At 73.4% G+C, this 112669-nt stretch carries 98 protein-coding genes and 5 pseudogenes; 58 read left to right on the top strand and 45 right to left on the bottom strand.

Annotated elements, in window-relative coordinates; genetic code table 11:
* The first annotated feature begins 224 nt into the window (after positions 1-224).
* The 4 genes from ACH47Z_RS30085 (at position 225) to ACH47Z_RS30070 (ending at position 4985) form a co-directional block, all read left to right on the top strand.
* Complete coding sequence (locus ACH47Z_RS30085) at positions 225-659, top strand: DUF6643 family protein (protein ID WP_399079153.1); 435 nt, start codon at positions 225-227, stop codon at positions 657-659.
* Between the two features lie 43 nt (positions 660-702).
* On the top strand, positions 703-1527 hold the full coding sequence (locus ACH47Z_RS30080; RefSeq protein WP_399079151.1) for an MOSC domain-containing protein: 825 nt from the start codon (positions 703-705) through the stop codon (positions 1525-1527).
* A 183-nt stretch (positions 1528-1710) separates the two neighbouring features.
* Positions 1711-2316, top strand: coding sequence for a hypothetical protein (locus ACH47Z_RS30075; protein ID WP_399079149.1), 606 nt, complete (start codon positions 1711-1713; stop codon positions 2314-2316).
* A gap of 230 nt (positions 2317-2546) precedes the next feature.
* Entirely contained in the window at positions 2547-4985 is a 2439-nt protein-coding gene (locus ACH47Z_RS30070; RefSeq protein WP_399079147.1) for a right-handed parallel beta-helix repeat-containing protein, read from the top strand.
* A 3-nt stretch (positions 4986-4988) separates the two neighbouring features.
* Here the strand turns inward: ACH47Z_RS30070 and ACH47Z_RS30065 are convergent, their stop codons facing one another.
* Positions 4989-7385: a hypothetical protein gene (locus tag ACH47Z_RS30065; RefSeq protein WP_399079145.1), complete on the bottom strand. Its 2397-nt coding sequence runs from the start codon at positions 7383-7385 to the stop codon at positions 4989-4991.
* 294 nt (positions 7386-7679) lie between these two features.
* Between ACH47Z_RS30065 and ACH47Z_RS30060 the strand changes: the two genes are divergently transcribed.
* Positions 7680-8522: a DeoR/GlpR family DNA-binding transcription regulator gene (locus ACH47Z_RS30060; protein ID WP_399079143.1), complete on the top strand. Its 843-nt coding sequence runs from the start codon at positions 7680-7682 to the stop codon at positions 8520-8522.
* A gap of 70 nt (positions 8523-8592) precedes the next feature.
* Complete coding sequence (locus ACH47Z_RS30055; RefSeq protein ID WP_399079141.1) at positions 8593-9054, top strand: SRPBCC family protein; 462 nt, start codon at positions 8593-8595, stop codon at positions 9052-9054.
* A 15-nt stretch (positions 9055-9069) separates the two neighbouring features.
* On the opposite strand, the gene ACH47Z_RS30050 is transcribed toward ACH47Z_RS30055, so the two are convergent.
* Positions 9070-10194: a PLP-dependent cysteine synthase family protein gene (locus tag ACH47Z_RS30050; RefSeq protein ID WP_399079139.1), complete on the bottom strand. Its 1125-nt coding sequence runs from the start codon at positions 10192-10194 to the stop codon at positions 9070-9072.
* Between the two features lie 306 nt (positions 10195-10500).
* Between ACH47Z_RS30050 and ACH47Z_RS30045 the strand changes: the two genes are divergently transcribed.
* Both ACH47Z_RS30045 and ACH47Z_RS30040 read left to right on the top strand, forming a co-directional pair.
* Positions 10501-10824, top strand: coding sequence for a hypothetical protein (locus ACH47Z_RS30045; RefSeq protein ID WP_399079136.1), 324 nt, complete (start codon positions 10501-10503; stop codon positions 10822-10824).
* Positions 10825-11102: 278 nt separating this feature from the next.
* A complete protein-coding gene (locus tag ACH47Z_RS30040; protein ID WP_399079134.1) occupies positions 11103-11759 on the top strand; it encodes an ATP-binding protein in 657 nt (218 codons plus the stop codon).
* Positions 11760-12002: 243 nt separating this feature from the next.
* On the opposite strand, the gene ACH47Z_RS30035 is transcribed toward ACH47Z_RS30040, so the two are convergent.
* Genes ACH47Z_RS30035 through ACH47Z_RS30025 form a run of 3 tightly spaced genes read right to left on the bottom strand, consistent with a single transcriptional unit; the run spans position 12003 to position 15594 of the window.
* Positions 12003-14564, bottom strand: coding sequence for an ABC transporter permease (locus tag ACH47Z_RS30035; RefSeq protein ID WP_399079132.1), 2562 nt, complete (start codon positions 14562-14564; stop codon positions 12003-12005).
* Positions 14561-15307: an ABC transporter ATP-binding protein gene (locus ACH47Z_RS30030; protein ID WP_399079130.1), complete on the bottom strand. Its 747-nt coding sequence runs from the start codon at positions 15305-15307 to the stop codon at positions 14561-14563. The genes ACH47Z_RS30035 and ACH47Z_RS30030 overlap by 4 nt, the downstream gene beginning before the upstream one ends.
* Positions 15304-15594, bottom strand: coding sequence for an SHOCT domain-containing protein (locus ACH47Z_RS30025; RefSeq protein ID WP_399079232.1), 291 nt, complete (start codon positions 15592-15594; stop codon positions 15304-15306). Before ACH47Z_RS30025 ends, ACH47Z_RS30030 begins: the two co-directional genes overlap by 4 nt.
* A 192-nt stretch (positions 15595-15786) precedes the next feature.
* Here ACH47Z_RS30025 and ACH47Z_RS30020 point away from each other — a divergent pair, with 192 nt between their 5' ends.
* The 4 genes from ACH47Z_RS30020 to ACH47Z_RS30005 are packed head-to-tail and all read left to right on the top strand — an operon-like array spanning position 15787 to position 18298.
* A complete protein-coding gene (locus tag ACH47Z_RS30020; RefSeq protein ID WP_399079128.1) occupies positions 15787-16386 on the top strand; it encodes a TetR/AcrR family transcriptional regulator in 600 nt (199 codons plus the stop codon).
* A gap of 4 nt (positions 16387-16390) precedes the next feature.
* Complete coding sequence (locus tag ACH47Z_RS30015) at positions 16391-16780, top strand: cupin domain-containing protein (protein ID WP_399079126.1); 390 nt, start codon at positions 16391-16393, stop codon at positions 16778-16780.
* 22 nt (positions 16781-16802) lie between these two features.
* Positions 16803-17390 (top strand): DUF4865 family protein, encoded by a 588-nt coding sequence (locus tag ACH47Z_RS30010; protein ID WP_399079124.1) that lies wholly within the window; start codon positions 16803-16805, stop codon positions 17388-17390.
* A complete protein-coding gene (locus tag ACH47Z_RS30005; protein WP_399079122.1) occupies positions 17387-18298 on the top strand; it encodes a phosphotriesterase in 912 nt (303 codons plus the stop codon). The genes ACH47Z_RS30010 and ACH47Z_RS30005 overlap by 4 nt, the downstream gene beginning before the upstream one ends.
* A 108-nt stretch (positions 18299-18406) precedes the next feature.
* On the opposite strand, the gene ACH47Z_RS30000 is transcribed toward ACH47Z_RS30005, so the two are convergent.
* Genes ACH47Z_RS30000 through ACH47Z_RS29990 form a run of 3 tightly spaced genes read right to left on the bottom strand, consistent with a single transcriptional unit; the run spans position 18407 to position 21063 of the window.
* Positions 18407-19132: an NUDIX hydrolase gene (locus tag ACH47Z_RS30000; RefSeq protein WP_399079119.1), complete on the bottom strand. Its 726-nt coding sequence runs from the start codon at positions 19130-19132 to the stop codon at positions 18407-18409.
* Entirely contained in the window at positions 19129-20367 is a 1239-nt protein-coding gene (locus tag ACH47Z_RS29995) for an ROK family protein (protein ID WP_399079117.1), read from the bottom strand. Before ACH47Z_RS29995 ends, ACH47Z_RS30000 begins: the two co-directional genes overlap by 4 nt.
* 45 nt (positions 20368-20412) lie before the next feature.
* Entirely contained in the window at positions 20413-21063 is a 651-nt protein-coding gene (locus ACH47Z_RS29990) for an alpha-ketoglutarate-dependent dioxygenase AlkB family protein (RefSeq protein ID WP_399079115.1), read from the bottom strand.
* 67 nt (positions 21064-21130) lie between these two features.
* Between ACH47Z_RS29990 and ACH47Z_RS29985 the strand changes: the two genes are divergently transcribed.
* The gene (locus tag ACH47Z_RS29985; protein ID WP_399079230.1) at positions 21131-22264 is read left to right on the top strand and encodes a methyltransferase; all 1134 of its coding nucleotides are present in this window, start codon (positions 21131-21133) and stop codon (positions 22262-22264) included.
* Here ACH47Z_RS29985 and ACH47Z_RS29980 read toward each other — a convergent pair.
* Both ACH47Z_RS29980 and ACH47Z_RS29975 read right to left on the bottom strand, forming a co-directional pair.
* The gene (locus ACH47Z_RS29980) at positions 22251-23120 is read right to left on the bottom strand and encodes a class II fructose-bisphosphate aldolase (protein WP_399079112.1); all 870 of its coding nucleotides are present in this window, start codon (positions 23118-23120) and stop codon (positions 22251-22253) included. The genes ACH47Z_RS29985 and ACH47Z_RS29980 overlap by 14 nt on opposite strands.
* 502 nt (positions 23121-23622) lie before the next feature.
* A complete protein-coding gene (locus ACH47Z_RS29975; RefSeq protein ID WP_399079110.1) occupies positions 23623-24504 on the bottom strand; it encodes an SIS domain-containing protein in 882 nt (293 codons plus the stop codon).
* Positions 24505-24628: 124 nt separating this feature from the next.
* Between ACH47Z_RS29975 and ACH47Z_RS29970 the strand changes: the two genes are divergently transcribed.
* Positions 24629-25408, top strand: coding sequence for a DeoR/GlpR family DNA-binding transcription regulator (locus ACH47Z_RS29970; RefSeq protein WP_399079108.1), 780 nt, complete (start codon positions 24629-24631; stop codon positions 25406-25408).
* 179 nt (positions 25409-25587) lie between these two features.
* On the opposite strand, the gene ACH47Z_RS29965 is transcribed toward ACH47Z_RS29970, so the two are convergent.
* Positions 25588-25983 carry a luciferase family protein gene (locus tag ACH47Z_RS29965; protein ID WP_399079106.1) on the bottom strand — a complete coding sequence of 132 codons (396 nt, stop codon included), beginning with the start codon at positions 25981-25983 and terminating at the stop codon, positions 25588-25590.
* 342 nt (positions 25984-26325) lie between these two features.
* Between ACH47Z_RS29965 and ACH47Z_RS29960 the strand changes: the two genes are divergently transcribed.
* Together ACH47Z_RS29960 and ACH47Z_RS29955 are read left to right on the top strand one after the other, a co-directional pair.
* Positions 26326-27495, top strand: coding sequence for an MFS transporter (locus ACH47Z_RS29960; protein WP_399079104.1), 1170 nt, complete (start codon positions 26326-26328; stop codon positions 27493-27495).
* Positions 27496-27544: 49 nt separating this feature from the next.
* A complete protein-coding gene (locus tag ACH47Z_RS29955; RefSeq protein ID WP_399079102.1) occupies positions 27545-28297 on the top strand; it encodes a maleylpyruvate isomerase family mycothiol-dependent enzyme in 753 nt (250 codons plus the stop codon).
* A 29-nt stretch (positions 28298-28326) separates the two neighbouring features.
* Here the strand turns inward: ACH47Z_RS29955 and ACH47Z_RS29950 are convergent, their stop codons facing one another.
* Positions 28327-28725, bottom strand: a complete 399-nt coding sequence (locus ACH47Z_RS29950; protein WP_399079100.1) for a MarR family winged helix-turn-helix transcriptional regulator — start codon at positions 28723-28725, stop codon at positions 28327-28329.
* An 85-nt stretch (positions 28726-28810) separates the two neighbouring features.
* Here ACH47Z_RS29950 and ACH47Z_RS29945 point away from each other — a divergent pair, with 85 nt between their 5' ends.
* Positions 28811-30301, top strand: a complete 1491-nt coding sequence (locus tag ACH47Z_RS29945) for an MFS transporter (RefSeq protein WP_399079098.1) — start codon at positions 28811-28813, stop codon at positions 30299-30301.
* Positions 30302-30374: 73 nt separating this feature from the next.
* Here the strand turns inward: ACH47Z_RS29945 and ACH47Z_RS29940 are convergent, their stop codons facing one another.
* From ACH47Z_RS29940 to ACH47Z_RS29930, 3 genes are all read right to left on the bottom strand, one after another.
* Positions 30375-31040 carry a response regulator gene (locus ACH47Z_RS29940; protein ID WP_399079096.1) on the bottom strand — a complete coding sequence of 222 codons (666 nt, stop codon included), beginning with the start codon at positions 31038-31040 and terminating at the stop codon, positions 30375-30377.
* A complete protein-coding gene (locus ACH47Z_RS29935) occupies positions 31037-32275 on the bottom strand; it encodes a sensor histidine kinase (protein ID WP_399079094.1) in 1239 nt (412 codons plus the stop codon). The genes ACH47Z_RS29940 and ACH47Z_RS29935 overlap by 4 nt, the downstream gene beginning before the upstream one ends.
* Before the next feature lie 100 nt (positions 32276-32375).
* Positions 32376-33062, bottom strand: coding sequence for a TetR/AcrR family transcriptional regulator (locus ACH47Z_RS29930; RefSeq protein ID WP_399079091.1), 687 nt, complete (start codon positions 33060-33062; stop codon positions 32376-32378).
* Between the two features lie 127 nt (positions 33063-33189).
* Between ACH47Z_RS29930 and ACH47Z_RS29925 the strand changes: the two genes are divergently transcribed.
* Positions 33190-33639: a nitroreductase family deazaflavin-dependent oxidoreductase gene (locus tag ACH47Z_RS29925; RefSeq protein WP_399079089.1), complete on the top strand. Its 450-nt coding sequence runs from the start codon at positions 33190-33192 to the stop codon at positions 33637-33639.
* Here ACH47Z_RS29925 and ACH47Z_RS29920 read toward each other — a convergent pair.
* Entirely contained in the window at positions 33623-34870 is a 1248-nt protein-coding gene (locus tag ACH47Z_RS29920) for a geranylgeranyl reductase family protein (protein ID WP_399079087.1), read from the bottom strand. The genes ACH47Z_RS29925 and ACH47Z_RS29920 overlap by 17 nt on opposite strands.
* Positions 34871-35001: 131 nt before the next feature.
* On the opposite strand from ACH47Z_RS29920, the gene ACH47Z_RS29915 reads away from it, so the two are divergent.
* The 3 genes from ACH47Z_RS29915 (at position 35002) to ACH47Z_RS29905 (ending at position 38094) form a co-directional block, all read left to right on the top strand.
* Positions 35002-36357, top strand: a complete 1356-nt coding sequence (locus ACH47Z_RS29915) for a dipeptidase (RefSeq protein WP_399079085.1) — start codon at positions 35002-35004, stop codon at positions 36355-36357.
* Positions 36358-36419: 62 nt separating this feature from the next.
* Positions 36420-37118, top strand: a complete 699-nt coding sequence (locus ACH47Z_RS29910; RefSeq protein WP_399079084.1) for an MBL fold metallo-hydrolase — start codon at positions 36420-36422, stop codon at positions 37116-37118.
* Between the two features lie 10 nt (positions 37119-37128).
* Positions 37129-38094: a protein kinase family protein gene (locus ACH47Z_RS29905; protein WP_399079082.1), complete on the top strand. Its 966-nt coding sequence runs from the start codon at positions 37129-37131 to the stop codon at positions 38092-38094.
* On the opposite strand, the gene ACH47Z_RS29900 is transcribed toward ACH47Z_RS29905, so the two are convergent.
* Positions 38013-39056, bottom strand: coding sequence for an NUDIX domain-containing protein (locus ACH47Z_RS29900; protein WP_399079080.1), 1044 nt, complete (start codon positions 39054-39056; stop codon positions 38013-38015). The genes ACH47Z_RS29905 and ACH47Z_RS29900 overlap by 82 nt on opposite strands.
* 144 nt (positions 39057-39200) lie before the next feature.
* Positions 39201-39395, bottom strand: coding sequence for a hypothetical protein (locus ACH47Z_RS29895; RefSeq protein ID WP_399079077.1), 195 nt, complete (start codon positions 39393-39395; stop codon positions 39201-39203).
* A 176-nt stretch (positions 39396-39571) separates the two neighbouring features.
* On the opposite strand from ACH47Z_RS29895, the gene ACH47Z_RS29890 reads away from it, so the two are divergent.
* The 3 genes from ACH47Z_RS29890 (at position 39572) to ACH47Z_RS29880 (ending at position 42946) form a co-directional block, all read left to right on the top strand.
* A complete protein-coding gene (locus ACH47Z_RS29890) occupies positions 39572-39925 on the top strand; it encodes an ADP-ribosylation/crystallin J1 (RefSeq protein WP_399079075.1) in 354 nt (117 codons plus the stop codon).
* Positions 39922-40692, top strand: a complete 771-nt coding sequence (locus tag ACH47Z_RS29885; protein WP_399079073.1) for a maleylpyruvate isomerase family mycothiol-dependent enzyme — start codon at positions 39922-39924, stop codon at positions 40690-40692. The genes ACH47Z_RS29890 and ACH47Z_RS29885 overlap by 4 nt, the downstream gene beginning before the upstream one ends.
* Before the next feature lie 214 nt (positions 40693-40906).
* The gene (locus ACH47Z_RS29880) at positions 40907-42946 is read left to right on the top strand and encodes an NPCBM/NEW2 domain-containing protein (RefSeq protein ID WP_399079071.1); all 2040 of its coding nucleotides are present in this window, start codon (positions 40907-40909) and stop codon (positions 42944-42946) included.
* 80 nt (positions 42947-43026) lie between these two features.
* Here ACH47Z_RS29880 and ACH47Z_RS29875 read toward each other — a convergent pair whose 3' ends face one another.
* On the bottom strand, positions 43027-43437 hold the full coding sequence (locus tag ACH47Z_RS29875; protein ID WP_270085254.1) for a hypothetical protein: 411 nt from the start codon (positions 43435-43437) through the stop codon (positions 43027-43029).
* A gap of 115 nt (positions 43438-43552) precedes the next feature.
* Entirely contained in the window at positions 43553-44497 is a 945-nt protein-coding gene (locus ACH47Z_RS29870; protein WP_399079069.1) for an ROK family protein, read from the bottom strand.
* 255 nt (positions 44498-44752) lie between these two features.
* Between ACH47Z_RS29870 and ACH47Z_RS29865 the strand changes: the two genes are divergently transcribed.
* Positions 44753-45802 carry a LacI family DNA-binding transcriptional regulator gene (locus ACH47Z_RS29865; RefSeq protein ID WP_399079066.1) on the top strand — a complete coding sequence of 350 codons (1050 nt, stop codon included), beginning with the start codon at positions 44753-44755 and terminating at the stop codon, positions 45800-45802.
* Positions 45803-45809: 7 nt separating this feature from the next.
* Positions 45810-46538: a hypothetical protein gene (locus ACH47Z_RS29860; RefSeq protein WP_399079064.1), complete on the top strand. Its 729-nt coding sequence runs from the start codon at positions 45810-45812 to the stop codon at positions 46536-46538.
* A gap of 68 nt (positions 46539-46606) precedes the next feature.
* Here the strand turns inward: ACH47Z_RS29860 and ACH47Z_RS29855 are convergent, their stop codons facing one another.
* From ACH47Z_RS29855 to ACH47Z_RS29830, 6 genes are all read right to left on the bottom strand, one after another.
* On the bottom strand, positions 46607-47911 hold the full coding sequence (locus tag ACH47Z_RS29855) for a DUF6986 family protein (RefSeq protein ID WP_399079062.1): 1305 nt from the start codon (positions 47909-47911) through the stop codon (positions 46607-46609).
* Positions 47912-48105: 194 nt separating this feature from the next.
* Positions 48106-49068: an electron transfer flavoprotein subunit alpha/FixB family protein gene (locus ACH47Z_RS29850; protein ID WP_399079060.1), complete on the bottom strand. Its 963-nt coding sequence runs from the start codon at positions 49066-49068 to the stop codon at positions 48106-48108.
* A gap of 52 nt (positions 49069-49120) precedes the next feature.
* Entirely contained in the window at positions 49121-49906 is a 786-nt protein-coding gene (locus tag ACH47Z_RS29845) for an electron transfer flavoprotein subunit beta/FixA family protein (RefSeq protein WP_399079059.1), read from the bottom strand.
* Positions 49907-50123: 217 nt separating this feature from the next.
* A complete protein-coding gene (locus tag ACH47Z_RS29840; protein ID WP_399079057.1) occupies positions 50124-50633 on the bottom strand; it encodes a flavin reductase family protein in 510 nt (169 codons plus the stop codon).
* A 44-nt stretch (positions 50634-50677) separates the two neighbouring features.
* Positions 50678-50758: a putative leader peptide gene (locus ACH47Z_RS29835; RefSeq protein ID WP_399079228.1), complete on the bottom strand. Its 81-nt coding sequence runs from the start codon at positions 50756-50758 to the stop codon at positions 50678-50680.
* An 83-nt stretch (positions 50759-50841) separates the two neighbouring features.
* Entirely contained in the window at positions 50842-51255 is a 414-nt protein-coding gene (locus ACH47Z_RS29830; protein WP_399079226.1) for a thioredoxin family protein, read from the bottom strand.
* 75 nt (positions 51256-51330) lie between these two features.
* Here ACH47Z_RS29830 and ACH47Z_RS29825 point away from each other — a divergent pair, with 75 nt between their 5' ends.
* Both ACH47Z_RS29825 and ACH47Z_RS29820 read left to right on the top strand, forming a co-directional pair.
* On the top strand, positions 51331-51747 hold the full coding sequence (locus ACH47Z_RS29825) for a DUF4395 domain-containing protein (protein ID WP_399079054.1): 417 nt from the start codon (positions 51331-51333) through the stop codon (positions 51745-51747).
* 188 nt (positions 51748-51935) lie between these two features.
* Complete coding sequence (locus ACH47Z_RS29820) at positions 51936-52664, top strand: lysophospholipid acyltransferase family protein (RefSeq protein ID WP_399079052.1); 729 nt, start codon at positions 51936-51938, stop codon at positions 52662-52664.
* Positions 52665-52859: 195 nt separating this feature from the next.
* Here ACH47Z_RS29820 and ACH47Z_RS29815 read toward each other — a convergent pair whose 3' ends face one another.
* The 4 genes from ACH47Z_RS29815 to ACH47Z_RS29800 all read right to left on the bottom strand — a co-directional run bounded on the left by ACH47Z_RS29815 (position 52860) and on the right by ACH47Z_RS29800 (position 56796).
* A complete protein-coding gene (locus ACH47Z_RS29815; protein WP_399079050.1) occupies positions 52860-53453 on the bottom strand; it encodes a transglutaminase domain-containing protein in 594 nt (197 codons plus the stop codon).
* A gap of 78 nt (positions 53454-53531) precedes the next feature.
* Complete coding sequence (locus ACH47Z_RS29810; RefSeq protein ID WP_399079048.1) at positions 53532-54602, bottom strand: threonine aldolase family protein; 1071 nt, start codon at positions 54600-54602, stop codon at positions 53532-53534.
* Complete coding sequence (locus ACH47Z_RS29805) at positions 54599-55402, bottom strand: SDR family NAD(P)-dependent oxidoreductase (protein WP_399079046.1); 804 nt, start codon at positions 55400-55402, stop codon at positions 54599-54601. The genes ACH47Z_RS29810 and ACH47Z_RS29805 overlap by 4 nt, the downstream gene beginning before the upstream one ends.
* Complete coding sequence (locus ACH47Z_RS29800; RefSeq protein ID WP_399079044.1) at positions 55399-56796, bottom strand: DUF6421 family protein; 1398 nt, start codon at positions 56794-56796, stop codon at positions 55399-55401. The genes ACH47Z_RS29805 and ACH47Z_RS29800 overlap by 4 nt, the downstream gene beginning before the upstream one ends.
* Before the next feature lie 393 nt (positions 56797-57189).
* Between ACH47Z_RS29800 and ACH47Z_RS29795 the strand changes: the two genes are divergently transcribed.
* Entirely contained in the window at positions 57190-57873 is a 684-nt protein-coding gene (locus ACH47Z_RS29795; protein WP_399079042.1) for a glycerophosphodiester phosphodiesterase, read from the top strand.
* Between the two features lie 3 nt (positions 57874-57876).
* Here ACH47Z_RS29795 and ACH47Z_RS29790 read toward each other — a convergent pair whose 3' ends face one another.
* Positions 57877-58416, bottom strand: coding sequence for a GNAT family N-acetyltransferase (locus ACH47Z_RS29790; protein ID WP_399079040.1), 540 nt, complete (start codon positions 58414-58416; stop codon positions 57877-57879).
* 70 nt (positions 58417-58486) lie between these two features.
* Here ACH47Z_RS29790 and ACH47Z_RS29785 point away from each other — a divergent pair, with 70 nt between their 5' ends.
* Together ACH47Z_RS29785 and ACH47Z_RS29780 are read left to right on the top strand one after the other, a co-directional pair.
* Complete coding sequence (locus ACH47Z_RS29785; protein WP_399079038.1) at positions 58487-58879, top strand: VOC family protein; 393 nt, start codon at positions 58487-58489, stop codon at positions 58877-58879.
* Positions 58880-59058: 179 nt separating this feature from the next.
* Entirely contained in the window at positions 59059-59823 is a 765-nt protein-coding gene (locus ACH47Z_RS29780; RefSeq protein WP_399079036.1) for a VOC family protein, read from the top strand.
* 95 nt (positions 59824-59918) lie between these two features.
* Here the strand turns inward: ACH47Z_RS29780 and ACH47Z_RS29775 are convergent, their stop codons facing one another.
* Together ACH47Z_RS29775 and ACH47Z_RS29770 are read right to left on the bottom strand one after the other, a co-directional pair.
* Positions 59919-60440, bottom strand: coding sequence for a MarR family winged helix-turn-helix transcriptional regulator (locus ACH47Z_RS29775; protein ID WP_399079034.1), 522 nt, complete (start codon positions 60438-60440; stop codon positions 59919-59921).
* Between the two features lie 512 nt (positions 60441-60952).
* Positions 60953-62647 (bottom strand): FUSC family protein, encoded by a 1695-nt coding sequence (locus tag ACH47Z_RS29770; RefSeq protein WP_399079032.1) that lies wholly within the window; start codon positions 62645-62647, stop codon positions 60953-60955.
* 186 nt (positions 62648-62833) lie between these two features.
* Between ACH47Z_RS29770 and ACH47Z_RS29765 the strand changes: the two genes are divergently transcribed.
* From ACH47Z_RS29765 to ACH47Z_RS29740, 6 genes are all read left to right on the top strand, one after another.
* Positions 62834-63385 carry a DUF5134 domain-containing protein gene (locus ACH47Z_RS29765; RefSeq protein ID WP_399079224.1) on the top strand — a complete coding sequence of 184 codons (552 nt, stop codon included), beginning with the start codon at positions 62834-62836 and terminating at the stop codon, positions 63383-63385.
* Between the two features lie 93 nt (positions 63386-63478).
* Complete coding sequence (locus tag ACH47Z_RS29760; protein ID WP_399079030.1) at positions 63479-64414, top strand: M56 family metallopeptidase; 936 nt, start codon at positions 63479-63481, stop codon at positions 64412-64414.
* Positions 64415-64599: 185 nt separating this feature from the next.
* Positions 64600-65292, top strand: coding sequence for an HAD family hydrolase (locus tag ACH47Z_RS29755; protein ID WP_399079028.1), 693 nt, complete (start codon positions 64600-64602; stop codon positions 65290-65292).
* A 164-nt stretch (positions 65293-65456) separates the two neighbouring features.
* Positions 65457-66125: a TetR/AcrR family transcriptional regulator gene (locus ACH47Z_RS29750; RefSeq protein ID WP_399079026.1), complete on the top strand. Its 669-nt coding sequence runs from the start codon at positions 65457-65459 to the stop codon at positions 66123-66125.
* Between the two features lie 184 nt (positions 66126-66309).
* Complete coding sequence (locus ACH47Z_RS29745; protein ID WP_399079024.1) at positions 66310-67656, top strand: FAD-dependent oxidoreductase; 1347 nt, start codon at positions 66310-66312, stop codon at positions 67654-67656.
* 121 nt (positions 67657-67777) lie between these two features.
* The gene (locus tag ACH47Z_RS29740) at positions 67778-69166 is read left to right on the top strand and encodes a nucleobase:cation symporter-2 family protein (RefSeq protein WP_399079022.1); all 1389 of its coding nucleotides are present in this window, start codon (positions 67778-67780) and stop codon (positions 69164-69166) included.
* Here ACH47Z_RS29740 and ACH47Z_RS29735 read toward each other — a convergent pair.
* A complete protein-coding gene (locus ACH47Z_RS29735) occupies positions 69086-69439 on the bottom strand; it encodes an ArsR/SmtB family transcription factor (RefSeq protein WP_399079020.1) in 354 nt (117 codons plus the stop codon). The two genes, ACH47Z_RS29740 and ACH47Z_RS29735, sit on opposite strands and share 81 nt — an antisense overlap.
* Before the next feature lie 133 nt (positions 69440-69572).
* Between ACH47Z_RS29735 and ACH47Z_RS29730 the strand changes: the two genes are divergently transcribed.
* Positions 69573-70652 carry an NADH:flavin oxidoreductase/NADH oxidase gene (locus ACH47Z_RS29730; RefSeq protein ID WP_399079018.1) on the top strand — a complete coding sequence of 360 codons (1080 nt, stop codon included), beginning with the start codon at positions 69573-69575 and terminating at the stop codon, positions 70650-70652.
* Between the two features lie 2 nt (positions 70653-70654).
* Here the strand turns inward: ACH47Z_RS29730 and ACH47Z_RS29725 are convergent, their stop codons facing one another.
* Genes ACH47Z_RS29725 through ACH47Z_RS29715 form a run of 3 tightly spaced genes read right to left on the bottom strand, consistent with a single transcriptional unit; the run spans position 70655 to position 77278 of the window.
* A complete protein-coding gene (locus ACH47Z_RS29725) occupies positions 70655-74938 on the bottom strand; it encodes an HAD-IC family P-type ATPase (RefSeq protein WP_399079016.1) in 4284 nt (1427 codons plus the stop codon).
* An 11-nt stretch (positions 74939-74949) separates the two neighbouring features.
* Complete coding sequence (locus tag ACH47Z_RS29720) at positions 74950-75888, bottom strand: hypothetical protein (RefSeq protein ID WP_399079014.1); 939 nt, start codon at positions 75886-75888, stop codon at positions 74950-74952.
* 58 nt (positions 75889-75946) lie between these two features.
* Complete coding sequence (locus ACH47Z_RS29715) at positions 75947-77278, bottom strand: SGNH/GDSL hydrolase family protein (RefSeq protein WP_399079012.1); 1332 nt, start codon at positions 77276-77278, stop codon at positions 75947-75949.
* Positions 77279-77527: 249 nt separating this feature from the next.
* On the opposite strand from ACH47Z_RS29715, the pseudogene ACH47Z_RS29710 reads away from it, so the two are divergent.
* Together ACH47Z_RS29710 and ACH47Z_RS29705 are read left to right on the top strand one after the other, a co-directional pair.
* Positions 77528-78204: pseudogene (locus ACH47Z_RS29710) on the top strand (pectate lyase); the annotation flags it as partial.
* 266 nt (positions 78205-78470) lie between these two features.
* Entirely contained in the window at positions 78471-80720 is a 2250-nt protein-coding gene (locus tag ACH47Z_RS29705) for a DEAD/DEAH box helicase (protein WP_399079010.1), read from the top strand.
* 50 nt (positions 80721-80770) lie between these two features.
* Here the strand turns inward: ACH47Z_RS29705 and ACH47Z_RS29700 are convergent, their stop codons facing one another.
* Both ACH47Z_RS29700 and ACH47Z_RS29695 read right to left on the bottom strand, forming a co-directional pair.
* Positions 80771-81181 carry a DUF6221 family protein gene (locus tag ACH47Z_RS29700; RefSeq protein ID WP_399079009.1) on the bottom strand — a complete coding sequence of 137 codons (411 nt, stop codon included), beginning with the start codon at positions 81179-81181 and terminating at the stop codon, positions 80771-80773.
* Positions 81178-81960: a PaaX family transcriptional regulator C-terminal domain-containing protein gene (locus ACH47Z_RS29695; protein WP_399079007.1), complete on the bottom strand. Its 783-nt coding sequence runs from the start codon at positions 81958-81960 to the stop codon at positions 81178-81180. Before ACH47Z_RS29695 ends, ACH47Z_RS29700 begins: the two co-directional genes overlap by 4 nt.
* Before the next feature lie 72 nt (positions 81961-82032).
* Between ACH47Z_RS29695 and ACH47Z_RS29690 the strand changes: the two genes are divergently transcribed.
* Together ACH47Z_RS29690 and ACH47Z_RS29685 are read left to right on the top strand one after the other, a co-directional pair.
* Positions 82033-83712, top strand: a complete 1680-nt coding sequence (locus ACH47Z_RS29690; protein ID WP_399079005.1) for an acyl-CoA dehydrogenase family protein — start codon at positions 82033-82035, stop codon at positions 83710-83712.
* A gap of 169 nt (positions 83713-83881) precedes the next feature.
* Positions 83882-85873, top strand: coding sequence for a HEAT repeat domain-containing protein (locus tag ACH47Z_RS29685; protein ID WP_399079003.1), 1992 nt, complete (start codon positions 83882-83884; stop codon positions 85871-85873).
* Positions 85874-85887: 14 nt separating this feature from the next.
* Here ACH47Z_RS29685 and ACH47Z_RS29680 read toward each other — a convergent pair whose 3' ends face one another.
* A complete protein-coding gene (locus tag ACH47Z_RS29680) occupies positions 85888-86508 on the bottom strand; it encodes a hypothetical protein (protein WP_399079001.1) in 621 nt (206 codons plus the stop codon).
* A 273-nt stretch (positions 86509-86781) separates the two neighbouring features.
* Between ACH47Z_RS29680 and ACH47Z_RS29675 the strand changes: the two genes are divergently transcribed.
* Together ACH47Z_RS29675 and ACH47Z_RS29670 are read left to right on the top strand one after the other, a co-directional pair.
* Positions 86782-87870, top strand: coding sequence for a WD40/YVTN/BNR-like repeat-containing protein (locus ACH47Z_RS29675; protein ID WP_399078999.1), 1089 nt, complete (start codon positions 86782-86784; stop codon positions 87868-87870).
* Between the two features lie 88 nt (positions 87871-87958).
* A pseudogene (locus ACH47Z_RS29670) lies at positions 87959-88230 on the top strand (uracil-DNA glycosylase); the annotation flags it as partial.
* A 476-nt stretch (positions 88231-88706) separates the two neighbouring features.
* Here the strand turns inward: ACH47Z_RS29670 and ACH47Z_RS29665 are convergent.
* Positions 88707-89385: pseudogene (locus ACH47Z_RS29665) on the bottom strand (uracil-DNA glycosylase).
* A 233-nt stretch (positions 89386-89618) separates the two neighbouring features.
* Between ACH47Z_RS29665 and ACH47Z_RS29660 the strand changes: the two are divergent.
* From ACH47Z_RS29660 to ACH47Z_RS29650, 3 genes and pseudogenes are all read left to right on the top strand, one after another.
* A pseudogene (locus ACH47Z_RS29660) lies at positions 89619-89912 on the top strand (uracil-DNA glycosylase); the annotation flags it as partial.
* Positions 89909-90874, top strand: coding sequence for an N-acetylglucosamine kinase (locus ACH47Z_RS29655; protein ID WP_399078997.1), 966 nt, complete (start codon positions 89909-89911; stop codon positions 90872-90874). The pseudogene ACH47Z_RS29660 and the gene ACH47Z_RS29655, both read left to right, overlap by 4 nt.
* Before the next feature lie 152 nt (positions 90875-91026).
* Positions 91027-91953, top strand: a complete 927-nt coding sequence (locus ACH47Z_RS29650; RefSeq protein WP_399078994.1) for a sirohydrochlorin chelatase — start codon at positions 91027-91029, stop codon at positions 91951-91953.
* A 91-nt stretch (positions 91954-92044) separates the two neighbouring features.
* Here ACH47Z_RS29650 and ACH47Z_RS29645 read toward each other — a convergent pair whose 3' ends face one another.
* Both ACH47Z_RS29645 and ACH47Z_RS29640 read right to left on the bottom strand, forming a co-directional pair.
* Positions 92045-93082: a lactonase family protein gene (locus tag ACH47Z_RS29645; protein ID WP_399078992.1), complete on the bottom strand. Its 1038-nt coding sequence runs from the start codon at positions 93080-93082 to the stop codon at positions 92045-92047.
* Positions 93083-93199: 117 nt separating this feature from the next.
* The gene (locus ACH47Z_RS29640) at positions 93200-94684 is read right to left on the bottom strand and encodes an FUSC family protein (protein WP_399078990.1); all 1485 of its coding nucleotides are present in this window, start codon (positions 94682-94684) and stop codon (positions 93200-93202) included.
* 230 nt (positions 94685-94914) lie between these two features.
* On the opposite strand from ACH47Z_RS29640, the gene ACH47Z_RS29635 reads away from it, so the two are divergent.
* From ACH47Z_RS29635 to ACH47Z_RS29625, 3 genes are all read left to right on the top strand, one after another.
* The gene (locus tag ACH47Z_RS29635) at positions 94915-95391 is read left to right on the top strand and encodes an Lrp/AsnC family transcriptional regulator (protein WP_399078988.1); all 477 of its coding nucleotides are present in this window, start codon (positions 94915-94917) and stop codon (positions 95389-95391) included.
* Between the two features lie 20 nt (positions 95392-95411).
* Positions 95412-96110: an HAD family hydrolase gene (locus ACH47Z_RS29630; protein ID WP_399078986.1), complete on the top strand. Its 699-nt coding sequence runs from the start codon at positions 95412-95414 to the stop codon at positions 96108-96110.
* A 153-nt stretch (positions 96111-96263) separates the two neighbouring features.
* On the top strand, positions 96264-97730 hold the full coding sequence (locus ACH47Z_RS29625; RefSeq protein WP_399078984.1) for an MFS transporter: 1467 nt from the start codon (positions 96264-96266) through the stop codon (positions 97728-97730).
* Positions 97731-97779: 49 nt separating this feature from the next.
* Here the strand turns inward: ACH47Z_RS29625 and ACH47Z_RS29620 are convergent, their stop codons facing one another.
* Positions 97780-98535, bottom strand: coding sequence for a LysR family substrate-binding domain-containing protein (locus ACH47Z_RS29620; protein ID WP_399078982.1), 756 nt, complete (start codon positions 98533-98535; stop codon positions 97780-97782).
* A gap of 83 nt (positions 98536-98618) precedes the next feature.
* Between ACH47Z_RS29620 and ACH47Z_RS29615 the strand changes: the two genes are divergently transcribed.
* Complete coding sequence (locus tag ACH47Z_RS29615; protein WP_399078980.1) at positions 98619-99014, top strand: DUF5997 family protein; 396 nt, start codon at positions 98619-98621, stop codon at positions 99012-99014.
* 111 nt (positions 99015-99125) lie between these two features.
* Here the strand turns inward: ACH47Z_RS29615 and ACH47Z_RS29610 are convergent, their stop codons facing one another.
* The gene (locus tag ACH47Z_RS29610; RefSeq protein ID WP_399079238.1) at positions 99126-99386 is read right to left on the bottom strand and encodes a hypothetical protein; all 261 of its coding nucleotides are present in this window, start codon (positions 99384-99386) and stop codon (positions 99126-99128) included.
* Here ACH47Z_RS29610 and ACH47Z_RS29605 point away from each other — a divergent pair.
* From ACH47Z_RS29605 to ACH47Z_RS29575, 7 genes and pseudogenes are all read left to right on the top strand, one after another.
* A pseudogene (locus ACH47Z_RS29605) lies at positions 99294-99497 on the top strand (enolase C-terminal domain-like protein); the annotation flags it as partial. The gene ACH47Z_RS29610 and the pseudogene ACH47Z_RS29605 sit on opposite strands and share 93 nt — an antisense overlap.
* 7 nt (positions 99498-99504) lie before the next feature.
* A complete protein-coding gene (locus tag ACH47Z_RS29600) occupies positions 99505-99636 on the top strand; it encodes a hypothetical protein (protein WP_399079236.1) in 132 nt (43 codons plus the stop codon).
* Positions 99637-99735: 99 nt separating this feature from the next.
* Positions 99736-100590 carry a DUF4132 domain-containing protein gene (locus ACH47Z_RS29595; RefSeq protein ID WP_399079222.1) on the top strand — a complete coding sequence of 285 codons (855 nt, stop codon included), beginning with the start codon at positions 99736-99738 and terminating at the stop codon, positions 100588-100590.
* The gene (locus ACH47Z_RS29590; protein ID WP_399079220.1) at positions 100587-105617 is read left to right on the top strand and encodes a hypothetical protein; all 5031 of its coding nucleotides are present in this window, start codon (positions 100587-100589) and stop codon (positions 105615-105617) included. The genes ACH47Z_RS29595 and ACH47Z_RS29590 overlap by 4 nt, the downstream gene beginning before the upstream one ends.
* Positions 105618-105705: 88 nt before the next feature.
* A complete protein-coding gene (locus ACH47Z_RS29585; RefSeq protein WP_399078978.1) occupies positions 105706-106875 on the top strand; it encodes an AAA family ATPase in 1170 nt (389 codons plus the stop codon).
* Positions 106876-106946: 71 nt separating this feature from the next.
* Positions 106947-110681, top strand: a complete 3735-nt coding sequence (locus ACH47Z_RS29580; RefSeq protein WP_399079218.1) for a DUF5682 family protein — start codon at positions 106947-106949, stop codon at positions 110679-110681.
* The gene (locus ACH47Z_RS29575) at positions 110678-112402 is read left to right on the top strand and encodes a hypothetical protein (protein ID WP_399078976.1); all 1725 of its coding nucleotides are present in this window, start codon (positions 110678-110680) and stop codon (positions 112400-112402) included. The genes ACH47Z_RS29580 and ACH47Z_RS29575 overlap by 4 nt, the downstream gene beginning before the upstream one ends.
* The last annotated feature ends 267 nt before the right edge of the window (positions 112403-112669 follow it).

The following is a 112669-nucleotide window of genomic DNA, read 5'->3' as shown; positions in this document are numbered from 1 at the left end:
ACCTATTCCCGGGTCCGGCGAACTCCCCCTGAGCTGCGCCGGAAGATCACCGGCCGACCGCCGGTAACCCCGCAGAAAGTCGGCCTTTACACGATCCAAACGTAGACCGTCGTCCTTTTTTGCCAAGTTCGCTCGGATTAAGGATCCCAGGTCACTGCCGACACGGAAAAGAACCCTCTTATCGGTCTCCCCAACGAGCACATCGTGGGCTTAACTTATGTGCCATGACCTCCCCCCGCTCCACTTATGGCGGCTACTACTCCGCCTCCTTCGCGGACACCCCGATCTACGACTCCCTCGTCGCCGAGCGGGGCACCCCGCAGATCGCCCCGATCCGGGTTCCCGCGGCCTACGACACGGGCAGCAGCCTGCCCGCTCTGCCGTCGGCCCTGCCCGCCCTCCCGGCGGCCCCCTCCCCGCAGGCCCCCGCCTACGGCTACCCGCAGACGCCGCAGCCCGCGCCGCTGCAGCAGGCGCCCACGGCGTACATCCCGCAGCAGGCGAGCGCCCCGCGGGGTTACCCCGGTCCGCAGGCCCCGCAGCCGCAGCGCCCGATGGCGTCCGGCACGGGGTACGAGGCCATGCGCCCGGCCGCGCCGCGGCCCACGCCGGCTCCCTACCAGGACCCGTACAACAACCAGCAGTACCGCGGCTACTGACCGGCGCCCCCGCGCTGTCGGTGCCGCCTGGCACGATGGCGTCATGGGACACGCCGAAGTGCAGTCGATCCACGTCCATCCGGTCAAGGCGTTCCGGGGATTCGCGCCCCGGGAAGCTGTGGTGGAGCCCTGGGGCCTGGCCGGAGACCGGCGCTGGACACTGATCGACGACGGGGGAAAGGTCGTCACCCAGCGCGAACAGCCGCGCCTCGCGTCGGCCGCCGCCGAGCTGCTGTCCGGCGGCGGAGTCCGGCTGTCCGCGCCAGGCCGGGCGCCGTTGACGGTGTCGGTGCCCGAGCCGGACGGGACCGTGCCGATCAGTGTCTTCGGCACGAAGGTGGAGGCGGTCCCGGCCGCGGCGGCCGCGCATGCCTGGTGCAGCGCCTATCTGAACGCGGACGTCCGCCTGGTCCACATGGACGATCCGGCCGTCCGCCGCCCGGTCGATCCCGTGTACGCCCTGCCCGGCGAGACGGTGAGTTTCGCCGACGGCTACCCCCTGCTGCTCGCCACGGCGGCCTCCCTCGACGCCCTCAACTCCCTGATCCAGGAGGGCACTCACGCCCACGAGGGCCCGCTGCCGATGAACCGGTTCCGGCCCAATCTCGTCGTCGCGGGCACCGAGCCATGGGCCGAGGACCACTGGTCGTGCATCGAGGTCGGCGAGGTGGTCCTCCGCGTCGCGAAGGCGAGCGGACGGTGTGTCGTCACCACCACCGACCAGGACACCGGCATACGCGGCCGCGAGCCGCTGCTCACCCTGGCACGGCACCGCAAGGTCGGCTCGAAGCTGATCTTCGGGCAGAACCTGGTGCCCCTCACGCCCGGCACGATCAGGGTCGGGGACCCCGTCCGGGTGCTGGAGTGACGCTCGAGAACGCCCGTGAGCGGGAACCGGCGCCGAGGCCCGGTCGTTGAGAGTGCATGAGAATTGCGTGAGGGGCCGCGTGCGTGACCGTGCGCGGCGTACGTGATGTCGCTCTCTCTTGCTCCGGGGCACGGACGCACGCCCGCGCCGGGGAGTTATGACGGAGCGGAAGGGGGTGGGGACATGCGGGCCATCAGGGGTCTGTGGCGCTGGCGGCGCAATCCTCTGCGCCGGGCGACCGATCTGGCCGAGGCCTGGGTGGCGCTCGTGGCGCTGGTGCTGATCAGCGTGGCCGCGCCCGTGACGGGCTGTCTGGTCGGCGCCGTCGCCCAGGACTCGCTGCAGCGGACGGTGCGCGAGCAGCAGCACACACACCATCTCGTGACGGCTCTGGTGGTACGTGATCTGGGGGAAACCCCGCCGGAGACGGACCCCGACGTCACCGCGGCGCGCGAGCCCCGCCATCGCGTGCTCGCGGACTGGACCGCGCCGGACGGCACCCGGCAGCACGGAGCCGCCCTGGCGAACCTCAAGTCCCCGCACCCGGGCGACCACTTCGGACTCTGGACGGACGCCGACGGCCGAATAACCACCCGGCCGCTGGACTCCCCCACCGCGACGACCCATGCGGTGCTGGCCGGGTTCGGCGCGGCCCTGCTGATCGCCGGCCTGGTCGAGGGCGTCCGGCGGCTGACCGTGTGGCGCATGGTCCGCCGGCGGTACGCCCGCTGGGACCAGGCCTGGGACCGGGCGGGACCGGACTGGGGCAAGGCGGGCACCGGCAGCTGACGGCCTGACGGCTCTGGTCAACCCACCACGCACGCACACGCTACGGTGGACCGGCCGAGACGCTTTCGGCGACAACCCGCGGATGAGCGAACCGCACGGGCGCGCAGGTTTTCGGGAGCGCGGACGCGCACCGGCCCCAGAGCCGGGCACGGTCGCGGTCCCGGCACCAGTGGCACGGTCCCGCGCGGGAGCGAGCCATCAGTACGACGAGGTGGGGGCACAGCAACGCCATGGCACAGGGCACGGTCCAGGTGACGCACACCGGTACGTCGCGGTGGCGGCGCCGCACGGGCGAGTACGCATCGCTCGCCGCCGCCCTGGAGGCCGCCGCCGACGGCGACGTCCTCACCATCGCCCCGGGCACCTACCGGGAGAACCTCGTCATCCAGCGGGCGGTGACGCTCCGCGGCCCCGAGGGCTCCCCCGGCTCCGTTCGGATCGCGCCGGTGGACGGGGTGCCGCTGACCGTGGCGGCCTCGGCCGTGGTGCAGGACCTGCACGTGGAGGGCCAGGACGCGGCGGCACCGGCGCTGCTGGTCGAGGAGGGCACACCCGAGCTGACGGACCTCAGGATCGTCACCCGGTCCGCCGCCGGCATCGAGGTGCGCGGCGGCGCCCGCCCGACCGTGCGCCGCTGCACCGTGGACAACCCGGCGGGCATCGGCATCGCCGTGCTCGACGGCGGTGGCGGGGTGTTCGAGGAGTGCGAGGTCGTCGCGGCCGGGCAGGCGGGCGTGGACGTTCGGGGCGGCGCCCATCCGCGGCTGGAGCGCTGCCGGGTGCATCACGCCTCCGGCACCGGGCTGACCGCGACCGGGGAGAACTCCGCCCTGGAGGCGGTGGGTTGCGAGATCTACGAGGTCCGCGGCTCCGGTGTGCAGGTGACTCAGCGCGCCACCGCCCATCTGACCGACTGCGATGTACACCGCACCACCGCCGACGGCGTCACGATGGACACGGACGCGGTGCTCACGCTGGCCGACTGTCGCATCCACGACATCCCGGAGAACGCGGTCGACCTGCGCTCGCGCTCGGTGCTCACGCTGACCCGCACGACGGTCCGTCAGTTCGGGCGCAACGGGCTGTCGGTGTGGGATCCGGGCACGCGCGTGGACGCCAACCAGTGCGAGATCTTCGACAGCACCGGTGACTATCCGGCGGTGTGGGTGAGCGACGGCGCCACCGCGGTGCTCGATTCCTGCCGGGTGCACGACGTGCCGGACGCGCTGTTCGTGCTGGACCGCGGTTCGCGCGCGGACGTCGTGGACAGTGACCTGTCCCAGGTGCGCAACACGGCGGTGTCGGTGAGCGACGGGGCGACCGCGCAGCTCGACGACTGCCGGATCCGGGAGGCGGCGACCGGCGCGTGGTTCCGCGACCACGGCAGCGGCGGCACGCTGAACAACTGCACCCTGGACGGCACCCAGACCGGCGTGATCGTCACCAAGGGTGCCGACCCGACGATCGAGCGCTGCACGGTCGATTCCCCTGCCGAGGCCGGTTTCTACGTCTCCGCGGGCGGCCGCGGCAGCTTTCTGAACTGCCGGGTGAGCGGCAGCGGCGGCTACGGCTTCCATGTGATCGACGGCTGCCGGGCGACGCTGCGCAAGTGCCGTACGGAGCGCTGCGCGCGCGGCGGTTACGAGTTCGCGGACGCCGGTCCGGACGCCGGTTCCGGGACGGGCCCGGTGGTGGAGGACTGCACCAGCGACGAGAGCGGTGGGCCGCGGCCGCCGACGGTGCGCGAGAGTGCCGTACAGACGGTGTCGCACTCCCCCGGTCTGCTCGGCTCGATCCCCGGGCAGCGCGCCACCGAGCAGGAGCCGCTGGTCGCCGCGACTGAGTCGGACAAGCCGGTGCGGACGTCGAAGGACGTGCTCGGGGAACTGGACGCGCTGGTGGGCCTGGACAGCGTCAAGCGCGAGGTGCGGGCGCTGACCGACATGATCGAGGTGGGCCGGCGCCGCCAGCGAGCGGGCCTGAAGGCGGCCTCGGTCAAACGGCACCTGGTCTTCACCGGCTCCCCCGGTACCGGCAAGACGACGGTGGCCCGGCTGTACGGCGAGATCCTCGCCTCGCTCGGCGTGCTGGACAAGGGGCACCTGGTCGAGGTGTCCCGGGTCGATCTGGTCGGCGAGCACATCGGCTCCACGGCGATCCGCACCCAGGAGGCGTTCCAACGGGCGCACGGCGGTGTGCTGTTCATCGACGAGGCGTACGCGCTGTCCCCGGAGGACGCCGGGCGGGACTTCGGCAAGGAGGCCATCGACACGCTGGTGAAGCTGATGGAGGACCACCGGGACGCGGTGGTGGTGATCGTCGCCGGGTACACGGCCGAGATGGAGCGCTTCCTGTCCGTCAACCCCGGTGTCGCCTCCCGCTTCTCGCGCACCATCACCTTCGGCGACTACGGCCCCGACGAGCTGCTGCGGATCGTGGAGCAGCAGGCCGACGAGCACGAGTACCGGCTGGCGGCGGGCGCGTCCGAGGCGCTGCTGAAGTACTTCACGGCGATCCCGAAGGGCCCGGCGTTCGGCAACGGGCGTACCGCCCGGCAGACGTTCGAGGCGATGGTGGAGCGGCACGCGAGCCGGGTCGCCCAGCTCGCGGACCCGAACACCGACGATCTGACCCTGCTGTACGCGGAGGACCTGCCTGAGCTGCCCTGAGCTCTATGCGGCGCCCTCGTCCGGCTCCTCGCGTTGCCCTGGTACCTCCGGGCGCAGACGGCTCAGCAGGTGGGCGCGTTCTCGGGTGAAGACGGGGTCCGCCTGGTAGTCGGAGTGGCCGAGGATCGGCGCCGGGAGGGGATGGTCGGGGGTGCGGCCGTAGGCGAGCGGGTCGCGCAAGGGGGCGTGGTCGACCTCGGGGGTGGTGTCGTCGGGGACGCGGAGGGGGCCACCGATGGGGTCGGTGCGGCGGTAGAGGTTGCGCCAGCAGGCGACGTCGCGGTGCAGGGCGGCGAGCGCGGGCGGTCCGAAGTGGGCCGGGAACCAGCGGCCGTAGAGGCGCTCCAGCGGGGAGCCGTAGGTCAGCAGGGCGACCCGTTTGCGTGCCGACGGGGTCAGCTGCCAGGCGGCGGCCGCGGCCAGGACGCTGCCCTGCGAGTGCCCGGAGAGGACCAGGCGGCCACCCGTGCGCTGCGTCCAGGTCGCCATCCGCCAGGTCAGGTCCGGCACCGCGCGCTCGGCGTAGCACGGGGGCGCGAAGGGGTGGGCGGCGCGCGGCCAGAACGTGCCGACGTCCCACAGGATGCCGATGGTGCGCCGCGCCGAGGCGTCCTTGTAGGCGCGCCGGCCCCAGGTCACGAACAGCAGGAAGCCGAACCCGACCAGCCAGGAGCCCAGCGCCTGTGAGGTGTCGGCGGCGGCCTGGAGGATGTCGTGCGTGCGGCGGGTCGCTCCGTCGGGCGTCTTGCCGGTGGCCATGGCTCCGGCGAGGGCCACGGCGCCGAGCACGAAGGTGGTGGCGGTGAGGACGGCGACGACGAGGGGCGCCCGGTCGGTGAGGGTGGCCATGGCCCGGGCATGGGCGATGGCGCGGGTGCGGCCGGGGTCCTCGGGTTCGCCGGGGTGTTCGTGACGGATCCGGCCGCGTTCGGTGCGGGCGAGCCGCGCGGCGCCGAGCCCGAGCCGGACGGCGAGGAGCAGCAGGACCGCGAGGACCGGTGGGATCGTGGACGCCTGCCAGGTCAGCAGCACGGGCGGCCCGGCGGGCAGGCCCCCGGTGCCGTCCAGCCAGCCGGCGACGCGCTGCGCGCCCCCGCCGGACATCACGCCGCCCAGCGCGCACGCGAGCAGCGCGACGGCCGGACCGCCGAGGCCGCGCATCCCGGCGCGCCGGTCGGGGCTACGGCGGTGCAGGTCCCGGGCCACGACGGCGAGGGCGATGACAAGTAACCCCTGGGCCAGCATCAGGGCGCCGAAGGCCGGGTCGCCGGGAAGGCGCCCGGTCGAGTGCCAGCCGGGCCGGGACCAGCCGGCGTAGAGCGCGGTGAGCAGCAGCAGGCCCAGCGCGCCGAGCGGCAGCCGGCGTACGAGATGCCGGTCGAGTCGCTGGTCGAGGCGGTTCTCGCTGCGGCCGCGGCGGCACACCACGCCCACCGTGGCTGCCGTCCAGGCGAGCAGGACCGTGGTGAGCAGCCAGCTCAGGGCGTTCAGGGCCGCGGGGCCGCCCGGCCGGTGGTCGTAACGGGCCGCCGGGGTCATGACGGCGGCGGCCACCGTCAGCAGGGCCGTCGCGGTGTGCGCGGCGCGCAGCCGGGCCACCAGGCGGCGCCCGTACCAGAAGCCGGGCCGGGCCAGCGCGCTGCCGTCGGTCTCCGGCTCGGGGTCACGGTCCATCGGCCGGTGCGACTCGTAGGCGCTCCAGGTGCGGCGCGAGAGGTACCAGAGCAGAAGGGTCAGCGCGGCCGGTACCAGCGCGGCGAGGGCGAGCCGGCGGCCCGGCAGGCTCCACCAGCCGCCGTCGGTGCCGTACGCTCCGGCGGCGGAGAAGGTCAGCCAGGAGTGGCGGCGGGCGCATTCGTGGACGCCCGCGCACTGCCAGGCCACCAGGTCCAGGGCCACCTCGCAGGCGGCGGCGACCAGCAGCACGGTCAGGGTGAGGGCGGTCAGGCGGACGAGGAGGCCGTACAGGCGGGCGGCATGGGGACGGCCGGACGCGGCGGGGCGCATCCAGTGGGCGAGGTTGACCACCATGAACGGCAGCAGCAACAGCCACAGGGCACGGCTGCTGTCACCCGAGGTCAGGTTGCACCAGACGTACGCCTCCTGCACCGGTTCGCCGCGCGGTTCCTTCCGGGGGCCGGCGTCGGCCGCGCGCCGGAAGACGGCGGCCGTGTCGTCGCCGGTGACGCGGACCGTGCGCGGGTCGCCGAGCATCTTCTCGGGCGTGGTGCCGCCGACCCCGTGCACCAGCAGTTCCAGCTCGGCCTCCGACCCGACGCCCCCACCGCTCCGGTCGGAGTCCGGTGCCGTGCCCCTGCCCGTGCGATGGCCTGCCCGGTCGGTCCGCTTCTCGTCGTGTGCGTCCTGCCGCCCGATGGGGCGGTCCTGCGCGCGGTCCACTGTCGTCGCACCCCCGTGACGCGCCCGAAGGCCTGTGTCGATGCGGGCTTCAGGATCTCCGCTCCACCGGCGCCGCGCACCGCTCGTCACGGAATCTCCCCGATCCGTGTGACATCGGGGAGAAACGGCCGTGGTCCAAGTGGCATGTGCGCTTCGTGACAGGCGGGTGGCGCAACCGGTACCGACCCGTGAAAAGATGGGACGCCCGCACACCTCCGGTCGTACGGAATCTCCTGGTCGGGGTCGGTGCGGCGGGCGTGTCGGACCGTTGGCGGCGAAAGGACCGGAGCGTACGTGAGTGAGAATCAGAACCTCCTCGCGGAGCAGCGCCGCGCCCTGATCCTGGACGAGGTCCGGCGCCGGGGCGGAGTGCGGGTCAACGAGCTGACCCGCAAACTCGGCGTGTCGGACATGACCGTGCGCCGCGACCTGGACTCCCTCGCCCGCCAGGGCATGCTGGAGAAGGTGCACGGCGGCGCGGTGCCGGTGGTCGAGGCCAGCACTCATGAGCCGGGGTTCGAGGCCAAGTCGGGTCTGGAGCTGACCGCCAAGGAGGACATCGCGCGGGCCGCGGCCCGGCTGGTCACGCCGGGTACGGCGATCGCCCTGTCCGGCGGTACGACGACGTACGCGCTCGCGCAGCACCTGCTGGAGGTGCCCGATCTGACCGTCGTGACGAACTCGGTGCGGGTCGCGGACGTCTTCCACGCGGCGCAGCGCACCTCGGGCCAGCGGCAGGGCGCGGCCACGGTGGTGCTGACCGGCGGGGTCCGCACCCCCTCGGACTCGCTGGTGGGACCGGTCGCCGACCGGGCGATCGCCGCCCTCCACTTCGATCTGCTCTTCCTGGGCGTGCACGGCATATCGGTGGAGGCGGGGCTGTCCACGCCGAACCTCGCGGAGGCCGAGACCAACCGTCGGCTGGTGCACTCCGCGCGCCGGGTCGTGGTGGTCGCCGACCACACCAAGTGGGGCACGGTGGGCCTCAGTTCGTTCGCCGCGCTGGAGCAGGTGGACACGCTCGTCACCGACGCGGGGCTGCCGGCCGAGGCGCGTACGGAGATCTCGGAACACCTGTCGCGGCTGATCGTGGCGGGCGAGCCCGAATCCGAGCCCGAAGCGGACGAGGACATCTGACGGTCCGTCAACTACGCTTACCCCCTCGACGCCCCGCTTCCGGACGGGACTTCACGAGGGGGTTCGCGTCATGCCGCAGCGTCTGCGCCCGGTCGGGCCGGAGTTCGTCGAGAGCGCGCCGGTACGGCTGGTGTTCACGCGGGACGTGGCCGCCGCCCCGGAGGCGGTCTTCCACGCCCTCGCCGAGGACGTGCCCGGCTGGCCCGGCTGGTTCCGGGCGGTGGCCTCCGCCCGGCCGACCGAGGACGGGCGTGAGGTACGGCTGCGCGGCGGCATCCGCTTCCAGGAGACGGTGCTGGTGGCGAAGGCACCCGAGGTGTACGCGTACCGGGTCGACATGACGAACACACCGGGCGCCCGCGCCTGGGTCGAGGAGTGGCGGCTGGCCCCGGCCGGTACCGGGACGCGGGTGCGGATGACCTTCGCGCTCGACGGTACGGCCGCCTTCCGCGCGGTGTGCCGGATCGTCCGCCCGGGCGTCGGCCGGTCCGTCCGCCAGGCGGTCGCGGCTCTGGACCGGCGCCTGGGCTGACCCGCCGCCGCGGGCTCAGTCCGGCCAGACGCCCGTCGACAGCAGGGTCTCGATCGCCACGGTGTACGGCGTGATGTCCAGGCCCTGCTCCGCGAGCCAGGCGTCGGAGTAGTACTTGTCGAGGTAGCGGTCGCCGGGGTCGCACAGCAGGGTGACGACGCTGCCGGTACGGCCCTCGGCCACCATCTCGGAGACGATCTTCAGTGCGCTCCACAGTCCGGTGCCCGTGGAGCCGCCCGCCTTGCGGCCGATGGCCCGCTCCAGGGCGCGTACGGCGGCGACGCTGGCCGCGTCCGGGACCTTCATCATCCGGTCGATCGCACCGGGCACGAAGCTCGGCTCCATGCGCGGCCGGCCGATGCCCTCGATCCGGGAGCCGCAGTCGCAGGTGACGTCCGGATCGCCGGTGGTCCAGCCCTCGAAGAAGCAGGAGTTCTCCGGGTCGGCGACACAGATCCGGGTGTCGTACTGCATGTAGTGGACGTAGCGGGCGAGGGTCGCGGAGGTGCCGCCGGTGCCCGCCGTGGCGACGATCCACGCCGGCTCCGGGAACCGCTCCAACTGCAGCTGGCGGAAGATGGATTCGGCGATGTTGTTGTTGCCGCGCCAGTCGGTGGCCCGCTCGGCGTAGGTGAACTGGTCCATGTAGTGGCCGCCGGTCTCCACCGCGAGGCGGGCCGACTCCTCGTACATCTTCCGGGAGTCGTCCACGAAGTGACATCGGCCGCCGTGGAACTCGATCAGGCGGCACTTCTCGGCGCTCGTCGTGCGCGGCATGACCGCGATGAAGGGCACACCGATCAGCTTGGCGAAGTAGGCCTCGGAGACGGCGGTCGAGCCGCTGGACGCCTCGATCACCGGGCGGCCGGGGCGGATCCAGCCATTGCAGAGGCCGTAGAGGAAGAGGGAGCGGGCGAGGCGGTGCTTGAGGCTGCCGGTCGGGTGGGTCGACTCGTCCTTCAGGTAGAGGTCGATGCCCCACTGCTCGGGCAGCGGGAAGCGCAGCAGGTGCGTGTCCGCCGAGCGGTTGGCGTCGGCCTGGACCTTGCGCACGGCTTCTTTCAGCCAGTCGCGGTAGGCGGCGTCACTGCGGTCGACGTCGAGGGTCGCGCCGGTCCGGGTCTGCGGGGTGGTGCTCACGGCGTGCTCCTTACGCTGGGCGTCGGCGGCGCCTGACGCGGCTGACACGTCGAGCATAGGCATCTTTCACACCGCTTCCCACCTGCATAAACGCATCTTTGGGCGACTCAAAGCCACCCTGGGGCTCACGCGTGCGAGACGACCGGGGGCGCATTGGCGGGAGTGCTCCGGGCGGTCGTCGCACGCGCACCGCGTGTACTGGTGCTCTCGGCCGCATCGGGGCAGACTGCACGCGACGGGACCGACCGTCCCGATCGGGGGCGCACACTGGATCGCGGAAGCACACGCGCAAGGGGGCGGCGAAGGATGGCGGAGCCGGAGTTCACGGCCACGGGCGTGCGGATCGGCAAGCGGCTGCGGTCACTCACGCGGGCCGGGCAGGTCCGGATCAACGACGGCAGGCTGGAGTTGCTCAACAGCTACGGCAGCGAGATCGACAGCGCCCCGGTGCAGGCGGTGCGGGCGTCCAAGCCGTGGTTCGCACCGGACGACCGCGCGCTGGCCGACCTCAACGGCCAGCGGTACCTGCTGACGCTGGGCGAGCACGACCCCGCTCCGGGCGAGCCGGGGCCGCCCGCGGCGCGGCGGTTCATCGAGGCGGTGCGCAGGGCCGCCGGGCGCGGCGGCTGAGCGAACACACGGGCGGCGGCTGACGAGCGCGCCGGTCACCCGGGGCCGCGCACCGGCCCGTCACTACTCCGAGCAGTGTTCCGTCGCGGCGAGTTGCGGGCGCGCATCCGCCCTGTCACGCTGTTCTCACGTCACTCTGGGTTTACCGGCGATAACGCTGCGAACCAGCCCGCCGGCCATGACAGCAGGCGGACGTTTGGACGCAAGCACCCTGCTGGATCCGTTGTTCTCCGTGTTCTACCGGTCCCTTCGGACCTCTACATCGGGGAGTCGCAGCCGTGATCAGTCATCCGAGCAGGCACTGCACGGTGGAGCTCCAGGCCCTGCCGTCGCGGATCGGCCAGGTCCGCAGAATCGTATCTGCACAGTTGCGCTACTGGCATATGGACCCGTTGATAGACCGGGCCGCGCTCGGTGTGACGGAGCTGCTGAGCAACGTCCACCGGCATGCCAGGCCCGACAAGTCGTGCCGGGTCGAGCTGGAGCTGCTGCCGGACCGGCTCACGGTCTCGGTGCGCGACAACGACCCGCGGCTGCCGGTGCCGGTCGAGGCCGACACGCCGGACGCCGGCCCGCTGGCCACCTGCGGTCGGGGGCTGGCGATGGTGGCCGCGGTGAGTGAGAGCTGGGGCGCGCGGCCGGACGGCGAGAACGGCAAGGTCGTGTGGTTCACGCTGCCCGCGTCGGCACCGGCGCGGACGCAGCCGGCGGGTGCGCCGCGCCGTACGGAGAAGACGGCACGGCCGGCGCCGGAACCCGCCGCGCCGGTGGCGGGCGGGGTGCCGGTCACCGTGACCGCCGGGACAACCGTGGCCGCGGGAGCCTCCGTCGGGGCGACCGCCCCGGTGGCGAGCGCGGCTGCGGTCCCCGCCGTGGCGCACGCCTCCGTCGTGGCCGGGGTCAAGGCTCCCGCCCGGTCGGCCGTTTCCGGCTGACCGGGCGGTGAGGCCGCCTCCGGAGTGGACGGTCCCTTTTCCGGGCTCGCGCCGGCTGGATGCGGGGGCTCGGCCGCGTCTGCCGGGTGCCGCCGCGCCCACCCGCCGGGCCGGGTGGGACCGTCCGCGAGTGCGGGTCCATTGTGGCTGGTCACGCAGTTCCCCGCGCCCCTGGGGAGCTGCGGCCGGCCGCACCTGCTTCGCACCGTAGCTGCGCAAGGCTCCCGCCGAACCCGCCGTCGTTCACTCCGTCGCGATGGCCCGCAGCACATCCAAGCGGGCCGCCCTCCGGGCCGGGCGCAGGCCCGCGAGGGCGCCGGCGACCAGGCCGACGAGAGCTACCACCGCCAGTCGCGTGGGTGGCAGGGCGAAGGCGAACGTGGTGTCGCTCGTGCCGTCGGAGGCCTTGACCAGGACCCAGCCGAGGAAGGCGCCGAGGCCGAGTCCGCCGGCCGTGCCGAACGCGGCGACGAGGACCGACTCCCAGCGGACCATGGCCCGCAGTTGGGCCCGGGTCTGGCCGACGGCTCGCAACAGCCCCAGTTCCCGGGTGCGTTCGTGCACCGCGAGGGTGAGTGTGTTGGCGATGCCGAGCAGGGCGATGACCACCGCGAGGGCGAGCAGAGCGTAGACGAGGGTGAGCATCATGTCGATGCCGCCCGCCGAGGACTGCGCGTACTCGTCGCGGGTCTGCACCTGTGGGTTGCCGTACCGCGCGGCGACCTGCCGTACCGCCGCCTTGCCCGCGTCGGTGCTCACCCCGTGCCTGAAGGTGACGGCGATCAGGGTGTCGGAGTCCTGGGTGCGGTGGGGGGCCCAGGCGGCACGGGTGATGACGTAGTCGCCGGCGAGTTCGGACCGGCCGTACACGGCGCGGACGGTGACGTTCGCGCTCTTTCCGTCGGTGAACGTCAGGCGGGCGGTGTCGCCGGTGCGCAGATGCCGCCGGTCGGCCTCCGTCCGGGTGATCGCGATGCCGTCGGCGCCGAGGCCGCACAGGGAGCCGGTGACCGTGCCGAGGTCGAAGGTGCGGGCGAGCGCGACCGGATCGGTGACGGTCAACGCCCTTCCCCTGCCGTCGACTTCGGCGACCCCGCGGCCGAGTCCGACGGCGGTGTCCACCTGGGGCAGCCGCTGGATCGCCGGGGCGAGCCGGGGGCTCAGTCCGCTGCCGCCCGCGCCGAAGGACGGGCTGCTGACGGCGACGTCACCGGCGAAGGAGCGCGACACCGTCCGGTCCATGGTGGCCTTCAGCGAGGCGCCGAAGACGGTGAACAGGGACACGACGGCCACGCCGATCATCAGCGCGCTCGCGGTGGCGGCCGTCCGCTTCGGGCTGCGCAGGGCGTTGCGCCGGGCGAGTGCGCCCGTGACCCCGCGCAGCCGGTCCAGCGGTCCGCCGAGGAGGCGTACGACGGTGGTCGCGGCGACCGGGCCGAGGACGACGAACGCGGCCAGGGCGAGCAGTGCGCCGAGTCCCGCCACCCAGACGGACGGGGTGACGAGCACCCCGCCGAGGGTCGCGGCGAGCGCGAGCACGCCGAGGGCGGTACCGGTGAGAGCGCGCGGCCGGGAGGCGCCCGAGCTGTCGACGGCCGTCTCGCGCAGGGCGGCCAGCGGCGCGGTGCGTCCGGCGCGCAGGGCCGGCAGCAGCGCGGAGGCCAGGCAGACCACGATCCCCACGGCGAACGGCAGGACCATCGACAGGGCATTGATCACCAACGCGCCGTCGGGGAACGGGAATCCGATCGCCGGGAACAACGCCTGGAGCCCGGCGGCGATCCCGATGCCGCCGGCGAGTCCGGTGAGCGAGGCGGTGAGCGCGACGGCGAGGGCCTCGGCGAGGGCGATGCCGGTCACCTGCCGGCGGGCGGCACCCAGGGCTCGCAACAGGGCGTTCTCACGAGTGCGTTGGGCGACCACGATGGCGAACGTGTTGTGGATGGAGAAGGTGGCGACGAGCAGGGCGACACCGGAGAACACGAGCAGGAAGGTGGTGAAGAGGGTCAGGAACTGGCCGGAGATCATGTCGGTGCTCTCGCGCGCCGACTGCTGACCGGTGATGGCCTCGACTCCCTTGGGTAGCACGGGAGTCAGACGTCGTACGAGGTCCGCCTGGCTCACACCGGACGCGGCCCGTACGTCGATGGCCGCGGCCTGTCCGGGCCGTGCGGTGAGGTGGCGCTCGGCGTCGGCCTGGGTCATACCGGTGAACGTCACCTGTGCCATGCCGTCCTGGCCGCCGAAGGTGGCGAGGCCCACGACGGTCACGCGCACCGGATCGGGGGTGCGCAGGACCGTGGTGTCACCGATCTTCAGGCCGCCCTTCTTCGCGGCGCCCCGGTTCACCACGACCTCTCCGGAGCGGGCGGGGAGGCGGCCCTCGGCGAGCCGGTAGGGGTTGAGCTTCGGGTCGATGATCCAGTTCCCGGCGAGGGTGGGCGGTCCCTGACCGCCGATGGGCTTGCCGTCGGCGCCCACGAGCTGGCCGCGGCCCTGGATGCTCGGGGCCGCTGCGGCCACGCCCGGCACCCGCTCGAGGGTCTTGACCAGCGAGGTCTCGACGGGCCGCCGTACCCCCTGGGCCTCGCCGGGGGCGGTGATGGCGTCGGCGCCGCGTACGACGGCGTCCGTGCCGCTGGTGGCTTCGCCGAACATGGAGCCGAAGCTCGCTCTGAGCGTGTCGCCCATGACGAGGGTGCCGGCGAGGAACGCGACGCCGAGGAACACGGCGAGGAAGGTGCCGGCGAACCGGCGCCGGTGCGCGCGCAGGGAGGTGAGGCTGAGCCGGAGCGATGCGTTCATGTCCGTACCTCGAAGGCCTTCATGCGGTCGAGGACCCGGTCGGCGGTGGGCGACTGCATCCGGTCGACCAGGCGTCCGTCGGCGAGGAAGAGCACCTCGTCCGCGTGGGCGGCGGCCACGGGGTCGTGCGTGACCATGACGACCGTGCGGTCCATCTCCCGTACGGCGCGGCCGAGCAGGCCGAGGACCTCCGCGCCGGAGCGGGAGTCGAGGTTGCCGGTCGGCTCGTCGGCGAAGACGACGTCGGGCCGGCCGGCGAATGCCCGGGCCACGGCGACGCGTTGCTGCTGGCCGCCGGAGAGTTCCGCGGGCCGGTGGTGCAGCCGGTCGCGCAGGCCGACGACGTCCACGAGCGCGTCGATCCACTCCGTGTCGCCGCGCCGGCCGGCCAGGTCCAGCGGCAGGGTGATGTTCTCGGCGACGGTCAGGGTCGGCACCAGGTTGAACGCCTGGAAGACGAAGCCGATCCGGTCGCGGCGCAGCAGGGTCAGGCGGCGGTCGTCCAGTGCGCCGAGTTCGGTGTCGCCGATGTAGACGGTGCCGGAGGTGAGTGTGTCGAGGCCGGCCGCGCAGTGCATGAGGGTGGACTTGCCGGAGCCCGAGGGGCCCATGATCGCCGTGAAGCGTCCGGCGGGAAAGTCCACGTCGACGCCGTCGAGGGCGCGTACGGCGGTGTCACCACCGCCGTACACCTTCACTCCGTCCACCACGCTCGCCGCGGCCCGCAGTGCGGTCGTGGTCATGCCGCACCGCCCTTGCCCGTACGGCCGAACTGCTCCTCCAGGACGGACAGGCGGCGCCAGTACTCGTCCTCGTCGATCTCGCCGGAGGCGAAGCGCCGGCCGAGGACGGCGAGCGGCGCGTCACCGGCCGGGCGGCCGCCGTCCATGCCCCGCCAGGGCCCGCCGCGGCCGCGCCAGACGGTGCGGCGCAGGAACGTGACGGCGCCGATCACGACGGCCGCCCAGATCAGCGGGAAGAACAGGATCCACGGGCCGGGCCCGCCGTGCCAGCTCGCCAGGGTCTGCATCTCGGTCATCTCCTTGTGGTCTTCGGGTCTTCGCCGCGCTCTTCGGGGATGCCTCGAGACTCCCTCCGGCAGGGGGTCCGGGTCGTCGTGCGCCCGGCGGCCGTGCGCGTACCTCCCGGGGAGTACGACGGGGGCGGCGAACTGCTCCCCGGGGATGTCGATGGAGAACGGTTGTGTTCTGTAACTACTAGTATGTACAATGGGCGCATGAGCACCCCGGAACGACTGATCGAGTCCACCCGCGAGCTGCTGTGGGAGCGCGGTTACGTGGGCACGAGCCCCAAGGCGATCCTGGAGCGCGCGGGCGCGGGCCAGGGCAGCATGTACCACCACTTCAAGGGCAAGCCGGACCTCGCCCTGGCAGCGATCAGGCGCTCCGCCGAGGAGCTGCGCGCCACCGCGGAGCGCGTCCTCGCCGGCCCGGGCACGCCGTACGAGCGCATCGAGGCGTATCTGCTGCGCGAGCGTGATGTGCTGCGCGGCTGCCCGATCGGCCGGCTGACGATGGACCCGGACGTGATCGCCAGTGACGAGCTGCGCGCGCCGGTGGACGAGACGATCGCGTGGATCCGGTGGCGGATCGCGGAGATCGTCGAAGAGGGCAAGCAGGAGGGGCAGTTCGCGCCTTCGCTGGACGGCGAGGAGATCGGCGCGGCCGTCCTCGCGACCGTCCAGGGCGGCTACGTCCTCGCCCGCGCCTCGGGCTCCCCCGCCGCCTTCGACGCGGGCGTACGCGGCCTGCTCTCCCTTCTCGCACCCCGAGCACCCCGAACTCCCGGACAGGAGCAGTGACTTCGTGCGTATCACCCGACGGCGGCCCGACAGCGTGCAGGGCCCGGCCGAGCACTTCACCGGCACGGTCTGGCTGGACGAGACAGCCGCGCCGGACGCGCCGTCCCGGCTGCGCGTGTTCAACGTGCACTTCGCGCCCGGCGCCCACACCGCCTGGCACCGGCATCCGCACGGGCAGGTGCTGCACGTCCAGGAGGGCGAGGGGCTGGTGCAGCGCGAGGGCGGCCCGGTGGAGGAGATCCGCGCGGGCGACACGGTGTGGATCGAGCCGGGCGAACAGCACTGGCACGGCGCCGGGCCGCGCACCTTCATGACCCACCTCGCGGTCGTGGAGGCCGCCGAGGACGGCACGACGACCGAGTGGCACGACCACGTGGCCGACTACCCCGCCTGAGACCTGCGAAGGGAATCGCGACATGCACGCCATGCAGTACGAGTTCACCCTGCCCGCGGACTACGACATGGGGATCATCCGCTCCCGTGTCGCCCGCGTCGCACATCTGCTGGACGACTGGGACGGCCTCGGCGTCAAGACGTACATCCTGCGCGAACGCGGGGTGCACGGCTCGCCGGTGAACCAGTACGGGCCGTTCTACCTCTGGAACACCGTGGAGGGCATGAACACGTTCCTGTGGGGAGAGGGCGCCTTCCAGCGGACCGTCAACGACTTCGGGCGGCCGGTGATACGGCAGTGGACGGGGCTGGCGTTCGAGGAAGGCACCGCGGGCGGGTCCGCCCCCGCGTTCGCCGTACAGCGACGCCAACCGGTCCCGGAAGGCGTGGAGTTGGCGACGTTCACGGAGGAGGCGGCGGCCGAGACCGCGCGGCTGGCGGCGGAGGACGGCGCGGTGCTGGCGGCGGCCGTCGTGGACACGCGCGCGTGGGAACTGGTGCACTTCTCCCTCTGGGAGCACGACACGCCCAACGCCGACGGGGACATCTTCCAGGTACTGCACCTGTCCGCGCCCGGCCGGGACCGGCTCCCGCGCGGGCGGCAGTGGTGAGCCACGTCCGCACGGTCCTCGGCGACCTCCCGCCCGAGGAGCTGGGCGTGTGCGACGCGCACGACCATCTCTTCCTGCGCAGTCCGAAATTCCCCGGCCAGGAGCTGGACGACGTGGGCGCGGCCCGGGCCGAGCTGACCGCGTTCCGGGCGGCGGGCGGAGCGGCCGTCGTGCAGTGGACGCCGTACGGCATGGGGAGGCGGGCGGCGGACCTGCCGGAGCTGTCCCGCGCCACCGGTGTCCGGCTGGTCTGCGCCACTGGCCTGCACCAAGCCGCCCACTACGACCCCGAGTTGCTCGACGAGCTGCGTGGCGCCGGTCTCGCCGAGCTGTTCGTGTCCGAGCTGACCGACGGCATCGGTACGACCGGGGTGCGGGCCGGGCTGATCAAGGTGGCGGGCGGCTTCCACGCGCTCGACGCGCACACCCGCTGGACGATGACGGCGGCGGCCGAGGCGCACCACGCCACCGGTGCGCCCATCGCCGTGCACCTGGAGCTGGGCACCGGCGCGCTGGACGTACTCGACCTGCTGTGCGGCGAGTTGGACGTCCCCGGTGACCGGGTGATCCTCGGCCACCTGAACCGCTCCCCCGACCCGGTGGTGCAGCGGGAGGCCGCCGGGTCGGGCTGCTGGCTGGCCTTCGACGGACCGTCCCGCGCCCATCACGCCACCGACTGGCGCATGCCGGAGGCGGTACGGGCCCTGGCCGAGGCCGGCTTCGGCGACCGGCTGCTGCTCGGCGGCGACACGGTCGTCTCCGGTGCGCGCTCGGTCGACGGCGGGCCCGGTATGCCGTATCTGCTGCGCAGGGCTCGGCCGCGACTCGAGGTGGAGTTGGGCACAGATCTGATGGACCGGATCCTCACCGAGCATCCGGGGCAGGCCTTGGCGGTCGACTGGAAGTAGTTGTCCCCTTCGGGGCGATCCGGCGCCGGCGCGGTTCCCGATCGGGCTGTGCGTGCGCCGGGCTGATCTGCGTCTGCCGCTGGTGGCGGCGCTGTGGAGCCTGACGGCTCAGGCACCGGCGTGACGGTGTACGACCGGGCGCAGATAGTCGGCGTGCGGGCCGGCGAGCCCGTCCAGGTCCGACGGTGAGCCGATCAACTCGACGCGATCGAACTCGGGTTGGTCGCCACGGGCGGTCTCCGAGCGCACCAGCTCCGCGAAATCGTCGTACAACTCCCGTGCGGGGCGCGGCGGGGCGGTGAACATGACGCCGACGCTGCCGTGCCCGCCCCGGGTGGTCAGCCATGGTGTCAGGGCGTCGGCCGGGGTGGTGGACCCGGTCTCCTCGGTCAGTTCGCGGGCCGCGTGGGCGCGCAACGCGGCGAAGTCCAACTCGCCGTCCCCGTCCGGAGGTTCGATGGTTCCGCCGGGCAGCTGCCAGCGGCCGGGGGCCGCCGTCCAGGGAGCCATCCGGCCCACCATCAGACGGCCGTCGTCGCTCGGCTGCACCACGGACACGAACAGGGACGCGAGCGCGGTCGCGCCGGGCACATGCCTCAGGGCGTGGTGCCGATAACCGGCCCGCGCCCAGAACAGCACCAGGCCGTCCGCTCCGTCCCGCTCCAGCCCGGTGAGGGCGGCCACCGGGCCGTCGAAGAGAGCCGGGTTCGCCCGTACCGCCTGCGCCCACACCCGGTCCATCGCCGAGCGCTGCGGCTCCGGCAGTTCCGGCAGGGCGGTCTCGACCAGGCGGATGCGCCCGGCGGGCAGGATGTCCACCGCCGGACCGGTCACCGCAGCGCCGCCAGCGGATCGTCCAGGACCGGCTGCCAGGCCAGTTCGGCCGCGCCGACGAGGCTGTTGTGGTCCAGCGTGCAGGGCAGGATCGGAACGCCGCCGCTCTGGCCCCACAGACTGCGGTCGGCCACGACCGCGCGCAGCCGGCCGGGATCGGCGTCCAGCAGGCTGCGGTGCAGGCCGCCGAGGATGATGCGGTCGGGGTTGAGGATGTTGACCAGGCCGGCGAGTCCGAGGCCCAGGCGGTCGATCAGGGCCTCGGCGGCCGTACGGACGGCCGGGTCGTCGTACTGCGTGCGCAGCAGGTCGTTGGCCTGCTGGAGCAGCGACACCTCGGGGCCCGGATCGCGGCCCGCCTCGACGAGCAGCGCCAGCGGGTCCGCCTCGACGTCCAGACAGCCCCGGCTGCCGCAGTGGCAGGGGCGGCCCTCGGGGTTGACGGTGAGGTGACCGACCTCCAGGGCGAGGCCCGAACTGCCGGTGTGCAGACGGCCGTCGAGGACCAGGGCGCCGCCGACGCCCCGGTGCCCGGTGGCCACGCACAGCAGGTCCCGGGCGCCCCGGCCGGCACCGTGCCGGTGTTCGGCGAGGGCGGCGAGGTTGACGTCGTTGCCGGCGAAGGCCGGGCCGGTGATGCCCGCCGCCCGCACGCACTCCGCGAAGATCTGCCGGACGGGGGCGCCCACCGGCCAGGCCAGGTGGAGGGGGTTGAGGGCCAGTCCGTCGGGTTCGGCGACGGCGGACGGTACGGCGAGCCCGGCGCCGACGCAGCGGCGGCCGGTCGTGCGCAGCAGTCCGGCACCCGCCGCCACCACCGAGCCGAGCACCTTCGCCGGGTCGGCGTCGACGGTCTCGCAGCCGGGCGCGGTCGCCACGATCCGCCCGCCGAGGCCGACCAGCGCGGCCCGGAACCCGTCGGCGTGGACCTGGGCCGCCAGCGCCACCGGCCCGTCCTCGGCGACCTCCAGCCGGTGCGAGGGGCGCCCCTGGGAGCCGGCCGCCGCGCCGGGCCGGGCGTCGACCCGGATCAGCCCGAGCGCCTCCAGTTCGGCGGCCACCGCGCCCGCCGTCGCCCGGGTGACCCCGAGTTCGGCGGTGAGCACGGCGCGGGTCGGCGCCCGGCCGGTGTGCACGAGCTCCAGCGCGGGTCCGAGCGCACCGCGCCCCCGGTCCAGCCGCGCCCTCGGGGTCGTTCTCTCCCCCGCCGTCCGGGGGTCCGCCTTGCCGCTCATGAGGGCGAGTCTCCCATGATCCGTAATCCCGGTTGCCGCCGCCCGCTACAGCCCGCTCACCCGCAGGGTGATGTTCAGCCGTCCGGCGAGGCCCAGCCAGGGCGGTGCCGTACCGGGACGCACGCGCGGCACCCCGTGGTAGGCGAGCCGGGACGGCCCGCCGAAGACGAACAGATCGCCGCTGTGCAGCTCCACGTCGGTGTACGGCCCGGTGCGCGTCCCGGTGTTGCCGAAGCGGAAGACGCAGGTGTCGCCGAGGCTGAGCGAGACCACCGGCGCGTCCGCGCGCTCGTCGGCGTCGCGGTGCATGCCCATGCGGGCGTCGCCGTCGTAGAAGTTGATCAGCGCGATGTCGTACGGCGCCGCCGGGACCGCGTCCGGGCCGAGCGTGTCGGCCACCGCGCGGCGGCCCAGCTCGCCGAGCCAGGCCGGGAACGCCTTGACCGGCGCTCCGTCGCCGTCGACGACCGTACGGGCGTAGGCGTACGGGTACCAGTGCCAACCCAGGCAGACCTGCCGGGCGGTCATCGTGCCGCCGCCCGGGGTGCGGACCGTGCGCAGTCCGGCCGGGGGCCGCGCCCAGTCCCGGCAGGCGGCGAGCAGCTCGCGCTGCCGTGCGCGGTCCAGCCAGTCCGGGGCGTGCACGGCGCCCGGTGCGACCTTCGCGCGCCCCCGGGGAAACAGCTCGTCCTCCATACCCCCATGCTGCCGCACCACCCCTGATCTGCGGCTCCGCTAGCCTGGACGCACGATGAGCGACCGTATGACGACACCGTGGGGCGAGGTCGAGCTGACCCGTTTCCCCGAGGATCCCCGCGACCGGCTGCGTGCCTGGGACGCCTCCGACGCGTACCTGCTGCGTCATCTGGCCGAGGAGGGGGTGCCGCTCACCGGCGCGGTCGTGGTGGTCGGGGACCGCTGGGGCGCGCTGGCCACGGCGCTCGCCGCGCACCACCCGACGCAGATCACCGACTCCTTCCTGAGCCAGGAGGCGACCCGGGTGAACCTGGCCCGGGCCGGGGTCGGGCCCGGTGCCGTCCAGCTGCTCACCACCCAGGATCCGCCGCCGGAGCGCGTGGACGTGCTGCTGGTGCGGGTGCCGAAGAGCCTGGCGCTGCTCGAGGACCAGCTGCTGCGGCTGGCGCCCGCCGTGCACGCGGGCACGGTCGTCGTCGGCACCGGCATGGTGAAGGAGATCCACACCTCCACACTCCAGCTGTTCGAGCGGATCCTCGGACCGACCCGGACCTCGCTGGCGCGGCAGAAGGCCCGGCTGATCTTCTGCACCCCGGACCCGGCCCTGAAACGGCCCGCGAACCCGTGGCCGTACAGCTATGCCCTGCCGGAGGACATCGGGCCGGCCTCCGGGCGCACGGTGGTCAACCACGCGGGCGTCTTCTGCGCCGACCGGCTCGACATCGGCACGCGTTTCTTCCTCCGGCACCTGCCCGGCCCGGGCGCGGGCCGCGTGGTGGACCTCGGCTGCGGCAACGGTGTCGTCGGTACGGCGGTGGCGCTGGCCGATCCGTCGGCCGAGGTGCTGTTCGTGGACGAGTCGTTCCAGGCGGTGGCCTCGGCGGAGGCGACGTACAAGGCCAACGGGGTGCCCGGGCACGCGGAGTTCCGGGTCGGCGACGGGCTGGCCGGGGTGGCGCCGGGCAGTGTGGACCTCGTGCTGAACAACCCGCCGTTCCACTCCCACCAGGCGACGACCGACGCGACGGCATGGCGCATGTTCACCGGCGCGAAGCGTGCGCTGCGGCCGGGCGGTGAGCTGTGGGTGATCGGCAACCGGCATCTGGGGTATCACGTGACGCTGAGGCGGCTGTTCGGGAACAGCGAACTGGTGGCCTCCGACCCGAAGTTCGTGGTGCTGAGGGCGGTCAAGAAGGACTGAGGGCTCCGGGGGCCAGGACGCCGATGATCCGGCGCACCTCCTGGGTCATGGCCTCCCTGCCCACGCTGAGGTACGTGCGGGAGTCGACGGCCTCGGGGTTCGCGGCGAGGAACTCCCGGATCGCTCCGGTCATGGCCGCGTTGAGCGCCGTGCCGACGTTGACCTTGGCGATACCGCCCGCGACCGCGTCGACCAGCCCGTCGTCCGGTACACCGGAGGAGCCGTGCAGGACGAGCGGCACGGTGAGCCCGGCGGACAGCCGCTTGAGCAGAGCGTGGTCGAGACTGGCGGTGCGGGTGGTCATCGCGTGCACGCTGCCGATGGCGACGGCCAGGGCGTCGACGCCGGTACGGGCCACGAAGTCACGGGCCTGGTCGGGGTCGGTGCGCGCGCCGGGCGCGTGGGCGTCCAGCGGGGGTCTGCCGTCCTTGCCGCCGATCTGTCCCAACTCTGCCTCGATCCACAGCCCTTGGGCGTGCGCCCAGTCGGCGGCGGCCCGGGTGGCGTAGAGGTTGTCGGCGTAGGGCAGGCGGGCCGCGTCGTACATCACCGAGCTGAACCCGGCGCCCGGTGCCTGGCGCAGCAGGTCGTCGCTCTGCACATGGTCCAGGTGCAACGCGACGGGTACGGTGGCCCGTTCGGCGGCGGCGACGGCCGCGCGGGCGAGCGGCAGCAGCCGTCCGTAGCGGAACTTCACTGCGTTCTCGCTGACCTGGAGGACGACGGGCGCGCCGGCCGTCTCGGCACCGGCGATGACGGCCTCGATGTGTTCCAGAGTGATGATGTTGAAGGCTGCGACGGCGGCTCGGGCCGCGGAGGCGGCGGTGACCAGCTCGCCGGTGGACGCGAGGGGCACGTGGGTGTCCTTCCGGGACGCGGACCGGGGTGGGCCTGGTCGGCCAGGTCCGCTGGGTGGGTGGTCGGGGTGGTCGGAGGGTGGCCAGGGTCGGCCGGAGGTAGTCGAGTGGTGGCCGGGGTCGGCCGAAGGTGGTCGAGTGGTGGCCGAGCTGGGTAGCCAGTGGTTGCCGGAGGGTGGCCAGGGGTCGGCACGGGGATAGCGAGGAGCGGGCGAAGGGCGGCCAGAGGCGGCCGGGCTGTGGCCGGAGGGTGGCCAGGGGGTCGGCAGAGGTGTCGGGCGGGTGGGCGGGGCGGCCGGGCCTCGGGGACCGAAGGCGGCAGGGGTCGGCCGGCGTGGCTGGGGGTGGCCAGGATCGGCAGGGTGTGACTGGGGTCGGCCGGGGGCGGCCGAAGACTGGCCGGTACGGACCGGGGCCGGCCAGGAGTTACCGAAGATTGAACGGGATTGGCCTGGCCAGGGCTGGCCGGGGTCGGCCAGGGTGGCCGAGAGGCACCGGAACTCAGGGGGCGAGGATCACCGAGCGGGTGAGGTGGCGTGGCCGGTCGGGGTCGAGGCCGCGTGCGGCGGCGACGGCGGTCGCGAGCCGCTGGACGCGGACGAGTTCCGCGAGGGGGTCGAGTCCGCCCTCGATCCACAACCCGCCCGTGGCACCGACCTGTTGGGCAAGACCCTCGGGCGCCTGCCCGAGCATCCAGGTGGCCGTGCCCTCGGTGGTGATGCTGATCGGGCCGTGCCGGTACTCCATCGCCGGGTAGGCCTCGGTCCAGGACAGCGAGGCCTCGCGCATCTTCAGCCCGGCCTCGTTCGCGAGTCCGACGGTCCAGCCGCACCCCAGGAACGTGAACTGGGTGCAGGCGACGAGCTGTTGGGGAAGAGGAGTGGCAAGGGCCGTACGCGCGTCGGCGACGACGGAGTCGCCGTGCAGGCCGAGGTGGGCGCGCAGGAGGGTGACGGCGGTGGTCGCGAACCGGGTCTGCACGACAGAGCGTTCGTCGGCGAAGTCCAGGACGACGAGGTCGTCGGCGGCGGACATGACGGGCGTGGCCGGATCGGCGGTGACGGCTGTGGTACGGGTCCGTCCCCTCAACCTGCCCAGCAGTTCCAGCACTTCGGTGGTCGTACCGGAGCGGGTGAGGGCCACGACCCGGTCGTACGACCGCCCGTACGGGAACTCGGAGGCGGCGAACGCGTCCGTCTCGCCCTGCCCGGCACCCTCCCGCAGGCCGGCCACCGCCTGCGCCATGAAGTACGAGGTCCCGCAGCCCACGACCGCGACCCGCTCCCCGGGCTCCGGCAGCGCGGCCTTGTACCGCTCCGCCCCCTCGGCGGCCCGCGTCCAGCACTCCGGCTGACTGTTCAGCTCGTCCTCGACATGGGTCATGGCCCACACCCTCTCTGGCTGATTGTTCCTGCAAGATATAGCGAGATTTCAAGCACAATCAAGCATCCACGCTCAGAGAACCGTGCGCTAGGGTCACCGGGAACAAGGAGAACGGAGGCTGCGGATGTCCCGGGACGCCCGCTGGAAGGCGCTGCTGGAACTGCTCGTGGAGCGCGGCCGGCTGGAGGTCGAGGAGGCCGCGGCCGAACTGGCGGTGTCGGCGGCGACGATCCGCCGGGACTTCGACCAGCTCGCCGAGCAGCAGATGCTGGTGCGCACCCGGGGCGGAGCGGTGGTGCACGGGGTGTCGTACGAGCTTCCGCTGCGCTACAAGACGGCCCGCCGCGCCTCCGAGAAGCAGCGCATCGCCAAGGCCGTGGCCGACCTGCTGGCGCCGGGCGAGGCGGTGGGGCTGACCGGCGGTACGACCACCACGGAGGTGGCGCGGGCCCTGGCCGTGCGCGGCGATCTGTCCAGCGGTTCACCAGCGTTGACGATCGTCACCAACGCGCTCAACATCGCCAACGAGCTTGCCGTACGGCCCCAGTTCAAGATCGTGGTGACGGGCGGGGTCGCACGCCCGCAGTCGTACGAGCTCATCGGCCCGCTCGCGGACGGGGTGCTCGGACAGATCACGCTGGACGTGGCGGTGCTCGGCGTCGTCGCCCTCGACGTCGTGCACGGTGCGGCGGCGCACGACGAGGCGGAGGCCGCGATCAACCGGCTGCTGTGCGAGCGCGCCGAGCGCGTGGTGGTCGCCGCCGACTCCAGCAAGCTGGGCCAGCGGGCGTTCGCCCGGATCTGCGGGACGGAGCTGGTGAACACCCTCGTGACGGACTCGGCGGTGGCGCCGGAGACGGTACGCCGGTTCGAGGAGGCGGGCGTCCGGGTCCTGACGGCGTGAGGTCCGGCCCGGCCCGGTGGTGTCGGGCGTGCACAGGTCCCGCGCGCCCGGCCGGGGTGCACGGGAGGAGCCGCGCGCAACACCGGCGTGACACATGACCCACGCGCCGCAGGGACCCCGCACAGAACCCACGTACCACGCCGGTCCGGCACAGAACCCGCGCGCCAGCGCTCGTCGGCTCAGATGCGCCCGAGGTCGACCTTCACAAAGCCCGCGCCCCGCTGGTCGTTGCAGCCGGCCGGCGGTCGGTCGACCGGGTCGGGCCAGGTCTGCTGGGCCTGGAGCGCCACGCTCACCAGGGTCAGCAGCAGGTCGACGTCGCTGGCGGCATCGAGGCGCAGGGTCACCCACTGCGAGCCGGGCACGATCCTGATCGCACCCGAGCCCCTCAGGTCCTTGGCGAAGTGCCGGATAGCCCGGTCGGTCAGCCGTAGATCGACATCCCGGTCCGAGTGGAAGTGGGCGATCTCGCCCTGGACCGAACTCACCGCCTGCCCCAGGCCGCAGCTCGGGACCGCCTGGCCCAGGTCGGGCCAGGTCGCCAGTTGCGCGAGCGCGCGCGAGGCCAACGTCATGGGCCCATCATGGACCGCTCACCCCTCGGCAACCAGCTCGTGAGCAAGCATTAACCGACCTGTATCCGTCCGGGGGCCGCGCACAGAAACGTCCCAACCACCCCGAACGGGACGTGAACCGCGCCGTGTTGACATGGTGGCCGAGGCGAGAGCGGACAAGTCGGCGCGGGTCAAGGGCACATCGTTGACTCCGCGGACATGAGGTGCCGGTCGCCCGGAAGCGGAGGCGACCCGAGCCGCGGACCGAAGCCGCTGCCCAGGAGCGTGCCCTTGCCCCTCCCGTCGGCCCGCCCCTAACCTGAGTTTGTGCCGCAAATAAACAAAACCCGATCGCACAGTGTCGTGCCGGCCAGCAGTAACGACCTCACCCGGCTCCGTATCGCCCTCACCGCCTTCTTCGCCCTGGACGGTTTCATCTTCGCCGGGTGGGTCGTGCGGATCCCCGCCATCAAGGAGCAGACCAACGCCTCCGCCGCCGGTCTCGGGCTGGCGCTTCTCGGTGTCTCCGCCGGTGCCGTGATCACGATGACCCTCACCGGGCGGCTGTGCCGGCGCTACGGCAGCCATCCGGTCACCGTGGTGTGTGCCGTCCTGCTCTCGCTCAGCGTCGCCCTGCCCCCGCTCACCCACTCCGCGCCCGCACTGGGCGCCGTACTGCTGGTCTTCGGCGCCGCCTACGGCGGGATCAACGTGGCCTTCAACAGCGCCGCCGTCGATCTGGTGGCCGCGTTGCGGCGGCCCGTCATGCCGACCTTCCATGCCGCGTTCAGCCTCGGCGGCATGATCGGCGCCGGTCTCGGCGGTCTGGTCGCGGGTGCGCTCTCCCCGACCCGGCATCTCCTCGCCCTCACGGTCGTCGGGCTGCTCGTCACCACCGTCGCCGGGCGCACCCTGCTGCGGCAACGGCCGCCGGAGCCGCGCGCGGCGCGGCGCGCGGAGCCGGAGCGTGACGGCACGCGGCGGACCGGGCGGCGCGGGCTGGTCCTCGTCTTCGGGCTGGTCGCGCTGTGCACCGCCTACGGCGAGGGAGCCATGGCCGACTGGGGTGCGCTCCACCTCCAGCAGGACCTCGCGGCCTCGTCGGGGGTGGCGGCGGCCGGGTACTCGTGTTTCGCGCTGGCCATGACCGTCGGCCGGGCGACCGGGACGACGCTCCTGGAGCGCCTCGGCCGCGCGCGGACCGTGATCGCCGGCGGCACCGTCGCGGCGGCGGGCATGCTGCTCGGCTCCCTCGCGCCCTCCGTGTGGGCGGCACTGATCGGCTTCGCCGTCACCGGGCTCGGGCTCGCCAACCTCTTCCCGGTCGCCGTGGAGCGGGCCGGCGCGTTGACCGGCCCGTCCGGCGTCGCCGTCGCCTCCACACTGGGCTACGGCGGCATGCTCCTCGGGCCGCCCTCGATCGGGTTCATGGCCGAGTGGTTCTCCCTGCCGGCCGCGCTCACCAGCGTGGCCGCGCTGGCCGCCGTCGCCGCGGCCATCGGGGTCACGACACGGCGGACCATGGGCCGCTGACTCGGAAATGCCGGCCTTCGATCGCACTCCATCCGGCAGACTCACCCCCATGGAGACTGCCGACTTCCTTCAGATCCTGGACCGTGAGGGCCGGCTGCTCGCGGCCGCCGCCGACGCCGCGGGGACCGACGCCAAGGTGCCCACCTGCCCGGAGTGGCAGGTGCGCGACCTGCTGCGGCACACCGGCGCGGTGCACCGCTGGGCCGCCGGCACCGTCGCCGACCGGGACACCGAGCGGCGCCCCTTCGGCGATCCGCCGGACCTGGACGGCGCCGAGCTGGTGGACTGGTACCGGGACAGCCACCGCCTGCTGGTCGACACCCTGGCCGCCGCACCCGCCGACCTCGAGTGCTTCACCTTCCTTCCGGAGATCAACCCCTCACCGCTGGCGTTCTGGACCCGCCGGCAGGCGCACGAGACAACCGTCCACCGCTACGACGCGGAGGCGGCACGTGGTGGTACGGCGTCCCCGCTCGCGCCGGACTTCACGCCCGACTTCGCGGTGGACGGCATCGACGAGCTGCTGCGCGGATTCCACGCCCGCTCCCGGAGCCGGCTGCGCACCGAGGAGCCGCGTGTGGTGCGGGTGCGCGCGCTGGACGCGGGGACGGACGCGGTGTGGACCGTACGACTGTCGGCCGAGCCGCCGGTGACCGTCCGGGACGCGGACGGCGAGGCCGATGCCGAACTGTCGGGCCCCACCGAGGAGTTGTACCTGGCACTGTGGAACCGCGGCCCACTGCCGAACGTGACCGGCGATCGCTCGCTGGCCGACCTGTGGCGGGAGAAGGGCGGAATCTGACGCCCAGTCAAGCTCTGCAAGACGCCCGGTCAGTCGGCCTCGGCCAGCATCCGGGCCAGCACCGCGCGCTGCACCGGCCGTACCTCGCCGTGCAGCGCGCGCCCCCTGGCCGTCAGCACCACCTTCACCCCGCGCCGGTCCTCGGCGCACATGACGCGGTCGACGAGGCCGTCCTTCTCCAGGCGGCCGATCAGCCGGGACAGCGCGCTCTGGCTGAGATGGACCCGCTCGGAGATCTCCTGCACACGGTAGGCGGCGCCGCAGTCGGCCGCCGTCCCCTCGGCCAGCAGGTCGAGCACCTCGAAGTCGCTGGCACACAGGCCGTGTCCGTGCAGCGCCCGGTCCAGCTCGCACTGGGTGCGGGCGTGCAGCGCCAGGATGTCCCGCCACTGCTCCACGAGCGCCTGCTCGGGCTTCTTCGCCGCCATGAGCGCACCGTAGCAGAGATCAAGGATTGTTGCACCGTAATTAAATGCGTTTGCATCGAATGCATATGCATGTACTCTCGTCGGCATGACCTCTCCGCTCACCCCCTCCGCGGTCCCGTCCCCGACGGTCCGCTGGACTCCCCGGCTGTGGGGCACCCTGCTGGTGCTCTGCGCGGCGATGTTCCTCGACGCCCTGGACGTGTCGATGGTCGGCGTCGCGCTGCCGTCCATCGGCTCGGACCTGCATCTGTCCACGTCGACGCTGCAATGGATCGTCAGCGGCTACATCCTGGGTTACGGAGGCCTGCTCCTGCTCGGCGGACGCACCGCCGATCTGCTCGGCCGGCGCCAGGTGTTCCTCGTGGCGCTCGGCGTCTTCGCGCTCGCCTCGCTGCTCGGCGGACTCGTGGACTCCGGTCCGCTGCTCATCGCGAGCCGCTTCATCAAGGGCCTGAGTGCGGCGTTCACGGCGCCGGCCGGGCTGTCGATCATCACCACGACGTTCCCGGAGGGCCCGCTGCGCAACCGGGCCCTGTCCATCTACACCACCTGCGCCGCCACCGGCTTCTCCATGGGCCTGGTGCTCTCCGGCCTGCTCACCGAGGCCAGCTGGCGCTTCACCATGCTGCTGCCCGCGCCGATCGCCCTGCTCGCGCTGGCCGCGGGCCTCAGGCTGCTGCCGCGCAGCGCCCGCGAGGAGAACCACGACGGCTACGACATCCCGGGCGCCGTCCTCGGCACCGCCTCGATGCTGCTGCTGGTGTACACGGTCGTCCAGGCGCCCGAGGCCGACTGGGCCTCGGCCCGTACGCTGCTGTCGTTCCTCGCCGTCGCGGTGCTGCTGACCGCGTTCGTACTGGTCGAGCGGCGCTCGCCGAGCCCGCTGATCCGGCTGGGCGTGCTGCGCTCGGGCAGCCAGGTCCGTGCCCAGCTCGGCGCGATCGCGTTCTTCGGCAGTTACGTCGGCTTCCAGTTCCTGACGACGCTCTACATGCAGTCCCTGCTCGGCTGGTCGGCACTGCACACGGCGCTCGCCTTCCTACCGGCGGGCGCGCTGGTGGCGGTGTCCTCCACGAAGGTCGGCGCGATCGTCGACCGGTTCGGCACGCCGCGGCTGATCGCGCTCGGCTTCGCCTTCATGGTCCTCGGGTACGCGCTGTTCCTGCGCGTCGACCTGGACCCGGTCTACGCGGCCGTGATCCTGCCGTCCATGCTGCTGATCGGCGCGGCCTGCGCGCTGGTCTTCCCCTCGCTCAACATCCAGGCCACCAACGGGGTCGAGGACCACGAGCAGGGCATGGTCTCCGGTCTGCTCAACACCTCGGTGCAGGTGGGAGGCGCGCTGTTCCTGGCGGTGGTGACGGCCGTGGTCACCGCGGGTGCCCCCGCACACGCCACCCCGCAGGCCGTCCTCGACAGCTACCGCCCCGGCTTCCTCGTCGTGACGGGCATCGCCCTGGCCGGCCTGCTGATCACTCTCCCGGGCCTGCGCAGCCGTCGTAGCCGGCCGTCCGTCGTGGTCGCCAAGTCCACCGTGAAGGAGGCGGAAGCGGAGCGCGTGGCGGTCCGTGACTAGGGGGAAATGCCTCCAGGCGTGCGCCCGGCGGGAGTTGCCTCCGCCGGGCGCACGTCCGTTTCAGGCCGGCGGCTCAGCCCAGCCAGCCCGGTCGTACCAGTCCCGACTCGTAGGCCAGCACGACGAGTTGGGCGCGGTCGCGGGCGCCCAGTTTCACCATCGTGCGGCTCACATGGGTCTTGGCCGTGAGCGGGCTGACCACCAGGCGGCGGGCGATCTCCTCGTTGGACAGGCCGATGCCGACCAGCGCCATGACCTCCCGCTCCCGCTCGGTGAGCCGGGCGAGGGCGTCGGCCGCGGCGGGCTCCTTGGAGCGGGCCGCGAACTCGGCGATGAGGCGGCGCGTGACGCCCGGCGAGAGCAGCGCGGCGCCCTCGACCACCGCCCGTACGGCGCGCACCAGTTCGTCCGGTTCGGTGTCCTTCACCAGGAAGCCGGAGGCGCCGGACCGGATCGCCTCGAAGACGTACTCGTCCAGTTCGAAGGTGGTGAGCATGACCACTCTCACGTCCTGCAGCGCCGCGTCCCCGGTGATGCGCCGGGTCGCGGCGAGGCCGTCGAGCAGGGGCATGCGGATGTCCATCAGGACGACGTCCGGGGCCAGTTCGCGCACCAGACGCAGCGCCTCCTCGCCGTCGGCCGCCTCGCCGGCCACCTCGATGTCCGGCTGCGCGTCCAGCAACGCTCGGAAACCGGCCCGCACGAGGGACTGGTCGTCGGCGAGCAGTACCCGGATCACTGGTCCTCCTTGAGACGCGACGGCAGTACGGCGAGCACCCGGAAGCCGCCGTCGGGGCGCGGGCCCGCCTCGATCGTGCCACCCAGTGCGGCCGCCCGCTCCCGCATCCCGGCCAGCCCGTTCCCACTGCCCCCGGCGTCGGCGCCGGTGGCGGGTCCGTCGTCGTCGATGCGCAGCCGCAGCGCGTCGCCGTCGTGCGCGAACACCACGCGCGCGTGCCGCGATCCGGAGTGCCGTACGACGTTGGTCAGGGCCTCCTGCACGATGCGGAAGGCGGCCAGGTCGGCGCCCGGCGGCAGCGGGGGCTGCTCCCCCTCGACCTCGACGGTCAGCCCGGCCGCCGCGGCCTGTTCCACCAGCTCCGGCAGCCGGTCGAGGCCCGGGGCGGGGGTGCGCGGGGCGGCGCCGGACGCGCGCAGGGTGTCGAGCACCTGGCGCACCTCGCCGAGGGCCTCCTTGCTGGCGGCCTTGATGGTGGTGAGCGCGGCCCGCGCCTGCTCGGGGTCGCTGTCGAGCAGCGCGAGCCCCATGCCCGCCTGGACGTTGATGACGGAGATGCTGTGCGCGAGGACGTCGTGCAGTTCACGGGCGATCCGCAGCCGTTCCTCGTCCGCGCGCCGCCTGGCCGCCTGGGCACGGTCCGCGCGCTCGCGCGCCCACTGTTCGCGGCGCACGCGGGCCAGTTCGGACAGGGCGACGATCGCCAGTACCCAGGTCGCGATGACGATCTCCTGGGTGAGGCCCGCCCTCGTGTCCCCGGCGGGCGGCAGCCAGCGGTAGAGCCAGAGCGCAACCAGGGCGTGCCCGGTCCACAGCAGCCCCATGGACGCCCAGGCGGCCCGCCGGTGCCCGGCGACGACCGCGCTGTAGCAGGCGACGGCGACGACCAGGAAGACCGGCCCGTAGGGATAGCCCGCGGCCAGATAGCCGAGGGTCAGCGTCGCCGTGCCGAACGCCACGGGCACCGGGTAGCGGTGCCGCCACAGCAGCAGGAGCGAGGTGATGAGCAGCAGCACGCGCGCGTAGGGGTCGAGTGGCACGCGGTGCGGCTGGTCGTGCGCGGCGAAGTTGCTGCCGATCAGCACGAACGCGGTGAGCAGCGCGGTGGAGCGCCAGGGCCGGCGGTTGCCGTGCTGCGGCTCGGCCTCGTCCGGGCCGCCGCGCCACGGGGGCCCGTACCGCGACCACGGAGGCCCGTACCGCCACCACTGCCCGGGGGCGCGCTGCTCTTCCATGTCCGCCACGCTAGACGCCGCCGGCGCGGCGGGGCGTCAGCCGGGCGAGGTGATCACTCGTACTCCCCGGGGAGTACGGCACCCGTGCGGACCTGGCCGGCTACCGCAGCCCCACCCCGTGCGCCAGCCCCGTCACCGCGTGCCGGAAGAAGGTCTCCCGGTCCTCCACCACGTTGGTGAACTGACCGAACAGCTCGAAGCCCACGAGCCCGAAGAGCTGCGCCCAGGCGGCCACCATCGCCACGGCCACCTCGGGAGGCAGCTCGGGGGCGAGGTCGGCGGCCATGCGCTCGGCCTCGGGGCGCAGGGAGGCGGGCAGGGGCAGGTCGGCGAGGCCGGGGCCCTCGTGGGCGTCGCGGATGATGCCGATGAGGGCCAGACCGACGCGAGCGGCGGCCCGGATGGTGGTCTGGGGGGCGGAGTAGCCGGGCACGGGCGAGCCGTAGATCAGGGCGTACTCGTGCGGATGCGCGAGCGCCCAGCCGCGCACCGCCTCGCACACGGCCGTCCAGCGGGCCACGGGAGCTGCGCCGTCAGCCGCGTCGCGCGCCCGCTCCGCGGCCTCGCCGAGGGAGTCGTAGGCGTCGATGATCAGAGCGGTCAGCAGCTCGTCACGGCTGGGGAAGTAGCGGTACAGAGCCGACGAGACCATGCCCAGTTCGCGGGCGACGGCCCGCAGCGAGAGCCTGGCCGCGCCTTCCTCGGCCAGCTGTCTGCGGGCCGCTTCCTTGATGGCGGCGGTGACTTCGATCCTGGCCCGTGCGCGGGCGCCCTGTGGGGTGCTCATACCAGCAGTCTGCCACGAGAGAGAGCAGTGCACACAAAAGAGAGCACCGCTCTTGCGTTCACGCACCCGCCTGCTCCACACTGAAGTCGAACGAGAGCACCGCTCTCCCGAACCCGTGGGGGTCACCATGTCTACGCACGTCAAGAAGCCGGGCTGGTTCACCGTCAACGTCTTCAACCGGATGGTGGCCTGGCTCACCCGGCGCGGCGTCAGCGTCTGGGGTTCCCGGGTCCTGGCGGTGCGCGGGCGCAAGAGCGGTGAGTGGCGCACCACTCCTGTGAATCTGCTGACGGTGGACGGGCAGCAGTACCTGCTCGCCCCGCGCGGCCATGTCCAGTGGACCCGCAACATGCGGGCGGTCGGCGGCGGCGAACTGCGGCTCGGGAAGAACGTGGACGTCTTCACCGCCACCGAGGTCGCCGACGACGACAAGGTCCCGCTGCTGCGGGCCTACCTCAAGCGCTGGAAGGCAGAAGTCGGTGTCTTCTTCGACGGCGTCGGCCCCGACTCGCCGGACGAGGACCTCCGCCGTATCGCCCCCGACCACCCCGTCTTCCACATCACGGTTGCGAACTGACCGAATCCTCCGCCGGGACGGCCTGTCCCCGGTCCAGCGCGGTCAGGGCGCGCTGGGCGAGCGGGCGGGAGCGGACCATCTCGCCGAGCGAGCTCTGGCCCTGGGTGATCTCCCGGAACGCCCGCCAGGCAGGGCGGAAGCCGGTGAGGGCCGCGTGGAAGAGGCCGGGACGCTTCTCGAACACGGTCAGCAGCCGCTTGCCGACGCTCATCTCGACGCCGAGCCCGGCCTTGACCGCGAACGCGTAGTTCAGGGCCTGGCGGCGGGTGTCCACCGCGTCGTGCGCCTCGGCGATGCGCACCGCCCACTCCCCCGCGAGCCGGCCCGAGCGCAGCGCGAAGGAGATGCCCTCGCGGGTCCAGGGCTCCAGCAGACCGGCCGCGTCACCGCAGACCAGCACCCGCCCCCGGGACAGCGGCGAGTCGTCGGCGCGGCAGCGGGTCAGATGCCCGGAGGAGACGGCGGGCTCGAAGCCGGACAGGCCGAGCCGGGCGATGAAGTCCTCCAAGTACCGCTTCGTGGCAGCGCCTTCGCCGCGCGCGGAGATCACGCCGACCGTCAGGGTGTCGCCCTTGGGGAACACCCAGCCGTAACTGCCCGGCATCGGGCCCCAGTCGATGAGGACGCGGCCCCTCCAGTCCTCGGCGACCGACTCCGGAACCGGGATCTCCGCCTCCAGACCGAGGTCCACCTGGTCCAGTTTCACCCCGACATGGGCCCCTATGCGGCTCGCGCTGCCGTCGGCGCCGACGACCGCGCGGGCCAGCACCGTCTCGCCGCCCTGCAGGACGACGGCGACCGTACGCCGGTCGGGGACCGCCGAGCCGTGCTGCTCCACGCGCTGCACCGTGACGCCCGTACGCAGCTCGGCGCCCGCCTTCTGGGCGTGCTCGACCAGCTGCTGGTCGAACTCGGCGCGGTTGACCAGGCCGAACAGCATCTGCTTGGCACGGCGGGTGCGGGTGAAGCGGCCGTTGTGGGAGAAAGTGACCGCGTGCACCCGGTCCTGGAAGGGCAGCTCGAAACCCGGAGGCAGCGCGTCGCGCGAGGGGCCGATGATGCCGCCGCCGCAGGTTTTGTAGCGCGGCAACTCGGCCTTCTCCAGCAACAGCACGCGCCGTCCCGCGACCGCGGCCGCGTAGGCGGCCGAGGCCCCCGCGGGTCCCGCACCCACCACGACGACGTCCCACACCCGCTGAACGCCGTCCGCCGAAGAGTTCTCGCCGCTCACGTTGGTCTACCGCTCCGATCCAGCCGCTGCCGTAGTGTCCCTCGCATCCTACGGCGGACGTCGTCGCAGGCCACTGTGGGAGTATCGGGGGACTCACCCTGTTCAACGTCGCACCCACGAGGAGCGTGCCCATGCCGTCGAATCCGGTCGCCGAGACCGTCGCCTCGCTGATGCCCCGGGCGAAGGAGGAACTGACCGAGCTGGTCGCCTTCGCGTCGGTGGCGGACTTCGCGCAGTTCCCGAAGAGCGAGAGCGAGGCCGCCGCGCGCTGGATCACCGACGCCCTCACCGCCGAGGGTTTCGTCGACGTGGCCCTGCTGGACACCCCGGACGGCACGCAGTCCGTCTACGGCTATCTGCCGGGCCCCGAGGGCGCCAAAACGGTTCTCCTCTACGCGCACTACGACGTGCAGCCGCCGCTGGACGAGGCCGGCTGGACCACCCCGCCGTTCGAGCTGACCGAGCGCGACGGCCGCTGGTACGGCCGCGGGAGCGCCGACTGCAAGGGCGGCTTCATCATGCACCTGCTCGCGCTGCGCGCCCTGAAGGCGAACGGCGGCGTGCCGGTGAACGTGAAGGTGATCGTCGAGGGCTCCGAGGAGCAGGGCACCGGCGGCCTGGAGCGGTACGCCGAGCAGCACCCCGAGCTGCTCGAGGCGGACACCATCGTGATCGGCGACGCGGGCAACTTCCGCGTCGGCCTGCCCACGGTGACCACCATCCTGCGCGGTATGACCCTGGTCCGGGTGCAGATCGACACCATCGAGGGCAATCTGCACTCCGGCCAGTTCGGCGGTGCCGCCCCGGACGCGCTGGCCGCGCTGATCCGGGTGCTGGACTCGCTGCGCGCCGCCGACGGCTCGACCACGGTCGACGGTCTCGACGCCTCGGCGACCTGGGACGGCCTGGAGTACACCGAGGAGCAGTTCCGCTCCGACGCCCGGGTGCTCGACGGCGTGGAGCTGACCGGCGGCGGCTCCGTCGCCGACCGGCTGTGGGCCCGCCCGGCGGTCACCGTCCTCGGCATCGACTGCCCGCCGGTCGTCGGCGCGACCCCGTCGGTGCAGGCCAGCGCCCGGGCCCTGATCAGCCTGCGGGTGCCGCCGGGCGTGGACGCCGCCGAGGCGACGAAGCTGCTCCAGGCGCACATCGAGACGCACACCCCGTGGGGCGCCCGGGTCACCACCGAGCAGATCGGCCAGGGCCAGGCGTTCCGCGCGGACACCTCCAGCCCCGCCTACCAGGCGATGGCCGACGCGATGGCCGTGGCCTACCCCGGCGAGACGATGCAGTACGCCGGGCAGGGCGGCTCGATCCCGCTGTGCAACACCCTGGCCGGGCTGTACCCGCGGGCGGAGATCCTGCTGATCGGTCTGAGCGAGCCGGAGGCGCAGATCCACGCGGTCAACGAGAGCGTCTCGCCCGAGGAGCTGGAGCGGCTGTCGGTCGCCGAGGCGCTGTTCCTGCGCAACTACGCGGCGGGCTGACCCTTTCTGCCGTTGGCAGAGTGCCCTCGCCCGCGGGCGGGGGCACTGCCTACGGTCGCCCCATGGACGTCATCGAACTGCTCCCCCGTCTGCATCTGCTGCGTTTCCCGGTGGGCCAGGCCTATCTCTGGCGCGACGACGACGAGTTGACGCTGATCGACGCGGGCGTGCTCGGCGCCGGCCGGACGATCGCCGACGCGATCACGTCACTGGGCCGGGCGCCCGGGGAGGTACGACGGATCGTGCTGACCCATTTCCACGAGGATCACGCGGGCGGGGCGGGCGAGTTCGCGGCGCTGAGCGGTGCCGAGGTGCTGGCGCACCACCTGGACGCCCCGTTCGTGCGCGGTGAACTCCCCGGCCCGCCGCCCCGGTTCGAGGACTGGGAGCTGCCCATCCACGCGGAGGCGGTCAAGCATCTGCCCCAGGGGACGCCGGTTCCGCCGGCGGCCGTCACCGGTGTCTCGGACGGCGACGTACTCGCCTTCGGCGGCGGGGCCCGGGTGATCCACGTCCCCGGACACACGGACGGCAGCATCGCGCTGTTCCTGCCCGCGGAGGGCGTGCTCTTCACCGGCGACACGATCGCGGCCTCCGACGGGACGGTGATCCCGGGGGTGTTCAATCTCGACCGTCCCCAACTCCTCGCCTCCATACGCCGATTGGCGGAGCTGGACGCGGAGGTGGCGTGCTTCGGACACGGCGACGCGGTCGTGGGAGACGCCGCCACGGCTCTGCGCAAGGCGGCATCCATGGCCTGATCATGCAGAGGTGGCATCTTCCAGCCGCCTCACCGCGCACACCCGCATCGCGAACCGCCTGAACCGGCTCACCGACGAGAAGGTGGCGAAGCTCCTGGCGGCGGCCGAACCACTCGGCACCGGCATCGGCGGCCGGTCCGCACGCCTCCTGGTGGCGGGCCGGCCCGTCTTCGTCAAGCGGGTACCGCTGACGGACCTGGAACGGCTGCCCGGCAACGAGCGCTCCACAGCGAACCTGTTCGGCGTGTCCCCGTACTGCCACTACGGCATCGGCGGCCCCGGGTTCACCGCCTGGCGCGAGCTGGCGGCGCAGCGGACCACCACGCGCTGGGCGCCGGCCGGGCGGTTCCCCGGTGTCCCGCTGCCGCACCACTGGCGCGTACTGCCCGACGAGCCCCGGCACCTGCCGGCCGAACTGGCCGACATGCAGCGGACCGTGGCCTACTGGGGTGGTGGCGCGCAGGTGCGGCGACGGATCGAGGCACTGCGGACGGCCTCGGCGAGCCTGGCCCTGTTCCTGGAGCACGTGCCGTACACCGTGCACGACTGGTTCGAGGGCGAGCTGCGCACCGACCGGCGGACGCCGCCTGTACGTCACCGACGTCGGCCTCGCTCTCGGCTCCGGGTACGACTGGCCGGTGCCGAGCGGGTGTTCGCCGTCCGGCACCAGGACTACGACCGCGCGTACACCGCTCTCCTACCTGGTGAGGAGTTCGTGCGCTCCTGTGCCGCCGGTGCCCGCCCCGAAGGCATCCCACGCACCGCCGCCGCGCTGCTGTCACCGCTGTCCTGGGGGACTTCTTCCGGGCACTGGAGCTGGGCAGAGCTCACGCCGTACCTCGACCAGAGGTGCACCGTGCCTGCGCCGGTGCCGGGCTCGTGCCGTAGCGGCGGTCAGCCGACCAGCACCCCCGCCTCCAGATACAGCACGGTCCCCCGCTCCCGGGCCCGCAGGGCCCAGCGCAGGCGTTCATAGCGGACCGGCGGGAGCATCCCGGCGGCCTCCTGCTCGCTCGCGAAGCGCCAGGCGCGCAGCTCCGGGCCCGGCAGCAGGACCCGGGACGCCGCGCCGGGCTCCAGCCGGCCGCCGTCGAACAGCAGCCGCAGCCCGCCGTAGCCGGGCGGCGCGGGCCGCTCCCAGTCCACGACCAGCAGCCGGGGCACCTCCCGCAGCTCTATCCCGGTCTCCTCGGCGACCTCGCGCATCCCGGCCCGGGCCGGCGCCTCGCCGCGCTCCACCACACCGCCGGGGAACTCCCAGCCGGGCTTGTAGGTGGGGTCCACGAGCAGCACCCGGTCGTGCTCGTCGAAAAGCAGCACCCCGGCGGCGAGCGTCTCGGCGGTCGGCTCCGGGGTCTGCACGATGTCGCAGGGGGGTACGGCACCGCTCGCGACGGCGTCGGCGACACGGACGGCGGTCTCGTACGGGGTCAGGGCGCCGGTGTCCACGAGGTGGGCGTCGGCGGTGAGCCAGGAGGCGAGCGCGGCGCGATAGGGCTCGATGTGGTCGTAGGCCCACTGCCGTACCCGTATCTCGCCGTCGGGCAGGTCCGCGGGCACCTCCCGACCGGCTATTCGCTCGCGCAGGATCGTTTCGGCCGGGGCGAGCAGCAGATGGTGGACGGCGATCCTGCGGGCGGCGAGGCCGCCGAAGATCTCGTCACGGTAGTCCTGGCGGAGCAGGGTCATGGGCACCACGAGGGTTCCGCCCAGCTCGGTGAGCATCGCGGCCGCCGTGTCGACGACCAGTCGGCGCCAGATCGGCAGGTCCTGGAAGTCGCCGACCTCGGCGAGGCGCTTGGGCGGCAGCAGGTGCGTGAGCGACCCGCCGATGACCTCGGGGTCGAAGAGCGTGCTGTTCGGGATCAGTTCGATCAGTTCCCGTGCGGCCGTGGTCTTCCCCGCACCGAACGCGCCGTTGATCCAGACGACGGTCACGGACTCCCCCTCTACCTGTTGGCCCCCTGTGGCTTGCCCGCAACACCCTGCCACGGAAACCCCGCCCCGGTGAGGGCGCCCGTACGGGAGTGCCGGTGCCCCCTGCGGCAGGGGCACCGGCACGCACGCCAGGGATCGCCGGGGCTACTCCTGGGGCAGGACGTGGTCGCCGACCGGGGAGAGGCTGTCCTGGCTGACGAGGTCACCGGCCGAGTGGACGGTGTCCTGGACGCCCAGGTCCCCGAGGGGGCCTTCGTCGGCCGCGTGGGACGGGGTGACGGCGGCCACGACGAATCCGGTGGCCAGGGTGGCGAGGGCGAGAATGCTGCGCTTCTTCATGTGCTGATCAACTACGGAAGCGGCCTTCGGGTCACGCGCACCAGCGCGGTTCCGTGCTCCGGGTCGATCGTCGTGTCCAGGGCGGGCGGCGCGGGGATATTCCGTGGCCCCGGCGATCATCCCGCGCGTATCGTCCGGTCCAGAACTGCCGTGACCGTCCGAGGAAGACGACAGCCATGACCAGCCGCCGCTCCACCACGACCCTCTGGCGCCCGACCGGCCCCGAGGAACTGGAGCTGGTACGCGCACTCGACTGGCGCGCATGGCCGCCCCGGCTGCCCGAGCAGCCGATCTTCTATCCGGTCCTCAACGAGGACTACGCGATCCGGATCGCCCGGGACTGGAATGTCAGACACGACGGCGCCGGTTTCGTGACCCGCTTCGAGGTCGACACGGAGTTCGTCGCTCGCTATCCGGTCCGGCAGGCCGGCGGCGAGACCATCCTGGAGCTGTGGGTGCCGGCCCAGGAACTCGACGAGTTCAACGCACACATCGTCGGACGGATCGAGGTCGTATGCGAGTTCAGGTGAGCGGTCGTGCGCCCTTCGGCTCCGGTGGCGATCCCGTCGGCATCGTCATACGGTCCGGCGACCGGCTCGTGCGGTCCGCGGCCGCCCTGTCCGACGCCGGCCTGCGCGCCCCGTCGGGGCTGCCCGGGTGGACGCGCGGTCAGGTGCTCGCCCATGTCGCCCACAGCGCCGACGCCTATGTGTGGCTGCTGGGGCTCGCGCGCACCGGTCGAACACCGGGCCCGCGCGCGGACGCGGCGACAGCGGCCGCGGCGCTGGAGCGGAACGCGGCACTGCCCGCCGACCGGCTCACGGCCCTGCTGCGGGAGAGCCTCGACCGGTTCACGTCCCACGCGCGCGCGATGCCCGCACCCGCGTGGGACCGGCTGGTCGCGGCGCTGGCCGGCTGGCGGCACCCGGCCTGGTACCTCCTGCTGCGCTGTCTGCGGGAGTTGGAGACCCACCACCTGGACCTCGGCATCGGGTACGGCACGGAGCAGTGGCCGGACACCTACGTCTCCTGGGCGCTGGACGACACCCTCGGCACGCTACGGGCCCAGGGCTTTCCCCTCGCCTCGGTGGAGGCGGTGGACCTCGGCCGGCGCTGGTCCGTGGCGGCGGACGGCCCCTCGGTCACCGGGGCGGGGCACCAGGTGCTCGGCTGGCTCACGGGACGGCTTCCGGCGGACGTACTGAGAACCGGCGACCCGGACCGGCTCCTGCCGCCTCCGCCCGCCTGGCCCCAGCCACCACTCCCGGGTTGGGGCCGCGTCGGCGACGAGGCATGACCTCCGGAAGCGAACACATCCGAACACTCAGCAAGCCCACAGAGTGAATCAGCGCAGCAGTCAAGGCTTCTGACGAGATATCGAACAGTTAGGCACGCCTCTTCCAACACACTCCGACAGGTCCTACCGTAAACGCGCACAGCTGACGCATACATGACGCCCAGGCGGCGCTCATGTCGTCAGCCACGTCTCGCGAGTCGGAGGAACGTCAACGATGCGTCACCCTCACACCCGCACGACCCGCACGACCCGCACCACCCGCCGAAGACTGGCCGGAGCGCTCACCGCCGGGCTGCTGTGCACGGCGGGCCTCGCCGCCCCGGCCGTCGCGGCCCCCGCACAGGCCCCCGCCACGCCCGCCCTGGCCGACGGCCTCGCCCTCACCCCGCCGATGGGCTTCAACAACTGGAACTCCACGCACTGCCGGGCCGACTTCAACGAGGCCATGGTCAAGGGGATCGCGGACCTCTTCGTGGCCAAGGGCCTGAAGAACGCGGGGTATCAGTACGTCAACCTGGACGACTGCTGGGCCCTGCCGGACCGCGACGCGAACGGCAAGCTGGTGCCCGACCCGGCCCGCTTCCCGAACGGCATCAAGGCCGTCGCCGACTACGTCCACGCCAAGGGCCTCAAGCTCGGCATCTACACCAGCGCCGGCGTCAAGACCTGCAACAGCGCGGGCTTCCCCGGCGCGCTCGGCCACGAGTACAGCGACGCACGGCAGTTCGCCGACTGGGGCGTGGACTACCTGAAGTACGACAACTGCAACAACCTCGGCGTCGACGCCAAACAGCGCTACCGGACCATGCGGGACGCGCTCAAGGCGACCGGCCGGCCCATCGTCTACAGCATCTGCGAATGGGGCGAGAACAAGCCCTGGGAGTGGGCGGCGGACGTCGGTCACCTCTGGCGGACCACCGGTGACATCAGCGACAACTGGGGTTCGATGGTGTCGATCCTCAAGCAGAACCTGCCGCTCGCGCCCAACGCCGGCCCCGGCCACTGGAACGACCCCGACATGCTGGAGGTCGGCAACGGCGGCATGACGGACACCGAGTACCGCTCGCACTTCTCCCTCTGGTCGGTCATGGCCGCGCCGCTGCTCATCGGCACCGACCTGCGCAAGGCCACCCAGGCGACCTTCGACATCCTGGACAACAAGGAGGTCATCGCCGTCGACCAGGACCCGCTCGGCAAGCAGGGCACGGTCGTCTCCTCCGCGGGCGGGCGCTGGGTGATCGCCAAGGAGTTGAAGGACGGCAGCCGCGCGGTGGCCCTCTTCAACGAGTCCGGTACCGCCCAGCGGATCGCCACCACCGCGACCGCCGTCGGCCTGCCCGGCGCCCCTGCCTACACCCTGCGGGACCTGTGGCGGCACAGCGGCTCCAACACCGCCGGCACCATCGCGGCCACCGTCCCGGCCCACGGCACGGTGCTGCTGCGCGTCGCGGCCGACCGGCGCTGGGCGGCCTACCCGCCGGCGGCCGAACTCGGCCTGGACGGCAGTCCGTTGCTGGAGGCGGCCACTCCGGCCACGCTGACCGGCACGGTCACCGACCTCGGCCGGACGCCCGCGCGCGGGGTCTCCGTGTCCCTTACCGCCCCCGACGGCTGGACCGTACGGCCCACCACGGCGACAACGGCTGCCGCCTTGGCCACCGGCCGCACCCTGCGCACCGAGTGGAACGTGACCGCCCCGGCCGGGACCCCGACGGGCTCCTACGACCTCACGCTCCGGGCGCGCTACCGCTCACCATCCGGTCAGCGGGTCACCGCCGCCCTCCCGCTCACCGCGTCGGTGGTGGTACGGCCGCCCGCCGGGACGTCGTACCTGAGCGACCTGCCCTGGCTGTCGACCACCAACGGCTGGGGGCCGGTGGAGCGTGACACCAGCAACGGCGAGAACGCTGCGGGCGACGGGCATCCGATCACCGTCGGCGGGGCCGTGTACGCCAAGGGGCTCGGCGTCCATGCCGAAAGTGCCGTCGAGTTCTACACCGGCGGCAGGTGCTCGACGGTCACCGCCCGGGTGGGCCTCGACGACGAGACGGGCACCCGGGGAACCGTCGCCTTCGAGATCCTGGCGGACGGCAGGAAGGCCGCGTCGACCGGTGTGCTCACCCACGCGACACCCGCCCAGGCCATGTCAGCCGACGTGACCGGGGCCCAGGTCGTCCGCCTCGTCGTCACCGACGGCGGGGACGGCATCGACTACGACCACGCGGACTGGGCGGACGCGAAGCTCACGTGCTGAGCGACGGGCCCTGACCGAGGTCACCGCGTGATCGTCGGGTGTTCACCACCCTCGACGATCACGCGGTGACTGTCATCGGCCTACCACCACGCGGTGCAGCGCGCGTAGTTGTCGCCGTTCGCCTGCACGCAGACGCGGGCCAGCGCGGGGTCGTTGTCCGGGATATAGGTGGACTCCTGGGTGTTCCACGGGTCGACCCAGACCCGGTTCTGCAGCCCGTAGAAGTGGTTGGTGTCGCCATCCGGGGCCCAGTCGATCCAGCCCGAACAGGTGGTGCTGCCACCGCTGTTGTTCACGTAGTTCCGGACCTGCCAGCCCCCGCCGCCCGACACGTACTGGGTCATGAGGCTGCCCGAGCAGCCGTTGCTCCAGACCGTGTACTGCGTGGTCTCGGCGGAGGCGACCCCGCCGCCGCCCAGCACCAGCGTGGCGACTCCGGCCAGCGTGCCGGCCCCGACGGCGGCCCGGCGCACGATGCTGCGTGCGTTCATGTTCCGTTCCCTCCCTCATGTGCAGCGTTCGCCGCACATGAGGGATCTTCCTGGACGGCTCCAACAGACGGCCAACGGAGCGCCAACCGCCGAATGGAGCGTCAACTTCCGTTTTTCACAGGGAGGTTGGGGCGGCGACGCGCAAGGCCGCCGCAGCCGCCCCCACCAGCCCCGCGTCCGTTCCCATCTGTGCGGGCACGACCGTCAGGCGCCGGACGAAGGAGAGGGTCGCGTAGTCGGTGAGGGCCTTGCGCAGGGGGGCGAGGAGGATGTCGCCCGCATTGCCGACGCCGCCGCCGATGACCGCGATGTCGATCTCGACCAGGGTCGCGGTGGCCGCGATGCCGGCGGCCAAAGCCTGGGCCGCGCGCTCGAAGGAGGCCACGGCGGCCGGGTCGCCCGCGCGGGCGGCGGCGGCCACCGCGGCGGCCGAGGTGTCGCCGTCGGGGCCCGGACGCCAGCCCTGTTCCAGGGCGCGGCGGGCGATGTTGGGGCCGCTGGCGATGCGCTCCACACAGCCCCGCGAGCCGCACGGGCACGGGTCGCCGTCGAGGTCGACACTGATGTGGCCGATGTGCCCGGCGTTGCCGGTCGGGCCGGGATGCAGCTGCCCGTTCAGGACCAGGCCGCCGCCGACGCCCGTGGAGACCACCATGCACAGCGCGTTGTCGTGGCCGCGCGCCGCGCCCTGCCAGTGCTCGGCCGCGGTGATCGCGACGCCGTCGCCGATCAGCTCGACCGGGAGGCCGCCGGTCGCCGCGCGCACCCGGTCGACCAGCGGGTAGTCGCGCCAGCCCGGCACGTTCACCGGGCTGACGGTGCCCGCCGAGGCGTCCACCGGGCCGGCGCTGCCGATGCCGAGGGCACCGGCGCGGCCCCACAGCGGCGAGCCGGCGAGCTCGCCGAGCACCTCCTCCACGGCCCGCATGACCGTTTCGCCATCCTGCTGGGCGGGCGTACCGCGCTGAGCGCGCGCCAGGATGCGGCCGCCGTCGTCCACCAGGGCGCCGGCGATCTTGGTGCCACCGATGTCCAGGGCCGCCACGAGGTCGGTGTGCATGAGAGTCAGATCTCCCCGTCGAAGCTTGAGAACCAAAGGGAAAGGCCGGTCAAGCGGTGGGGGCGCAGGCCGACAGACAGCGGTGGACAGTCTCTCTCGCATCTGACAACGTTGTCCAGGCTCTATGCTCGACGCCACATCCTCATACGAACCGCCGGCTCGGCGCACCCCCTCGGCACACACCGGGGACCCACCGGCCGCGCGGACCGGACGAACAAGCCCACCGGACGAGACGACAGGACAGGACGCCGTATCGTGCCCGACACCACTCGCCCCGCAGACCGCCTGCCCGGCACCCGCTACGGCAACCGCCCGACGATGAAGGACGTGGCGGCACGGGCCGGTGTCGGACTGAAGACGGTCTCCCGGGTGGTCAACGGCGAGCCCGGCGTCACCCCGGACACCGAGCGCCGGGTGCAGGAGGCCATCGACGCGCTGGGCTTCCGCCGCAACGACAGCGCCCGGGTGCTGCGCAAGGGCCGTACGGCGAGCATCGGCCTGGTGCTGGAGGACCTCGCCGACCCGTTCTACGGCCCGCTCAGCCGCGCCGTCGAGGAGGTGGCCCGGGCCCATGGCGCCCTGCTCATCAACGGCTCCAGCGCCGAGGACCCGGAGCGCGAGCAGGAACTGGCGCTGGCGCTGTGCGCACGGCGGGTGGACGGGCTGGTCGTCATCCCGGCCGGGGACGACCACCGCTATCTCGAGCCGGAGATCAGGGCCGGCGTGGCGACGGTGTTCGTGGACCGTCCGGCCGGGCGGATCGACGCCGACGTGGTCCTGTCGGACAGCTTCGGCGGTGCCCGGGGTGGCGTGGCCCATCTGATCGCGCACGGCCACCGCCGCATCGGGTTCATCGGCGACATGCCCCGCATCCACACCGCCGCCGAACGGCTGCGCGGCTACCGGGCGGCCATGGAAGACGCCGGGATACCGGTCGAGGACGCCTGGATGTCCCTCGGGCAGACGAACCCGGAGCGGGTGCGCAGGGCGGCGGAGGAGATGCTCTCCGGGCCCGCGCCCGTCACCGCGATCTTCACGGGCAACAACCGGGTGACGGTCACCGTGATCCGGGTCCTGGCCGAGCAGTCCCGCCGGGTCGCCCTGGTCGGCTTCGACGACTTCGAACTCGCCGACCTGCTCCAGCCGGGCGTCACGGTCGTCGCCCAGGACGCGGCCGCCCTCGGCCGTACGGCCGCCGAGCGCCTCTTCCGTCAGCTGGACGGCGGCCTCGTCACCCCGGAGCGCATCGAACTGCCCACCCGGCTGATCACGCGCGGCTCGGGCGAGCTGCCGCCGGCCGACTGAGCCGCGCATGACGGGACGCACCCTGGCGGAGCTCGGCCTCGCCGAGACCCCCCGCGACCATCCGCTGACCTATCCCGGCGCCTGGCCCGCCGACTCCGGGCTACTGCACGGCGACCGGATGCTCCCGCTGGAGCGCCTGGTGTACGACGACCGGGTGCCGGTGCTCGCCGTCGGCTCCAACGCCTGTCCGGGCCACCTGCGGTACAAGATGGCCGGGTCCGGGATCGACTCCCCGCTGCCGATGGTGCGCACGCGGGTGACGGGCCTCGACGTGGGCGTCTCGGGGCACGTCAGCCTCATGGGCTATATCTCCGCGTCTCCCGTCAAGTGCCCCGATGTGTCAAGGGAGTTGTTCGTCATCTGGCTGGACCGGCGCCAGCTGGAGGCGATCGACGCGAGTGAGCCCAACTTCTGGCGGGTCTGGCTGCCCGCGCGGGACGTGCGGGTCGAACTGCCGGACGGCACGGTGCTCTTGGGTGTGTACTCGTACGTCAACCGGCACGGGGTCCTGCGTGACGGCGCCGGTGTGCCGCGCCGGCATCCGGGACAGCGCCCCTTACTCACCGAACTCCTCCTGGAATCCGCCCCGTTGCGGGAGCTGTTCGGGGTCACGCCGGAGGAGTTCGTCGCCCGGGTCCAGGCGGATCCCGGGCTGAGCCCACTGGGCACACGGCTGTTCGCCGAGCAGAGGTGGGTGACGCGGTCGGGGCTCGAACCGTACGCCGGGCCGGACTGAGCCACCACGCACGCCCCACCGCCCCGGGTCGGCGTCCGGGGCGGTGGCGGACTCGGCTGTCTCCGCCGCTACGTGCGCTGGGCCGAGGCGGTCAGGTCGCCGCGCCGGGGCGCCGCGAAGCCCTCCAGGTCGGCGCGGGTCAGGCCGGTCAGGCGGGCGACCTCGGCGATGTCGAGGGCACCGCAGTCCAGGCCGCGCAGCAGATAACCGCTGAGGGCCTTGGCGGTGGCGGGCTCGTCCATCACGTCGCCGCCGACGCGGCCCGCGTACCGGGCGAGGCGGCCGGCGGCCTGCTCGAAGCCCTCGCGGTAGAAGGCGAAGACGGCGGCGTAGCGGGTCGGGATGTGACCCGGGTGCATGTCCCAGCCCTGGTAGTAGGCGCGGGCGAGGGCGCGGCGGGTGAGGCCGTAGTGCAGCCGCCAGGCGTCGTGGACCTTGGCCGTCGGGCCGACGGGCAGGACGTTCGTCGAGCCGTCGGAGACGCGTACGCCGGTGCCCGCCGCCGCGACCTGCATGATCGCCTTGGCGTGGTCGGCGGCCGGGTGGTCGCTGGCCTGGTAGGCGGCGGACACGCCGAGGCAGGCGCTGTAGTCGAAGGTGCCGTAGTGCAGTCCGGTGGCGCGGCCCTCGGCGGCCTGGATCATCCGGGCGACAGTCGCCGTGCCGTCGGTGGCGAGGATGGACTGGCTGGTCTCGATCTGGATCTCGAAGCCGAGCCGCCCGGCCTGAAGCCCGTGCGCCTTCTCGAAGGCCTCCAGGAGCCGTACGAAGGCGCCGACCTGCTCGGCGTACGTCACCTTGGGCAGGGTGAGGACCAGCCCTTCAGGCAGGCCGCCCGCCTCCATCAGCCCGGTGAGGAAGACGTCGAGGGTGCGGATGCCCCGGGCGCGGACGGCCGCTTCCATGCACTTCATGCGGATGCCCATGTACGGCGCCGCCGTGCCGTTCTGGTACGCCTCCGCGATCAGGCGGGCCGCGCGGGCCGCCGTCGCGTCCTCCTCGGCGTCGGGGCGGGGGCCGTAGCCGTCCTCGAAGTCGACGCGCAGGTCCTCGATGGGCTCGCGCTCCAGCTTGGCGCGGACGCGCGAGTAGACCGGCTCGGCGAGTTCGTCGGCGAGGCCGAGGACGGCCGCGAAGGAGGCGGCGTCGGGGGCGTGCTCGTCGAGGGCGGCCAGGGCCTGGTCGCCCCAGGAGCGGATGGTGCCGGCGGCGAAGGCGTCACCGGGGACGTAGACGGTGTGGACGGGCTGCCGGGTGCCGGGGTCCCCGGGGTAGCGGCGCTCGAGCTCCGCGTCGACCGGTGCGAGGGAGGCGCTGATCTCCTCGCTGACGGCGCCCGCGAGGCTCGTCGCCACCTTCTCCTGCTGACCCATCCCACACCCTCCAGTTTTCCGCTGTACGGAATCGATAATCCGCAGAATGAAGTTATCCGGGTGGTTCTCGCTGGTCAACACCCCGTCCGGACCCTGGTCGGCCGCCGGAGGAATCGGGGGATCCGTCATCAGGATGCACCGAGGCCCCGGTGACCGCGCAGGTCACCGGGGCCTCGGACAGCGCCTGGCCGGGCTCAGCCCTTGCGGGCCTTGATCTCCTCGGTCAGCTGGGGGACGACGTCGAAGAGGTCGCCGACGACGCCGTAGTCGACCAGCTCGAAGATCGGGGCCTCGGCGTCCTTGTTGACGGCCACGATCGTCTTGGAGGTCTGCATACCGGCGCGGTGCTGGATCGCGCCGGAGATGCCGTTGGCGATGTACAGCTGCGGCGAGACCGACTTACCGGTCTGGCCGACCTGGTTGGTGTGCGGGTACCAGCCGGCGTCGACGGCGGCACGCGAGGCGCCGACGGCCGCACCGAGGGAGTCGGCGAGCGCCTCGATGATCGAGAAGTTCTCGGCGCCGTTCACGCCACGGCCACCGGAGACCACGATCGCGGCCTCGGTCAGCTCCGGACGGCCCGTCGACTCACGCGGGGTGCGCGCGGTGACCTTGGTGCCGGTCGCCTTGTCCGAGAAGGACACGGCGAGCGCCTCGACCGCACCGGCGGCCGGGGCGGCCTCGACGGCGGCCGAGTTCGGCTTGACGGTGATGACCGGGGTGCCCTTGATGACGCGGGACTTGGTGGTGAAGGACGCGGCGAACACCGACTGGGTGGCCACCGGGCCCTCGTCGCCGGCCTCGAGGTCGACGGCGTCGGTGATGATGCCGGAGCCGATGCGCAGCGCCAGGCGGGCGGCGATCTCCTTGCCCTCGGCGGAGGACGGGACCAGCACGGCGGCCGGGGAGACGGCCTCGTAGGCGGCCTGCAGGGCGTCCACCTTCGGCACGACCAGGTAGTCGGCGTACTCGGAGGCGTCGTGCGTGAGGACCTTCACCGCGCCGTGCTCGGCGAGCGCGGCGGCGGTGTCGGCGGCGCCGTTGCCCAGCGCGACGGCGACGGGCTCGCCGATGCGGCGGGCCAGGGTCAGCAGCTCGAGGGTGGGCTTGCGGACGGCGCCGTCCACGTGGTCGACGTAGACGAGGACTTCAGCCATGGGATTGCTCTCCTGCGTAACGAAGTTGAGGGGCGGTCAGCGGGGCGAGCCCTTAGATGAACTTCTGGCTCGCGAGGAACTCAGCGAGCTGCTTGCCGCCCTCGCCCTCGTCCTTGACGATGGTGCCGGCCGTGCGGGCCGGACGCTCGTTGGCCTCGTCGACCTTGGTGAACGCGCCGTCCAGGCCGACCTCCTCGGCCTCGATGTCCAGGTCGGACAGGTCCCAGGACTCCACCGGCTTCTTCTTGGCCGCCATGATGCCCTTGAAGGACGGGTAACGCGCCTCGCCCGACTGGTCGGTCACGGAGACGACGGCCGGGAGGGAGGCCTCGAGCTGCTCGCTGGCGGCGTCGCCGTCGCGGCGGCCCTTGACCGTCCCGTCCTCGACGGAGACCTCGGAGAGCAGGGTGACCTGCGGGACGCCGAGCCGCTCGGCCACGAGGGCCGGGACGATACCGCCGGTGCCGTCGGTGGAGGCCATGCCGGAGATCACCAGGTCGTAGCCGGCCTTCTCGATCGCCTTGGCCAGCACCAGGGAGGTGCCGATGGCGTCGGTGCCGTGCAGGTCGTCGTCCTCGACGTGGATGGCCTTGTCGGCACCCATGGACAGGGCCTTGCGGAGCGCGTCCTTGGCGTCCTCGGGGCCGACCGTCAGGACGGTGACCTCGGCGTCGTCCGCGTCCTCCGCGATCTGCAGCGCCTGCTCGACCGCGTACTCGTCCAGTTCGGAGAGCAGACCGTCCACGTCGTCGCGGTCGACGGTCAGGTCATCGGCGAAGTGCCGGTCGCCAGTGGCGTCGGGCACGTACTTCACAGTGACAACGATCCTCAAGCTCACGCCGGCTCTCCTACTGCATCGTCATTTCCGGGCTGCCTCTTGCAGGCAGCATAGGCGCCTCAAGCGGCCGATCCCGATCGGGGCGTCCGCGCGCTCCGAACGAAATATTACTCGTCAGTACACCCAGTTCATGCCCGCTAAGCAAGCGCTTTGAACTGTGACCTTCGCAACGCAGCGTAACCGGAACTCGACGCGCGCGCAGGGGCGACGGGCGTGATCAATCCCGCAGGCCGTTGAAGCGGCCCTGGTGGTAGAGGAGCGGGCGGCCGGCGCCCGAGGGGTCACCGAGAACGACCTCGGCGAGCACGATCCGGTGATCACCGGCAGGGACGCGGCCGACGATCCGGCAGACCAGCCAGGCGAGCACGTCGTCGAGCACCGGTACGCCTTCCGGGCCCTCGCGCCAGACCGTGGGCGCCCCGAAGCGGTCGGCGCCGCTACGGGCGAAGGTGGCGGCCAGCTCGCCCTGGTGCTCACCGAGTATGTGCACGCCGACATGCTCCGTCTCGGCTATCGCGGGCCAACTGGACGCGCCTGTGCCGATGCCGAAGGAGACCAGCGGGGGCTCGGCGGAGACCGAGGTGAGGGAGGTGGCGGTGAAGCCGACCGGACCGGAGGCACCGCGCGCGGTGATCACCGCGACACCGGCGGCGTGCCGGCGGAAGGTCGAGCGCAGCAGGTCGGGCGAGGCGAGCTGAGGGGTGCCGAGTTCGGGCGTGGCCGTCATGGAGTTGTCCTTCTGCCGAGGGGGACGTGCCGATGCGTAGCTGCTCAACAGCCCGGACAGCACGCGCTCGCGGTGCGGGCGAGGTCGACGTGGACCCGCCCGTGGAGAAGGAGTTCGATCGGCATACGGTCAGGCTGACGATAGGTGGTGCGCACAGTCAAGTGCGATCCGGGATCCGGAAGGCGCCGTACCGCTGCCTGATGCACCCTCACACCGCCTCCCCCAGAGCCGCGATGACGTCGGCCTTGCGGGGCTGCCCGGTGGCGCGCCGCACCACGCGGCCGCCCGCGTCGAGGACGAGCACGGTGGGCGTCTTGAGAATCTCCAGTTCCCGTACGAGACCCAGGTGGGCCTCGGCGTCGATCTCGACGTGTGTCACGCCGGGCACCATCTCCGCCACCTCGCCGAGGATGCGCCAGGTGGCCCGGCAGGGCGCGCAGAAGGCACTCGAGAACTGCACGAGCGTGGCCCGCTCCCCCAGTTCGCCGCCCAGTTCGGCGGCTCCCAGCCGCACGCCGTCGTCCCGCCCGCGCACCCGCACTCTCCCGCTCCGCCGCTTGTGCAGCACTCCGAAGGCGCTCGCCACGACGAACACCGCCACACACACCACCAGTCCGGCCATCATGGGCACAAGCATTCATCAGACTGCAAAGATTCCCGCCTCCCGCGAGAGTTCCCGTTGCGGAATGCTGGCTTCATGGACATCGACGTGAGAGGGCCGCGCTTCGGGGCGGCCGTGACGACGGCCGTGCTGGCCGTGGCCCTGATCACACAGAACGCCTGGCTGCTGGGCTGGCAGACGCTGGCGTTCGCGCTCGGCGCGGCCGGGGGTGTGCAGCGATCGCCGTACGGCTGGGCGTTCCGCACGGCCGTACGGCCGCGGCTGGGACCGCCGAGGGAGTTCGAGGCACCGGAGCCGCCGCGGTTCGCGCAGGCGGTGGGGCTGGTGTTCGCGGGGCTCGGGCTGGTCGGGTTCACCGTCGGGCCGCAGTGGCTGGGACTGGCCGCGACGGCGCTGGCGCTCGCCGCCGCCTTCCTGAACGCGGCGTTCGGGTACTGCCTGGGGTGCGAGATGTTCCTGCTGCTGAAGAGGGCCACGGTGCGGGCGGAGTAAAGGGGACCAAAGGATCCGAGGTGGGATGTAGGCCGACGTGACGAGGATCTCGCCGCCGCGGGGCACCAGGACTGGCTACCGGTCCGTTCTTCGGGCACGATCTGCGAGACGCCGTAAACCTACGGCTGCGTAACTTTCCCGCCGGGATCCCCCTTTCCCGAGCAGAGCAGAAAGGGTCCACCCCGCCCATGGCAGAGCTGGTCTACCGTCCCGTCGTCGGATTCGCCAGGACGCTGTTCAAGGTCTGGGACCTGAAGATCGACTGCCAGGGGTCGGCGAACATCCCGCGCTCGGGCGGCGCCGTGCTGGTGAGCAATCACATCAGCTACCTGGACTTCGTCTTCAACGGCCTGGCGGCCCTGCCGCAGAAGCGCCTGGTGCGGTTCATGGCCAAGGAGTCGGTCTTCCGGCACAAGGTCTCCGGCCCGCTGATGCGCGGCATGAAGCACATCCCGGTGGACCGGGGCCAGGGCGAGGCAGCCTACGCGCACGCGCTGGACTCGCTGCGCTCCGGCGAGGTCATCGGGGTCTTCCCGGAGGCCACGATCTCCCAGTCCTTCACCCTGAAGAGCTTCAAGTCGGGCGCGGCACGCCTCGCCCAGGAAGCGGGCGTCCCGCTCGTCCCGATGGCCGTGTGGGGCACGCAGCGCCTGTGGACGAAGGGCCACCCCCGCAACTTCAAGCGCAACCACCTGCCCGTCACGATCCGCGTCGGCGAGCCGGTCGAGGCACCTCGCGACCAGTACGCGGGCGCCATCACCCGCCGCCTCCGCGAGACCGTCCAGGATCTCCTGGATGCCGCCCAGCGCGCCTACCCCGGTCGTCCCAAGGGCGCCGAGGACTCCTGGTGGCTGCCGGCCCACCTGGGGGGTACGGCACCGACCGCGGAGCAACTGCGCGCGGCCGAGGCGCACTGAGCCTGCGGCGTTCGGCCGAGGTTCGCCGTGCTGCGGGCACGTGCGACCAAGGCGGTCTGGCTGGCGCCGCCCGTCCATGAGATGGCCCTGGACGGACCCGCTCACCGGCCTGCCGCAGTGGGCGAGATGGGCCCGTTCGGCGTCGTAGAGGCCCCGTGACTCATGGGCCGCGGGCGGGGTGGGGCACCGTCCGCCTCAGAGCGCGTCCGGCAGTGTCTTCCACAGGTACGACCGGTCCGGCGCGGCCTTCAGGGCCCCGAGGACGAGCGGATGCGGCTCGGCGTACAGGACCGGATAGTCCGCCTCCCCGGACGCGGGGTCGGGGATCCAGGCCAGCCGTTCGCCGTCCAGGGAGAACCGCGCGTCCACACCCGGCTTGTTGCCGCGCGGATCCTGCCGGTGCCAGGCGCCGTGGAAGCGTACGGCGACGAGGCCGTGTACGGCGTGACCGCTGCCGTCGTCGTGCATCAGCCGTTGGTAGCACAGGGCCGTCGGGATGTCCTCGGCCCGCAGCAGCGCGGCCAGGGCGTGGGCCTTGGCGTAGCAGATGCCGGTGCGCTGCTCCAGTACGTCCGAGGCGCGCCAGGTGACGCGCGGGTCGCCGGCGTCAGCGGAGTGCGGGATGGTGTCGCGCACGAATTCATAGGCAGCGCGTGCATAGGCATACGAGTCCGCTGCTCCGTCGGCCAGTCGGGCGGCCGTCTCCCGGACGACGGGGTGGTGATGGTCGATGACCTCGTCGGCGGCCAGGTAGGCGGAGAGGTCGGCGATGTTCTGGATCAGCTCCATGGACGCAGAGCATAGAAACGCGGCCACCCGAGCGTCAATGACTTTTCAGGTGACCGCATATCTATGCACAATCCGGGGCTAGCGTGCCATCTCCTCCTTGAGCGCCGCCACGAAGGCGTCGACGTCCTCCTCCGTGGTGTCGAAGGAGCACATCCAGCGCACCACGCCGGCGGCCTCGTCCCAGAAGTAGAACCGGAACCGCTTCTGCAGCCGCTCGCTCACGTCGTGCGGAAGCTTCGCGAAGACACCGTTGGCCTGCACCGGGTAGAGGATCTCCACCCCGTGCACCGCGCGCACGCCCTCGGCGAGGCGCTGGGCCATCTCGTTGGCGTGCCGGGCGTTGCGCAGCCACAGGTCCTTCGCCAGCAGCGCCTCCAACTGCACCGACACGAAGCGCATCTTGGAGGCCAGCTGCATCGACATCTTCCGCAGGTGCTTCATCTGCCGCACCGCGTCCTGGTTGATGACCACGACCGCCTCGCCGAAGACGGCGCCGTTCTTGGTCCCGCCCAGCGAGAGGATGTCGACGCCGACCGCGTTGGTGAACGTCCGCATGGGCACGTTCAGCGAGGCGGCCGCGTTGGCTATGCGCGAACCGTCCAGGTGCACCTTCATGCCGTGGGCGTGGGCGTGCTCGCAGATCGCCCGGATCTCGTCCGGCGTGTAGAGCGTGCCCAGCTCCGTGCTCTGGGTGATCGAGACGACCTGCGGCATGGCGCGGTGCTCGTCGTCCCAGCCGTACGCCTGCCGGTCGATCAGCTCGGGCGTGAGCTTGCCGTCGGGCGTGGGCACGGTGAGCAGCTTCAGACCGCCCATGCGCTCGGGGGCGCCGCCCTCGTCGACGTTGATGTGCGCGCTCTCGGCGCAGATCACCGCGCCCCAGCGGTCGGTGACCGCCTGGAGCGCGACGACGTTCGCGCCGGTGCCGTTGAAGACCGGGAAGGCCTCCGCGGTCGAGCCGAAGTGGCCGCGGATGATCCGCTGGAGGTTCTCGGTGTACTCGTCCTCGCCGTACGCCACCTGATGGCCGCCGTTGGCCAGGGCCAGGGCGGCCAGCACCTCGGGGTGGGCTCCGGCGTAGTTGTCACTGGCGAAACCGCGGACCTGCGGGTCGTGGTGGCGACGCGCGTCGGTCTTGGGAGGGTTCACGGCTTCTCGGTCAGCCACAGGCGGTTTCCGTTCACTTCGGCGGCGGTCTTGCCCCAGACGCCCTCGATGGCCTCGGCCAGGTCCTTGACGTCCGTGAAGCCCGCGAACTTCGCGTTGGGGCGTTCGGCGCGCATCGCGTCGTGCACCAGCGCCTTCACCACCAGGATGGCAGCCGCCGAGCGCGGTCCCTCAGCGCCCTCGGTGATCCCGGCCTTGCGGAAGCCGTCGGCCATGGCGAGCGTCCAGGCCTCGGCGGCGGCCTTGGCCGCGGAGTAGGCCGCGTTGCCCGCGGTGGGCTTCGACGCGCCGGCGGCGCTGATCAGCAGATAGCGGCCGCGGTCGCTGCGCTGCAGGGCGTCGTAGAAGGCCAGCGAGGTGTGCTGGACGGTGCGGATCAGCAGCTTCTCCAGCAGGTCCCAGTCCGCGAGGTCGGTCTCGGCGAAGGTCGCGCTGCCGCGCCAGCCGCCGACCAGGTGGACCAGGCCGTCGATCCGGCCGTGTTCCTTCTCGATCCGGTCGGCCCAGGCCCGGGTGTTGTCCAGGTCGAGCAGGTCGACCGTCTCGCCGGTGACCGTGGCGCCGCCGCGCGCGTAGCGGGCCGCGTCCACGGCCTCCGCCAGGCGCACGGGATTGTTGTCGGCGCCGACGACGACCGCGCCGGCCTCGGCGAGCCGGACCAGCGTCGCGTGCCCGGCGGGTCCGCCCGCGCCGGCCACCGCGATCACCGCACCGCTGAGAGACCCGTTCCCCACCATGTTCTTCCCCTTGTTCGCAGCAGTGTTCTGGACGCGGTCGCTCATGCGGCGACCGGCTCGGCGCTGTCCGCCGTGATGCCCCTGGTGGCGGCGATCACATTCTTCAGCTTCTTGGACAGGGCCTCGTAGAACATGCTCAGCGGAAACTCGTCCGGAAGCACGTCGTCCACGAGCTTGCGCGGCGGCTGGGTCAGGTCCAGCGCGTCCGGGCCCTTGGCCCACTTGGAGCCGGGGTGCGGGGCGAGGTAGGTGGAGACCAGCTCGTAGCCGGCGAACCAGTGCACCAGCTTCGGGCGGTCGATGCCGTCCTTGTAGAGCATCTCGATCTCGGCGCACAGCTGGTTGGTGACCTGCGGGGCGCGCTCCCAGTCGATGGCGAGCTTGTTGTCGGTCCAGCGCAGCACGTCGTGCTTGTGCAGGTAGGCGAAGAGCAGCTGGCCGCCGAGGCCGTCGTAGTTGCGGTTGCGGTCGCCGGTGACCGGGAAGCGGAACATCCGGTCGAAGAGCACCGCGTACTGCACGTCACGGGCCTGCGGGACGCCGTCCGCCTGGAGCTTGACGGCCTCCTTGAAGGCGGTGAGGTCGCAGCGCAGCTCCTCCAGGCCGTACATCCAGAACGGCTGGCGCTGCTTGATCATGAAGGGGTCGAACGGCAGGTCGCCGTGGCTGTGGGTGCGGTCGTGGACCATGTCCCACAGCACGAAGGCCTCTTCGCAGCGCTTCTGGTCGTGGACCATCGCGGCGATGTCCTCGGGCAGCTGAAGGCCCAGGATGTCGACGGCGGCCTCGGTGACCCGGCGGAAGCGGGCGGCCTCGCGGTCGCAGAAGATGCCACCCCAGGAGAAACGTTCCGGCGCCTCGCGTACGGCGATGGTCTCCGGGAAGAGGACGGCCGAGTTGGTGTCGTAACCGGAGGTGAAGTCCTCGAACGTGATGCCGCAGAACAAGGGGTTGTCGTAGCGGGTGCGCTCCAGCTCGGCCAGCCAGTCCGGCCAGACCATGCGCAGCACGACCGCCTCCAGGTTGCGGTCCAGGTTGCCGTTCTGCGTGTACATCGGGAAGACGACCAGGTGCTGCAGGCCGTCCGCGCGGTTCGCGGCGGGCTGGAAGGCCAGCAGGGAGTCCAGGAAGTCCGGCACCTCGAAGCCGCCCTCGGACCAGCGGCGCAGGTCCTGCACCACGGCCTCGTGGTAGGCCTTGTCGTGCGGGAGCAGCGGGGAGAGCTGCTCGACCGCCTCGACGACACGCCGTACGGCGGCCTCGGCGTCAGCCTGGGCGGGGGCGCCCTCGGCCGCGAAGTCGATCGACCCGTCCTTGCTCTGCCATGGCCGGATCTGCTCCACGGCATCCTTGAGCACGGGCCAAGCCGGATGCTCGATCACCCTCGTCGACGAAGGAATCTGCCCCTTCAAAGCCGCCTGCACAAGAATTTCCGTCATGTCCCATCCTCCACGGGAGAACCTCGCGTATGGACACCGTATGCATACCCGGTTTCCGCCATCAAGAGGCAGCCCGGGAAATTTTCCTGTCCAGTCCCATGGTCACGGATGTTTTTCCTGCCGTAAACCGTGACGACGCTCACTTCCGCCGAGTACCCCTGATCCCGGCGCAGTAGCGATCCGGTCGGTCAAGGAGGCGGAGACTCGCCCACGAGCGGGTGACGACTGGGGCGCATTCCGGCCAGTTGGGGCGCGCGGCGTGCACCCGTACGGCCTGCACGTGCGGGTTCATCGCGGGTCCCGGCGATTAGGCTGCGAGCCTGGCCCGCGCGGACGACGGCGTCCGCCCGTCCCGCGCGCGCCGAGCCGCCGTCGACGGAAGCGAGTCGAACCTTGAACTTCCTTACCATCGGTCACCGCGGGGTCATGGGTGTCGAGCCCGAGAACACCCTTCGTTCCTTCGTCGCCGCGCAGGACGCCGGCCTCGATCTCATCGAACTCGATCTGCACCTGAGCAAGGACGGCGCCCTGGTCGTCATGCACGACGCGGAGGTGGACCGTACGACCGACGGCTCCGGGCCGATCGCCGAGAAGACCCTGGCCGAGCTGCGCGCCCTCGACGCGGGCCGCGGCGAGCGGGTGCCGGTGTTCGAGGAGGTGCTGGACGTGGTGCACACGCCGTTGCAGGCCGAGATCAAGGATGTGGCGGCGGCCCGGGCACTGGCGAAGGTCATGCACGAGCGGGACCTGGTGGGGCGGGTGGAGGTGTCCTCGTTCCACGACGAGGCGGTCGCCGAGATCGCCCGGCTGGTGCCCGGGGTGCGCACCGCGCTGATCGCCGGGCGCTATGGCACCGACGTGGTGGAGCGGGCCGTGGCGGTCGGCGCCCCGACCCTGTGTCTGAACATCCGCCGGATCACCCTGGAGATCGTCGAGCATGCGCGCGCGTCCGGGCTGCGGATCATCGGCTGGGTGGTCAACACGCAGGACCATCTGCGGCTGGTGCGCGCCCTGGAGCTGGACGGCGCGGCGACCGACTTCCCGGAGATCAAACGGACGGCCCGCTTCACCGCGTGAGGGTTACGTCAGCCGCTTCACCAGCAGCTCGAACTGGAGGTCGTCGCGCTGCGGGATGCCGTAGCGCTCGTCGCCGTACGGGAAGGGGCTCATTTGTCCCGTACGGCGGTAGCCGCGGCGCTCGTACCAGGCGATCAGGTCGTTCCGTACGGAGATCACCGTCATGTGCATCGCGGTGACACCCCAGTCCTCCCGCACCCGGCGCTCGGCCTCGGCCATCACTACCTTGCCGAGGCCGGCGCCCTGCAGTGTGGGGCTGACCGCGAACATGCCGAAGTAGGCGTGGTCGCCGCGGTGTTCGAGCTGGCAGCAGGCGACGACACGGCCGTTCCGCTCCACCGCCAGCAGCCGGCTGTCCGGCGACTTGATCACCTCGTGCACGCCCTCGGGGTCGATGCGCTGTCCCTCGAGGATGTCCGCCTCGGTGGTCCACCCGACCCGGCTGGTGTCGCCTCGGTACGCCGACTCGATCAGCGCGACCAGGGTGTCGACGTCGGCGTCCGTGGCGTCGCGGAAGGTGAGTCCGGTGGCGGCGGTGTCCATGGGCAGCCTTTCGATCTCGGGCGTGGCTGAGCCAGGATCGAGGGTAACCCTGCCAGTAGGCTCCGCCGGCATGGTGCATGTACTCAGCAGCCGGACGCTGCTCACCCCCACGGACCCCGAGCGTTCCCGCGCCTTCTACGGCGAGCAGCTGGGCCTGTCCGTGTACCGGGAGTTCGGTACCGGCCCCGACCGCGGAACCGTCTATTTCCTCGGCGGCGGCTTCCTGGAGCTCTCGGGACGCTCCGAGACCCCGCCGTCACCCTCGGTACGGCTGTGGCTGCAGGTCGACGACCTGACGGCCGCCCACGAGGAGCTGCGGGCCAAGGGCGCCGCCATCGTCCGGCCACCGGTGAAGGAGCCCTGGGGCCTGATCGAGATGTGGCTCACCGACCCGGACGGCGTCCCCATCGCCCTGGTGGAGGTCCCGGCCGACCATCCGATGCGGTACCGGCCGGGGATTTGAGACCCGCAAGCGCCACTCGAGGCCGGCGCGGTGAGCGACGTCCTCGTCCTCGTGAGCGCCAGGGCGGGCGGGCCGGATGGCCGGGGGCGTGAGGCGGGGTTAGCGTGCCGGGGGGGAGGGCTGTGAGTGGTGTGGCAGGGCCGTTCGTACGTCCCATCCCTCGTCCGGAAGGAACCGTCATGGAGTTCGACAAGCCGGTGGCCGGCGGACCGTGCTGGACCGAGCTGGGGACCAGCGATCTGGAGGGGGCCAAGCGGTTCTACGCCGAGCTGTTCGGCTGGCGGCCGGAGACGGACCCGCGTCCGGAGGCGGGCGGGTACACGGTGGCGCACCTGGGTGACGCGCCGGTCGCCGCGTTGACCCCGCTGTACCGGGATACCCAGCCGGTGGCGTGGAACGTGTCGTTCGCCGTGCCGGACGCGGACGCGGCGGGACGGCGTGTGGAGGAGGCCGGCGGGACGGTGCTCGTCGGCGCGATGGACGTGTTCGACATCGGCCGGTTCGCGGTGGCCCTCGACCCGACCGGCGCGGCGTTCCAGCTGTGGCAGGCGCGGACGTTCCCGGGCGCCGGACTGTTCAACGCGCCCGGCGCGCTCGGCTGGGTGGAGCTGGCCACCCGGGACACCGACCGGGCCCGGGACTTCTACACCACGGTGTTCGGCTGGAGCGCCGACGTCTCCGAGTGGTACACCGAGTGGGCCGTCGACGGCGCGCGGTTCGGCGGCCTGGCCGACATGGGCGACCGGTTCCCGCCCGAGGTGCCGGCGCACTGGATGCCGTACTTCGCGGTGGCCGACGTGGACACGACGGCCGAGGTCGCGGACCGGGTGGGCGGTGCCGTCGTCCTGGCCCCCGTGACGGTGCCGGACGGCCCTCGCATCGCCGTGCTGCGGGACCCGCAGGGTGCGGCATTCGGGGTGCACCTCGCGGGGACGGAGGCCTGAACCGCGGCTTGCCCCATTTCCGCATCCTTCACTCCGGTCCAGGAGGCCAGGCCGACATCGCGGTCCCGCACGACTCCCCGCGGGAGCCGCCCCCGCTAGGCCCGCAGCGCCCCCATCCGGCCTTCCAGTCGGCCGAGCAACTCCCCTAGTAGCCCGGCGAGTTCGCCTTGTCCCTCCGGGTCCAGAACCGACAGTACGGCGGTCTCGTACGCGAGTTGCTCGGGGAGGATGCCGTCGACCAGGTCGCGGCCGGCGTCGGTGAGCCGGAGGTGGGCGACGCGGCGGTCCCGGGTGTCGCCGCGCCGCTCGACCAGTCCGCGCTCGGTCAGCTGCTTGAGCCGCTTGGTGACGGCGGCCCCGGAGGAGAAGGTCTCCCGGGCCAGTTCCCCCGGGGTCAGCTCGTGACCGGTACGGCGCAGCGCCCCGAGAAGGTCGAATTCCGGACGACTGAGCCCGGCCCGCCGCAGGGGCGCGTCCTCGGCCTGCTGCAGAAGGGCTGCGCACCGGTTGATCCGCCCGATGACCTCCATGGGCCCGGTGTCCAACTCGGGATGCACGGCCCGCCACTGCCGGACGACGGCGGCGACGGTGTCCCCCGGCCCGGCGCCGACGCCCATGCCTGTCTCGGTTCCGGTGCCGGCGTCTGTGCCCCTACCGGATTCGGTGCCCGCCTCAGAACCGGTTCCGATACCGGCGGCCGTGCCGGGGCCGGCCCCGGAACCGCTTCCGATGCCGACGGCCGCGCCGATGTCGGTCCCGGAGTCGGGGTCACCATCGACATCAGCTCCGCTCCCGGATTCCGCGCCCGCCCCGGAGCCGATGCCTCCCCTGGACATCGCACGCCCCGCTCGCCCGCCGGCCGGGGCCTCTGCGCCCCCTGACCGCGCGCCGCCCGGGACTTCAGCATCCCCCGGCCGGCCACCTCCCGGGTCCTCCACATCCCCCGGCCGAGCGCCGTGCCGGGCTTCAGCACCCCCTCGCCGCCCACCATCCGAGACCTCCACATCCCCCGGCCGCCCACCACCCAGAACCTCAGCATCCCCCCGCCGCCTCCCGGCCCGTTCCGCTCCGCCCCCCGGTCCCCCGCCCGTCGTGTGGTCCGCGGGCGTCGGTCCGTCGTTCGTCGCCGTCATGGCCGTATGTCCTCCGTCGCCCTGCCCGGGTCCTGGACCCGGTTCCGGTCACGGGCCTGGTCCTGGGCCTCGTCGTACCGCGGTACGAACCCCTGGCGTCGTACCGTCGCCGCGAGCGTACGGTGTCCGCGCTGCTCGACGCGTACGATCCGCTCCTCGGGCAGGGCGCGCTGCCACCATTCGCCGGCGGCGGTGTCGGCCGTGGCGCGCAGGTCGGCCAGGGCGGCGGCGAGGGCGCGGCGGGCGGATTCCAGGGCGCGGGGGGTCGGGTGTGGCTGGGCCAGGAGCCGGTCGGTGTTGTCGCGGGCGCGTTCCGCCGCCGTCAGGGCGTGTTCGAGGCGGTCGCCCGCGCGGCGGTTGGTGACAGCGACGGCCGCGACGAAGCCGGCCAGCGCGCCGACGAGGGTGTCCAGGATCCGTTCGGTCATCAGCCGGGCCGGGTCCTGCGCGCGGGCGAACTCCGTGATGAGCAGGGCCATCGGGGTCACGCAGACGCTGCCGAGCCAGTAGTTGCGGCCGATCAGCGCCTCGGCGCCGAAGTTGAGGGCGAGGCAGCACAGCACCAGGGCGGCCGGGTGGAGATGGGCGAGCGGGGCGAGGACGGCGAAGGCGAGCACGCCCACGAGGTTGCCGACGACACGCTGGACGCCCCGGCTCCAGGTGAGGGTGACGTTGGCCTGGTACAGGGAGGCCGCCGTGACCAGGGCCCAGTACGGGCGGCCGACGCCGAGCGCGAGGGAGGCGTAGCCGGCGAGGGCGCAGCCGATCGCGGTGCGCACCGCGATCGGCGCGAGGGGGACCAACCGATGCCGCAACCTCCTTTGCGGCTCGGCGAGTTCGGCCGCCACGCCGAGGAGTTCTTCGGCGGACTCGCGGGGCGGTGCGACCCTCGGTGTGCGGCCGGTGCCGCGCAGCTCGCGGGCCCAGGCGCGCAGGCGGTCGGGGTCGCTGTCGGCGGGGGCGGCGAGAGCGACCTCGGCCCGCACCAGGAGTTGTTCGAGGGCGCGCCGGGCCCGGTCGGGACGTGCGGCGAGCAGGGACTGCCAGGCGGCGTGGATCGCGGCGGCGCTCGCGGCGCGGGCCCTGGCATGTCCGGCGCCGGTGCCGTCCGTGGCGGCGTACGCGGCCGCGGCGTTCAACGCCTGGGCGGTGGCGCGCCGTTCGGGCCCGTACGGACGCGGCAGCCCGGGCGCCATGCCGACCAGCCAGGCCCAGACGCCCGCCGCCAGGGCCAGCCCGACGTGCCCCGGGACCTGGCCGAGGGTCTGCGGCGCGAACAGCGAGGCGGAGCTGATGAAGGTCAGGACCACGTTGGCGGGCGGTCCGACCCGGGTGGCGTCGCACACCGTCTTCTGCACGGCCGCCATGACGGCGCCGACCGCGACCAGGACGACGGCGTCGGTGGTGAGCGACGCCGCGATCAGTGAGACGGCGAGACCTCCGACCATGCCGAGCACCACCCGGGCGAGGACGCGGGCCCGGGCGGCGTAGGGCCGGTTGTGGCCGTAGAGCGCGCACAGGGACCCGGCCATCGTGTACATGGCGAGGTCGAGGCGGCCGAGTGCCAGCAGGATCAGATTGGGCGGGGCGACCGCGGCCACCACGCTCAGCGCGGGCTTGAACCAGATGTCGGAGGGCCGCCCGAGGCGGAGCACTCCGGCGAGGGGAAGTCGGCCGGTCACGCTGCTCATACTCATCAATTTAGCATGTGTTTTACTCGTGAAACATCCCAGGGAATGCCTGTCCCCCGATTCTGCTCACCCGCCGTGCTCCGCCGAACGCTCCCCGTGTACACCCTTGCGCTCGCGTGCGCCCCGCATCGCATGGGCATCGCATCCCTCGACGTCCTTCGACCGACCGTCGAGCGGGAGGTGCGCGTGCACGGACCAATACCGGCGGCCTGGCTGCTGGTCGCGCTGTGCGCGGCGACCGGGGCCTACTGCCTGCTACGGATGCGCAGCGGAGTCGAGGAGCAGCGCCGGTCCGCGGGCGGCGATGCGCTGATGGGCTTCGGCATGGCCGTGATGGCCGTACCGGCGGCCGTTTTCACGCCGCCACGCTGGGCGTGGCCGGTGTACGCGGCGGTGTTCGGCGCGGCGGCACTGCACGCGCTGTGGGCCGCTCGCACGACCCCGCATCATCTGCACCACCTGGTGGGCACGGCCGCGATGGTCTACATGGCGGTGGCGATGGCCGCGACCCCGCCCGCCGGACATCACGTGCACGGCGGCTCCGGGGTGCCGCTGCTGACCGGCGCGCTCCTCGTGTACTTCACGGGGTACGTCCTGCTCACCGGCGCCCGCCTGGTGCCCGCCCCCGTCACGGCCGCCGGGTCCGCCTCCGCCCGCTGGGGCGACCGCCCGGAGCTGGCGCGGGCGTGCCGGCTGGCGATGGGGATCGGCATGGTGGCGATGCTGTTGACGATGTGAACGGCGCGCGCGGAACGGCCGACGGCGTTGTCTGCGTCACTTCGGTGCCAGGGACCGTACGGTGAGCGGCCCCGCGCTCATAGGGTGCTGTCCATGATGGTCCCCGTGGCACTGTTGCTGCTCGGCGCCTTGACCGCCATTGCCGCCCCCCGGCTGCTCGCCCGGGCCGACTGGACGGACCGCGAACCGGTCGTCGCCCTGTGGGTGTGGCAGTGCGTCGTGGTGGCCGTCCTGCTGTGCTGCGCGCTGTCGATGACGCTCAGCGCGGCCGCGGCCTGGGAGGCGGTTCGCGGCCATGTGTTCGCCCCGGCTCCGCGTGCGGTCGTGGACGCGTACGCGCACGGTACGTCCCGGCCATGGGCCGCGACCACCGCGGTGCTGCTCGCCTCCGGCGGTCTGTGGAGCCTCGCGATGCTGGTGCGCGAGGTCGTACGGTCCCGGGCCCGGCGGCGTGCACGGCGGGCCGAACTCCTCGTGCGCGCACCGCTGTTGCCGGGCGAGGAGCCGGCGAGTGGCCCGGTCGTGGTGCTGGAGGCCGAGCGCCCCGACGCCTGGTGGCTGGCCGGTGCGGCACCCCGGCTGGTCATCACCACGGCCGCGCTGCGCCGTCTGAAGGGACGTCAGCTCGACGCGCTCCTCGCCCATGAGCGGGGCCACCAGCGGGCCCGGCACGGCTGGCTGCTGGCAAGCTCCGCCGCGCTGGCGAGCGGGTTCCCGCAGGTGCCGGTGTTCGCCGCGTTCCGCGACGAGATGCACCGGCTGGTCGAACTGGCCGCCGACGACATGGCCTCCCGGCGCTTCGGCCGGCTGACGACCGCGCTGGCCCTGGTCGAACTCAACGAGGAGCGGGGCGTGTTCGGCCCCTCCCCCACCCCGCAGGCCCATGTGCCGCAGCGCGTGCACCGCCTGCTCACCGCACCGGACCGCCTGCCCGCCCTGCACCGGCTCCGCCTCACGGCGCTCGCGGCGCTGGTGCCGGTGATCCCGGTGCTGGTGACGCTGGTACCGGGGCTGCGGGCACTCGGCTGAGCCGCGGCAGCGTGGGCCGGGCGCTGTGGCGCACGGCCGTGGCGGTGGCGCTGGTCCCGATGGTGGGCGTGGGCGCGACCCGGGTGCGCTGGGGGTTGGTGACGGCTCACCAGGAAGCACGCATGAGGGCGGTTTGTCTCGCAGGGTCAACTCGCCTGTGCAGCACCCTCGATAGAGTCCGGGGCATGACTGCCGTGTTGTTCGACTTCTCCGGGACGCTGTTCCGTATCGAGTCCGCCGAGTCCTGGCTACGCGCGACACTGGACGCATCGGGGCATCCCCTTCCCGAACCCCAACTCATCGAGATCGCAAGGGCGTTGGACGCGGCCGGCGCACTGCCGGGCGGCGGTGTGGAGCCGGTCGGGCTGCCGTCGGACCTCGCCGGACTCTGGGCGGTGCGGGACGAGACCGCGCAGCTGCACCGGGCCGCCTACACCGGCGCGGCCCGGCGGGTGCCGCTGCCCGACCCGGGGCTGTACGACGCCCTGTACGAACGGCACATGACCCCGGCCGCCTGGTCCCCGTACCCGGACGCCGCCGAGGTGCTGCGCACTCTGCGCGAGCGCGGGATCGGGGTCGGGGTGGTCAGCAACATCGGCTGGGACGTGCGCCCGGTGTTCCGGGAACACGGGCTCGACCCGTACGTGGACGCGTACGTGCTGTCGTACGAACACGGTGTGCAGAAGCCGGACCCGCGGCTGTTCTCGGTGGCCTGCGCGGCGCTGGGCGCCGATCCCCGGGAGGTGGTGATGGTGGGCGACAGCAAGGAGGCGGACGGCGGCGCGGCCGCGCTCGGCTGCCGGGTGCACTTCGTGGACCATCTGCCGGTGACACAACGGCCCGAGGCACTGCTGCCGGTACTGGACCTGGTGGGCTGAGCACTGCCCAGGGCCTGTTCGGCCGGCTCGCTCACGCGCCGCCCGTCTGAGACGATCCCCCGCGTCGCCCCAGACGGACGGCAGCCCTGGACAGACCCGCACAGAGCGGTGTCTCCCGCGTTGAGTATAGTTGGCTGGCAGCCAGTCAACGCAGGAGTTACAGGATGTCCCCGCGCAGCGCCTCGGTCAATGAAGAGTTGCGACGGCGTTCCCGGGAGCGGCTGTTGCAGGCGGCCGTGGAACTGGTCGGCGAGCACGGCTTCGAGGCCACCACGCTGGGCGACATCGCCGACCGGGCCGGTTCGGCGCGCGGACTGGTGTCGTACTACTTCCCCGGCAAGCGCCAGTTGGTGCAGTCCGCCGTGCACCGGCTGATGCACGGCACGCTGGAGGAGGCGCTGGAGCGCGAGCCGCGCACCGAGGACGGCCGGGAGCGGCTGGCCCGGGCCATCGACGCGATCCTGGGCCTGGCCCGCGACCAACCCGTGCTCATGCGGCAGCACATGGCCGGCCTGCTCCAGGCGGAGGGCTTCGTGCAGTGCCCGGAGCAGCAGCGGCTCGGCGAGCTGCTCGGCGACACCGTCGCCCGGTACGGCTCCCGGAACGTCGCGGCCGACTACCCGATGCTGCGGGCCCTGTTGATGGGGGCGGTGTACGCGGCGCTGATCCCGGGGGCGCCGATGCCGATCCCGGCCCTGCGGGCCGAGCTGTTCCGGCGGTACGGGCTCGACTGGTCGCTGGGTGTGCCGCCGGAGAGCGAGACGGGTTCCGCGGTGCGGGAGCGGGATCTGTCCCGGTTCTTCGCGACCGAGCAGCGGACCGACCTCACCTGAGCCCTTTTCGGGCACTCAACCGCCCTCAAAGGATGCTTCCAGCGCATACACAACGTGATCATATGATCACACTCCATAGGGGTGGACACGCGCCCACGTCACCCCGCCGGCCCCTGCCACCACGCCCCGGGCGGTGCCATGCTGAAGCGGTCCGCACACCCTCCTTCCGTCAAGGAGTTCCGCTGTGCTGCGTGTCGCCGTCGTCGGTTCGGGGCCGAGCGGGTGTTACACCGCCCAGAGCCTGGTCCAGCGGGATCCCGGGGTCCGGGTGGACGTCCTGGACCGGCTGCCGTGCCCGTACGGTCTGGTCCGGTACGGCGTCGCCCCGGACCACGAGAAGATCAAGTCCCTGCAGGGCAGCCTCGCGGCGGTGCTGGAGCACGAGCGGGTGCGCTTCCTCGGCGGGGTCCGGGTGGGCCCGGGCGGGCTGCCGGTGGAGCGGCTGCGGGAGCTGTACCACGCGGTGGTGTACTGCGTGGGCGCCGCCTCCGACCGACGGCTCGGCATCCCCGGCGAGGAGTTGCCGGGCAGCTGGTCGGCGACCGACTTCGTGGCCTGGTACAGCGCACATCCGGACGCGGCCGACGCGGGCTTCCTGGGCGGGGTGCGCTCGGCCGTCGTCATCGGCGTGGGCAATGTGGCGGTGGACGTCGCGCGGATGCTGGTCCGGGGTGCCGCGGAGCTGAACCCAACGGACATTCCGCAGGCGGCCCTGGACACGCTGACGGCGAGCGGGATCACCGAGGTGCACATGATGGGCCGGCGCGGTCCGGCGCAGGCCCGCTTCACCACCAAGGAGCTGCGCGAGCTGGGCGCCCTGCCCGGCACCGAAGTGGCCGTACAGGAAAGCGAGTTGGCCTTCGACCCGGCCGACCCCGGCACGCTGCCCGGCGCACAGCGGCGCAATCTGGAGGTGCTGCGCGACTGGGCGGAGCGTCCGCAGGCGCCGGCCGGCCGGCGGATCAGTCTGCGGTTCTTCCTGCGGCCGGTGGAACTGCTCGCGGACGGGGGCAGGGTGGGCGCCGTCCGCTTCGAGAGGACGGCGCCGGACGGGCAGGGCGGGGTGACGGGCACGGGCCGGTACGAGGACGTGCCGGCCCAGTTGGTGCTGCGGTCGGTCGGTTATCGCGGAGTGCCACTGGACGGGCTGCCGTTCGACCCGGCGAGCGGCACGGTGCCGCACGAGGAGGGCCGGGTCGTGCGCGGCGGGGTGCCCTCCCCGGGTGAGTACGTCGCCGGGTGGATCAAGCGCGGTCCGACGGGTGTCATCGGCACCAACCGGCCCTGCGCCAAGGAGACGGCTGCCTCGCTGCTCACGGACGCACCCGTGCTGCTCGGCGAGCGGGTGCCCGAGGATCCGGTGCCGGCCCTGCGGGCAGCCGGGATCGAACCGGTGCTGTGGTCCGGATGGCTGGCGATCCGGCAGGCCGAGACCGAGCTGGGTGCCCGGCTCGGGCGGAGCGTGGTCAAGCTGGCCGACTGGGACGCGCTGCGCACGGCGGCCCGCTCGGCACAGCCCGGCCGGGTGTGACACACGCCGGTGGGGCGGGACACACGGCGGCAACAGTCCGGAAATCAACAAACTGTTCAAGACGCTTACGGTCTCCTCCTGTTCGGATGCCACTCGCCGCCCGCCGCTCGTTGGAGTCCTCATGGCCACCACCGCAGTCCGCCACCCCGTCGACGAGATACCCCCGGTACGGCAGCTGGCCGCCTTCGGGGTGCAGCACGTGCTCGCGATGTACGCGGGCGCCGTCGCCGTACCGCTGATCGTGGGCGGCGCGATGAAGCTGTCGCCCGCCGACCTGGCGTACCTGATCACCGCCGATCTGCTGGTGTGCGGCATCGCCACGCTGATCCAGTGCGTCGGCTTCTGGCGGTTCGGCGTCCAGCTGCCGATCATGCAGGGCTGTACGTTCGCGGCCGTGTCGCCGATGGTGCTCATCGGGACGACGGGCGGCGGACTGCCCGCGATCTACGGCGCCGTGATCGTCGCGGGACTGGCGATCATGCTGCTGGCACCGGTCTTCGGCAGGCTGCTGCGGTTCTTCCCACCGCTGGTCACCGGCACGGTGATCCTGATCATCGGGGTCTCGCTGCTGCCGGTCGCGGGCAACTGGGCGGCCGGTGGGGTCGGGGCCAAGGACTTCGGGGAGCCGAAGAACCTGGCGCTGGCGGCCTTCGTGCTGGCGGTGGTGCTGGGCGTGCAGCGGTTCGCGCCCGCCTTCCTCGCCCGGGTCGCCGTACTGATCGGCATCGCGGTGGGCCTGGCCGTCGCGGTGCCCTTCGGGTTCACCGACTTCGGCGGGGTGAAGGACGCCGACTGGGTGGGCATCAGCACGCCGTTCCACTTCGGGGCACCGGCGTTCCACGCGTCCGCGATCGTGTCGATGCTGGTGGTGGCCGTCGTCACGATGACCGAGACGACCGGTGACCTGATCGCCGTCGGTGAACTGACCGGGCGGACGGTCGAGCCGCGTTCGCTCGCCGACGGGCTGCGCGCGGACGGTCTGTCGACCGTGCTCGGCGGGGTGTTCAACACCTTTCCCTACACGGCGTACGCGCAGAACGTGGGCCTGGTCGGCATGACGCGGGTGCGCAGCCGCTGGGTGGTCGCGGCGGCCGGCGGCCTCCTGGTGCTGCTCGGCCTGCTGCCCAAGCTGGGCGCGGTGGTCGCGGCGGTCCCGGCGCCGGTGCTGGGCGGCGCCGGTCTGGTGATGTTCGGCACGGTCGCGGCGAGCGGGCTGCGGACCCTGGCCCGGGTGGACTTCAGGGGCAACGACAACCTGACCGTGGTGGCCGTCTCGGTGGCGATCGGCATGCTGCCGGTCGGCGTGCCCACGGTGTACGGGAAGTTCCCGGACTGGTTCCAGACGGTGATGAACAGCGGCATCAGCGCGGGTTGTCTGTCCGCGATCGTACTGAACCTGCTCTTCAACCACCTTCCGGGGAAGGTGGGTTCAGGCGCCGCCGAGTCGGCCGGCCTGTCGGTCGGCGGCCGCGAGGAGGCTGTCGAGCAGCCCCGGGAAGAGTCCGTCTAGATCGTCCCGGCGCAGGCCGTTCATCTTGGCCGTGCCCCGGTAGACCTGCCGGACGACCCCGCTCTCCCGCAGCACCCGGAAGTGGTGGGTGGTGGTGGACTTGGTCACCGGCAGTTCGAACTGCGAGCAGGTCAACTCCGTTTCCCGAGCGGCGAGTTCGCGCACGATCTGCAGCCGCATCGGATCGGAGAGCGCGTGCAGCACGGCCTCCAGGCGGATCTCCCCGCGCTCCGGGTGCGGCAGCGCGCGGCCGGCGGTGTCGGTGTCGGTCACGTCGGCTGCCTCTTTCGTCGCGGGTTCCCTCGGCTTCCGTCATTGTACGAGAGACGTCGTAGTTTGACAGATCTCGTAGTACGAGGGTTATCGTACGAGCCGATCAGTGGTCCCGTGACGAATGGAGTCCGGCGTGAGCGCGCTCTTCGAGCCCATCACCCTGCGCGAAGTGACCATCCCGAACCGGGTGTGGATGCCCCCGATGTGCCAGTACTCGGCCGAGCCGGAGGGCCCGCTCGCCGGCGCCCCGCACGACTGGCACTTCGCGCACTACGCGGCACGGGCCACGGGCGGCACCGGCCTGATCATCGTCGAGGCCACCGCCGTCTCACCCGAGGGCCGGATCTCCCCGTACGACCTCGGCCTGTGGAACGACACCCAGGTCGAGGCCTTCCGCCGGATCACCCGCTTCCTGACCGCCCAGGGCACCGTGCCGGGCATCCAGCTCGCGCACGGCGGCCGCAAGGCCTCCACCGACCAGCCGTGGAAGGGGGGCGCGCCGCTCGGACCGGAGGCGCGCGGCTGGCAGCCGATCGCGCCGAGCGCGGTGTCCTTCGACGAACGGCACCCCGTTCCCACCGAATTGACGGTGGATCAGATCACCGAGATCGTCGGTCAGTTCGCTTCCGCCGCGCGCCGTGCGCTCGACGCCGGCTTCGAGATCGCCGAGATCCACGGCGCCCACGGCTATCTGATCAACGAGTTCCTCTCGCCGCACTCCAACCACCGCACCGACGCCTACGGCGGCTCGTACGAGAACCGCACCCGCTTCGCCCTCGAAGTCGTCGACGCCGTACGGGCGGTGTGGCCCGAGGGCAAGCCGGTGTTCTTCCGTATCTCGGCCACCGACTGGCTCCAGGACGGCGGCTGGACCACCGAGGACACGGTCCGTTTCGCCCGCGATCTGCACGCCCACGGCATCGACCTCCTCGACGTCTCCACCGGCGGCAACGCCTCCGGCGTGAGCATCCCGACCGAGCCGGGCTACCAGGTGCCGTTCGCCGCCCGGGTGAAGGCCGAGACGCCGCTGCCGGTCGCCGCCGTGGGCCTGATCACGGAGGCGGAGCAGGCCGAGAAGATCCTGACGAACGGCGAGGCCGACGCCGTCCTGCTCGGCCGCGAGCTGCTGCGCAACCCGTCCTGGGCCCGGCACACCGCCCGTGAGCTGGGTGGCGATGTCAGGGTGCCGGACCAGTACCACCGGTCGGTCTGAGGTCACCGCGGCAGGACCCGCCGTACCGTCTCCTCCAGGCGGGGCAGCACCCGCTGTCCCGCCAGGGCCACGGAGATCCCCGTCAGCACCCCGGCCCAGGCGACCGGGCCGAGCGGGGTGCACCCGACGGCGTGGCTGACGCCCGGGATCTGCACCGCCGCGACCAGCGCCACGGCGGAGCCCAGGCAGGTCAACTGCACCAGACGGCTCTGGCGCCGGTCCAGCCATGTCTGCACGAGCTGGGTGCCGACCACCCCGCACAGCGCCATCGTGCTCGAGCGGCGTGCCGTGCCGGGGGTGAAACGGCCGATCAGCCAGGCCGTCACCGCGCCCACGCAGGTGGTGAGCGCCCGGTGCCGGATCTGCCGCAGCAGGGGCTCGCCCAGCACCCCGGCCGGCTCCTCCACCTGTGCCGGGTCCGCGCCGTCCTCCTTCTCGGTGACCGCCACCGCCATCGACGGGAACAGGTCGGTGAAGAGGTTCACCATGAGCATCTGCCGGGTGGACAGCGGCGCCCGGCCGGACAGCAGCGTGCCGAGGAGCCCGAAGCCGACCTCGCCCGCGTTGCCGCCGATCAGGATGGCGATGGCGTCGGCCACGCTGTGCCACAGCGCCCGGCCCTCGCCGACCGCGGCGATCAGGACCGTCAGATCCTCGTCGGTGAGGACGATGTCGGCGGCGTTGCGCGCGGCGGCCGAGCCGCGCGCGCTGATGCCGACGCCGATGTCGGCGGCGCGGATGGCGGCGGCGTCGTTGGCGCCGTCGCCCACCATGCCGACGACCCGGCCCGCGTCCCGCAGCGCCTCCACGACCTGGAGCTTCTGCTCGGGCGCCACGCGCGCCACCACACCCGCGTCCCGCAGCATCCGGGCCCTGGCCGCCCGGTCCGCCGCCGCCAGCTCGTCCCCGGTGACCACGACGGTGCTCTCGGGCCAGCCCAGCTCGGCCGCGATGGCCCGTGCGGTCTGCGGATGGTCCCCGGTGAGCATGACCGGTCGTACGCCCGCCTCGTGCAGCCCTTCGACGAGCGCCGTGGAGGTCTCGCGCGGTACGTCGGACAGGCCGAGCAGACCGGTGAACTCCAGCTCGTCCAGTGGCTGTTCGAGGACGTCGGCCGGCTGCTCGTCCGCGCCGAGCCGCCGCTCGGCCACCGCCAGCACCCTCAGGCCGTCCCCCGCGAGGCTCTGGGCCGCCTCCGAGGCGTGCGCGGCGAGTCCCGAGCAGGCGGGCAGCACGGTCTCCGGGGCGCCCTTGACCACGAGCACGAGGGGACCGTCGCCGCCGTGACCGACGGCGGCGGCGTATCCGCGCGCGGCCTCGAACGGCAGGTCCGCGCACCGCGTCCAGTCCGGATCGGGACCGGCCGCCGCCAGCACGGCCTCGTCGGTGGCGTGCACCGGCTGCTCCGCACCGCCGTCGGCCTGCGGGGAGGCGCGGGCGGCGGCCCGTACGCTGCCGGCGGACGCGGGGTCGTCCACCGGGCGGACCGTGCCGTCGGCATCGCAGGTGCGCACCAGGCGCAACTGGTTCTCGGTGAGGGTGCCGGTCTTGTCGAAGCAGACGGTGTCCATGCGCCCCAGCGCCTCCAGGGTGCGCGGGGTGCGCACGAGGACACCGCCCCGGCTCAGCCGCCGGGCGGCCGCCAGCTGGGCGACCGTGGCCACGAGCGGCAGTCCCTCCGGTACGGCCGCCACGGCCACCGCCACCCCGCCGCTGACCGCGTCCCGGACCGGGGCGCCGCGCAGCAGCGCGAGTCCGGTCACCGAGGCCCCGCCCGCCAGGGTCAACGGCAGTGCCTCGCGGGTGAGTTCGCGCAGCCGGGCCTGTACGCCGCCGGCCGGGGGTCGCCGGGCGGCGAGGTGGACGGCGCGGGCGGCCTCCGTGTGCTCGCCGGTGTCGACCACGACGGCGCGGGCCTGGCCCGCCACGACGGTCGTCCCCTCGAAGACCATGCAGCGCCGGTCGGCGACCGGCGCGTGCGGGGTCGGGTCCGTCTGCTTCTCCACCGGCAGCGACTCGCCGGTCAGCGCGGACTCGTCGACCTCCAGCCCGTCCTGGCACAGCAGCCGGGCGTCCGCGGGCACCACGTCGTCCGTCTTCAGCTCGATCTCGTCCCCCGGACACAGCTCGCCCGCGTCCACGGTGCGGGTGCCACCGGCCGGTGCCTCGGCCTCGGGCGGTACGAACCGCGCCTTGCGCTGCTGCTCCGCGACCAGTCCGGACAGCGCCCGTTCGGCGCGCAGCTGCTGGATGCCGCCGACCAGGGCGTTGAGGTCGAGGGCGCCGAGGACGAGCAGGGCGTCCACGACCGAGCCGAGGATCGCCGAGGCCGCCGAGCCGACCGCGAGGACGGGGGTGAGCGGGTCCTGTAGTTCGCCGCGTACGGCCCGGCCGAGTCGGTACGACCAGCGCGCGGGCGCGACGAGCGGGTGCCCGGCGACCCCGGCGGCGGCCTGACGCACGCGGGTGGTCAGCTCGTCCCACGCGGTGCTCTCGGCGGCCGGTTCGTGCTCCAGCCGTTCCTGGGCCTCCTCGGGGGCCAGCTCGTGCCAGTGCACGCGCGCATGCGGGTGCGGGGGCCGGGCCACCGCCACGCCGAACGCGGCCCGGGCCCCGGAGAACAGGGCGGACGCGGCGGCGGCGTCGACGGGGACGTGCCGCAGCCCCGGCAGGGCGGCGAGGCGCCCGCGGCCGCCGTGCGCCTCGCCGACGGCCACGAGGAGACCGGAGAGCGCCGCACCGGAGCGGGCCAGGGTCTGGGCGTGCCGGCCGACGGTACGGGCGGCCGGGATCGCGGTCAGCACCCGCCACACGTCGGGCAGCCCGTGCAGGGCCAGGATGTCCGCGCCCCAGACCACCGCGCCCTCGCGGTCGGTGAGCGCGAGGGTGATGTCGGCGGCGGACAGTCCGGCGAGGACGTCGTGCTCGTCGGCCGTGCGCACCCGGGCCACGACGAGCACCACACCCGCGCCGTCGTCCCCGCGCGCCTCGTACACCACGTCGTCCAGCGGCCGGCGCGCGTCCACGACCCGGTCGGCGAGGCCGGTGAAGTCCTCGAGGGCGGGATCATCCGCGAGGACGACCCTGAGGCCCGCCCGGCGGGCCGCGTCCAGCACCGGTTCGGCCCACGGGTCCGCCTCGCCCTCGTCGGTGCGCAGCACGCCGTCGTGCACGACGAGCGTGCCGGCCATTTCCAGCCGGCGCAGCCGGTCCGGGTCCCGGACCAGCACTCCCGTGCGGGCGAGCGCGCCGCTCAGCAGCGCGTGGAAGGCGGCGGGGCCGTAGCGGGCGGCCTTCGGCGAGCCGGCGAGGACCGCCTCCGCCGCCTCGGTGCCGTCGCGTTTGACGAGCAGGGTGGCCGCGGCACCCAGCAGGCTGCCGACGGAGGCGTGGTCGGCGTACTCCTGGGCCGGGGATTCCGGCAGCGGCGGACGGAGGGCCCCGTCCGCCGGGAGACTGACGCGGCCGGGGGCGCACAGCTGGTCGTGCACCGCGTCGAAGGCGGCGGCGCGGGCCACCGTCTCGGCCACCTGGCAGGCCCGCAGCGCGCCGTCGAGCACGAGGGAGGTCGGGGTCTGTCCGGCGCCGTGGGCGGCGGCGTTCGCGCAGGCCAGTGCGAGGTCCATGTGGGCGTCACCGATCCGGGCGCGCAGCCAGGCACGACAGTGCGGGTTCTCCCGCAGCAGCGTCACCACCGCGGTCGCCAGCCGGGGCGAGGGCGGCAGCCGGAGCGCGTACCCGGTGAGCGCGACGCCGATGCCCACCCCGTCGGCGGCGAGCGCGGCCACGGCGGCGCGCACCCCCGCGGGGTCGGCCGGATGCGTGGTCTCCTCCACGTCCCCGGCGGACAGCGCCAGTCCGTGCCGCTCGGCCAGGTCGGCGGCGTGCGCCACGACCTGGTCGGCGGCCTCCTCACCGGCCGCGGTCACCACCAGGCGCGCGAGCCCCTCGTCCCAGTACGCGACGAGCACGTCGGGCCGCTCGGCCAGCGCCTCGGCCACCCGGCCCGCCAACCGCGCCGTCCCGCCCGCACGCCGCACGCGCTCCTCCTCCACGGGCCGCAGCGCCAGATGAGCACGGGCGCCGGCCCGCCAGTGGTCATTGGGGCCGGGCAGCGCATTGCGCGCGACCCGCGCCACCCGTACGGCGGCGTCCGCACCGCGCACCCCGGCCCGCGCCGTCCCGGCGGCGGCACCGGCCACCACCCCGACCGCCGGCGCCAGCAGCCGCGGCGGCACGGGCAGCAGCCGTACCACCGCCGAGGGCACCGTCGGCAACCCGAACACCGTGCCCCTCCTCAGCGCGTGGTGCGGCCGGGCCGCGCCGTGGGACCGAGCGGACCGGTGGCACCGTGGGACCGCGCGGCTCCGGTGTGGTGGGCGGCCCGGGAGCCGTGGGACGCCTCGGCCGCGCCGCTGTCGCCGGTGGGCTGGGCGCCGCCGGACGCCCGGCGCTCACGGGAAGCCTCTGCGGTGCGGGAGACCCCGGCACCGCCGGATGCCCTGGTGCTGTCGGACGGGCCGCCGCCTCCGGCCGCCCGGGCACCACCCGACGCCGTGCCGGACGCCTCGGTGGTGCCGGATGCCTGGCCACTGCCGGACATCCCCATGCCGCCGGATGCCTTGGCACTGCCGGACACGCCGCTGCCTCCGGCCGCCTGGGCACCGCCGGATACCCGGCTCCCACGGGAAGCCTCGGCATCTCTGCCTCCCCCGGCCTCGGCCTCGGCGGCCACCCCGGCCCCGCCGGAAGCCTCAGCACCCTCCGCCCCGCCCCCGCTCCTGAGCGCCGCGGTGCCGAGGTCGTGCGGGGGTTCGGGCTCCGTGTCGGCGGTGCGGTGCGTGGGCCGCTTCTCTTCGGCTGCCCGGTCGCCGACGGCCACCGGGCCAGGGGGCTCGGTTGCTCGCCGGTTGTCGGCGGCCGCGAGTTCCGGGCCCTCGGCCGGGGTCCCCGTGGCCTGTCCGGCGCCCGCCGGATGTGCCGGGCGGGGCTGGGTGAGCCAGGCCACGGCCGCGCCGGTGAGGGCGACGGGCCACTCCACCACACCCGCGGCACCGAGTACCCCGGCGCCGACGTACACCGCGATCCGCCGCCTGCGGGGCGAGACCGCGCTCACCTTGTCCAGGGTGTCCGCCGCCGCCCTGCTCACCGTGTCGGCACCGGGCACTCTGCGCAGTACCGAGGCCGCGCCGCGCACAGGCGCCGTAAGGGCTGGCGACGACTTCTGCTCAGCCATGACTCTCCTCGGACGAGACCGCCTTCCGTGCCTCACCGAGTGCCCGTCTCCGCGCTGGTTATCCCCTGTTACGGAACAGTCCCTCGGGCACCGCCGAGGCGAGCACCCGGTAGCCCTCGGGGTTGAGGTGCAGCCCGTCGCCGACCTGGAGGGCGGGCAGCAACCGGTCCGGCGCCGACGGGTCGCGCACCGCCCGGTCGAAGTCGATCAGCGCGTCGAAGTGGCCAGGGGTGCGGATCCAGGCGTTCACCCGCTGCCGGGTGGCCTCCCGTACCCCGGCACCGTCGTCGTACAGGGAGTTGCCCGCGAACGGCGTGATCGTCGCGCCGTAGACCCGGATGCCCAGGGCATGGGCGCGGACGACGATCTGCTGGTACCCGGCGATCAGGTCGTCGGTGACGGCGCGCTGCGCCTCGCGCGTGGCGGCGGCGGTGCCGATGTCGTTGACACCCTCGAAGAGGATCAGCCAGGAGACCCCGCTGCGGGAGAGCACGTCGCGGTCGAGGCGGGCGAGGACGTTGGGGCCGAGGCCGTCGTTGAGGACGCGGTTGCCGCCGGCCGCCTGGTTGAGCACGGCGATGTCCGAGGTGTCCGGCCGGCTCCGGAGGCGGTCGAAGAACTGGTCCGGCCAGCGGTCGTTGCCGTTGGTCGTGGAGCCGCGTCCGTCGGTGAGCGAGTCGCCGACGACGGCCACCGCCCGGGTACGCGCGGGCGCGAGCACCTCGACGTCGCTGAGCAGGTACCAGTGGTCGACGGCGGTCGCACCGGTCAGGTCCTGGTCGCGCGTGTGGTCGCCGTGCACGAGGTACGAGGTCGTACGCGAGCCGGGGTGCGAGGTGAGCGCCAGCGACGCCTGACCGCGGGCGGTGTACGCCGTCACCGTCAGCTCGGTCCCGGCGCGCAGGTCGAAGTCGAGGTCGTCGGAGACCACTTGGGCCCCGACCGGCACGGTCGTGGCGTCCCGGCCCGCGAAGGTGACCCGCCTGAGGCTCCCCGGTTCGACCGCGCCGACCCCGGCCTTCCCGCCCTGGGGCAGGGCGACGGTCACGGCGGTCAGCGGCAGCGGGGTGTCGCCGTAGGCGTTGGAGAAGCGCAGCCGGATGCGATGGCCGCCGGCGGTGACCCGCACGGTCTGCCGCAGGGTGGTGTCCACCAGCACGGACTTCTCACCGGTGTACGGCGCGGGCGGCAGGTTGGCGGGCTCGGTCAGCTGGGGCATGCCGGTCCACGTGTTGACCCAGTGGCTGCGGGTGCCCGAACCGCCCTGGGCCGGGGCCGAGTCGGGCCGGTCGAGCAGTGCCCGGACCGCCGAACCCGTCACGATCAGGGTCAGCACGAGGACACAGACACTCAGCACGGTGGCGAAGGGCGCTCTGGTGGGCTGCTTCACGGCGGCCATCGTGGCATGAACACGCCCGTCATGGAAGCGCTCCCACATCACTTCCCCCGGACCGGGGACGACGGTGCGCGATCCGTTGACTAGAAAGCGCTTGCCCTCTATACGGTCCGTTCATCAGCGTGACCGAACGCGCCATGCAGGGGCACGCAGAGCCGACCATGCCTCAATTGCGTTCCGCATGGCGCACGTTGGTCACACACATGACCCACGACCCCCCACTCGGAAGAAGGCATTCGGGACATGACTTCACGAGTACCCGTACACGTACGAGCACGCGCGCGTACCGGGTCCGGACGCGCACTGGCGGGCGGGCTCGCCGCCCTCAGCCTTACGCTTGGCATGATCATGGCCAACGGAGGCCCCGCCGACGCGGCCACCTGGCCCACCCCCAACGGGAGCCAGCCGGTCACCAAGACCATCTCGTTGTCCGGCACCAAGGACTACGGGATGAAGCGCCTGTACGGCAGCGGGGACCTCGGCACCGGCGGCCGGAGCGAGAACCAGAAACCGATCCTGGACCTGGCTCCCGGCACGGTCCTGAAGAACGTCATCATCGGCGCCCCCGCCGCCGACGGCATCCACTGCGAGGGCAGTTGCACGCTGCAGAACGTCTGGTGGGAGGACGTCGGCGAGGACGCGGCGACGTTCAAGGGCTCCTCGTCGTCCAACGTGTACACCGTCTCGGGCGGCGGCGCGAAGGAGGCCAGCGACAAGGTGTTCCAGTTCAACGGCGCCGGCACGCTCGACGTGTCGAACTTCGCGGTGCAGAACTTCGGCAAGCTGGTGCGCAGTTGCGCAACTGCAAGACGCAGTACAAGCGCACGATCAACCTCAGCAACATCGAGGCGACGTACAAGGGCCTCGCGATCGTCGGCATCAACACCAACTACGGCGACAGCGCGACCCTGAAGAAGATCACCATCGTCGGGGACTCGAGCAAGAAGATCGTCCCGTGCCAGAAGTACATCGGCAACAACACGGGCAAGGAGCCGACCACCAACGGCTCGGGCCCGGACGGCACGTACTGCACGTACTCCAGCTCCGACATCACCTACAAGTAGGCCCCGGCGCCCGTCGGCCCTCCCCCGCCCGCCCCGCGACGCCCCGCACGCCTGCTCACCGCGCCGGTCCCCTCCGGGTCCGGGCCGGGCAGTGGGAGGATGCGGGGTGAGGGGGAGGGCGGATGGGGCGCAGGGAGCGGGAGGCGGTCGCGCGGGCGGCCGAACTGTACGAGGCGGCACGGTCGTTGGCCGACGACCACGCCAAGGCCGTCGAGGCGGTACGCGCGGCGCTGAAGCCGATCGAGGACGCGTCCGTGGCGCAGGCGCTCGACGCGATCCCCGTGACACGGGTCCAGGAGGCCACCGGCGGACGGCTGCGGGTCGGCGAGGTCGACAGGAACGGGCTGCGTACGGTCCGGCAGGTGCTCGACGCCGGGCCCTACCGGCTGCGGCAGATCCCCGGAGTGGGTCAGCGGACCGCGGACCAGATCGTCGCGGCCGCGCGGCAACTCGCCGACGCCGTACGGGACGCCGTCGCCGTCCACATCGACGTCGACCGTCCGGAGCCGCGGACGACCGCGCTCGTCATGGCCCTGCACGTGCTCGTGGAGGCGGGGCCGGACGCCCGGCGCGCGGTCGGCACGGCCGCCGCACTGGCCGAGCGGCTCGAACCCCTGCTGGCCGACGCCCGGCCCGCCGCCGGGCGTCTGGGCATGCTGCTGGCCGGGCAGGACAAGAAGGCCCGCGCGCTGGAGGCCGTCGAGCGGATACGTACGGTCGTGGCGGAGGCGGCGCGGGCCGGCGCTCCCGAGGCGCTCGCGCAGGCGTCGGTGGACCTGCTGCGGGGGCCGTCGACGGACCTCGCGGTCTGGGTGGACTTCGAACTGCGCTCCGCCGAGTACTACGGCCTGCTGGCGGAGGTCTCCGGGCGCGCTCCGGACCCGGCCGCCGCCGAGGGCTTCCTGCCCGACGGCATCGCCGAACGGGTGCGGAGCCAGCAGGTCGACGACTCCCGGCTGCGGGTGTCGCTGCGCGGCTACCAGGCGTTCGGCGCCCGCTTCGCCCTGGCACAGCGCCGGGTGATCCTCGGCGACGAGATGGGGCTCGGCAAGACGATCCAGGCCCTGGCCGCGCTGGCCCATCTGGCCGCCGGGGGGCAGAGCCACTTCATGGTCGTCTGTCCGGCGAGCGTCCTGGTGAACTGGACGCGGGAGATCGAGGCGCGCACCTCGCTGCAGGTCACGTCGTTGCGGGGGTCGGACCGGCGCCGGGCGTTCGCCGACTGGAAGGAGCGGGGCGGCGTCGCCGTGACGACCTTCGACTCCCTGCGCGGATTCCCGGTCCCGGTCCAGGGCAGGATCGGCATGCTGGTGGTCGACGAGGCGCACTGCGTGAAGAACCCCGAGACCCTGCGCTCCCAGGCCGTCGACCGGTGGGCGAAGCGCTGCGAACGGGTCCTGTTCATGACGGGCACACCGATGGAGAACCGGGTCGCCGAGTTCCGCAACCTGGTCCGGATGCTCGACAGGACCGTGGCGAACGGCATCGGCGACCACGCGGGACTGCCCGGCTCCGTGGTGTTCCGGAAGGCGGTCGCCCCCGTCTACCTGCGCCGCAACCAGGTGGACGTCCTCACCGAACTCCCCGCCCTGCAGCAGACGGACGAGTGGGAGGAGCCGAGCGCCTCGGACGAGGAGGCGTACCGGGAGGCGGTGCGCTCCGGCACCTTCATGGCGATGCGCAGGGCCGCGTACGCCCGCCCCGAGCACTCCGCCAAGCTCGTCCGGCTCCGCGAGATCGTGCGCGAGGCGGGGGAGAACGGGCTGAAGGTGGTGGTGTTCTCCGCCTTCCGGGACGTCCTGGGCGTGGTACGGGACGCGCTCGACGCCGGGCCGCGGTCCGGCGGTCCCGTGCTCGGCCCGCTCACCGGGAGCGTGCCGCCCGAGCGGCGCCAGTTGCTCGTCGACGAGTTCGCGGCCGTGTCCGGCCCGGCGGTGCTGCTGGCGCAGATCCAGGCGGGCGGCTTGGGGCTCAACCTCCAGGCCGCGTCCGTCGTGATCATCTGCGAGCCCCAGCTCAAGCCGACCGTGGAACAGCAGGCGGTGGCACGGGCCCACCGCATGGGCCAGGTACGGCCGGTCCGGGTGCACCGTCTGCTGGCTCCGGGCGGAGTGGACGAGCAACTGGTGGAGATGCTCGAGCGGAAGGCCCGTCTCTTCGACGCCTACGCCCGCCGAAGCGCGCTGGCGGAGGCGACCCCGGAGGCCGTCGACGTGTCGGACACGGAGATGGCCCGCCGGATCGTGGCGGAGGAGCAGATCCGCCTGGGCTTCGGCACCGGCCGCGCAGGCGGCGGGCCGCAGGAGACCACGGCCGGGCTCCTCGGTCCCGAGACCGGCGACGTGGCCGACGGCCGCCCTGCTCCGTCGTGACCTGCCCGAACGGAACGGCTCCCGAGCGCAGGGGTTGGGTGCCGGCAGTTCTAAGGGCGCCAGGAGTCGTCGTATCCGGGACGGCCGGCGAACGGTACGGCGAGCAGGCGGAGCGTGGTGCAGGGGGAACGGGGCCGCTCTCCCCCGCGACAGGTGCGGCAGCTGCCGTCGTCCCGCGTCCCGTGTTCCTCCAGCAGTGCCCGCTTCGCCTCGAGTTCGCGCAGCACCCGGTCCGGATCGTGCCGGGCCACATGGGTGAGCAGCTTCACCGGGTCCTCGGCGCCGAACTGCACCATCGGCGTGTGCGTGGTCCTGCCCTCCTGGGAGGTCAGCACCTGCTCGATCTCGTCGGCCATGACGCCCCAGACCGCGCCGGGCGCGCCGGCGATCGCGTCCCGGGCCACCCGCTCCTCCTCCGCGAACCGGTCCCGCAGGAACGCATCGAGGGCCTCCGCCGTCATGCGGCGCGCCCCCTGCCGCCCACCGATGCGGTCAACTCCCGCTGGTAGGCGGCGTAGGCCGTGCGCAGGGGCTCTGCCGGCCAGTGCGCGGGGAGCAGTTCGGGCGGCAGGACCGGGTCGGTGAGCAGATGACGGACGGCGGCGGTGTACGCGGTGAAGCGGTCCGCGGGGGCCCGGTCGGCCGCCGTGTGCGTGAGCAGTGCCCGCGCGGTGGCCGCCCAGGCGTCCAGCGGCCAGAGCCGGGCGGCGAGGTCGCGCGCGGGCTCGTCGGGGCGGACCGTGCCGGTCAGGGCGACATGGCGCAGGTCGGGGGGCAGGGGGCGGTCGAGGTTGGCCGGGCGCAGCCATACCCCCTCGCGGAGTTCGGCGAGGCGCAGGGCGGTCAACCGGGCGCGCAGCTCGGCGCGTTCGGCGGGGCCGCGGCCCGTCGCCGTGATCACCACCATCTCCCAGTCGCCGTCCCACGCGCGCGTGCCGGGACGCAGGGCCTCGTCCTGGCGTCGCTGACGGGCCAGCAGCCGGTCGCTGAGCCGGTAGACGGCGTCCGTGCGCCGCAGGTCCCCGGCGGCCACCATCCGGCTGAGCGCGGCCCGCAGCGTGGAGCCGCCCACGCCGAACGGCTCCACCAGCCGGACCAGGTCCTTCACCGGCAGCTGAGGCGGGTGCGCGCCGAGGAGGAGGCTCAGCACGACCGACCGCGCGGACAGCGGCCGCAGCTCCGGGTCCGCCCGCTCCGGCACCGGCTCGGGCTCGGGCTCGGACGAGACGTTCATGCGCATGGGCACGAACTGTACGTGCGCTTTCGTTGTTGCGTTATTGCTACAACCGCAGAAAGAGCGCAACATGGCTGTATGGTCTCGATTCCCGTACAGCCGCAGTCGCAGTCACAGTCGGCGTCCCAGCCGCGGTACGCCACGCATGACGTCACCAACCAGGCCCCGCCCCTGGCCCCTTACGACGCCTCCGACGACCGGGCCCTGCTGGAGGGGCTGCGCCGGGAGGGCGCGGGCTGGGCCGAGGAGGACATCCGGCGGCTGGGGGCGCGCGCCGGGAGCGCGGAGGCGCAGGAGTGGGGCGAGCTGGCCAACCGGTACGAGCCGGAGCTGCGCACCCACGACCGCTACGGCAACCGGGTCGACGAGGTCGACTTCCATCCCAGCTGGCATCACCTGATGCGCACGGCGGTCGCCGAGGGCCTGGCCGGCGCCCCGTGGGCGGACGAGCGGCCCGGCGCCCATGTGGCGCGTACCGCGGGCGGACTGGTGTGGGGGCACACCGAGGCCGGGCACGGCTGTCCGACGTCGATGACGTACGCCGCCGTCCCCGCGCTGCGCGCCCAGCCGGACCTGGCCAAGGTGTACGAACCGCTGCTCACCAGCCGGGAGTACGACCCGGAACTGCGCGTGCCGACGGAGAAGCCGGGGCTGCTCGCGGGGATGGGCATGACCGAGAAGCAGGGCGGCTCGGACGTGCGGACGAACACCACCACGGCCACGCCCACCGGTGAGCCGGGCGTGTACACGCTGCGGGGCCACAAGTGGTTCACGTCGGCGCCGATGTGCGACGTCTTCCTGGTGCTGGCGCAGGCGCCGGGGGGTCTGTCCTGTTTCCTGGTGCCGCGCGTGCTGCCGGACGGGAGCCGCAACACCTTCCGTATCCAGCGCCTGAAGGACAAGCTGGGCAACCGGTCCAACGCCTCCTCCGAGCCGGAGTTCGACCACACGGTGGCCTGGCTGGTGGGGCCGGAGGGGCGTGGTGTGAAGACCATCATCGAGATGGTCAACTGCACCCGGCTGGACTGCGTGATGTCCACGGCGACCCTGATGCGCAAGACGCTGGTCGAGGCGGGGCATCACGCCCGGCACCGCAGCGCGTTCGGCGCCCGGCTCGTCGAGCAGCCGCTGATGCGCAACGTCCTGGCCGATCTGGCACTGGAGTCGGAGGCGGCGACGACGCTCACGCTGCGGCTGGCCGGCGCGGCCGACCGCGCGGTGCGCGGGGACGCCGCCGAGCGGCCCTTCCGGCGGATCGCCACCGCGGTGGGCAAGTACTGGGTCACCAAGCGCGGTCCGGCCTTCACCGCGGAGGCCCTGGAGTGCCTGGGCGGCAACGGCTATGTCGAGGACTCCGGCATGCCCCGGCACTACCGGGAGGCCCCGCTGCTGTCGATCTGGGAGGGTTCGGGCAACGTCAACGCGCTCGACGTGCTGCGCGCCCTGGGCCGCGAACCGGACACCGCCGAGGCACTGTTCGCCGAACTCGCCCTCGCGCGCGGGGCGGACGCCCGCCTGGACGCCACGGTGGCCGCACTGAAGGACGAGTTGGCCGAAACCGGCCAGGTGGGCGCCCGCCGGCTGGTCGAGCGGATGGCGCTCGCCCTCCAGGCCTCGCTGCTGGTCCGGCACGCCCCGCACCCGGTGGCGGACGCGTTCTGCGCGAGCCGGCTGGGCGGCGACTGGGGGCACGCGTTCGGCACGCTCCCCGCCGGGACCGACCTCGACGCGATCCTGGAGCGCGCCCTGCCGGCCTGAACTGACGCCCGCCTGGCCTGAACTCCCCCTCCCCGAGCGAATGCGGCCTGCACGTGCGCGTGGCCGGTGACAGCCGACGGATCGCACACAGTCAGCGCGCGGTTCCGTACCGTTGTCAGTGCCGTGGTGCACACTCGCGATCAGGTGGCACTCGTCTGGGGAGGACTACGTGTTCACGGGGATCGACGAGGTCGACTGGGCCTCGCTGCGGCACGCCCACGGCAGCGCGCGGGACGTGCCCGGATGGCTGCGGGCGCTGGCGTCCGCGGACAGCGCCGAGCGGGCGGGCGCGCTCGACGGGATGTACGGCGCGCTGCGCCACGAGGACAGGGTGTACGACGCGACGCCGGCCTGCGTTCCGTTCCTGCTCGCGCTCGCGGCCCGCCCGGAGGTGCCGGACCGGGCGGGCATCGTGGAACTGCTGGTCGGCATCGGCATGGAGGGCACGGACGGGGACACGCGCGCGTGGGAGGCGGTGCGCGCGGGTGCCGAGGTGTTCGTCCCGCTGGCCGAGGATGCGGACCCGGCGGTGCGCGGCGCGGCGGCCGGGGCTCTCGTGCGCTTCCCGGCCGAGCCCGCGCGCGCCCTGGAGTTGCTGCACCTGCGACTGCGGGCCGAGCGGGACGGCTGTGTCCTGCTCGCCCTGACCGAGGCGCTCGGCCTGTTCGCCCGCCGGTACCCGGCGCACGCCGACGCCGCGGTGGACCTCCTGGTCGAGCTGAGCGAGCCGCCCCACGACGCCGGGCCGCGGCTCGCCGCCCTCGGCCAGCTCGCGCTCGCCGCGCCCGCCCGGCTTCCGGCCGGTCTGGTACCGACGGCGGTCGGGCTGCTGCGGGAGCGGTCCGCGCGGCGCGCCGGTGCCGCCGAGCCGGCGGGCGCCGACACCCTCGTGGGCCGGATACGGCGGCTGCGCCCCTCCGACGAGGAGGGCGCCCATCTGCTGCGCACCCTGCACACCGCGCTCGGCGACCGCGTGGCCGACCGGACCGCCCTGCTCACCGGCCAGTTGACCGGCCCGGACCCGGTGGACCGGTGCAACGCCGTGTGGATGGCGGCGGCACTGCTGCGCGGCTGGCGCGGCGATCACACGGCCACCGTCGGCCTGCTCGGCAGCCAACTGGGCGCTGACCAGGACCGGTTGCGGGACGCGGCAGTCGCGGTACTGGCGGAGCTGTTCGTGCTGGCCGCGCCTGCCGCGGGCGACCTGCACACGCTGGTGTGCGCCCGGCCCGATCTGTGGACGCATCGCTGGGAGCGCGGCTCCCCCGTGCTCGGCGGCCCGCTCAGAGCACTGGCCAGGTGTGGTGATCCCCGCGCGGTCCCGGCCCTGGCCCAGCTCCTGGCCGGCCCGGCCGCACCCGCGGACCTGGGGTTCGAGCTGGCCCACCTGGGCGCCGCCGCGGCCCCGCTCGCGCCCGCGGTACGGCACCGGCTCGGCCGGATCCCGCTGACCTCGCCGTCCGCCGCCCTGCTCGCCGCCCCGCTGCTGGCGGCGGTCAGAGCCGTCGGAGACGAGGACGCGGTCCCGGAGGTGCTGCGGCTGCTGTCGGGCGCCCCCGACGGCCTGGGGGCTCGGGACGCGGTCGTGGGCCAGGCCATCGGCACGCTGGAGGCGCTGGGCGCCGGGAGACGGGCGGCACCGCTGCTCCGGGCGCTCCTGACCACCCGGCACGCGGCCGCCGCGGCCGGGGCCCTCTGGTCGGCGGACGGGGACGCCTCCGCCGTACTCCCGGTCCTGTTGCGGGAGTTGACACAGGGCGACCCGGCGAGCCGGTGCGCGGCCGCCCGGCGGCTGGGCAAGCTGGGTCACGCCGCGCGCCCCGCCCTGCCCGCGCTGCGCCGGGCCGCCGGGTCGGGGCGGACAGGTCAGCGGACGGCGGCCGCGTGCGCGCTGTGGCACATCGCCGCAGATCCGGAACCGGTCCTGCCGGCCTTCCGGGCGGCCTGGACGGCGGACCCGCACGTCCGCGGCTCCATCGCCCGCTGCCTCAGCACGATGGGCCCGGCCGCCTCCCCGCTACGGGACCTGGTGGCGGCCGAACTGGCCGCCCCGCGCCGTCACCTGGCCCGCGCGGGCACGCCCTGCCGCCGTGGCATCCCGAGGGACGAGGCACTGCTGAGCGCTTGCCGGGAGGTGCTGGTGGGGCGGCAGATCCGTTGACGGCGGGAAGACCATCAGGCCCCGCCCTGGGGCTCTTGCCGGTGGTCGGACCAGCCGCCCCACTGGGGTCCGAGCCGCGCCCATTCCGTGTCCCAGGCCTCCATCCGGCGTCGTTCCAGGCGGCCGCGCAGGGCCAGGCCACCGGCGAAGGGGACGGCCGCGGCGCTCAGGCCCACCAGTGTGCCGATGAGGCTGCCCCGCAGGACCGCCTCGGACGCTGCGGTGGGGCGGTCGGCGACACGGCCCTGGGCATCGGTCCAGACGGTGACCGGCGTGCCGGCCGCACTGCCGGGTTCCACCCGGACCTGACCGGTGTGGACGGCGCCGTCGGCGGCCGTCCAGCGCACCGTGGCCCACACCGGCTCCCCCACCACGGTGTTGCTGTGCCCGGGGGGCGCCGCCCGGACCGGTTCGACGACCCGGGCGACGACGGGGTGCCGGTCGGCGCGTTCCCGGGCGAGTCCGTCCTCCACGGACCCGGCCGCCGCGAGACCGGCGAACACCCCGGCGAGGGCGGTCAGCAGCCAGGCGCCGAGCACCACCCAGGCCTCGATCACGTCGGCCCGGCGTCTGAGCGGGTTGCGCCGCCAGCGCCACAGCCACACCTTCGGACCACGGAACGCCTTCAAAGGCATCCTCCTCACGAGCGCGCACCGACCGGCCGGACCGCCCTCCCATACGCGGGAGACCGCTCCGCTGCTCACGACGAGCCGTCCTCTCGACGGTCGCACGAGACACCCCGTTCGCGCAGGCACATGCCCGAACGCATCCGGCCGATCTTCGCCACATGCCGACGACACCGCTGTGACCTGGGAAAACACCGGCTGGGGGGAGAGTGTCAGTGGTGGGGTGCAGACTGGCCGATATCTGACTACTACCTGGACAACGACGTCCCGGAGGTGATCGGCATGACCGAGGTTCTGCTGGCGGTGGGCACCCGTAAGGGCCTGTTCATCGGGCGGCGCAAAGGCGGCGGTGCCTGGGAGTTCGACGACAGCCCGTATTTCAACGCGCAGGCGATCTACTCGGTCGCCATCGACACCCGGGAGGGCCGGCCCCGGCTGTTGGCGGGCGGCGACAGCGCGCACTGGGGCCCGTCGGTGTTCCACTCCGACGACCTCGGCCGCAGCTGGACCGAACCGGCGCGGCCCGCCGTCAAGTTCCCTCAGGACACCGGCGCTTCGCTGGAGCGCGTCTGGCAGCTCCATCCGGCCGCGGCCGAGCCCGACGTGGTCTACGCGGGCACGGAACCGGCCGCGTTGTACCGCTCGGAGGACCGCGGCGAGAGCTTCGAGCTGGTCCGGCCGCTGTGGGAGCATCCGACGCGCGCGCAGTGGGTGCCGGGCGGCGGCGGTGAGGGCCTGCACACCGTGGTCACCGACGCGCGTGACCCGAAGGCGGTGACCGTCGCCGTCTCGACGGCCGGGGTGTTCCGCACCACCGACGGCGGCGCGAGCTGGGCGCCGTCCAACTCCGGCGTGTCCGCGGTGTTCCTGCCGGATCCGAACCCGGAGTTCGGCCAGTGCGTGCACAAGATCGCCAAGGACGCGGCCGACCCGGACCGGCTGTATCTGCAGAACCACTGGGGGGTGTACAGAAGCGACGACGCGGGCGCGCACTGGACCGACATCGGCGCGGATCTGCCGTCCACGTTCGGCTTCGCGGTGGCCACTCACCCGCGCCGGGGCGACACGGCGTACGTCTTCCCGATCAACGCCGACGCGGACCGGGTGCCCGCCGAGCACCGCTGCCGGGTCTTCCGCACCGAGGACGCGGGCCGCACCTGGGAGCCGCTGGCCGAGGGGCTGCCGACGGAGGACCACTACGGCACGGTGCTGAGGGACGCTTTGTGGACGGACGACGCCGATCCGGCGGGCGTGTACTTCGGCAATCGCAACGGCGAGGTGTTCGCGTCGGCCGACGACGGCGACAGCTGGCAGCAGTTGGCCGCGCATCTGCCGGACGTGCTGTGCGGGCGGGCGGCGGTGATCGGCTGAGCCGCGCGTGCCGTCCGTCGGAGGCCCGGGCGTCGTGCTCGGGCCATCGGTTGATCACCCTGCTGCGTACGGCAGTAGCGTGACGCCCGTGGCACCACGACCCTTGCATGAAATCGTCGAACCGGGCTGGGCGAAGGCCCTGGAACCCGTCGCCGGGCGGACCTCCCAGATGGGCGACTTCCTGCGCGCGGAGATCGCCGCGGGACGCACCTGTCTTCCGGCCGGACCCAACGTCCTACGGCCTTCCGACAACCCTTCGACGACGTACGGGTCCTGATCGTCGGTCAGGACCCGTATCCGACTCCGGGGCACGCGGAAATCAGATGTCGGACACGGGTCCGGGGCCCTCTGCGGCCCCTGATACCGAGACCCCCCAACATGCTCCACGCCCGGTAGCCCAAAACCGCACCCCGCCGCTCACGCCTTCCGTGGCGAGGTCGGGTGGCGGTGTGCCAGGCGTTCCAGATCTCCGCGCGCAGACTGCCTCGGAACGGCGGGTCCGTGCCCCGTTTGCAGGCCCGCCTGGCTCGACCACCTTCGGACCCTCCTCGTGCCGCACCGGGCCGGTGACCGCGAGTTCGGCCGAGGCCGCGGAAACGAACGCGATCAGGCCCCTGCTCGTCGGTCCGGCGTGCCAGCGAACCCGCTCGACCACGAGGTCGGGCGAGCCCTGCCGTTGGTCCTTCAGGCAGTGGGCGCCCCGGTCCGGGTCGTCGGCCCTTCTGAGGCACGGCGGGCGAAGGCTCTCGCTCAACCAGCGTCACGCCCCACCCGACGAAAGCCCTGCACCTCGGGCGACAGGGCGCCGGCATCCGAGCCATCACACGCCCCACGACTCACGGCAGGCGCCAGTCCACCGGCTGCCCCCCCTTGCCGCACCAGCAAGTCATTGGCCCGGCTGAACGGACGCGAGCCGAAGAACCCGCGGTCCGCCGACATCGGCGAGGGATGAGCAGACTCGATCGCCGGAAGATCCCCCAGCAGTGGACGCAGATTACGCGCGTCACGCCCCCACAGGATGGACACCAACGGCTTGCCCCGCGCGGCCAGCGCCCGGATCGCCTGCTCGGTGACCTCCTCCCAGCCCTGCCCGCGGTGCGCACCCGGCTTGCGGGGCGCCGTCGTCAACGCCCTGTTGAGCAACAGCACCCCCTGCTCGGTCCACGGCGTCAGATCACCGTTGGACGGCCGGGACAGCCCCAAGTCCGCATGCATCTCCCGGAAGATGTTCTCCAAACTCCCCGGCAACGAACGCACCTCGGGCGCCACCGCGAAACTCAACCCGATCGCCATCCCCGGCGTGGGATAGGGATCCTGGCCCACGATCAGGACGCGCACGTCATCGAAGGGCTGCTGGAAAGCCCGCAGGACATTCGCACCGGACGGAAGGTAGGTCCGGCCCGCCGCTATCTCCGCCCGGAGGAAGTCCCCCATCGCAGCGATACGTTCGGCCGCAGGTTCAAGAGCCTTAGCCCAGCCCGCTTCAACAAGTTCATGCAAAGGTCGTGGTGCCACAGCGCGTCACCCTACTGGCACACACCGGGGTCCCGCACAAACCCGGACGCCCCCACGCACGGACACTGCCCTCGACGCTAGTCTTCCTCCTCATCAAGGTCATCGAGCCGATCCAGCAGATCGCACAGCCGGTCACCGGGAAGGAGGGGAGCCCGTTGCAACCAGTGATCAAGCCACTCCGCCATGGTCATCGCACCCTGCCAGCCCTCCATCGCCGGCACCCAGATCTCAAAACTCCCGCACACGCGGTGGGCCTGTCGTTCCCGGTCGCGCCCGAGGTACGCCCGCTGCCGCCGAGCCTGATCAACATGACCGTGGCGGCGCGCGGCAAGCCGCTGGTCTCCTTCCTGTGGGGCCGGGAGGCCGACAATCTGCGTCCGCTGCTCGGCCCCCTCCCGGCCGAGGAGTCCGCGCACCCGTCGCCCAGGTCGGCCGACTACGGCTTCTTCGGCTCGCGCCCGTTCAGCCGGGCCATCGCCCTGCTGCCCCAGCAGGGCGGACAGCCGGTGGGCTGGCGTCTGCCGTGACCGGTGCCGGGTATCTGGCCGTCGACTCCGGAGGTTCGGGCCTCCGGATCGCCGTCGGTGTCCCGGGGCGGGCGCCCGCGGCGGGCCGGGAGTCCCGGGAGCCCGTCCGCACGGGTGCCCGGGGCATCGATCCGGCGCATCTCCTGGCGGAACTCGTCCCGCTGGCCCGTGCTGCGGCCACGGAGGCCGGGGTGGCCGGGCTGGACACAGCCGTCGTCGGGGCCGCCGGATTCGCCTCGCTGGGCGACGGCCTGCGCGATGAACTGCCGGGCGCCCTGGCCCGGGAGCTGGGCGTGCGGCGGGTGGCACTCGCCGCCGACGCCGTCACCGCCTACGTCGGCGCCCTGGGGCCGCGTCCGGGCGCGGTGCTCGCGGCGGGCACGGGGCTGATCGCGGTCGGCACCGACCTCACGCGGTGGCGGCGGGCCGACGGCTGGGGCCATCTGCTCGGCGACTGCGGCAGCGGCGCCTGGATCGGACGGGCCGGCCTGGAGGCGGCACTGCGCGCCCACGACGGCCGGGACGGCGGCTCAGCGCCGCTGCTGGCCTCAGCGCAGGAGCAGTTCGGACCGGTGCGCGAACTGCCGGGCCGGCTCTACCCGCGCACCGACCGGCCCGCCGTACTGGCCTCCTTCGCGCCGCATGTCGCGGCGTGCGCCGCGCACGACCCGGTGGCCGCGGGCATCCTGCGTGCGGCGGCCCGGCACATGGCCGACTCCGCCGCGGCCGTGTGCCCGGCGGACGGGGAGCCCGAAGTGGCGCTCACCGGCGGCCTCCTCAAGATGGGCGACCCGCTCCTCGTACCGCTGCGCGAGGAGTTGGCACGGCGGCTGCCGCACGCCCGGCAGGTACCGGCCGAGGGGGATCCGCTGCACGGCAGCGTGCGCATCGCGACCGAGCTGGCGACGGGTCGGCTCACCCTCCCGGGTGAGCCACGCATGCTCTGCGTGGTCATCACATAAGGGGATTGCGCCTTTTGTGAGCCATGTGCCCGGCATGTGCCCCGAACGCATGCCCTGCCGTACGTAACTCAGTCAGACAAATCCGGACGGATACCGCTCACCCGCCCCCTCCCCGAACGGAGCAGCGCACAAAGCCAGTAACATGCGGCGCCATGAGCTCCCCCACTGGACCCGCGTCCGGCCTGCCAGTACGAATGCCGCGACCCCGCCAGCCCGGACGGCACCGCCGGCCGGAACCGCTGGTGGCTCCCGAGGGCGCGCCCGCGCTCGTCCTCGCGGTGCCCGGCGCGCCCAGCACCGCCACGCGCGGCCTCGCCGAGGAGGTCGTGAGCATCGCCCGCTCCGAGCTGCCCGGCCTGGACGCCCGGATCGGGTACCTGGACGGGGACGACGCCGAGTTCCCCACGCTGCGGTCCGTGCTGGCGCACGCCGCCGAGGAGCGCACGGCCCGGTACGAGCAGGCCGTGGCCGCCGGTGTCGAGGGGATCAAGGAGCCCGACGGCCCGGTCGCCGTCGTCGTGCCGCTGCTGGCCGGTCCGGACAGCTCCCTGCTGCGCCAGATCCGCCAGTCCGTGATGGACAGCCGGGTCGCCGCCGAACTGACCGATGTCCTCGGCCCGCACCCGCTGCTCGCCGAGGCACTGCACGTACGGCTGTCCGAGGCGGGCCTGGCCCGCGCCGACCGCGCCCGGCTGTTCACCGTGGCCACCGCCGCGGACGGCATCATCCTGGCGTCCGTGGGCGGCGACGAGGCGGTGCAGGCGGCCGGGATCACCGGCATGCTGCTCGCCGCGCGCCTGGCCGTGCCGGTGATGGCGGCGGCCCTGGACCAGGAGGGCTCGATCTCCTCCGTCGCCGAGCAGCTGCGCTCCTCCGGCTCGCAGCAGCTGGCCCTGGCGCCGTATCTGATCGGCCCGGAGATCGACCCGGGGCTGCTGGCGGCGGCCGCCGAGGAGGTGGGCTGCGCCACGGCCGAGGCGCTCGGCGCGTACCCGGCGATCGGCAAGCTCGCCCTCGCCAAGTACACGACGGCGCTCGGCATCGCCCCGCAGCAGCCGCAGGGCACGCCGGTCCCCTGACCCGCGCCGGCGTCACCCGGCCTCCGCACCTCTGTACGACCCAGGGCCCGCTCCGCACCCCGGAGCGGGCCCTTCGTTCTCTTCGGGCCGTTCAGCCGAAGACGACGCACGAGGCCGCGGGGACCGGCACCGAGCCGTCGTAGCGGGGCAGTCCCGTCGCCTCGTCCACGGCGAACCAGGTCACGTCGCCGGAGCGCTCGTTGGCCACGTACAGGAAGCCGTTGCGCTCGGCGAGCGCGCGCGGCCAGTTCCCGCCGCAGGTCACCGCGCCGACGAGCCGCAGTCCGTCGCCCTCGACGGCGAGGACCGACAGCACGTCCTCGCCGCGGGTGGCGGTCCACACGAAGCGGCCGTCGGGCGAGACCACGATCCCCGACGGATAGGCGTCGCCGGCCGGGGCGCCCGGCAGCACGGGGACCTCGCTCAGCGGCCTCAGGGAACCGCCGGCGGCGTCCCAGCGGCATACGGTCACCGTCGGAGTGAGTTCGTTGACGACGTAGGCGTGCCGGCCGTCGGGGTGGAAGGCCAGATGGCGCGGGCCGGAACCGGGGCGCAGGGCGAACTCGCGGTGCAGGACGGGGGCGCCGTCCCTGAGGGCGCACACCCGGACCGAGTCCGTGCCGAGGTCGACGCTGACCGCCCACCGGCCGCTCGGGTCGGACTGCACCTGGTGGGCGTGCGGGCCGCGCTGGCGCCGGTCGTGCGGGCCACAACCGGTGTGCTGGAGCTGTCCGGAGGGCTTGGCGGCGAGGCTGCCGTCCGGGCGCACGGGGACGGCGGTGACGCTGCCGCAGCCGTAGTTGGCGGTCAGCACGTGTCCGCCGTACAGGCCGAGGTGGGTGGGACCGCTGCCGTCCACCAGGACGGGCGGTCCGGCGAGTTCGGGCCGGTCGCCGCCGACCCGGAAGGCGGCGACGGCGCCGTCGGCCGTCTCACTGACCGCGTACAGCGTGGCCCCGTCGGGCGACAGGGCCAGATAGGACGGGTCGGGTACGTCGTTCACGGCGGCGCCGAGGACGAGGGCACCGCCGTCCGGCGCGAGCCGCGCGGTCACCAGTCCGGGGCCGCCCGCCGCCGTGAACGAGCCGATGAACGCCCGGCGCCCGCCGGACCTGCCGTCCTGTGCCACCGCTTTCCCCTCTCGGTCGTACCGGTCCGGGGCCGACGCTAGCAGTCGATCACGACGGTCTAGACCAGGGGCGCGGGGTGCCTTTCTTCGCCTTGTCGTCTTCGTCCCGGTGCTGGCTCAGGCGCCCACCAGCCGCGATCCCGACGGTGCTCGCAGGGGTTCGGCGAGGTCGGCGAGGGCGCGCTCCAGGCCGTGCAGATGGGCCAGGGCGGGCTCGGCGGGCGCCTCGGCCACGAAGGTGACCCGGCGGCCCTGGGTGAGTGCCTCGACGGCGGCCTCCACGCGCCAGCAGGCCGTGGCCAGCCGGGCGTCGTGCGAGGCTTCGGGGTCGGCCGCGACCGCGACCAGGCCGCGCACCTCGCGGGCGCAGTCGTCGAGGAGCGCGAGGACCCGGCGGGCGCGCCGCTTGCGGGCCGGCATCGGGTTCAGCGGGTGCACCAGCGGGGCCACGGCGAGCCGGACCCGGCCGAGCAGCTGCTCCAGTTCGGCCACGCGGGGCGCCGGGTCGGCCGTGGCGGAGCCCGCGAGCCGCTCGGCGGCCTCGGCGGTGCAGGCGTGGACGCAGCGCAGGGCGCGCCGGATCCAGGCGTCCGTGATGGCGTGGGTGGTGACCGGCAGGACGAACAGCACGGCGAGCGCGGCGCCGAGCGCGCCGACACCGGTCTCCACCAGGCGCAGGCCGAGCAGACCGGGGCTGAGGACGCCGAGAAGGCCGTAGAGGGACTCGGCGAGCACGGTCACCCAGAGCATCATCCAGGTGTAGGAGACGGCGGCCGTGTAGAAGATGCCGAAGACGGCGACCGTGACGAGGGCGGCCGTCGGGACGGGCGCGCCGTGCACGGGGACGGCGACGAGGAAGCCCAGGCAGATGCCGATCAGCGTGCCGAGCACCCGGCGGAAGCCGCGGACCAGCGTCTCGCCGCGCGAGGCGGTGTTGACGAAGATCCACCAGGTGGCGCCGACGGCCCAGTACCAGCGCTGTCCGGACACCAGCTGGCCCACGACCAGCGCGAAGCCCGCACCCGCGGCCGCCTGGACCGCCTGCCGCGTGGTCACCCGGGCCAGTCCGGAGCCGACAGCAGGGGACGGTGCGGCGGCCGGGGGCAGCCGGCGCTCGTAGCACCACAGGCCGAAGCGCACCACGGCCGCGCTGAGCACGGACAGCAGGACGGCGGCGTACAGCTCGGGCAGCTTCTCCGGGGTGGCGTGCAGGAACTGGGCCACGAAGAAGGTCATGAAGGCGAACACGCCGAGGCTGTGGCCGCGCGGACCCCAGCGGCGCGCGTACACCCCGGCGCCGACGACGGCCAGGAAGGCGAGGTCGCGCGCGACGGGGAAGGCGTGCAGTTCGGCCGCGGCCGCGAGCACCGGTACGCCCACGGCGGGCAGCAGCGCGGTGGTGAGGGCCTGTCCGCGCACGGTCGCGTCGGCCACGGTGAACAGGGCGAGCAGCGCGGCGAGGCCGCCGGTGACCGCGCCGACGACGGAGTGTCCGGCGAGGAAGCAGACGACGACCGCGAGCCCGATGCCGAGGACGGCCCGCGCGGCGAAGCGCAACCGCGCACGCCCCGGGTCCGGAGCCACGAACATCCTCTTCAGCACTGCTGCCCTCCCCATCGCACACCGGCACAGAAAAGGCGCCGCGGGGGTCCGCAGCGCCATCGACGTGTCCATGAGAGCATCACCCGGGTCACTGGCTCAAGTGATGCCCGGATCGCTGAGCCATTGGCACAGCATCACGCGCTCCTGGACGGCGGCTGAAAAGCCAACGGCCCAGGTCGTGCAGCCTGTGCCGACGCGGCATGGCTGAGCCATTGGTACAGTCGTCCATCATGGCCGTGGACGACCTCGACACCCGTATCCTGCGGCTGCTCCTGGAGCAGCCGCGCACCAGCGTGCGCGAGTACGCCCGCATCCTGGGCGTCGCCCGCGGCACGCTCCAGGCCCGGATGGACCGCATGGAACGGGACGGCGTGATCACCGGCACGGGCCCGTCCCTCTCCCCCGCCGCCCTGGGCCATCCGGTGCTGGCGTTCGTGCACATCGAGGTCACCCAGGGCCATCTGGACGACGTGGGGGACGCGCTGGCCGCCGTACCGGAGATCGTGGAGGCGTTCTCCATCACGGGCGGCGGGGATCTGCTCGCGCGGGTGGTGGGCCGGGACAACGCCCATCTGGAGGACGTCATCCAGAAGCTGATCAGCCTGCCGGGCGTGGTGCGCACCCGTACCGAGGTGGCGCTGCGCGAGCGCGTCCCGTACCGGCTGCTGCCCCTGGTGGAGTCGGTGGGCCGGGCGGCCCGCGGCTGACGCTTGGCATGCTGGACCGCATGAGCGATCCCGGTGCCCTCTCGGTCGTCCTCGATCTCGACGGAACGCTGGTGGACAGCGAGCCGAACTACTACGAGGCGAGCCGGCAGACCCCGGCCGGGTACGGCGTCCGGGGCTACACCTGGGCGGACCACGAGAGCTACGTCGGTATCAGCACCCTGGAGACGGCGGCCCGCTGGCGCGAACGCTACGGTCTGAGCGCCACGGCACGGGAACTGCTCGCCGGCATGAACCCGCGCTATCTGGCGCCGGCCCGCACCCGCACACCGGTGTTCCCGGAGATGCGCACGTTCGTGGAGCTGCTGGCCGCCGAGCGGGTGCCGACGGCGGTGGCCTCGGGCTCCTCCCCGGAGGCGATCGAGGCGATCCTCGAGGGGACGGGCCTGGGCACGTTCCTGCGCACGGCGGTGTCCGCCGAGGAGGTACGGCACGGCAAGCCCGCCCCCGACATCCTCCTGGAGGCGGCCCGGCGCCTCGACGCGGACCCCGCCGACTGTGTGGTCCTGGAGGACGCGGCCCCGGGCGCGGCCGCCGCCCACGCGGCCGGAATGCGCTGCATCGCGATCCCGTACGTGGCGGCCCAGGCCGACGCCCCCGGGTTCGCCACGGCGGACCTGCTGCTGCGGGGCGGCCAGCGGGAGTTCACGGCGCAGTCGGTGTACGCCTGGCTCCGGGAGACCGCCGACCGCGCCCGCTGAACCCTCGTACGGGTCAGTCGTACGGATCAGTTCACGGACTGCTGACGCGCCGTACGACGGGCGCCGCGGAAACGGCCGTTCGGCTCCGGTCAGCAGTGGTGCACCCGGCATGTTCGTCGTGCGGGCGGGCCGGTGGCTCCTTAGCGTGATCACATGACCACAGACCAGGCCGGACCGGTCGCCGACGACCGGCGGTGGAAGGCGCTCGCCGTCTGTCTGACCGCGGCCTTCATGACGCTGCTGGACACGTCGATCGTGAACGTGGCCCTGCCCTCGGTGGAGCGCGGGCTGCACGCCGACGAGGCGGACCTGTCCTGGGTGATGTCCGGCTACGCGCTCACCTTCGGCCTCTCCCTCGTCCCGGCAGGGCGGCTCGGGGACATGCGCGGGCGACGCCAGACCTTCCTGACCGGGCTCGCCCTGTTCACGCTGGCCTCGGCGGCCTGCGGGCTGTCGTCCGGGGCCGCCTGGCTGGTGCTGTTCCGGCTGGTCCAGGGGGCGTCGGCGGGCCTGATCGCGCCACAGACCTCGGCGCTGATCCAGCAGATGTTCCAGGGCCCGGAGCGGGCTCGCGCGTTCGGCATGATGGGCAGCACCATCGGGATCTCCACGGCGGTCGGCCCGCTCGCGGGCGGCCTGCTGATCCAGGCGGCCGGCGGCCCCGACGGCTGGCGTTCGGTCTTCTACGTCAACCTGCCCATCGGGGTGGCCGTCTTCTGCGCGGCGCTCCGGCTGCTGCCCCGCTCCCCCGGCTCGCCCGGCAAACGCGAGTGCTTCGACCTGACCGGCGTACTGCTGCTCGGTTCGGGTGTGCTGGCCCTCATGCTGCCGCTGGTGCAGAACCAGCAGTGGCACGGGCGGCTGAAGTGGGCCCTGCTTCCCGTGGGCGTCGGTCTGCTGGCCACGTTCTGGGCGTGGGAGCGGCACCAGGAGCGGCGCGGCCGGACCCCGCTGATCGACCTGGGGCTGTTCAGGCTGCGCTCCTTCTCGCTCGGCGCGCTGCTGAGCCTGGTGTACTTCGCCGGCTTCACGACGCTGTTCTTCGTGTACACGCTGTTCCTGCAGAACAGCATGGGCTACGGCCCGTTGGCGGCCGGCCTGTCCTCCATGCCGTTCGCACTGGGCGCGGCGGTCGGCGCCGCCGCCGGGGGCCGGCTGGTGCTGCGGTTCGGGCGCCGGCTGGTCATGGCCGGGCTGAGCACGGTGGCGGTGGGCATGCTCGGCGTCGTCACGGCCGTGCAGTTCGTGCCGGGACGGGCCGTGGCCTGGGGAGTCGCGCTTCCCCTGCTCGTCGCGGGCATCGGCTCGGGCCTGACCATCGCCCCGAACACCACGCTCACCCTGTCCCGCGTCCCGGTGGGGCGGGGCGGAGCGGCGGGCGGGGTACTGCAAACAGGCCAGCGCATCGGCTCGGCGGCCGGCATCGCCGTCGTGGGCTCGGTGTACTTCGCCCACCTGGCCGACCAGGGCAGCGCCGCCACCGCACTCCGACTCGGCCTGCTCACCTCCGTTGCCATCATCCTCCTGGCCCTCCTCCTGGCCTACGCCGACCTGCGGGAACGGCGCGCGCATCCGGAGGGCGAGCGGAGAGCGGGAGAGGCGGCTCGACAGGGGTCGTAGGAGGGAGGCCTGATCGGCGCGTCGGGGCCTGCGCCACCAGACCGCCGGCCTACGACCTCCGGCGCGGTTTCCCCCGTTTCGGCGTCGGCTTGCTCCCCGTCGTACGGGCGCGCGGCGTGCGGCCCGGGGACTTCGGCTGCTGCTTCCTGCGGGCGTCCTCCGAGCTTTTACGCTGCTGCTCCGCCGGAGGCTTGGCGCGGCCCCGGGTGCTGTTGACCGTGCGGCCGCGGACGATGCCGATGAAGTCCTCCACCAGGTCGGTGGTGGCCTCCTCCGGCCAGGACAGGGCGACGCTCGACTGGGGGGCGTCGGTGACCGGACGGTAGGTGAGGTCCTTGCGGTGGTAGAGGCGGGCGAGGGACTGCGGGACGACCAGGAGGCCGACGTTCGCGGCGACCAGCTCGATCGCGTCCGGTGTCGTCGCGGGGCGTTCGAAGGCGGGCTCGCCGGGCGGGCTGTCCCAGTCGAAGACGTCGTCCAGGGGGTGGAAGAGCACCTCGTCGGCGAGGTCGGCGAGGGTGATCTCGTCCACGGCCGTGATCAGGTGGTCCTTGGGGACCACGACCACCGTGGTCTCGGTGTAGAGCGGGATCGCGCTGAAGAACGTACGGTCCACGGGGAGCCGTACGAGACCCGCGTCGGCCTCGCCCGCGCGCAGCACCCCGGGCGCCTCGGCGGCCGGGACCGGGACGAGGGCGAGCGGAACGTCCGGCAGGCGCTCGTTCCAGGTCTTCACCCATTTGGCGGGCGTCACTCCGGGGACGTACGCGAGCCGGAACGACGGTGATTCCTCCGAGCCTGTCACCAGGCCAGGTTACCGGCCGTGGCCCGCGCTGCCGTCATCGGCCGTGGTCGGCGGCCCGGCACGCGGCCGATACCCTTGACCTCATGAGTTCGCAGCAGAGCACCCAGACGATGAAGCCCGCGACCGCGGCGAAGAAGCTGGGTGTGTACCTCCCCGCCACCCCCGCCTCGTTCCAGGAGGGCGTCGTCACGCGCGCCGAGCTGAACGAGCTGCAGGCGAACCCGCCTCAGTGGCTGAGCGAGCTGCGCCGCACCGGCCCCCACCCGCGTCCGGTGGTCGCCGCGAAGCTCGGCGTGTCCATCGCCGGTCTCGCGCGTGGCGGGGTCACCGAGGCGCTGACCACCGAGCAGATCGAGGCGCTCAAGCAGGAGTCCCCGGAGTGGCTGGAGAAGGAGCGCGCCACCCAGGCCGAGGTCCGCAAGGAGGCCGCGCGGATCAAGAAGAGGAACGCCGAGCGCGCCGAGCAGACGCACGACTGACCCACCGATCGACCGCTCCCCCGACGCCCCCACCGCCGATCCGTACGGCGGTGGGGGCGTCGTCGTGCGTGACGATCCATAACGTGGCCGATCATTTAGATGCGTGAAAGTTCACGGAGGCTGTGCACGGGGTCCGCCACCGAAGTCGCCACGCTGGACGGCCGCCCCGCCGTCCGGGACGACTGGGGCGAGGCGCTCGATCCGGCGGGGATCGTCGAGCAGGCCCGGCTCATGCACCGGCATCTGCGGCCCGCGATCGAGCGGAACGCGGTACAGGTCCTGCCGAGCGACCACCACTACTGGTGCGGTCTGCGCCGCACCCGCGAACTGGCCGCCGTCTGCGAGGCGTTCGGCGTCACGCTGTCCATGCACTCCAACTCGCACCTCGGTATCGGTCCCGCCGCCATGACCCATGTCGCGATCCCCAAACTGGACCACTCCTGCGACACGCACTACCCCTGGAACGCGGCCGACGACGTGATCGTTCCCGGTGCCCTGGAGCTGCGCCGCCCTCGACCGGCTGCACCGGCTGTATCTGGACTCCGGGGTGCGCGGCCGCGACGACACCGGTTGCACGCACCGCGTCCGCCCGGAGTACGAACTGCGGCTTCCCCGCTGGTGAGAGGCCCCGCGGGCCCTTCTTCCCCAGGGCCCGCGGGCGTTGTCAGCGGTGTGCCCTACAGTTCCCGTCACTTGATCAGCACGGGTGCGGGAGGCACGTATGGGGTGGGTGTCGGCCGGCGACTACGAAGTCGCCCTCGACGGCGGGAAGGTGGTGTGCCGCAACGCCTCGGGACGGCTGCTGAAGTCGGTCCCGCCGAAGATCGCGGACGATCCGGCGGTCGTGGGCCTCAGGCAGCTCGTGGAGTGGCTGGAGCGGCACGAACGGGGGTGTCTGGCCGATACCGAGCGGTGGATGGTCCGTTCGCTGCCGGTGCCGCTCGACCTCGTCACGCGCGTGTGGCCCGACCCGGCCTGGCAGGCGGCGCTGCGCGACCTCGTCGTCACCGGAGCGGACGGACAGGTCGCGGGATTCCTGCGGGACGCCGATCCCGAGCGCGGCCTGGGCCTGGTCGACCTCGACGGAGACACCGTGCGCATCTCTCCCGACCTCGTCCGCATCCCGCACCCGGTCCTGCTCGAAGACCTGGAGGAGTTGCGGGAGTTCGCCGTCGAGCTGGGCGTGGAGCAGGGTGCGCAGCAGCTCTTCCGCGAGGTCTGGCACCGCCCGGCCGCGCTCGACGCCGAGGCGACCCAGGTCGAGGAGTACGCCGGCGGCTCGTTCAAGGAGCTGCGCTTCCTGCACGGCAGGGCCGCCCAGCTCGGCTACCGCGTGCGCGGCGGGTACGCGGTGTGCCCGGTCCTGGAGGACGGCCGCGGCGTCGAGGCCCGTGTGTGGATCGGCGACTACGACGGCTACCAGGAGACCGAGACCGGCCCGCTGGTCTGGTCCGACCCCACCGGGAAGGCGCTGAAGCTGGGTCAGGTCGGGCCGGTGGCCTGGTCGGAGGGCATGCGCATGGCGGCCGCGCTGTACGCGGGGCGGGACATCGAGGACGAGGAGCGGGCGGCATGACGTACGACGAGAGCACGGTCACGGCGCTGCTGGAGGCCGGCGCCGTCCTGCCGCCGGGCAGCACCGCGCGCGAGGACGCCGACAGCCTCACGGTGCGCACCTACACGCATCCCGCCCTGGACGGCCGCCCGGTGGTCCGGCTGGTGCCGGGCACACTCGGCGAGGCCGAGGACCTGGCACTGGAGTTCCTGGGCCTGGCCCGCGAGCCCGAGGCACCGGAGGTCGGGCAGATGCGCCGGGAGACCCTGGGCTTCCCGGCCTGGGCGCTGGTCCACGACCCGGCCAACGGGCATCACGCGCTCGCCCTGGTGAAGGACGTCGAGCGGCTCGCCCGGCAGGCCAAGTCCCGCCCAGGTACGGCCAAGGAGGGCTTCGAGTCGCTCGGCGAGCGGCTGGGCCGGGCCGTGCCGCACTTCCTGCCGACGTTCTACGAGCAGGCCGCGCGGATCTTCCTGGAGCACGACAACACCACGTACGCCGCCGCGTTCTTCGGCAAGGCCCGCGAGGCCGAGCGGGTGCACGCACTGGCGGTGGACGAGGAGCGGCAGCGCGCGGTCTTCCTGGAGTTCGCGTTCGCCGGGGCGCTGACCGTGAAGGCCCTCAAGGAGCATGTGCGGGACCTCACCGGGCGGCTCGACCCCGCGGCGGCCTGGGCGCAGTTCCGGCAGCTGACGGTGGAGCGCTGCGCGGCCGGGATGCCGCCGTACGCCTCGCTGCCGCAGGACGCGCGCGGGCTGATCAAGGCGGCGGGCCTGGACCGGGTCACCGAGGAGTGCGCGCTGGTCGCCGACCTGATCGCCTCCCCCGCGGCGGTCCGCGCGCCCCGGACCTTCTGGACCGCCTACCGCTCCGTGCTGCCGGTGCTCGCCGAGCGCCGCCCGGAGGTCCGGCTCCGCCTGCTGGAGATCATGCCGGCCGGGCTCGGCCGGGGCACCGAGGACGAGGAGTTCTGGCTGGCGCTGCTGGCCGAGACCGGGGCCGATCGGCTGCTGACCGACGAGTCGGCGGCCCGGGAGCACGGCGCCGATCCGGCGGACTGGCTGACCCGCTGGGCGTCGTTCCGCAAGCACGGCGGCTCGTACTCCCGTCGCTGCCCGGCGACGCTGGCGCTGGTGGAGCGCATGGCCCCGCTGCTGCGGGCGGCCGGCCGGCCGGTGGACCTGTGCACCGGCCGCTGGCACGCGGGCGCCGACCTGGATCTGCTGGACCTGTGCGCGGCCGAGCGCGTCCCGCTGACGCTGCCGGGCGCCGACGTCCCCGTGCATCTGCCGTTGCCCGAATGGCTGCTGGACAGCCGGGACGGCCGGCGCGACCTGACGGCCGTCGCGGCGGACCCGCGGCTGCGGCGCCTGCTGCACCGGGTCATGGAGCGGGTGGGCAGCCATCAGCACCACGACAAGCTGCTGAAGCGGGTCGCGGGTCATCCGGTGCTCTGCGAGGTGCTGAAGGAGTGGCTGGACGAGGCCGTCGGCGACTTCACACGCGCGGTGGGCCTGCCGGGCGCCCGCGCGGCGCTCGACCGGCTGCGTCCCTTCCGGGTGATCGCCTCCGAGGTCGCCCCGGACGCGGTGGCCGAGGTCGCCGGACACGCGGTGGCACCGCTGCTCGGCCGTACCGTGCGCGCCGGCGTTCTCGACGAGCTGGGCTGGCCCGCCCTCGACGAGGCGCTGACGCTGCTCGACGGGGAGGTGAGGAGGAACGGGAACAACAACGACAACTCGCTGGCCCTCCACGAGGCCTGGCCCGCGCTCATCCTGAGCCGTGGCCGCAAGGCGGTCGTCGTCGGCCCGGAGCGCATCCTGCTCGAGCACGACCTGCGCGTGCCGGACGAGCTGGACCGCTGGCAGCGCCCCCGCTTCCGGTTCGTGGACGGGGAACTGCTCGTGACCTGGCGACACCGCAGCAAGCAGTACGGCTACTGGTCGGCCCGGCCCGCCGAGGTGTTCGAGCTCGGCGGCGAGCAGCTGCCCGCGTGGTGGTCCGGTCAGGAGGCGGTCGTCCCCTCGATCCCGCTTGCCGCCGGCGGGCGCGCCACCGGCGGCCGCACCCTGCACGCCGGGGACACGGTCCTGCCACCGAGCCGTGCCGTCATCGGCGACGGCACCACCCTGTGGCGCGAGGGCCGGCAGGGCCGCACGTCGGTGTGGCTGGAGTACGACCCGGCCACCGGCACGCACGGCCGCGCGTCCCTGCCCGCGCTGCTGCGCTCGGCCGTCCGCGAGGACACCGAGCTGCTGCCCGCCCTGTGCGAGGTGCTGCCGCTGCAACCGGGCCTGGAGCACAGCCCTTTCGGCACCGACGGCACGGTGCTCGGGCGCTGGGTGCGCACGGAGGGCGCGGGCGCCGAAAAGCGCCGTACCGCCGGGACGCCGGACGGGCGGACGGTGTCGTTCGAGACGGGCGAGGGCAACGGGGCGGCCGTTCCGTACGGCGCGCTCCGGCTGCCCGGCGGCGCCGAGCCCGTCGTGGCCCGGTTGAGTGGGCACCGCGCTCACCTGGGCGCGCACATCGGGTTCTTCGCGCCCGATGACACGTCCTCCGCCGGCCAGTTGGGCCATGTGCCGCAGAACGACCGCGGCGGTGAGTACGCCGCCGGCACCCGGCTGGTGCCCCCGCTGCCCTTCTGGCACGCGCTGCGTCCGCGTGACGAGCGGGGCTCGGCCGTGCTGCGCGCCCTGGGCGACGAGCGGGCCGCGGAGCTGCTGACGGTCACCGCGGAGGCGCTGGCCCTACGACAGGAAGCGCTGGCGAAGGCCGGCACGGACGAGACCGCCAACGCCGCCGTGCCGACCGCCGACACCGTCGTACTGAAGGCCGTCGAGCAGTTCCTGCCGGACCTCACCGACGAGCGGCTGCGTATCGGCATCGCCGCCCTGATCAGGTCGGCGCTGCGCATCACCGAGTCGGCCACGGCCTTCGCGAACCCCCCGCAGGAGCAGCCGCGGCAGCCGCGCCGGCGGGTCGAGGGCATGTTCGCCGACTACAGCCCCGCCCACGGCGACGACCGCACGCTGCACGACGCCCTGTCCGGGATCATCGGGCCGCACGGCTGGTGGTACGGGGAGCGCTGGAGCGTACTACGGCAGATCCGCGCGGTGAACCACGTGCTGTCCGGCAGGCCCGCCGACGGCAAGCCGCTGCCCAACCCGGAGCGCCTCGGCGCCCTCACCGACGGCTGGACGAGCGAGGAGCACACCGTCCCGGCGATCGGCATGGTGTGGCCGCCCGTTCTCGGTGTCCTGCGGGCGCTGCTCTACCGGGCCGCCTCACCCGTCCTGCCCGACGCCCACCGCGAGTCGCTGCTGCTGCTCGCCGAGGCCCTTGCCGAGGGACCGCTCGTATCGGCCGGCGGCACGCTGCGCGACGTCATGCTGAGCGAACCGCTGGAGAAGAAGCAGCAACAGCGTGACGGGCAGGTGCTGCGGCGCGGCGGGCGCACGGTGGTGATCCTCGGCACGCATCGGATCGACCTGCACCACGGCCGGGCCCAGTGGCTGGCGCTGGACCACGATCCGTCGGGTGCGTTCGGCGCGGTCGCGCACTTCACGCTGGACCAGGAGACGCGGTACACCCCGACGATCTCCGCCGAGGACCTGACGGCCGTCACCCACCTCGTCCGGGAGAAGGGCGCCGCGCCCTGGCAGCCGGCGGCGCCCGAGGCGCTGATCGCGGCGACCGGCGGCGGGCTGGGCCCACTCCAGGCCACGGTGCTGCTCGCCGGGCTGCCGCAGCAGGCCCACGCCGACGACCTCGCCCTGATGGGACTCAAGCCCAAGCAGCGCGAGTTCGGCACCGCGCTGCTGTCTGGGCTCGGTGCGGAGCCCCGGTCGGCGCTGCTGGGCGCGCTGCTGCCGGCCGCACCGGACGCCCTGTGGACGACGGGGCCGGACCTCGACGCCGTCGGGCGGGAGTGGGCCGAGCGGTTCGGCTCGCTGGTCCGCCTGCCCGAGGACCTCAGCGCCGAGCTGGCAGGCATGAGTGCCGGCCGCGCCGAGGACGTGCTCAACCCGTCCCGCACACCGTGGCTGAGCCGCACCACGGCGCTGCGGTGGGACAAGGACGGCCGGCTCGTCGCGGAGGACCCGCAGGCCCTGCCCCGCGGCCACGATCTGGCGGGGGCGGTCGGCGCGCTCGCCGCGCTGGCCTACGTCCTGCCGTACGGCCACCCGCTGCGCGCCACCCTGCCGGCCGGCCTCGCCGCGGTGCGCCGCCGGATGTCCGACCCGGAGCTGATGCTCGGCCTGGACGTGGAGTCGACCGAGAAGGGCGGCCCCACCGCGGTGGAGCTGCGCAAGGCGTACGGCATGCCCGCGACCGGCGGCGCCGACGCGCACGGCACCACCCGGATCGGTGAGGCGCTCGTCCTGCGCCCCTGGTACCAGGACGTCGAGACGGTTCTGGTCCGGCCGGCCGGGCTCACGGGGCCCGACGACGCCGTGTTCGGGCTGCTGGAAGGCCTGGTCGGCCCGCATCGGGGACACGGCCTGCGAATGCTGCGCACGCTGCTCGGGGACGAGCTGGGCCGCGCGGTCGAGTCCGCGGCCGGGGACGGGGCCGAGGGCCGGACCGGGTACGCCCAGGATCCGACCGTCAGTGCGCCGGCGCTGGTCGCCGAGGTCGCCGCCGCGCACGGCCTGAGCGAGGACGCCGCCGCGCTCTACCTCCAGCTGCTCGCCCTGCCGGATCCGACGGACCGCAACTGCGCCCGCTGGACCGGCTGGAAGCCCGCGCGGCTACGGAAGGCCCGCACCGAGCTGGCCGCGACGGACCTGGTCGTGACCGCCAAGCGCCCGCGCGCCGGGCGGACCCTGTTCCTGCCGTGCGGCTGGCGCGACCTGAAGTCGCCCGCGCTGCCGGTGGAGACCTGGAAGGAGGGTCTGTACCCGATCCCGGACCGCGGGCGTGCGATACCGCCGGCGCCGGTGCCGGAACTCTTCGCACGAGCCTGGGACCGCGTCCGCGCGGGCGACGCCCCGGCGTACGAGGAACTGACCACCCGCGCGACCCGACGAGGGCGACGCCGATGACGTCCCCGCCGCCGGCACGTCCACCGCGGAGCCCCCTCCGCACCGTCAACACACGCCTTGCCAGAGCTATGTCGAAGGACTCCCGCCGATGACCGCCGCCCTCGCGCCCGACGCGACCCGTCAGATCGTCCCGCCCGAGGATCGGTACGCCACCGAACTGGCCTTCCTCGCCGCCTACGACTCCGGTCCGCGACCGCCCGCCTGGCGGCTCACGCCCCGGGCCGTCGTCACGTTCGTCATGGGCAGCGGCGGCCAGGCGCTGCGGCTGCCCGACGACGCGGCGGCGCCGGAGGGCGTGCCGCGGCGCCTCGAGATCTCTGGCAAGTTCGTGGGCGACCGCGCGCTGGTCGAGCGGTGCGTCGTCACGCTGGCCGGTGAGCGCGGCCTGCTGCTCGTCGGCGAGCCCGGCACAGCCAAGTCGATGCTGTCGGAGCTGCTGTCGGCGGCCGTGTGCGGCACCAGCGGGCTGGTCGTGCAGGGGACGGCCGGTACGACGGAGGACCAGCTCAAGTACGGCTGGAACTACGCCCTGTTGCTCGCGCAGGGGCCCAGTCGGCAGGCGCTCGTCCCGTCGCCGGTGCTCACCGCGATGAGCCGGGGTGCGATCGGCCGGGTCGAGGAGGTCACCCGCTGTCTGCCCGAAGTACAGGACTCCCTGGTGTCGTTGCTGTCGGAGCGGCGCATCGCCGTACCCGAACTGGCGGGCGGCGAGGACGCGTTGGCCCACGCGGCGCCCGGGTTCAACCTCATCGCCACGGCCAACCTGCGGGACAAGGGGGTCTCGGAGATGTCGGCCGCGCTCAAGCGCCGCTTCAACTTCGAGACGGTGGGTCCGATCTCGGACCTCGACGCCGAGACGGCTCTGGTGCGCGGCCAGGCCCGGGCGGCGGTGGAGCAGGCGGGGGCGCCCTTCCAGGTGGACGACGCCGTCCTGGAGGCCCTGGTCACCGTCTTCCGTGATCTGCGGGAGGGCCGGTCGACGGAGGGCTGGGAGGTCGAGCGGCCGTCCACGGTGATGAGCACGGCGGAGGCGGTGTCCGTGGCGGGCGCGCTGGGGCTGGCCGCGGCGTACTTCCCCGGCGACCGTGACGTCCTCGGCCTGCTGCCCGGCCATCTCCTCGGCGTCGTCCGCAAGGACGACCCGGCGGACGCGGCACGGCTGCGCGGCTACTGGGACGGCCCGGTCCGGCGCCGCGCCGAACAGGGTTCCGCCACCTGGCGCACGCTGTGGGATCTGCGCACGGTTCTGGAGGGCTGAGGATCGTGTCCCACCCGTTCGCCGCCGACGCTCCGGCCGAGACCCATGCCGGTGACGATACGGCCGTCGAGGTGTGGCCCGGCCCAGGAGCCTCACCCGACGCGGCCGTCGCCGCCCTGACCGACCCGGCCGCGCCCTATCTCATCGGGGTACGGCACCACGCGCCCTCCCTGGCCGCGGCCGTGCCCGCGCTGCTGGACGCCGCCGGGCCGGACGTCCTGCTGGTCGAACTGCCGGCCGAGCTGCAGGACTGGCTGCCCTGGCTCGCCCACGAGGACACCCAGGCCCCCATCGCCCTCGCCGCCGCCCCGGGTGCCGGCAACGGGGGCGGCGGCCCGGCGTTCTATCCCTTCGCCGACTTCTCACCGGAGTTGGCAGCCGTGCGCTGGGCGGCGCGCAAGGGGGTACGGGTCGTCGCCTGCGACCTCCCGCTCGCCGACCGGGCATGGACGGGAAGCGGGGCGGGCCCGCCCGACGGCCCGGCGGAGGAGCCCGGCAGCGAGGCCGCGACACCCGGTGCCGGTCCGGTGAAGCCCGCCGGGAACCCCGCGACGACCAGCGCGTCGGTGGCCGAGGTGGGCGGGAGGAACTCCCCACTCGGCGCCCCCGGGGCCCAGGTCGGCGGGGGTGGCGGTGTGGCCGTCGTGCCCGGGGTCGTCGCCGCGTTGCGTTCGCGGCTCACCGGTCGTCCCGGGGACGATCTGTGGGACCGGTTGGTCGAGGCCGCCGCGCCCGGTTCCTCGGCGGAGGCGCTGCGGCGGGCGGCGTTGTTGACGGGGTGGGTGCTGCGGCAGGAGGCGGTGGCATCGGGCGGGGTGCCGGAGCTGGATCTGCGGCGGGAACGGTGGATGCGGTCGTGCCTCGCCGCGGCCACGGCGCACGGGGAGCGGGCCGCCGTGCTCGTGGGCGCCTTCCACGCCCCGGCGCTCCTGGCACCGGCCGACGGCGAGGCCGGCGAGGCGGCCCAGCAGCCGACCGCCTCGACCTGGACGACCTCCCTCATCCCCTACGGCTACGCCCTGCTGGACGAGCGCTCCGGTTACCCCGCCGGGATCCGTGACCCGGAGTGGCAGCACCTGGTGCTGGACGCGGCCGGTGATCCGGCGGCGCTGGAGGACGCGCTGACCAGGGCGGCCGTACGGGTGTGCGCCGAGTTGCGGGCGCTGGGCCATCCGTCCGGGCCCGCCGACGCGCGGGAGATCGCGCGGCTCGCCGGTGATCTGGCCCGGCTGCGCGGGTTGCCCGCGGCGAGCCGGGGCGAGTTGGTCGAGGCCGTGCAGACGGTACTGGCGCAGGGCGAGCCGTACGGGCGGGGACGGGCCGTCGCCCGGGCGATGGAACGGGTGCTCGTCGGCACCCGCACCGGCCGTCCGGCCCCGGCCGCGCCGCGCAGCGGACTGGCCCCGGCGGTCGAGGCGGAAGTGGCCGCGCTGGGCCTGCCCGGCCCGGCGGACCCGAACCCCGGCACGGCCCGGGATCTGCGCCTGGACCCGCTCCGCTCGGACCTGGACCGCCGCCGCGAACTCCTGCTCCGGCGCCTGACGGTGTGCGGGGTTCCGTACGGCGAGCCCAAGGCGGTGACCGGCGCGGGCGGCGCCGACGCGCTCACCTCGCGCTGGGAGGTCCGCTGGACCCCGGCCACCGCGGCCATGCTGACCGCGGCCGGGATGCGGGGCGTCACCCTGGCGCAGGCGACCGAGGGTGTGCTGCGGGAACGGCGCCGCCTGGAGCGGGACGAGGACGGCCCGACGGCAGCGCAGACCGTCAGGGGGCTGGAACAGGCGGCGGGGTGCGGCCTGCCCGAGCTCGCGGACGAGCGGCTGGCCGACACGGCCGAGGTGCTGCCGGGCTCCGGCACCCTGCCCGAACTCCTCGCCGGGCTGGCCCTGTTGGACCGGCTGCGGTCCGGTCACATCGCCGGCCTCGGGGACGACAAGCAGCGTACGGCGCGCGCGGAAGCGGTGGCCGAACTGCTGACCGCCGCCGCGGTACGCCAGGTCGACGGACTGACCGGCTCCGGGGACCCGGCCGACGCGCACGCCCTGCTGGAACTCGCCCACCGCGCCGACGTGTTGGGCGGCATCCGGCTCACCGACGCGCTCGCCCGGCTGGCAGCCGACGGTTCTCCGCTGATGCGGGGCGCCGCCGGAGCCGTACGCGTACTGCTGGGCCAGCAGGAGGCCCGGGCGTTCGGCGACCGGGTCGCCTCCTGGGTGGACGGTGCCGTCGACACCGAGTCGCGTACGGCGCTCACCGCACGGCTCACCGGCCTGCTGAGCGCGGCCGGGCCGCTGCTGGAGTCGGCGGCACCTGCCCTGGAGCCGCTGCTGAGCCGCGTGTCGGAGCTGTCCGACCGGGACTTCCTCGACCGGCTCCCGGCGCTGCGCGGCGGCTTCGACACGCTCAGCCCGGCGGCCCGCGAACGGCTGCTGAGCGCCGTGGAGCAGCGCCTGGGCGGTGAGCGACCGGACGACACCGGCGCCGTCGACCCGGCGGCCCTGGCCGTCTGGACCCGCGCCGACCTCACGGCCCGCCGGACCCTCGCCACGCTCGGCCTCCTGCCGCCGAACCGGCCCACCGGGACGGTCACCGCGGGCGAGGCGAACGCCGACGGATCCGCGAGCCCGACGGACCCCCCACCCGGCGCACCCGGCACGCACGGCACCACCCCCGCCCCCTTCCCACCCGCCGACGAGCCCAGGCTGCTCCCGGCCGACCGATGGCGTCTGGTGCTGGGCCGCCGAAGCGGCCAACTGGGTTCCTCCGCCCGGCCGTTGGCGACCGCGCTGGACGAGTTGTACGGCAGTGGTCGCGGTGAGGGGAGTCGCGGGGAGCTGTCGGGCCCGGGGGCCGGTGGCGGGCGCGAGGCGGCGTTTCCCGGGGTGCGGGAGTGGTCCGAGGAGCTGGCCGCGCTGTTCGGTCCGGGCATCCGGGAGGAGGTGCTGGCGGCGGCTGCCGCGAGCGGCCGTCAGGATGTGTTCGCGGAACTGGACCCGGACGCGGTGCGCCCCTCCGTCGATCTGCTGCGCTCGGTGCTGCGGCACGCCGGCGGTCTGCCGGAGGCGAGGCTGGCGGCGCTGCGCCCACTGGTCCGCCGACTGGTCGACGCGCTGACCCGGGAGTTGGCGACCCGGCTGCGCCCGGCGCTGCACGGCACCGCCCTGCCGCGCCCCAGCCGCCGTCCCGGCGGTGGCCTCGACCTGCCCCGCACGCTGCGGGCCAACCTCGCCACGGCCCGTCGTATGCCGGACGGCACGGTACGGGTCATACCCGAGCGGCCCGTCTTCCGCAGCCGCGCCAAGCGATCGGCCGACTGGCGGCTGATCCTGGTCACCGACGTGTCGGGGTCCATGGAAGCGTCCACGATCTGGGCGGCGCTCACCGCCTCGGTGCTGGCCGGGGTGCCCACCCTGTCCACGCACTTCCTGGCCTTCTCCACCGAGGTGATCGATCTGACCGAGCAGGTCACGGACCCGCTCTCCCTCCTCCTGGAGGTCAGGGTCGGCGGCGGCACCCACATCGCGGCCGGGCTGCGGCACGCGCGCGAGCTGGTCACCGTGCCGTCGCGCACGCTCGTCGTGGTCGTCAGCGACTTCGAGGAGGGCTATCCGATCGGCGGACTGCTCGCCGAGGTCCGCGCCCTGGTCGGCGCCGGCTGCCATGTCCTGGGCTGCGCGAGCCTCGACGACACGGGCCGCCCGCGCTACTCCACGGGCGTGGCCGGGCAGTTGGTCGCCGCGGGCATGCCAGTGGCCGCCCTCAGTCCGCTCGAACTCGCCCGCTGGGTAGGGGAGAAGATCGCATGATCCCTGATCTGCCTCCGGTCGCACCGTCCGTGACCGCCGAACTGGTCGCCGCGCTCACGCCCCGGCTGCGCAAGCGCCTGGATGCGGGCATGGCCAAACTGGCGGACCGCCCCGTCGTGCGGGACGGCGACATCGTACGCATCGCGATCGACGACGACACCGACCTCGAACTGCACGCCCCGGACGGCACGGTGGCGAGCGCGGACGCAGTCCGCTGCGGCTGTCTCCTGGCCCCGGACTGCCTCCACCGCGCCGCGATCGCCTCGGCTGCTCCCGTCGCGGACGACACCAACTCTCCTGCTGACAAGGGGAGTTCACCGGAGGATGAGGCGGCCACGGAACAGGAGGCCGACGAGCCGGAAACGCCCACCCCCGATCAGCGCTCCGCCGCCCACGCACTCCTCTCCGCCGCGGCCGCCGTGCTCGAGGCCGGTACGGACGGCGCGGGCGCGGTGCTCCAGGCGGAGTTGCTGCGCGCCGCACACACGGCGCGGCTCGCCGGGCTGCACCGGGCCGCCGCCTCGGCCGTGTCCGTGGTCACCGCGCTGCGCGCCGCCCGCGCGGCCGACCCGGCCTACCGGCTGGACGACCTCGTCGCGAGGCTGCGTGACGTGCTGTCCGTCGCCCACCGCGTCCCCGACGCCACGGGCACGGAACTGACCGAGCTGCGTGGCACGGCACGGCAGCCGTACCGTCCGGACGGCTCGCTGCGGCTGTACGGCCTCTTCTCCGAGCCGGTGCTCACCGCGAGCGGCTACGCGGGCGCCGTCACCTGGACCGCGGACGCCGAGGGCCGGCTGTACCAGGTGTCCGACGTGGCTCCGGGCGGCGCCGGGCGAGCGATGGGCGCGGCCGACCGGGCGGTCCGGCTCGGCGACACGGCCCTGACCCACCGGCAGCTGTCCCGGGCGGGCCTGGCGGTGTCAGGGGCCACCGTCTCCCCCAGCGGGCGGCTCGGCGCGGGCGCGGGAGTACGGGCGGTCGCGGCGCCCGGGGCGGGCTGGCGCGAGGAGCCCCTGGACCGGCTCTGGGCGGTGCCCGTGGCCGAGCAGCTCGACCGGGCGCTGACCGGCGGCCACGATCTGCTGTTCCTGGAGGTCACCCTGGTGGGTACGGCGGCGGAGGCGACCGGTGAGTGTCTGCTCGCCGCGTGCGGTGCCGTCGTACTGCGGCTGACCCGGGCCCATGACGATCCCGCGCTGCCCCACCGGGACAACCTGCGGCTGCTGGCCGCCGCCCGGGGCAGCAGACTCCGGGTCGTCGCCCGGCTCACCCCGGCCCCGCACCCCCGGGCCCAGCTCCTGGCGACCGAGCATCCGGTGCTGTCCGGCACACGGGTCGACGTGGGCTTCGACCGGCTCCAGCACGCGGATCTGCCCACCGTGCCCGCGTCCCCGGCGCAGGGCGCGCCGACGGCGCCGGCAGAGGCCCCGGTCCATCTGCTGCGCCGCCGGGTGCAGCAGGCGGTCTCGGGCGGCCGGCGGGTGCTGTCCTTCTCCGGCGACACGGCGGCCGACGCCCGGCGGCTGGGCAGATCCGGGCTGGCGACGGCGGGCGAGCTGCTGGAGGTACTCCACGCGTCGGCGGCGGAGCGGTCCCGCGATGTGTTCGGCCGCCTTCTGCCGACGGACCCGGCCCGCTTCGCCCACGCCTGGCTGGCGGCGGCCCGCTACACCGACGAGCTGGACCGCGCCCTGTGCGCCGCGGCCTGGTCGGGGTGACGGACGCGGGAGGGGGGTCGCACCCCGGGACGCCCGGCCCCGGCCGACCGCCCGGGGCCTGGGCTCACTCTCGGTGATTCGTTACCGTGGACCGGTCCGCCGGGAGGGATCGGATCAGATCGGAAGGGTTGTCAGCCAACTTGTCACCTGATAGGGCGACTGTGCCGCGAACCGCGAACCGCGAACCGCGAACCGCGAACCGCGAACCGCGAACCGCGAACCGCGAACCGCGAACCGCGAACCGCGAACCGCGAACCGCGAACCGCG

This window comes from Streptomyces sp. NPDC020192 (assembly GCF_044388685.1).
In the GTDB taxonomy this organism is placed as follows: domain Bacteria; phylum Actinomycetota; class Actinomycetes; order Streptomycetales; family Streptomycetaceae; genus Streptomyces.
Note: the sequence above shows the minus strand (reverse complement) of the source record. Positions and strands in the feature narration are given on the sequence as shown.

Excerpts from the sequence above, each read along its gene's own strand:
- ACH47Z_RS29945 (WP_399079098.1), top strand. The coding sequence starts at position 28,811 with ATGACCTCTCCGCTCACCCCCTCCGCGGTCCCGTCCCCGACGGTCCGC.
- ACH47Z_RS29675 (WP_399078999.1), top strand. The coding sequence starts at position 86,782 with ATGACCGAGGTTCTGCTGGCGGTGGGCACCCGTAAGGGCCTGTTCATC.
- ACH47Z_RS29880 (WP_399079071.1), top strand. The coding sequence starts at position 40,907 with ATGCGTCACCCTCACACCCGCACGACCCGCACGACCCGCACCACCCGC.
- ACH47Z_RS29975 (WP_399079110.1), bottom strand. The coding sequence starts at position 24,504 with ATGACCCATGTCGAGGACGAGCTGAACAGTCAGCCGGAGTGCTGGACG.
- ACH47Z_RS29775 (WP_399079034.1), bottom strand. The coding sequence starts at position 60,440 with ATGGGCGTCGGCGCCGGGCCGGGGGACACCGTCGCCGCCGTCGTCCGG.
- ACH47Z_RS30080 (WP_399079151.1), top strand. The coding sequence starts at position 703 with ATGGGACACGCCGAAGTGCAGTCGATCCACGTCCATCCGGTCAAGGCG.
- ACH47Z_RS29650 (WP_399078994.1), top strand. The coding sequence starts at position 91,027 with ATGAGCTCCCCCACTGGACCCGCGTCCGGCCTGCCAGTACGAATGCCG.
- ACH47Z_RS29850 (WP_399079060.1), bottom strand. The coding sequence starts at position 49,068 with ATGGCTGAAGTCCTCGTCTACGTCGACCACGTGGACGGCGCCGTCCGC.
- ACH47Z_RS29630 (WP_399078986.1), top strand. The coding sequence starts at position 95,412 with ATGAGCGATCCCGGTGCCCTCTCGGTCGTCCTCGATCTCGACGGAACG.
- ACH47Z_RS29895 (WP_399079077.1), bottom strand. The coding sequence starts at position 39,395 with ATGAAGAAGCGCAGCATTCTCGCCCTCGCCACCCTGGCCACCGGATTC.
- ACH47Z_RS29830 (WP_399079226.1), bottom strand. The coding sequence starts at position 51,255 with ATGGCCGGACTGGTGGTGTGTGTGGCGGTGTTCGTCGTGGCGAGCGCC.
- ACH47Z_RS29995 (WP_399079117.1), bottom strand. The coding sequence starts at position 20,367 with ATGAGCGGCAAGGCGGACCCCCGGACGGCGGGGGAGAGAACGACCCCG.
- ACH47Z_RS29785 (WP_399079038.1), top strand. The coding sequence starts at position 58,487 with ATGGTGCATGTACTCAGCAGCCGGACGCTGCTCACCCCCACGGACCCC.
- ACH47Z_RS29970 (WP_399079108.1), top strand. The coding sequence starts at position 24,629 with ATGTCCCGGGACGCCCGCTGGAAGGCGCTGCTGGAACTGCTCGTGGAG.
- ACH47Z_RS29750 (WP_399079026.1), top strand. The coding sequence starts at position 65,457 with ATGTCCCCGCGCAGCGCCTCGGTCAATGAAGAGTTGCGACGGCGTTCC.
- ACH47Z_RS29915 (WP_399079085.1), top strand. The coding sequence starts at position 35,002 with ATGCCGTCGAATCCGGTCGCCGAGACCGTCGCCTCGCTGATGCCCCGG.
- ACH47Z_RS29585 (WP_399078978.1), top strand. The coding sequence starts at position 105,706 with ATGACCGCCGCCCTCGCGCCCGACGCGACCCGTCAGATCGTCCCGCCC.
- ACH47Z_RS30075 (WP_399079149.1), top strand. The coding sequence starts at position 1,711 with ATGCGGGCCATCAGGGGTCTGTGGCGCTGGCGGCGCAATCCTCTGCGC.
- ACH47Z_RS29870 (WP_399079069.1), bottom strand. The coding sequence starts at position 44,497 with ATGCACACCGACCTCGTGGCGGCCCTGGACATCGGTGGCACCAAGATC.
- ACH47Z_RS29770 (WP_399079032.1), bottom strand. The coding sequence starts at position 62,647 with ATGAGCAGCGTGACCGGCCGACTTCCCCTCGCCGGAGTGCTCCGCCTC.
- ACH47Z_RS29800 (WP_399079044.1), bottom strand. The coding sequence starts at position 56,796 with ATGACGGAAATTCTTGTGCAGGCGGCTTTGAAGGGGCAGATTCCTTCG.
- ACH47Z_RS29840 (WP_399079057.1), bottom strand. The coding sequence starts at position 50,633 with ATGACGGCCACGCCCGAACTCGGCACCCCTCAGCTCGCCTCGCCCGAC.
- ACH47Z_RS30085 (WP_399079153.1), top strand. The coding sequence starts at position 225 with ATGACCTCCCCCCGCTCCACTTATGGCGGCTACTACTCCGCCTCCTTC.
- ACH47Z_RS30025 (WP_399079232.1), bottom strand. The coding sequence starts at position 15,594 with ATGCAGACCCTGGCGAGCTGGCACGGCGGGCCCGGCCCGTGGATCCTG.
- ACH47Z_RS29985 (WP_399079230.1), top strand. The coding sequence starts at position 21,131 with ATGACGACACCGTGGGGCGAGGTCGAGCTGACCCGTTTCCCCGAGGAT.
- ACH47Z_RS29835 (WP_399079228.1), bottom strand. The coding sequence starts at position 50,758 with ATGCCGATCGAACTCCTTCTCCACGGGCGGGTCCACGTCGACCTCGCC.
- ACH47Z_RS29890 (WP_399079075.1), top strand. The coding sequence starts at position 39,572 with ATGACCAGCCGCCGCTCCACCACGACCCTCTGGCGCCCGACCGGCCCC.
- ACH47Z_RS29590 (WP_399079220.1), top strand. The coding sequence starts at position 100,587 with ATGACGTACGACGAGAGCACGGTCACGGCGCTGCTGGAGGCCGGCGCC.
- ACH47Z_RS29595 (WP_399079222.1), top strand. The coding sequence starts at position 99,736 with ATGGGGTGGGTGTCGGCCGGCGACTACGAAGTCGCCCTCGACGGCGGG.
- ACH47Z_RS29860 (WP_399079064.1), top strand. The coding sequence starts at position 45,810 with ATGACGGGACGCACCCTGGCGGAGCTCGGCCTCGCCGAGACCCCCCGC.
- ACH47Z_RS29955 (WP_399079102.1), top strand. The coding sequence starts at position 27,545 with ATGGAGACTGCCGACTTCCTTCAGATCCTGGACCGTGAGGGCCGGCTG.
- ACH47Z_RS29935 (WP_399079094.1), bottom strand. The coding sequence starts at position 32,275 with ATGGAAGAGCAGCGCGCCCCCGGGCAGTGGTGGCGGTACGGGCCTCCG.
- ACH47Z_RS29705 (WP_399079010.1), top strand. The coding sequence starts at position 78,471 with ATGGGGCGCAGGGAGCGGGAGGCGGTCGCGCGGGCGGCCGAACTGTAC.
- ACH47Z_RS30035 (WP_399079132.1), bottom strand. The coding sequence starts at position 14,564 with ATGAACGCATCGCTCCGGCTCAGCCTCACCTCCCTGCGCGCGCACCGG.
- ACH47Z_RS29790 (WP_399079040.1), bottom strand. The coding sequence starts at position 58,416 with ATGGACACCGCCGCCACCGGACTCACCTTCCGCGACGCCACGGACGCC.
- ACH47Z_RS30055 (WP_399079141.1), top strand. The coding sequence starts at position 8,593 with ATGCCGCAGCGTCTGCGCCCGGTCGGGCCGGAGTTCGTCGAGAGCGCG.
- ACH47Z_RS29815 (WP_399079050.1), bottom strand. The coding sequence starts at position 53,453 with ATGGAGCTGATCCAGAACATCGCCGACCTCTCCGCCTACCTGGCCGCC.
- ACH47Z_RS29925 (WP_399079089.1), top strand. The coding sequence starts at position 33,190 with ATGTCTACGCACGTCAAGAAGCCGGGCTGGTTCACCGTCAACGTCTTC.
- ACH47Z_RS30010 (WP_399079124.1), top strand. The coding sequence starts at position 16,803 with ATGCACGCCATGCAGTACGAGTTCACCCTGCCCGCGGACTACGACATG.
- ACH47Z_RS29950 (WP_399079100.1), bottom strand. The coding sequence starts at position 28,725 with ATGGCGGCGAAGAAGCCCGAGCAGGCGCTCGTGGAGCAGTGGCGGGAC.
- ACH47Z_RS29755 (WP_399079028.1), top strand. The coding sequence starts at position 64,600 with ATGACTGCCGTGTTGTTCGACTTCTCCGGGACGCTGTTCCGTATCGAG.
- ACH47Z_RS29740 (WP_399079022.1), top strand. The coding sequence starts at position 67,778 with ATGGCCACCACCGCAGTCCGCCACCCCGTCGACGAGATACCCCCGGTA.
- ACH47Z_RS30020 (WP_399079128.1), top strand. The coding sequence starts at position 15,787 with ATGTACAATGGGCGCATGAGCACCCCGGAACGACTGATCGAGTCCACC.
- ACH47Z_RS29680 (WP_399079001.1), bottom strand. The coding sequence starts at position 86,508 with ATGCCTTTGAAGGCGTTCCGTGGTCCGAAGGTGTGGCTGTGGCGCTGG.
- ACH47Z_RS30030 (WP_399079130.1), bottom strand. The coding sequence starts at position 15,307 with ATGACCACGACCGCACTGCGGGCCGCGGCGAGCGTGGTGGACGGAGTG.
- ACH47Z_RS29720 (WP_399079014.1), bottom strand. The coding sequence starts at position 75,888 with ATGGCTGAGCAGAAGTCGTCGCCAGCCCTTACGGCGCCTGTGCGCGGC.
- ACH47Z_RS29780 (WP_399079036.1), top strand. The coding sequence starts at position 59,059 with ATGGAGTTCGACAAGCCGGTGGCCGGCGGACCGTGCTGGACCGAGCTG.
- ACH47Z_RS29615 (WP_399078980.1), top strand. The coding sequence starts at position 98,619 with ATGAGTTCGCAGCAGAGCACCCAGACGATGAAGCCCGCGACCGCGGCG.
- ACH47Z_RS29695 (WP_399079007.1), bottom strand. The coding sequence starts at position 81,960 with ATGCGCATGAACGTCTCGTCCGAGCCCGAGCCCGAGCCGGTGCCGGAG.
- ACH47Z_RS29760 (WP_399079030.1), top strand. The coding sequence starts at position 63,479 with ATGATGGTCCCCGTGGCACTGTTGCTGCTCGGCGCCTTGACCGCCATT.
- ACH47Z_RS29875 (WP_270085254.1), bottom strand. The coding sequence starts at position 43,437 with ATGAACGCACGCAGCATCGTGCGCCGGGCCGCCGTCGGGGCCGGCACG.
- ACH47Z_RS29965 (WP_399079106.1), bottom strand. The coding sequence starts at position 25,983 with ATGACGTTGGCCTCGCGCGCGCTCGCGCAACTGGCGACCTGGCCCGAC.
- ACH47Z_RS29825 (WP_399079054.1), top strand. The coding sequence starts at position 51,331 with ATGGACATCGACGTGAGAGGGCCGCGCTTCGGGGCGGCCGTGACGACG.
- ACH47Z_RS29855 (WP_399079062.1), bottom strand. The coding sequence starts at position 47,911 with ATGGGTCAGCAGGAGAAGGTGGCGACGAGCCTCGCGGGCGCCGTCAGC.
- ACH47Z_RS30045 (WP_399079136.1), top strand. The coding sequence starts at position 10,501 with ATGGCGGAGCCGGAGTTCACGGCCACGGGCGTGCGGATCGGCAAGCGG.
- ACH47Z_RS29700 (WP_399079009.1), bottom strand. The coding sequence starts at position 81,181 with ATGACGGCGGAGGCCCTCGATGCGTTCCTGCGGGACCGGTTCGCGGAG.
- ACH47Z_RS29930 (WP_399079091.1), bottom strand. The coding sequence starts at position 33,062 with ATGAGCACCCCACAGGGCGCCCGCGCACGGGCCAGGATCGAAGTCACC.
- ACH47Z_RS30070 (WP_399079147.1), top strand. The coding sequence starts at position 2,547 with ATGGCACAGGGCACGGTCCAGGTGACGCACACCGGTACGTCGCGGTGG.
- ACH47Z_RS29805 (WP_399079046.1), bottom strand. The coding sequence starts at position 55,402 with ATGAGCGACCGCGTCCAGAACACTGCTGCGAACAAGGGGAAGAACATG.
- ACH47Z_RS29575 (WP_399078976.1), top strand. The coding sequence starts at position 110,678 with ATGATCCCTGATCTGCCTCCGGTCGCACCGTCCGTGACCGCCGAACTG.
- ACH47Z_RS29820 (WP_399079052.1), top strand. The coding sequence starts at position 51,936 with ATGGCAGAGCTGGTCTACCGTCCCGTCGTCGGATTCGCCAGGACGCTG.
- ACH47Z_RS29990 (WP_399079115.1), bottom strand. The coding sequence starts at position 21,063 with ATGGAGGACGAGCTGTTTCCCCGGGGGCGCGCGAAGGTCGCACCGGGC.
- ACH47Z_RS29910 (WP_399079084.1), top strand. The coding sequence starts at position 36,420 with ATGGACGTCATCGAACTGCTCCCCCGTCTGCATCTGCTGCGTTTCCCG.
- ACH47Z_RS29635 (WP_399078988.1), top strand. The coding sequence starts at position 94,915 with ATGGCCGTGGACGACCTCGACACCCGTATCCTGCGGCTGCTCCTGGAG.
- ACH47Z_RS29690 (WP_399079005.1), top strand. The coding sequence starts at position 82,033 with ATGGTCTCGATTCCCGTACAGCCGCAGTCGCAGTCACAGTCGGCGTCC.
- ACH47Z_RS29625 (WP_399078984.1), top strand. The coding sequence starts at position 96,264 with ATGACCACAGACCAGGCCGGACCGGTCGCCGACGACCGGCGGTGGAAG.